This window comes from Mycolicibacterium elephantis DSM 44368, assembly GCF_004014805.1.
In the GTDB taxonomy this organism is placed as follows: Bacteria; Actinomycetota; Actinomycetes; order Mycobacteriales; family Mycobacteriaceae; genus Mycobacterium; species Mycobacterium elephantis.
Genome location: NZ_ATDN01000023.1, coordinates 56,929 through 168,084, shown reverse-complemented (window position 1 = coordinate 168,084; position 111,156 = coordinate 56,929). Strand labels below are relative to the sequence as shown.

The window sequence follows — 111,156 nt, the reverse complement described above, 5'->3', positions numbered from 1 at the left end:
GACGGTGTCTGCTACTGGAAGCGCACCAGCAACGGCGAGCTCGTCGACAACGCGCTGACCAAGAAGCCGCAGGTCGTCCAGATCAAGGCGGACGACACCACGTTCACCACCAACGACTGCCAGGCCTGGCAGCTCACCAACGCCACCCCGCCGCCGCAGCCCGGACCGCAGGATCTGCTCGGCCAGCTCGGGTCGTTCATCGGCTCGGGCATCCTGAGCGGTCCGCCCCCCTCATAACGTCGCCGTACCCTGGCCACGTGGACACGGCCCAGGGCAGCATCGACGTGCCTGCCGATCTGGACGCGGTGACGGCCGTCGGTGAAGAAGACCATTCGGGGGTGGACCCGGCCTCGATCGAGCGGATCTGGCAGGCGGCGCGGCACTGGTACGAGGCCGGCATGCACCCGGCGATCCAGGTGTGCCTGCGCCACAACGGCCGTGTGGTGCTCGACCGCGCGATCGGGCACGCCTGGGGCAACGGTCCTTCCGATCCACCTGATGCCGAAAAGATCCCCGTCACAACGGAAACCCCGTTCTGCGCGTATTCCGCGGCCAAGGCGATCACCTCCACCGTCGTGCACATGCTCGTGGAACGGGGCTGCTTCTCGCTCGACGACCGGGTCTGCGACTACCTGCCCGGCTACACCAGCCACGGCAAGCACCGCACCACCATCCGGCACGTGATGACCCACAGCGCAGGCATTCCCATCCATCGCGGACCGCGGCCGGACCTCAACCGGATGGACGACAGCGAGTACACCGTCGCGCAGCTCAGCGAGCTCAAACCGCTGTACCGGCCCGGGCTGGTGCACATCTACCACGGGCTGACGTGGGGACCGCTGATCCGCGAGATCGTCGGCGCCGCCGCGGGCCGCAACATCCGCGACATCCTGGCCACCGAGATCCTCGAACCGCTCGGCTTCCGGTGGACGAATTACGGTGTCGCACCGGAGGATGTCGCCAAGGTGGCGCCCAGCCACGCCACCGGTAAGCCGTTGCCCGAGCCGGGCGCCACCGTGTTCCGTTGGGCCGTCGGCGGATCGCTGCACAAGATCATCCCGTTCTCGAACTCGCCGCTCTACCTGACCAGCGTGCTGCCGTCGTCGAACACGGTGTCGACCGCGTTCGAGCTGTCGCGCTTCGCCGAATTGCTGCGCCGCGGCGGGGAACTCGACGGTGTGCGGGTGATGCGGTCGGAGACGTTGCGGGCGGCGACGACCGAATGCCGCCGGCTGCGGCCCGACGTCGCGGTCGGGTTGGCGCCGCTGCGGTGGGGCACCGGGTACATGCTCGGGTCGAAGCGGTTCGGGCCGTTCGGGCGTGATACGCCCGCCGCGTTCGGCCACACCGGGTTGACCAACATCGCGGTGTGGGCCGACCCGCAGCGCGGGCTGGCCGCGGGGGTGATCAGCAGCGGAAAGCCCGGCCCGCACCGCGAGGCCAAACGCTATGGCGCGCTGTTGGACCGGATCACCGCCGAGATCCCGCGCACCTGACGCCGTCAGCCGAATGGACGCCGTGGCCGGCTCACCGCGGCGGACCGCTGCCGGGCGCGTCGAGACGCACCCGGTACATCGACGGCCACTTCTTGCCGGTCAGCAGGTACTCGTCGTCACCCAGGTGGGCGATGCCGTTGAGCACCCGGTCACGGTCGCCGGCCTGCCCCGGCCACAGCCCGTTCGCGTTGACCACCGTGTCGACCTCGCCCGACGCCGGGTCGATGCGCAGGATCATGTCCGTCTTCCAGACGTTGGCCCAGACCCGCCCGTCGACGCACTCCAACTCGTTGAGCGCGGCCTGCGGGACGCCGTCGCGGGTCACGGTCACCGAACCGGTCTCGGCGAACGTCACCGGGTCGTGGAACCGCAGCCGGGCGGTTCCGTCACTGCGGACGAACCGGTCGCCGTCGTGGCAGAGGCCCCAGCCTTCGCCGTCGACAGGCACCTCACGCACGGGTGTCAGCGTGGCCTTGTCCCACTCGACCGCGACACCGTCGCGCCAGGTCAGTTCCCAGATTCGGTCGCCGACGACGGTGATCCCCTCGCCGTAGTAGTCGTTCGGGGCGGGCGCGGCGCGCCGCACCGCGCCAGTCGCGGGGTCGAGCTCGCGTACCTGTGACCGGCCCGCGATCCCGGTGCCCTCCCACAGCGCCGCCCCGTCGAGCTCGAGGCCCTGGGTCCACGCCTCGGGGTCGTGCGGGATCTCGGCGAGCACGACGGGGGTGATCACCGGGGCGAGGGCGCCGCCGGGTGAGGGCTGGCTGTCGGCCTCGGGCACCGAGTGGCCGCACCCGGCCGCCACGAACAGCACGAGCGCGGTCAGCCAGGTGGCCGGCCGCCGCGCGATTGCGGATACGCCCATAGGAGCTAATACCTACCGCAGCGGTGGCCGTCGCGCGCGGGAAAGGCCGGTCTCATGGCCGGACGGCGTCGATCGCGCGGTAGATGCGCTGCTCGCTCACCGGTCGCGGGGTACCGAGTTGCTGCGCCCACAGGCTGACACGCAGTTCCTCGATCTGGCGGCCGATGTCGCGGACGTCGTCGGCAGCGGCGCGGGCCGGTGACAACGCGGCGACGAGATCGTCGTAGGCGTCCTGCACGGCGTGCACCCGGGCCATTCGTTCCCGGTCGGCGCCGATCGCGTGAGGCAGCCGCTCCAGCCGCCTGCCGATCGCGGTGAGGTAGCGGGTGAGGTCGGCCAGGTGTGCGGCACCGGTGACGGTGACGAACCGCTCGGGCAACAGGGCGTCGAGCTGTGCCTGGATGTCGGCGATCGCGTCGGCCTGCGCGGGCGTCACCGTGGCCGGCAGTGCCTTTTCGACATCGTGGGCGGCCGCGAGCACCTTGTGCACGCGGGCGACGATGTCGCGGGTGGTGGGCGCCAATTCGCGGGCGACGCGGTCGCGCAGGGCGGTGAACTCGGTGCGGGTCCACGCCGGCGCGGGCGCGATCACGTCGATCGCGGCGTCGGCGCAGTCCTCGAGCAGCGCGGGCAGCGAGCCGTCGGGGTTGGTGCTGAGCACCAAGCGGGTGCGTGGATCCAGTTGGCGCTCCAGCGTTTTGACCGGCGACGGTACCGTGAGCCGCAGCAGCCGACGGGTCCCCGGGCCCATCGCGCTCGCCTGCTCGGCCTGCGATGCGAACACGTGCACGTCGACCGCCGCGCCCGCGTCCACCAGCGCGGGATAGCCGCGCACGGTGTGGCCGCCGGTGTCGCGTTCGACAGCTCGAGGCAGCTCGTGGAGGTCGTCGGGCCAGGTGCGCAGCCCGCTGCGTTCGAGCTCGCCGGCGACCGCGTCCGCGACGGCACGGCGCGCCGGCCCGGCCAGTTCCCGCTGCAGCGCTTCGAGGTCCTTGCCGCGCGACAGCTCGGTGCCGTCGGCGGATTCGACGGCGAACGTCACCCGCAGGTGCGACGGCAGCTTGTCGAGGTCGAAAGCGTCGATCGGCACCAGCACGCCGGTGCGCCGGTGCAGCTCGCGTTGCACGGCCTCCAGCAGCGACCCGTCGTCGGGGCCGATCGCGGCCAGCACGGCGCGGGCGGTGTCCGGTACGGGAACGAAGTTGCGGCGCAGGGGTTTCGGCAGGGTACGGATGAGCGCGGTCACCAGTTCTTCCCGGAACGCAGGTACCTGCCAGGCGAATTCGTCGCCCCCGAGGCGGGCCAGAACCTCGACCGGCACGTGCACGGTGACACCGTCGTCCTCGGCCCCCGGCTCGAAGCGGTAGGTCAGCGGCAGCGCCATGTCCCCTGCCCGCCACACGTCGGGTTGCTCGTCGGCGTCGTCGGTGCGTAGCAGGTCCTCACGGGTGAAGGTGAGCAGATCGGGGGTCTCGTGCCGTTGTCTGCGCCACCACGCGTCGAAGTGCCTCGCCGACACCACCTCTGGAGGGACACGGGCGTCGTAGAAGGCGAAGATCTCGTCGTCGCCGACCAACAGGTCGCGGCGGCGCGCCTTCTCCTCGAGCTCCTCGAGCTCCTCTCGCAGCCGGGCGTTGTCCCGGAAGAAGTGGTGCCGGGTCTGCCAGTCGCCTTCGACCAGCGCGTGGCGGATGAACAGCTCACGCGAGAGTTCCGGTTCCACCTGGGAATATCCGACGCGCCTGCGCGCCACGAGCGGAAGGCCGTAGAGCGTGACCCGCTCGTAGGCCATGACGGCGCCGCGTTGGGCGTCCCAGTGCGGCTCGCTGTAGCTGCGCTGCACCAGGTCTCCGGCGATCCTCTCGACGACCTCGGGCTGGATCCGCGCGGCGATGCGCCCGTAGAGCCTGCTGGTTTCGACGAGGTCGGCGACGACGACCCAGCGCGGCGGGCGTTTGGTGAGCACCGATCCGGGCGCCAGCACGAACCTCGAGTTGCGCGCGCCCTGAAACTCGCGGGAGTCGCGGCCTTTCGTGTTGTCGCGCAGGCCGACGTGTGACAACAGCCCGGCCAGCAGCGCGGCGTGCACCTGAGCGGGGTCCGCGGGTTCACCGGACTCCCTGATCCCCAGGTCGCGGGCGATGCTGCGCAGCTGCCCGACCAGGTCCTGCCATTCCCGGATCCGCAGGTAGTGCAGGAACTCGTCGCGGCACATCCGCCGGAACGCGTTGCCGGACAGTTCTTGTCGCTGCTCCCGCAGATACCGCCACAGGTTGAGGTAGGAGATGAAGTCCGAGTGCTCGTCGGCGAAGCGGGCGTGGCTCTGCCGCGCCGCCTCCTCGCGGTCGGCGGGCCGCTCCCGCGGGTCGGGGATCGACAGCGCCGCGGCCAGCACCAGGATCTCGGCCACACACCCCTCGGCGTCGGCCTGCAGGATCATCCGGCCCAACCGCGGATCGACCGGCAACTGGGCCAGGCGGCGGCCGATGTCGGTGATCTTGCCGTCCCTGTCGAACGCGCCGAGTTCCTGCAGCAACTGGACCCCGTCGCGGATGCTGCGGCTTTCGGGCGGGTCGAGAAACGGAAACGTCTGGATGTCACCGAGATTCAGCGCCGCCATCTGCAGGATCACCGCGGCGAGGTTGGTGCGCAGGATCTCCGGGTCGGTGTAGCGCGGCCGCCCCGCGAGGTCCTCCTCGGAGTACAGCCGAATACACACGCCGGGCGCGGTACGCCCCGATCGGCCCGCGCGCTGAGCGGCCGACGCCTGCGAGATGGGCTCGATGGGAAGCCGCTGCACCTTGGTGCGCCGACTGTAGCGCGAGATCCGCGCGGTGCCGGGGTCGACGACGTACCGGATGCCGGGCACCGTCAGCGACGTCTCGGCGACGTTCGTCGCGAGCACGACGCGGCGGCGGGCGCGGCTGGGCTGGAACACCTTCTGCTGATCGGCGGTCGGCAGCCGCGCGTACAGCGGCAGCACCTCGAGGTCGTCGTCCAGCCCGCGCGACGCCACCAGGGCGTCACGGGTGTCGCGGATTTCGCGTTCGCCGGACAGGAACACCAGCACGTCGCCGGGCGGTTCGCTCGCCAGTTCGCCGATGGCGTCGATGATCGCCTCGGTCTGGTCACGGATCTCGGTGCGCACGATCTCGTGGTCGGGATCGTCGGGATCGTCCGAATCCTCCACGGCGACAGGTACTTCCAGGGGCCGGTAGCGGATCTCGACCGGATAGGTACGGCCGGACACCTCCACGATCGGAGCTGGGCCGTCGACGGTGCCGAAATGCTCGGCGAACCGTTCCGGTTCGATGGTCGCCGAGGTGACGATCACCTTGAGATCGGGTCGCCGCGGCAACAGCTCCCGCAGGTAGCCGAGCAGGAAGTCGATGTTGAGGCTGCGCTCGTGGGCCTCGTCGAGGATCAGGGTGTCGTAGCGCAGCAGGCGGCGGTCACGCTGGATCTCGGCGAGCAGGATGCCGTCGGTCATCAGCTTCACCAGCGTGCGGTCGCTGACCTGATCGGTGAAGCGCACCGTGTAGCCGACGGTTTCGCCCAGCGGGCTGCCCAGTTCGTCGGCGATGCGCTGGGCGACGGTGCGCGCGGCCAGGCGCCGAGGTTGGGTGTGCCCGATCGTGCCGCGTATCCCGCGGCCCAGTTCCAGGCAGATCTTGGGCAGCTGGGTCGTCTTGCCGGAGCCGGTCTCCCCCGCGACGATGACGACCTGGTTGGCGTTGATGGCCTTGGCGATGTCGTCGCGCCGCTCGCTGACCGGAAGGTCGGGATAGGTGATCGCGGGCAGCGCCGCCGCCCGGGTGGCCACCAGCGCTTCGGCGGCGGTGATCTGTTCGGCGAGCTTGGCGAGCTTGTCCGGGCTCGCTCCGCGCAACTGCCGGAGGCGGCGCCCGAGGCGGGCGGCGTCGCCAACGGTCAGCCCGTCGAGGCGCTTGCGCAAATCACTCGCCGAAATCGGCGAAACGGCGGGATCCACTCGCACTTTGTCGCCCATATGTTCCTTTGGGCAAAAATCACATGCGTCAGGTGTCGGGGGACCAGTACGCGAGCATCTCCGCGAAGGTCTCGAACGCCGGACCCGACACCCCGTAGGTGGCCTCCAGGTGGATGGAGAGCGGAAAACCGAGGTCGGCGACGCCGTCGATGACCCGCTTGTACAGGTCGACCATCAGCTTGCGCTTCTCGGTCGGCTCGGTGGCGGCCAACCGCTTGACGAACTCCTGCTCCTCGGCCACCGCGGGGTTGCCCGGATCCTGGATCAACCAGGAAATGAGCCCGACCTTGCTCTCCACCTTCGGGACGAACCCGAACGACAGCAGGATCTCGGGCCGATGATCGGTCGTCGCGGCGAACTCGCGGAGGAACCCGACGATCGCGTCGGAGTACAGCAGCTGGGTCATGCCGTATGTCGCGCCCCGGTCGCACTTGAACTTGAACCGGCCTTGCTCACCCTCGCGGGTCGGAATCAGGATCGCGCCGCGGTTGGGCACCAGCTCCTTGAACATCGCCAGCGCGTCGGTGGGCGCGACGCCGGACCCCTCGCCGTCGGCCATCGTCCGCGGCACCCCCACGAACGCGATGCCCTCGAAGCCGGCGGCCGACAGCTCGGTCAGCCGTCGGCGCAGCGTCGGTTCGTCCATGAACGAGGTGACCTGCGTGCACAGCCCCTTGACACCGGGCAACTCGGGCTGGATGACCCGCCAGAAGTCGAGCACGTCCATCTTCGGCTTCATCTCGATGGGCCGGTCGTCGTCCTCTTCGATCATCCCGGGGATCATCACGTGCCCGATGCGCCCGGCCAGGCCGCTCTGCTCGGAGTACCGCAGCACCTTGTGCGCGTCCTCGCGCGCCTGCTCCACGCCGCGGTCCACATTGGGCGGCACGAGCTCGAGCGCGATGGTGTTCAGCGTCACCGGGCCAGCTCCTCAAGACGTTCGTTCCCACGGCACGGTCCTCGATGACCGAAATCCACGATGTTCCCGGGAGCCTCACCATACAGACCGGCGGTGGCAGACCGGCCGGCTGCATCAGCAACCACGGTGCCCATCGACTCACAGGCGGTTGCCAGCGAGCCGACACCTGCCTCACGGGCGCCGTTGGTACCACGGGTCTCATGACCTCACCTCACCGCTTCGGCAGAACCATCGGACGGCAGGGCCTGGACACCGCCGAAGGCGTCCTGGTCGCGCTTCGCCAATGCACGGTGGACGAAGCCTTCCAGGAAATGATCCGGGCCGCCCACCAGCATCGGGTGCCGCTGTTCACGCTCGCCGACGCCCTGGTCAGCGCCGCCGGCGCGGCCGAAGTGCACCGCCTCGACTGCGCCGACGCCGCGCGCCGCGCAGTGATCGCCGAATGGGGACCACTGTTGAGCGCAGTGCCGCGCGCGACGCTCGAATGATCGCCGCCGCCCTCCGTACCCTGGGTGCAGTGAGCGTCGCACCCATCACCATTCCCGTCGGGGACCGCTTCGCCCGTGAGCTGCCGGAGCTGGCCGTCGGCTGGCGGGCCGAGGAGGCACCCGATCCGCGCCTGCTCGTACTCAACGAGGCGTTGGCCGCCGACCTCGGCCTCGACGCCGACTGGCTGCGCGGCCCCGACGGCCTGCGGTTCCTCACCGGGACCCTGGTGCCCGACGGCGCCGCGCCGGTGGCCCAGGCCTACGCGGGTCACCAGTTCGGCGGGTTCGTTCCCCGGCTCGGCGACGGCCGGGCGCTGCTGATCGGCGAGCTCACCACCGCCGACGGCGAGCTGCGCGACCTGCACCTCAAGGGCTCGGGCGCCACCCCGTTCGCCCGCGGCGGCGACGGGCTGGCCGCCGTCGGCCCGATGCTGCGCGAATACGTGATCAGCGAGGCCATGCACGCCCTGGCAATCCCGACCACCCGGTCGCTGGCCGTCGTCGCCACCGGGCGCACGGTCACCCGGGAGACGTTGCTGCCGGGCGCCGTGCTGGCCCGGGTCGCGCGAAGCCACCTGCGGGTCGGCACCTTTCAGTACGCGGCGACGACGGGCGATCCGGCGTTGTTGCGCCGACTGGCCGACCACGCCATCGCCCGCCACCACCCCGGGGCCGCGGAGGCCGACAATCGCTACGTCGCGTTGTTCGACGCGGTGATCGGGGTGCAGGCCACGCTGGTCGCGAAGTGGATGCTGGTCGGGTTCGTGCACGGCGTGATGAACACCGACAACACCACGATCTCCGGCGAGACCATCGACTACGGCCCGTGCGCGTTCATGGAGGCCTACGACCCCGAGACGGTGTTCAGCTCGATCGACTCCTGGGGCCGCTACGCCTACGGCAACCAGCCGACCATCGCGGGCTGGAACCTCGCCCGCTTCGCCGAGACGCTGCTGCCGCTGTTCGCCGACGACCAGGACCAGGCGATCGCCATCGCGCAGGACCGGCTCGAGGGCTTCAGCGTGCGGTTCCAGCAGGCGTTGACCGGCGGTATGCAGGACAAACTCGGGCTCACCGGCGACCCGGCCGAACAGGCCCCGCTGATGAACGAGTTGCTCGAATTGCTCAGGGGCAGCCGCGTCGACTTCACCTCGTTCTTCCGGCATCTGGGCGCGGCCGCGCGCGGCGACACCGAGCCCGCCCGCGGACTGTTCATCGACCTCGCGGGCTTCGACGCGTGGTTGAGCCGGTGGCGCGCTTTGCGGCCGAACCCCGAGCTGATGGACCGCGTCAACCCGATCTACATCCCGCGCAACCACCTCGTCGAGGAAGCCCTGACCGCCGCGACCGACGGGGATCTGCGCCCCGTCGAGCAACTGCTCGTCGCCGTCACCGCGCCCTACGACGAACGGCCCGGCCTGGACCGATACGCCGAGCCGGCGCCGGAGCACTTCGGGCGGTACCAAACCTTCTGCGGGACGTGACCGGCGGCCTACACTGCCGATCATGGTTTCCCTGCGACGGACGGTGACCGCGGCGCTCTTCACCGCCGCCCTGGCGGCTGCCCCGTTTTCTCCCGGCGTCGCGGCGGCCCAGCCCGGCAACGTCGGTTGCGCGCCGGGCGAGACGGGCGTGATCTACGGGTGCGCGCCGTTCTGTGTGCCGGGCAAGGCGCTCGACGTCAACACCGGCTTGTGTGTACCGGCGCCTCCGCCGTTCCCGCATCCGCCGATCCAGTAGGGCCTGGGGGTTACACCGCGGCACCTTCGGTAACTCCTCGGCGGTGACCGATCAATATCAGTTGCGGCGTGACCTGCTCCAAGAGCTGTTGTGGGCGTACGGGCCGTGCGGCCAGGAGCAGGCGGTGCGCGACATCTGCCACCGGGAGCTCGAACCCCACGTCGACGAGTCGTGGGTGGATCCGGCCGGAAACCTGGTCGGCCTGATCCGCGGAGAGAGCCGAGACGACGGCCGGGCCACCCAAGTGATGGCCCACATGGACGAGTTGTCGATGCTGGTCAAGCGGATCGAAGGCGACGGCAGCCTGCACCTGACGCCGCTGGGCACGATGTATCCGGGCAACTTCGGGCTCGGCCCGGTCGCGGTGCTCGGTGACCGCCGGACCGTATCCGCGGTGCTGACGCTGGGATCCGAGCACACCACCAAGGAAAGCCCACGGATCTGGGAGACCAAACCCGACCAGGGCGACAAGTCACTGGACTGGATGCACGTCTACGTCTTCACCGGGCACACCCCCGACGAGTTGACCGACGCCGGAGTGCAGGCGGGCACCCGGGTGTGCATCGACCGCAGCAAGCGCACGCTCGTCGACGTCGGCGACGGCTACCTCGGCAGCTACTTCCTGGATGACCGGGCCCCGGTGACAGCGCTGCTGCACACGGCGCGGGTGCTGCACGACGGGCGACCCGCCCACGACGTCTACCTGGTGTTCACCACCAGCGAGGAGATCGGCGGGGGGAGCGGTTCCTACGCCAGCCGGGTGCTGCCCGGCGACCTCGCCCTCGCGCTGGAGGTCGGCCCGACGGAAGCCGAGTACGGCACCACGGTCGGCGGCGGCCCGATCGTCGGGTACAGCGACGCGCAGTGCGTCTACGACAAGGACGTGGCGGACACGTTGATGGGCATCGGGGCGGACCTGGGGATGTCGCCTCAGGCGGCGGTGCTGGGCGCGTTCGAATCCGACGCCTCACACGCCAAGGGCAGCGGGCTCACCCCGCGCGCCGGGCTGCTGTGCCTACCGACGCTGAGCACCCACGGTTACGAAGTCATTGCCCGGCAAGCGATTCCGCACATGGCGGAACTGCTCGTCGAATTCCTGCGGCGTCCGGCGGCGGACCCACCCTGAGCCGAGACCGCGCACTCGCGGCCGTCGTGACGGGCCGTCAGCCGGATCCGTACGCGCGGGCGATGTCGGGCGAGTCCAGCCACCCGGCGTACGTCGGCCCCTGCGGCCAGCCGGGCGGCGAGTCCTGCCACTCCTCCTGGCGGCCCCACGGCAGCAGGTCGATGAGCGCGAACGTGTGGCTGAGTTGTTCGGTGCCGCGGCCGTTGGTGTGCCAGGTGCGGTACACCGTCTCGCCGTCCCGCAGAAACACGTTGACCCCGAAGCCTCCGCCGGGCGGGGCGTCGACGTCGGCGCCGAACGAGCTCTGCGACGACGAGTACCAGTTCATCCGATTGCCGACCTTGGCGCGGTAGGCCAGCGCTTCCTCGATGGGGCCGTTGGTGACGATGACGAAGCGGGCGTCGTAGCTGTCGAGGAAATCCAACCGGGTGAACTGGGAGGTGAATCCGGTGCAGCCACCGCACTGCCATTCGGCGCCGTCGGTCCACATGTGGTGGTAGACGATCAGCTGCGAGCGCCCCTCGAACACGTCGGCCAGCCGCACCGGTCCGTGCTCGCCGATCAACGTGTAGTCGGGCATCCGCACCATGGGTAGGCGCCTGCGCTGCGCGGCGATCGCGTCCAGCTCGCGGGTGGCGGCCTTCTCGCGCCGGCGCAGCTGGTCCAGCGCCGCGCGCCAGGTCTGCTGATCGACGACGGGTGGCAGTGCCGTCGCCGAGACGGGGTTCGTCGTCATCGGTCTCCTCCTGCATTTCGTGTGCAGGTTATGACCGGCTCAACGACCCGAACTCATCGTCGGCTTCCACAGGCGCCACCGCCGCGGGATGCAGCCAACTCGCCAGGTTGCGGACGTAATCGGTGAAGACGGCCAGCCGCCGCGGATCGGCCTTGATCTGGCTGCCGGGCGGCTCGGACACGAACGACGGCGCACCGCGGTCGACGTCCCAGTTGTAGTCGGCGAAGTGGTGAAACGTAGACTCGGCGAGCGCGCGCCCCATCGGCCGTCCGTCGGGGCCGGTTTCACCGTCCAGCGCGACAGCGAGGTTGAACCGGCGGCCTGTCGCGGTGCTTCGGCCTTGGGCGAGCACGGTCGCGAACGGCACCGTGGCGCACACCGCGCCTTCGTGCGGGTGCGCGGGGAACCATTCGATGCGCCCGCTCTCCGTGCGGTCGGTGCGCAGCAGTTCGTGCGCGGGCATCTCGGTGAGTACGGGTTGGTAGTCGCCGTTGGCGCCGGAGTGGTAGTTGGGCCAGGAGATGGTCGGGGTGTCCTTGTCGTCGCACAGATGTCTCCGATCGACGGTCGGGTCGTGGAACTGGTTGACGCGGCCGACCGAACCCAGCCGCAGCAGACAGCAGCCCAGGTCCTGGTGGTCGCGGGCGGTGAGCACCCCGCCGCCGTTTGACCGGAACCTCAGGATCGCGTCGGCATCGGCGCCGCTGAGGCCGCCGCCCACGTCGACGGCCATCAGCCACAGCTGGTCGAAGTCCATTTCGTCGAGTCGGCGCAGCACGGGGTCGTCGCCGGTGCCGCTGGTCCGGTTGCGCGCGACCACTTCGTGCCCGGCTGCCCGCAACTCGGCGGCCAGCAGCGAGAACCTGCTGATGTCCCAGTCGTCGGGATCAGCCGAAATCGTGCTCTGCAGAAGAATTCTGGACATCGTGATCAGCCCCGGCCGATGCGCAGGTGCTTGCGGGCGGCGAGTTCCTCGTCGTCGACGAGGACCAGCATCGGCTGATCGGGCACGCACAGCATGGTGACCAGGAACCGGCAGTTCATGTCGTCGCGGTTGTTGGCGTCCGAGTAGTGGATGACGTCGCCGCCGGGTTCCCAGAACGCCTCACCGGCCTTGACCACGCGCGGCGGGTCACCCTCGAGCTCGAACAGCATCTCGCCGTCGAGCACGTAGCCGAACGCCGGTCCGCCCGGGTGCCGGTGCGGTGGGGCGCCCGCGCTGCCCGGCGGGTACTCGACGACGACGGTCATCGCGTGCGCACCTTGCGGGATGAACGGCGGCGTGACCTCTTGCACCACCGTCAACGCGTTCTGCCAGGACGGGTCGTATTCCTTGGACATCGGTCACTCCTCCTCGGTCTCAGATGGCAGGTTTCAGATGGCAGGCTCAGACGGCACTGCCGCCGCCGTCTGCGTGCAGGGTGGAGCCGGTGATGAAGCTGGCGCGAGGCGAGGCGAGGAACAGCACCGCGGCGGCGATCTCCTCAGGATCTGCGGTGCGGCCCAACGGCAGGGCGCGGCCGAGCTCCTCGTTGGTCTCGCCCCACTCCGCCGCCACGCCTTCGGTTTTGGTGGGTCCGGGCGCGACGCTGTTGACGCGGATGCCGTGCCCGCCGAACTCGGCGGCCCACGTGCGGGTCAGCGACTCCACAGCGGCCTTTGACGCGCTGTAGGTGGATGCGCCGGGAACGCCTTTGGACGCGACCATGCTGGTGACGTTGACGATGCAGCCGTGCCCGCGGTCGAGCATGCCGGGCACCAGACCGGAGGCGAGGAAGTACGCTCCGCGGACGTTGGTGTCGAACGTCTTCTCGAACGAGTCGATGTCTTGTTCGATCGTGGGCGCTCCCGGAAAGCTGGCCGCGTTGTTGACCAGGATGTCGACGTCGCCGGCCTGCCGTACAAGGCTTTTCACGGCGTCCAGATCCGAGAGGTCGGCCTGGATGAAGCGTGCCCCGATCGCCTCCGCGGCCGCGTGTCCGCGGTCGCGATCTCTGCCGGTGATGAGCACCGAGGCGCCTTCGGCCGCGAACAGGCGTGCGCAGGCCAAGCCGATACCGCCGGTGCCGCCGGTGATCAGCGCGGTGTGATTGGTCAGTTCCATTTCCATTCCCCTCTCAGGCGATACACGTTTTGTCGGTGGCGAAGTCCTCGTTGCCAGAAGCAACGTGGGTCAAGGCGGTGCGCAGCCGGTTTCGAGCCCGCGACACCCGCGACATCACCGTGCCCATCGGGATGTTCAGCAGCTCGGCGGTTTCGGCGTAGGTGTAGCCCTGCATGTCGGCGTAGAAGACCACCTCCCGGAAACCCTCGGGCAGCGCAGCCATGGCGGTCTTGACGTCGAAGTCGGGCAACGCATCGAGCACTTCGGTCTCCGCGGACCGCTGGCCGTAGGGCAGGCGGCCGCCGTGACGGGCCAGTTCGTGCTCGGTGAGCACATCGACCGAAACCTCCACGGGCCGACGCTGTTTGGCCCTGTGCGTGCTGATCCATCGGTGGTAGAGGATGCGAAACAGCCACGCCTTGAGGTTGGTGCCCTCTCGGAAGGTGTGAAACCCGGTGTATGCGTGCAACAGGGTGTCCTGCAGCAGGTCGTCGGCGTCGGCATCGCTGCGGGCGAGTCGCCGCGCGCCTCGTGCCAGGACATCGAAGAGCGGTTCGGTTTCCCTGGTGAAGCGCGCGGCCTGGTCTCGATCCGTCATGGGAAACCTCCCGAGTCGATGTACTGGTCAAGATCAGACTTGTCGTCGCGCGGGCCAACCGAACCCTTGGAAGTCCGTAGTCGGCGGTTCGTGGTCCGTAGGGGCGGTGCTAGTCCGAGATGAACGTGGCCGTCTCGTCCAGAGCCGCCCGGCCGGTGCGGATGTATTCGACGGCGGGGTCCTCGTAGCCGATCGACATGCCGCAGAACAGCATCAGGTGGTCCGGTGGTGACACGATGTCGGCGACGGTCCTTCGGACCTGTGACCAGGCCATCTGTGGGCAACTGTGGAGCCCTTCGGCCCGTAGCAGCAGCATGACGGTCTGCAGGTACATGCCGAGGTCGGCCCACTGCGGCCGGCCGAGGTCGCGGTCGATGTAGCAGAACAGGGCGGCGGGGGCGCCGAAGCAGTCCCAGTTGGCGATCGCCGCGCGTTGTCGGGCTTCCCAGTCTTCGCGCTCGATGCCCAGCGCGCTGTAGCGCTCCCGGCCGAATGCGGATCGCCGCTCGCGGTAAGGCGACTTCAAGTCGCGGGGATACATCTCGAATTCCCGCTCGTCCCACGGATCTCCGGCGGTGACCCGTTCGGTGGCCAGCTTCTTGAGCTGACACAGCGGTGCGCCGGTGACCACGTAGATGTGCCACGGCTGAAGGTTGGATCCCGAAGGCGCGAAGGTGGCCGCGGCCAACACGCGCCGCAGGACTTCCACGGGTACCGGCCGGTCAAGGAAGCCGCGCACCGCCCGCCTGCTTTCGACCGCTTGGTAAACGTTCATGCTCACCAGCGTGGTGTCCGCGGCCCGAGATCGAGCCCTTGGAACTACGTGGTCTGCGCAGCGCTAACTGGCCCAGGAGATCGTGCGGAGCTGTCGCCGTGACGTGACGCCGAGCTTGACGAACACCTTGCGAAGGTGCCATTCGACGGTGTGGGTGCTGATGAACAGTTGCGCGCCGATCTCCTGATTCGTCAGACCTTCGCTGGCCAACCGCGCGATCTGCGCTTCCTGGGGCGTCAGCTCGTCACCGGAGTCGCCGGTCTTCTTGCGAGCCTTCTCGCCGGTCGCGATCAGTTCCCTGCGGGTGCGTTCGGCGAACGCGTCCGCGCCCATCCGGGTGAACATCTCATGAGCCTCGTGGAGATGGTTGCGGGCGTCGACGCGCCGGTTCATCCGGCGCAGCCATTCGCCGTAGCGCAGATGCGCACGGGCCAGGAAAACCGCGATGTGCGTGCATTCCAGATGTCCGATGGCCTCGGTGAACAGGCGGTCGGCCGAAGCGTCGTCGGCCAGCAGTGCCTGTGCGCTCGCCAGAGCGCCTAAGCCCCAATGGGTTCCGCTGGATTCGGTGCGCTTCCGCATCTGGTCCAACGCCGCTGCGGCGACCTCTTGCGCCCCGGTGTGCACCGCCGCTTCGATGAGCTCCATCAGACACCAACCGAAGAACCCGAGGTCCTCGAACTCACACGCCCGCTGCGCGCTGGCGAACGCTTCGTCGTACCGGCCCAGACCGTTGTAGAGGATCGCGGCGAGGTACCCGGTCAGTCCCAGCACCCGGCCCTCTCCCCTTGCGGTTGCTTCCGCGGCGGCCGACTCGAGCAGGTCCGCGGTGGACGGATCTCCCTGCCACGCCGCCAAGGACAACGCGTGGTAACGCAGCGGGGCATAACCTGTCGACGCGGTGATCGACGCGGCCTCCTCAATAAGCGTTGCCGCCGTGGCGAATTCACCGGCCAACACATGGACACCGGCGCGGTACGCGAGGGCGGAGGGAAGGACGGCCAGCGCACCGGCGTCGCGAGCCTGCCGAACGACGTCGCTGGCCAGCTGGAGGTAGAGCTCGTCGTCCCAGAGTTCACCGGTCGCCGACTCCTGAACGATGGCCAGCCCCAACGTCATCCATCGCAGAGACTGGCCCTGGTTCTGCTGTTCCTGTGCGCACATCAGCTCCAGCGCGGTGCGCATCGGGTCGGTGCCGGCAGCTACACCGTCGGCGATCCGATTCGCCATGCCGCTCAGCAGCAGGTCGGTCGGCCGGTCCAGCTTCGGCGCTCGGCCCAGCGCAGCGCATGCCGCGTGGGCCACTGCGGTCATCGTGGCCGGCTCGCCAAGGCGTGCGGCGTACATGGCGGCGGCGAGCGCTTCGAGGTAGGCGTCTCGGGCCAGTTCGTCGTCGAGCTCTTCGATGCGACGCGCCGCGTCGAGCAGCTGTGCCGCGGGCTCAACCAGGGGTGGCGCTCCTGGGTCGCCTCCGCGACTGCGGGCGAATTCCATCTGAGCCCGCAGCCGGGCTATCTGCGCCCGTTGCAGTTCGGACAGCGGACCGAGCTCGGCGACCGCGAGCAGCTCATGAGCGGCCTCCGGTGCCGCCGCTTCCCGTTTCGCCTGTGCGGCCGCGATCGCCCTCGCCGCCCGATGCGCCGGATCCGACGTCAGCCCCGCCGCACGCTCGAGAAACGCCGCGGCGGCCGCGACGCCGCCACGAGTTTGCGCCCGGCCTGCCGACGCCTCCAGGTCGGCGGCCACCGCATCGTCGGGTCCGGCGGCGGCGTTGGCGGCGTGCCAGGCCCGGCGGTCCGGGTCGAACTGCGGATCTGTGGCGTCGGCGAGGGCAGCGTGGATGGCGCGGCGGTCGGCCAGATCGGCGGCACGGTATGCGGCCGAGCGCACCAGCGGGTGATGGAACCGCATCCGCGGCCCGAACTCGATCACACCCGCGGCCTCGGCAGGAGCCAATGCGTCGACGGGAATGTCGAGTTGCGCCGCCACTCGCAGGAACAGCGCCGCGTCGCCCACCGGCTCGGCGGCCGCGACCAACAGCAGCCGGCGGGTCTCTGCCGGCAGCGCCTGAATTCTGCGGACGAACCCTTCTTCGATCTGTCCGACCGACGGGCGCAATCCGGGGTTCCAGAAGCCACCGGCGAGCTCGCTTGCGGGAACGTTGCGCGGCACCTCGAGCAGCGCCAGCGGAATGCCCCTGGTCTCGGCGACGACGCGGTCGCGCACCCGTTCGTCGATCGGCGCCCTGACCACGGAATCGAGCAATGCATGCGCGTCGCTGATCGACAGCGGGTCGATCGGCAGCTCTTCGAGTCCGGCCAGCGCGTCCGCGGAGCCGGGCCGGGCGGCGAAGATCAACGCAACCGGTTCGGCCATCAGCCGTCGCGCAACGAAAGCCAACGTCTGGATCGAGACTTGGTCGAGCCACTGCGCATCGTCGATGACACACAACAACGGTTCAGCGTTCGCGGCGACCGCCAGCAGGCTCAGCACCGCCAGCCCCACCAGGAAGCGGTCCGGCGTCGGCCCCACCCCGCGGCCGAATGCCACGGCCAGCGCATCGCTTTGCGGCTTCGGCAACTCGTCGGCGTGGATCATCAGCGGTGCGCACAGCTGCTGCAAACCGGCGAACGCGAGTTCCATGTCGGATTCCACGCCCGCCACGTGGACACGGTTAAAGTCCACTGCCTGCGACACCATGTAATCGAGCAGGGCGGACTTCCCGACACCGGCCTCGCCCCGCAGCAGTAGAACCCGGCTGGTGCCCGACCCGACGTCGGCCAGCAGGCTGCGCAACGCGTCGCACTCACCGGCACGGCCGAGTAGGCGCTGCCCCCGACCCAGGTCTGCCATCGTCTCCACCGCACATGTTTTTCAGTGGACCCGACGGCTCGCCGTCCGTGTGCAGGCCCGGTGCGATCTTGATAGTAGCGCCGGAGCCTCGGTTATGTTTGGGCGGCGGTTCGCAGAATCCAGTCCCCGAATCGGCTTCGACCCGGGCCGTGCCGTTCCCGGGCACCAGGGACAGCCGAGCCACCATACGGCCGTACAGCGCAAAAGGTGTCAGAATGTGCGCAGCCGATCGAACGAGGAGACCATGGCCTCATCTGCACGCCGCGTGGGTGCCGAGACGTCCAAGACGCGGGATGCGCTACTGGACTGCGTCGAGAAGATGATGCTCGACGAGGGCTACGCCAGCGTCACGTACCGCGCGCTGGCCACCAAGGCGGGCGTCACCCCGAGCCTGGTGCAGTATTACTTCCCCACCCTCGACGACATCTTCATCGCCGCGATCCGCCGCTACTCGGCGCGCAACCTCGAGTTTTTGAACAAGACGTTGAAGAAGCGCGCCGACGATCCGCTGCGGGCGCTGTGGGAGTACAGCTGGGACGAGGCCTCCGGCGCGCTGATGACGGAGTTCATGGCGCTGGGCAACCATCGCAAGTCCATCAGGGCCGAGATCGCCGCGGCGACCGAGAGCGTCCGCAAGGTGCAGTTGAAGGCGCTCACCGCGAAGTTCGGCAAGAACGCGCGGCTGGGCGGCGATCTGTCGTTACCCGCTCTGCTGCTTTTGATTTCGGGGCTTCCCAAGTTCCTCAACCTGGAGGAGGGCATCGGCGTCAAGACCGCGCACGCGGAGGTCATCAAGGCGTTCGAACGCTATTTGGACTCCGTGGAACCGCCTGCGACAGCGGGGAAGCGCACATCGACGTCGCGTAGGCGGAGCAAGGCGTCCGACCGCTAAGCGGGTGCTGTACAGTCGTACAAACGACACGCTCTCGAATGCACCGCGGAAGGACCCACGACGATGCCCGATGAACTCGAACAGTTGCGGCAGCGCCTGCAGTACCTCGAAGACCGGGCCGCGATCCTGGACTGCGTGATGAACCAGGCGCGCGGCCATGACCGTCACGATGCCGAGCTGATGGCAAGCGTGTACTGGCAAGACGGTGTCGACGAGCACGGGCCGACCGTCAAGCCCGGCCCCGAGTACGGCGAATGGGCCAACGCCGCGCACAGCGCCGTGTTCGAGGATCATCTGCACAACATCACCACCCACACCTGTGAGATCAACGGTGACGAAGCCCATGCCGAGAGCTACGTGATGGGCGCCATGCGGTCCAAGGGCGGCAAGGTGGTCTCGCTGATGGGTGGTCGCTACCTGGACCGGCTCGAGCGGCGCGACGGTGTCTGGAAGATCGCTCTGCGGCGATGCACCATCGAGTGGATGATGAGCGGCGACTCGTCTGTGCTGAATTCCGGTGCCGTCAAAGGCTTTATCAAAGGCAAGTGGGACAGGACAGACGCCTCCTACCTGCGGCCGCTGAAGTTGGAGAGCGAACCCGTCGAGCGGTGGTGACCCAATGAAGTTGGCCGGTGGGGTCGCGTTGATCACCGGTGGAGGTTCCGGTATCGGTCGCGCGGCCGCACAGCGGTTCGCCGCCGAGGGGATGCGGGTGTGTGTGGTCGACGTCGACGGTGACGCCGCCGAGACCGTCGCCGCATCCCTCGGCGGATTGGGTCTACGGTGCGACGTCTCTGATCCCGAGCAGGTCGACGCCGCGTTCGCCGCATGCGTCACAGAGCTCGGCGGCATGGATCTGGCATTCCTCAACGCGGGCATCACCATTGGATGGTCCGGCGACATCGGCGAGCTCGATCTGGCCGAGTACCGAAGATCGGTCGGCGTTAACCTCGACGGGGTGGTGTTCGGCGCCGTCACGGCTGTCCGCACCCTGCGGGCTCGCAAGGATGCGGCCGAAGGAGCCATCCTGGCCACCGCGTCGCTCGCCGGGCTCGTGCCCTGGCATCCCGACGCGGTCTACGCACTCGGCAAGCACGGTGTGGTGGGCTTCATGCGCTCGATCGCGCCCAACCTCGCACCGGAGGGCATCGCGGTGCACACAATCTGCCCGGGTATCACCGACACCGGCGTCCTCGGCGACCGGCGCCGACTCGTCGAACGGATCGGGGTTCCCGTGATGGAGCCCGACATCGTCGCCGACGCGGCCCTGACCGCCGCCACCGCACCGCTTGACGCCACCGGGACGTGCTGGGTTGTCCAGCACGGAAAGCCGCCCTGGCCGATGGCTTTCGCCGATGTGCCCTCCGCCGACCACAGGCTCAACATGCCGGTGCCTGCGACCCGGTCCTAGGGGTCAGCCGACGATCGCGGGCATGCTGTCCCAACCCCGCACGGTCGCGGTCGGCGCACGAACGGCGTTATCGATATCGACGGTCCAGTCGGGCCAGCGCTTGAGGATCTCCTCGAGCGCCACTCGGCCTTCCAGCCGCGCCAGCGAGGCGCCCAGGCAGAAATGCGTTCCCCTGCCGAACGACAGATGGTTGGCGTTGCGGTGGATGTCGAAGATGTCAGGCGCGTCGAACCTCCGCTGGTCGCGGTTCGCCGATCCCGCCATGAGCAGAAGCGCGCTGCCCGCCGGAACCACCTGCCCGTGGTACTCGACATCGTTGGCGACATATCGGGCGATGTTGTGCACGGGGGGTTCGTAGCGCAGCACCTCCTCGACGGCGCCCGCGATCAATGCCGGATTCTCGACCAATTCCCGCCGCTGGGAGTGATGTTCGCCGAGAAGCTTGCCCAGCCACCCGAACAGGCGACCCACCGTCTCGGTTCCTGCGTTGGCGATCACCCCGAGGAAGATCAGCAGCTCCTCGGTGCTCAACTTCCGCACTGTGCCCGAGACATCCTTGAACTCGACGTTGAGCAGTTCGGTGACGAGGTCGTCGGACGGGTTCTTCTCACGCCACTGCACGTAGTCACGAAACATGTCGCCGTTGAAGTAGTTGTGCTTGCTGACCGCAAGGGGCTCACCCGGCTTGTTGCGTAACCGGCGGCCCGCCACCTTACGCACACTGCGCTGCAATGAATCCGGGATTCCGACCAACATCCCGATGACCCGCATCGGCATCTCGGCTCCCAGGTCAAGGGTGAAGTCGAACCGGTCGCCGTCGGTCAGCGGGTCCAGGCAGGCCGCACAGAACGCACGCACCTGATCCTCGATGGCCTGCATCTTGCGCGGTGTGAACGCGCGGGACACCAGCAGCCGGTGCACGGTGTGCAGCGGCGGATCCTCGTTGATGAAAACACCCAGCGGCATCACCGGTTCGGCCTTCACCACCTCGAGAATGTCGCCCTTGGCCGAGCTGAGGTTCTCGACGTCACGCAGCGCCGACTCGACGTCGGCGAACCGGCTCAGCGCCCAGAAGTCGAACTTCTCGTCGTAATACACCGGTGCCTCGTCCCGCAGCCGCTTGTACACCGGATACGGGTCCGCGTCGATCATCACGTCGTAGGGGTCGTAGGACAGGTCAGCCACCTGTACGATCGTACAGCACGCGTGTTCTGCCGAAGGAGAGTCAATGGATCTGGGATTCGTCTCGCTCAACACCCCGCGCGACCTCGCTCCGGCCGTGCTGGCCGGCGAGCTCGAAACGCGCGGCTTCGAGTCGATTTGGGTGGGAGAGCATCCGCAGATCCCCGTGGCGGCCGCCGACCAATTTCCCGGCGGCCTTCTTGAAGCGCAGAAGCAGATGTGGGACCCGTTCCTGTCGCTGCTCGCGGCGGCTACGGCGACGACCACCCTGCGCCTGGGCACCGCGGTCACCTTGCCGCTCGAGCGTGAGTTGTTCACGATGGCAAAGCAAGTCGCGACGTTGGACCAGATGAGCCAGGGCCGCCTCCTGCTGGGGATCGGGGTGGGGGCCCGCGCCGAGCTGGAAGTCTCCCGGCCGATCGCCTGGTCGGACCGGTACCGCGCGCTGGCCGATATGGTGGCCGCGCTCGATGCGCTGTGGACCGCCGACGAGCCCGAGCACCACGGTCCGTTCTTCGAGTTCGACGCGGTGTGGTCGTATCCCAAACCACATCAGCGACCGCGGCCGCCGCTGCTGGCCGCCGCCACCGGCCCCAAGGCGGTCAGCGAGTGCGTCGGGTGGGCCGACGGCTGGCTTCCCGGCGACGCCGCGTTCCCCGACCTGGCAGGCGCCCTGGCCGACTTCCGCCGAAACGCAGAAGACGCCGGCCGTGACCCGGCCACTCTCGATCTGACGATCATGGCGTGGGGCGCTCCCAAGCTCGAGAAGCTGGCCGCCTACCGCGACATGGGGTTCAACCGGGCGGTATTGGGCGGCGGGCGCCGCGACGGCAGCGATCCGTCGGCCACGCTGTCGTTTCTCGACCGCTACGCCGCGATGGTCGACGAACTCCGGACCTGAGTTCAGCCCAGCGGCACCGGACGCACCCGCGAGTGCACCAGCTCGAGCAGTTGACCGTCGGGATCGCGCACCATGCATGCGAAACCACCGCCCGGATCGGCGACGACGGTGCCACCGGCTTCCTGCACCGCAGCCTGCGCCCCGGCGATGTCGTCGACCGCGATGGACACGTGCGTCAGACCCGCGGAGACCATGCCGCGTTCGGCTTCGTCCGGCGCCGGATAGCCCGAGAATGTCAGCAACTGCAGCACGACACCGGCGTTCTTCAGGTAGACCGCCTCGAACCCGATCGGCGGCGCCAGTCCGAGCAACCCCGCCGCCATCTCGTCGGGCACAGTCAGCCGTTTCACCTCGGCGAAACCGAGTGCCTCGTAGAAGGATTTGGACTTGTCGAGATCGCGTACCCGTAGACCGAAGTGGCTGACGTCCACGTCAGACCCCCGCCGGCCCGGGGCCGCCGTGCATGTAGAGCGTCTGCCCCGAACAGTAGCTGGAGGCGTCAGAGGCGAAGAACAGCACACCGTATCCAATCTCGTCGGGCTCGGCGATGCGGCCGGATGCGTTGGTCTGCCCGATCATGTCGATGTCGAACCCCTGTCGCTGCGCGTCGGCTTCCAGGCCCGGTGTGCGAATGGCGCCGCACGCGATGCAGTTGACCCGCACGCCTTTTCGGGTCCACGCCGCCGCCATCGATCCGGTCAGGTTGTTCAGGCCGGCCTTGGCGGCGGCATAGACCGGTGCCTGCGGCATCGCCAGCAGGCTGGCGCCGGACGAGATGTTGACGATCGCGCCCTTGCCCTGCTCGATCATCGGCTTGACCGCTGCGCGCGACAGGTACCAGGCACTGGAGAGGTTCAGGTTCAGCACCTGGTGCCACTCGTCGTCGGTCCACTTCATCAGTGACTTGGTCTCACCGCCACCGGCGTTGTTGAGCAACACGTCGAGCCGGCCGAACTCGGCGACAGTCGCGTCGACCAACGCGCGACACTGCTCGGCGTCGGTGACGTCGGTGGGCACCGCCAATGCGCGTCTCCCGAGGGCTTCGATCTCGGCCGCCGTGGATTTCAACGGCTCGGCGCGACGACCGGCGAGCACGACGTCGGCGCCGTGCTCGGCCAGCACGAGCGCCGAGGCCCGCCCGATTCCGGTTCCGCCACCGGTGATGACGGCGACGCGGCCGTCCATCGAGAACCTGTCGTTCACAGCACCACTTCCTATCCCGCTGGGTTGCAGTACGACTGTACAGCATGACGGATGGCACTCGACAACTTCGCGGTCGTCGAGTACACCAATGGAATGCCGCATCCGACCACCGACGTCTGGGAAGTGCTTTCCACCGCCCGCTCGATCCGCCGGTTCACCGATGAGCCGGTGGATGACGAGACGCTGTATCGCTGTCTGGAGGCCGCGACGTGGGCGCCTAACGGCGCGAACGCACAGCTGTGGCGGTTCATCGTGCTGGATGCGCCGCCACAGCGCGCAGCGGTCGCCGCGGCGGCCCGAATCGCCCTGGAGACAATCGAATCCGTGTATGGAATGACCCGACCCACGGCCGATGACAACAGCCGAGCGGCGCGGAACAACCGCGCCACCTACGAATTACACGACCGCGCCGGTGAACACACGTCGGTGTTGTTCACTGCGTTCAAGAATGAGTTCGCATCCGAGTACCTGCAGGGCGGGTCGATCTATCCCGCGATGCAGAACTTCTACCTCGCCGCCCGCGCACAGGGTCTGGGTGCCTGCTTCACCAGTTGGGCGTCCTATGAGGGCGAGAAGGTGCTGCGCGAGGCGGTCGGCGTGCCCGACGAGTGGTTCCTGGCCGGACATGTCGTGGTCGGCTGGCCGCGCGGGCAACACGGTCCCGTGCGACGACGGCCGCTGGGTGACGTGGTGTTTCGTGACCGGTGGGATCCCGAGCGCGCCGACATCACGTACGGCCGTGGTGCCCGACCGCAACGCAGCTGACGACGTCGAGGCGCATCACCGCATGACGTGGGCCTGCTGCTGGTGCGGGTGCACGCCGAAAAGCTCGCGGTACGATGGCGGTTGACGGCCGTCCTCGTCTTTGATGCCGTACTTGACCGCAAGTTCGGCCCCGATCAGCGTCTGCCCACTGACGTCCATCCGGTGCGGGTCCTTGTACAGGGCCCAGACGACGTGGCCGGTGAGCTCGGGAGTCTCGGCGGTTTGGAGGATGTGGCCGAACTTGTCCGGATTGCCGGCGATGATCGTTCGGACCCGGTCGGTGAGCAGCGAACCCATCCAGATCGAGACCGCGGTGATGCCGACGTCTTTGAAGTCCACCGCCATGTCGGCGGCCATCTTGTCGGTACCGGCCTTGGGCACGCCGTAGGCGGGCCCGAACGCGTAGTGCACCCCGCCCGACGACGAGGTGAACACGACGAGGCCGTCGCGGTGGGGCAGCATCAGCGGCGTGGCGTACACCGTGGCGACGTAGCTGCTGCGCAACCCGACGTCGAGGGTGTCCATGATACTGAGGGGTTCCTCCCAGAACTTCGTTCGTCCCATCATCTCGTCGCGGATGATCGCGGCGTTGTTCACCAGGATCTCCACCCGCCCTTGTTCGCGTTCGATCTGTTCGAACAAGGCCTTGACCTGATCGTCGTCGGCATGGTCGACACGGACGGCGATGCCCTTGCCTCCGGCCGCTGTCACGCGTTCGGCGGTTTCGTGGATCGTTCCGGGAAGCGCAGCCGGATCAGCCTTTTCGGTGCGGCCCGTGACGTACACCGTGCAGCCGTGACTGCCCAGCGCATGTGCGATTCCTGCCCCGGCGCCACGGCTGGCCCCGGTGACCACGGCGACTGTTCTCTTCACTAGATCACCGCACCTCCGTTGACGCCGATGACTTGACCCGTGACGTAGCCGGCGGCATCCGAGCACAGAAACGAACACACCGCGGCGACGTCCTCACCCGCCCCCAACCGTCCGGCCGGAATGGCCTGGGTGAGGTACTCGGCGGTTGGAAGCTTCCCGTCCTCCTGTTGCCGTCGCAGCATCGGGGAGTCGACGACGAACGGCGGGACGGTGTTGGCCGTGATGCCCTTGTTCGCATAGTCCAGCGCGACGGTCTTGGTCAGCGCGATGACGCCACCTTTGGTCGCCGCGTAGTGGCCCTGCCGCCGGGCACCCTGCTGGCCTGCGGCCGAGGAGATCGTCACGATCCGCCCCCATTTCGCAACCACCATGTCGGGCAGTGCGGCGCGGAGGCACAGGAAGGTGCCGGTGAGGTTGACGGCGAGGTAGCGGTTCCACTCGTCCAGCGTGATCCGGTCGAACCGGGTGAATCCGGCGATCGCGGCGCTGGTGACAAGGATCTCGACCGCGCCCAACCGGGTTCGCACCGTGTCGAACGCCGCCTGGACGGCATGCTCGTCGGAGACGTCCACGCCGACGGCGACGGCCGCGGTCCCGTTGGCCTGCAGCTGCGCCGCGGTCTTCTCGGCGGCTTCGGCGTCGATGTCGAGGACGGCGACCCGGTGGCCGTCGTTGCTCAGCCCGGTGCAGATCGCGTGCCCGAGCCCGGACGCTCCACCGGTCACCACCGCTACTCGGCTCACACCACCGTCTCCTCGCTCGAACTCGCTGTCGCTGTACGAGCGTACAGCACCTGCGATAGGCTGCTGCGCATCGGTGGCAAGGAGGCGCGGTGGACGACCTGTACTACGACCCGTGGAATGTCGAGATCGACATCGATCCGTACCCGACGTACCGGCGACTGCGCGACGAACGTCCGCTGTACTACAACGAACGCCACGACTTCTGGGGGTTGAGCCGCTACGCCGACGTCGACGTCGCCCTGCGTGACCCGCAGCGCCTGAGTTCGGCCAAGGGTGACATCCTCGAGGTGGTCAAGACCGACCCGGTCATGCCGCCCGGGGTCTTCATCAACGAGGACCCGCCCCTGCACACGATCCACCGCGCATTGGTGGCGCGCGCTTTCACGCCGAAGAAGATGCGCGCGCTGGAGGACAAGGTCCGTGCCTTCTGTACGGCCTGCCTGGACCCGCTCATCGGGGGTGACCGCTTCGACTTCGTACAGGACCTCGGCGCCGAACTGCCCATGCGCACAATCGGAATGCTGGTCGGAATCCCCGATGCCGACCAACCGTCGGTGCGTGCGCGGGCCCATGCCGTGCTGCGCAACAAGCCCGGCGAACCGCTGCCGGTCAAAAAGGACCACTACTTCGACGGCGACATGTTCAGCGACTACGTCGCCTGGCGCAAGAAGAACCCCTCCGACGACCTGATCACCGAACTGCTCAACGTCGAGTTCGAGGACGAGACGGGCACGACGCGCCACCTCGAGACCGAAGAACTGCTGATCTTTCTGGCCGTCGTCGCCGGTGCCGGGGTGGAAACCACCGGCCGCCTGTTCGGCTGGATGGGCAAGGTGCTCGCCGAGCACCCCGACCAACGCCAGGAACTCGTCGACGATCCGTCGTTGATCCCGGCGGCGATCGAGGAATTGCTGCGCTACGAACCGCCGGGTCCCCACGTCGCCCGGTTCGTCGCCGAGGCCGATGTCGAATTCCACGGCCAGACGTTGCCCACGGGTTCGGCGTTGTTGCTCATGCTCGCGTCGGCCAACCGCGACGAACGCCACTTCGACGATCCCGACACGTTCAACATCCACCGCAAACCCGGCGGGCACTTGACGTTTGGCCGTGGCACACACTTCTGCCTCGGTGCGCCCCTGGCCCGGCTGGAAGGCCGGGTGGCGCTCGAGGAAGTGCTCAAACGGTTCCCCAAGTGGGAAATCGACATGGCCGGTGCGCGACGGTCGCGGACGTCGACGGTGCGCGGCTGGGACACCATGCCCGCCGTCGTCGGATGAACGCGGGGGCCCTACAGATCCTGCAGGATGAAATCGGCGGCGCGCCAGGCCATCGCCATGATCGGTCCGTTGAGATTGCCCGCGACCATCGTGGGCAGCACCGAGCAGTCCACCACGCGTAGGCTCTCTATTCCACGCACGCGCAGTTGGTGATCCACCACGTGGTCGTCGCTGGGACCCATCGCGCAGCTGCCCGCGGCGTGGTAGCCGCAGTAGCCGCCGTCGAGCACCGAATCCACCAGCTCATCGTCACTTTGGACGTCCGGTCCCGGATAGGTTTCGTGGGTGACGCGCTCTGCGATCGGAGACTGCTCGAAGACGGCGCGCATCTTGCGCAGCAGGTTGGCGGTCGTGTGCCGGTCGTATTCGGTGCCAAGGTAGTTCGGATCGATCCGGATCGGCGCATCGGGATCGCCGGAAGTGATCTCGATCGATCCTTGTGCCGTCGGACGTAGCACCATGCCCAGACAGGAGACTCCGGCCCGGCGGGGGATCGCGACGGGTTCGCCGGTGTTGTACGGAGGTATCGTCCACGGCCCGAGCATGACCTGCCCATCCGGGCGTTCGGCGTCGGGCTGGGCCTTGACGAACCCGACGATGTCGAACGACGGGGCGGCAAGCGGCCCTTTGCGCGTGGCGAGGTACCTGGCTCCGGTTAGAGCCTGGGCCAGGTTGCCGGCCAGCTGCCGGTTGTAGCCGAGATCTTCCTTGAGCTGGTATCGCAGGGTGGCGCAGCGGTGTTCATGAAGTCCCCGGCCGACGTTGTCACGCTCGAGGTAGATGCCGACGTTCGCCGCTGTGAGCACATCACGGGGCCCGACGCCCGAGAGCTGCAGCAACTTCGGGGTATTGAGGCTGCCCAGCGACACGATCACTTCACGGCTCGCCTTGATCTGCTCCGTGGTGCCCTTGGCGTCGACCTCCACGCCGACGGCCCTGCCGCCGTCGAAGAGCAACCGGCGCACCGTCGTGCGGGTCCGAACGGTGAGGTTCGGGCGTCGCAGTGCGGGTTTGAGGAACGCCGTGGCGGCGCTGACCCGGCGACCGTCCTTGATGGTGGCAGTGGCGTATCCGATCCGCTCGTCGTCGGATTCGTTGATGTCCTGCACCCGCCGCAGCCCGGTTGCCGCTGCGGCGTCGAGCATTTCCGCGCAGAGCGGATCAGGATCACGGGGCACCGAGATGTGCAGCGGCCCACCGACGCCACGCGTCGGGGACGGCCCGAAGGCGTTGTCCTCGAACTGCTTGAAGATCGGCAGGATGTCGTCCCAGCCCCAGCCCTTGTTGCCGAGCCGCTCGATACCGTCGTAGTCGGCGCGGTTGCCGCGGTTGTAGATCATGCCGTTGATCGAGCTCGACCCGCCGAGCACCTTTCCGCGCAGCCACTGCTCGGTGTGCGGATTGGGCCCGAACGGCGTGGTTTCGTAGTGCCACATGTGCTTTTCGCTCTCGAACAACATCCCCGACCCCTTGGGAATGCTGTAGAGGGGATTGCGGTCGGCGCCGCCGGCCTCGAGCAGCAGTACGTTGACCCTCGGGTCGGCCGACAAGCGGTTGGCAAGCACGCACCCGGCCGAGCCCGCACCCGCGATGATGTAGTCGTATCTCGTCATGCCGTGACCCTTCTGCCCGCCCGTGACGCTATACGAGCGTACAGGAGGGCTCAGCCGGCCAGGCGTCGGCGTGCTCGGCGGGCGACCTCTGGCGCCAGGGCGTCGGCGACCAGGATGTCGGGCAGCAGTTCGGGTTCGGTCATGATGGCCCGGAAGACGTGGCCGATGGTGACGCCGTGGTCGGGACGGTCGGTGACGGTCACGGTGTCGCCGGCGCGCACCTGACCGGGCGTGATCACCCGCAGGTAGGCGCCCGGTTTCACGGCGCGCGTGAACGCGCCCATCCAGCCGCGGATGCCGAGAAACTGGGTGAAGGTGCGGCATGGCGTGCGAGGCCGCGAAACCTCCAGGACCAGACCGTCCGATCCCACCGCCCACCGCTCGCCGATCACCGCGCCGGTGACGTCGACCCCTGCGGTGGTGAAGTTCTCGCCGAACATGCCGCTGGCCAGCGGCCGCTCGAGGCGGGTCTCCCAGTCGTCGAGATCTTCACGCGCATAGGCGTATACGGCCTGGTCGTCGCCGCCGTGGTATTTACGGTTGCCGATGAGGTCGCCGGCCAGGCCGCTGCCGAGCCCGGTGCGCCTGTCTCCCGGCGCGCGGACCGCGACGGCTTCGGCTGTCGGGCGCTTGTCGAAGCCGGACTCGCCCGAGGGTCCGTCGTAGTAGCGGTGGGCGATGTTCACCGAGAGCAGACGTGCCACGGTGCAGAGCTTACGGACTGCCTCAGAACAGGTAGATCACGAACACGGCGGCGAACAGCACGCCCAGCCAGGCGTCGGTGGAGCGCTTGAGCCACCGCGGCGCCGTGCGCACCTCCATGAAGTACCGGATGATCAGCCTCGACTTGACCAGGGCAAGGACGAGCACCAACGCGGTGACCGGGGTGCTGGCGTGCACGGTTTCGGTGAAGTGTGCGGGCGCCAGCCACCACGATCCGATGGTGATCGCGGTCAACAGCACCCAGGCCCACGTCATCGCGCGCGCCGTGGTGGTGCGGGAACGGGTGTCGGCGGTGTCGGTCACGGTCACCTCATCACGTAGAGCAGGCCGAAGATGATGACCCACAGCAGATCGACCATGTGCCAGTAGACGGCACCGGACTCCACCATCGAAACCCTGCGGCGGGCGGGATTGCGCAGTTCACGGACGACGACCCCCAGCACGATGAGGCCGATCAGCACGTGCACCAGGTGGACGCCGGTGAGCACGTAGTAGAACGAGTAGAACATCTCCGAGTTGGTGTGGCCGGCACTGATCTTGGCGCCCCACTCATAGGTCTTGAAGACGATGAACAGCACCCCGCCGAAGCCGCCGGCGACGGTGAGCCGGATCGCGTCGCGGTGGCGGCCCTCGCGCGCCGCGAGCACGCTGCGGGCCACCACCCACGAGCTGGTCAACAAGATCAGCGTGTTGACGACGCCGATGTTGATGTCGAGGTGCTGCTGAGCTTGGAGGAACTCCTCGGGATTCATGGTGCGGTAGACCATGAAGATGACGAAGTATCCGGCGAAGATGACCAGATCGCCGAGCACCATCACCCACATGTGGATGTCGCCGGGCAGGTGGGCCAACGGCCCGGTGCTCACCTGCGCGGAGGCCTTAAGCGAATTCGGTTGCGTCATGGCGTTGTTCCTCAGTCCACGGGCGGGGCGTCGAGGGGTTCACGCAGGGTCGCCCGTCGCAGCAGCATGATCAGCACCGCCAGCCAGACCGAGAAGACGACGACCGACCACCAGAATGCCAGCGACCCGTTCCAGGCGAACGGCCCTGAGTAGAAGACGAACATCTGGGTCGCGATGACTTCGGTGATGATCTGCCAGATGCTCACGTAGGCAAACCATTTCGGGAAGATGTCGTTTCTGTCGTAGAGGATCGCCAGCGCCAGTACCAGGTAGGCCACCGAGAAGCAGCCCAGCGACCCGTTGTAGCTCAGCATTCCGAGGTCATAGAGCAGGCTGACCATCTCGGGGTCGCGGTCGGCGCGGAACGCGGCGGTCAAGAAGCAGACCGCCACCAGAAGGAAACCCGGCAGAGCGCCGACCCCCATCCCGCCGATGTATGCGTAGGCGAAGACCGAGCCGACCGACATCCGCTTCATCTGATAGGCCACCAGCCCGTTGGTGATCGCCGCGCCGCCGAGCAGGATTAGCAGCACGCAGAACCCGATCCGGATGGTGGTGCCGTTGGCGGCGAAGAACGCGACCTTGTCGGCGGCGGAGACGTCGGGCCGCGGCGGCGGTGTCACCCGCGCCAGCACGCAGATGATGACGCCGAAGACCGCGTACCAGATCGGGAAGAACCAGCACACCAGCCGCACATCCGGTTTGCCGCCGGGAGCGTGATCCGGTGCCTCGGCGTGCCGGTCGGGGGTCAGGGTGCTCACTGCAGCGCGCCCTGCCGGCCGCCCTCGACGACACCTTCTATCACGCCTTCCTCGATGGCTTGGCGATACACCGCCCGGCGCAGCACGAAGAACATGACGATGACGAACAGCGCGAAGGCGCCGTTGCGAGCCCAGAACGACAGTAAGCCGTCCCAGGCCAGCGGCCCGGTGTGGAAGACCGCGGCGCCGGCCGCGGGGATCATGGCCACGGCGGTGGCCGCCGAGTAGTAGCCCACCCAGCGGGGAAAGACCGGGTGCGGTCCGTTGTCGAAGTAGACCGCGACGGCCAGAAGCACGAACTGCGCCACCACCATGCCGACCGGCGCGATGAACACGATCCACGCGAGATCGTTGAGGACCTGGATGATTTCGGGACTGCGGTCGGGTCGGAACGCGGCGACGAGAAAGAAGATGTTGGACAGCGCGAAGATGGTCGCGCCGCTGACCACCGCCGTCAGATAGCAGTACGCCAAGACGTGGCTCTGGGTTTTCATCCGCTTCATCTGGACCACGATCACCATGAAGAACGGAAGGACCATGATGCCGCACAGGTTGAACGTCACCTGGCTGAAGCGGATCCAGGCGGTGTTCTCGGCGTAGAACGACGCCACCTGGCCGGCCGTCATCGTCGGCGACATCGGCGGCCAGAAACCGGGGAATGCCAGCAGCGCGACGAGTAGGACGAAACCGACCGCGGGCCCGGTCCACAGGCTCACCCACTGGGCCTTGATGTTCCCGGCTTTCGGCAGGTCTTGCACCTGCTCGAGGATCTGCACCGCGCCTCCAAGTTGACTTCAGTCAGGTTTCACGAGCGGTAGCCGGCATTTCACGCGGGCGTGGACAAGCCCCTGTGATGCGGTGTTTCTACCGAAATACCAACTGAAATCGCTCTTGCAGCACGGTAGCGGCTGAGCGATGCGAACGGAAGACCCATTCTGACTTCAGTCGGTTTTGACGTAGGCTCGCCTCGGGCGCGCCGGTGCACGGCGGCGGAACGGATGACAGTGCGCAGCGACAAGCCTCAGGAGCGCGGGACCAAGGGCCGCCAGACGCGTGAGCGGCTACTCGGGGCGGCGGTGGCCGAGTTCAAGCGAGACGGCATGGCCGCGGCCGACATCGGGGCGATCGTGTCGGCGGCCGGGGTGGCGCACGGCACCTTCTTCTTTCACTTCCCGACGAAAGAACACGTCCTGGTGGAGCTGGAGCGGCGCGAGGAAGAGCGGATGGCCGCCGAGCTGAACCGGTTCTTCGCCAAGCCGCACGGCGTGCGGGACACGCTCGCCGAGTCGGTGCGGGTGCTCGAGGCGCTGGAGCGTCGGCTCGGCAATCGGCTGTTCAAAGATTTTCTGGCCCTGCACTTTTCGACGACGCGACCACCATCGGAGGAATGGACGAACCATCCGGTCATCGTCGCGGTCGTCGAGGAGCTGCAGCGGGCGCAGGAGCGCGGCGAGATACCCGCCGAGGTCGACGTCATGCTCAACGGCGTGTCGTTCCTTGTCGGGCTCTACGCGCTGCTGATCACGATGCCGGAGTCCAAGAAGATTCGGACCCCGGTGATCGACGAGTACCTCACCACCTACATGTACGGTCTGCGGGCCGAGCCTGCCTAACCCCGCACCTGCGGGCCTGGCCCCTCAGCAGCGGATTCGCCCCATAAATATCTATGTGCTATGCATATATTCGTGCTGCAGTCCCGCTACGACCAACTCGACGAGCTGCTGACGCGGATCGCGATCGCCCGTCAGCGGCCCAGCTGGCGCGGCCGCGTGCTCGACGGCAGCGCCCCGGTGATGAACCCCTCGACGCTGCGGACGCTGCGGGCGGTTCAAGAGTGCCAGCAGGCCGGCGGCGGCGCGTCGGTGCGCGACGTCGCCGATTTTCTGGCCGTCGAACACTCCACCGCGAGCCGGGCGGTCACCGGGGGCGTCGCGGCGGGGCTGCTGACGAAGACGTTCGCCGCCGACGATCAGCGGCGCTGCGCGCTCATGCTCACCGATGAGGGCCGAAAGGCCTTGGCGACGGTGGCCGAGCGGCGCCGTGATCTGGTCGCCGAGATGGTCGAAGACTGGTCCGACACCGACGTGGACACCCTGGTCTCCCTGTTGGCCCGGCTCACCGAACGTTTCGAAACCGCGGGTTCCCGGTGACGGCAGAGACCACCGCACCCGTTTCCCGACCGCAGGCGCGCGGCGCGCTCGGGTTGATGTTCGACCCGGTGTTCGGTGCGTTGTTCTGGGGCAAGATGTTCTCGGTCGTCGCGGTGTGGACACACGGCATCGTCGCGGCGATCGTGATGTTCGAGGCGACGCATTCGGCGCTGATGGTCGGTCTGGTCGGCGTCGTCCAGTTCGGGCCGCAGCTCATCTTGAGCCCCACCAGCGGAAAGTGGGCCGACACAGGCGATCCGGCTCGCCAGATTCTCCTCGGCCGGGTGCTGTGCGTGGCCGGTTCGGGCTTCACCGCGGTGTGGCTGATCGTCGATCCGGACCAGCAGGGCGTGGCGGTCGCCGGTCCCGTGCTGATCGGGACCCTGCTGGTGGGCTTCGGGTTCGTCGTCGGTGGACCGGCGATGCAGTCGATCGTGCCCAACCTGATTCGCGATGGTGAGCTGTCAACGGCCATGGCGCTCAACAGCATTCCGATGACCCTCGGTCGAATTCTCGGCCCGGCCACCGGTGCGTACCTGGCTGCGCATTTCGGCTCGGGTGCCGCGTTCGCGGTCAGCGCCGTCCTGCACCTGGTGTTCGCGTTCTTCCTGGTCGCCGTGCGCTTCCCCGCACCGCCGGCGCGTCAGGCCGACGCCGACTACCGGGTCCGCGCCGCGCTTCGGTACGTGTGGCGCGACCGCCCGTTGCTGTTGGCGTTGCTCGCGGTGAGCGCGGTCGGTTTCGCGTCGGACTCGTCGATCACCCTGGCCCCGTCGATGGCCGACGCGCTCGGCGGTAGCGCTGAGCTGGTCGGCACGCTTTCGGCGGTGTTCGGTGTCGGCGCGGCGGTGGGCATGGCGACGTTGGCGCTGATGCGCGGGCGGATGGCTTCGGCGAGGGTCTCGGCGATCGGGCTGGCCGGGCTCGGCGTGGGATGCGCGATGCTGGCCGTCACGCCGGTGACCGCCGTCGCGATGGCCGGGTTCGCACTGGCGGGCCTGGGCTTCGGCTGGGCGATGACCGGGCTGAGCACCGTCGTGCAGGAGCGCGCGCCCGAGGAGTTGCGCGGCCGGATCATGGCGCTGTGGCTGGTCGGGTTCCTCGGTTCACGGCCGCTGGCCGCGGCGCTGCTCGGCGGAACGGCCGACGCGTTCAACGTGCAGGCGGCCTTCGCGGTCGCCGCGGTGCTGTGCATCGTGGTGACGCTGTGCTGCAGGCCGTCGAAGCTGACCGGCGAGCTGCCCGCCCGCATCTGAACCGGGCTACCGGTTCTTGTCGGGCTCCGGGTTGATGGTCAGCGTGACACGCTGGCCGTCGCGGATCACCTCCATCGGCGCGTCCTGACCGACCGAAAGGCGCCGAACCGCCACCACGAACTCGTCGACGCCGTCGATCGGACGGTCACCGATCTTGACGACGACGTCGTTCTCCTTGACCCCGGCCCGGTCGGCCGGGCCGCCGGAGACGACGCGGGTCACCCGCGCCCCGGTGGGGTCGGGGTCACTGACCGATTCCGCGGTCAGCCCGAGGGTCGGGTGCCTGATCTCGCCGGTGCGGATCAGGTTCTCGACGACGTGCTTCATCTCGTTGGCCGGGATCGCGAAGCCCAGGCCGCTGGCGCTGTCCGAGAGCGACTTGCCCGCGGTGTTGATGCCGATCACCTCGGCGTTCATGTTGATCAACGGACCGCCGGAGTTGCCGTGGTTGATCGGTGCGTCCGTCTGCACGGCCGCGATGACGATCTCGTCGGACCCCTCCCCCGGTATCCGCACCGCGCGGTCGAGCGCGCTGATGATGCCCTGGGTGTCGGTGCTGCGCAGGCCCAGCGGGGCGCCCGCGGCGATCACCTCGTCGCCCACCCGCAGCTTGTCGGAGTCGCCGAGCCGCGCGACGGTCAGGTTGTCGACGTCGTCGACCTTGAGGACGGCCAGGTCGGTCTTCGGGTCGGCGCCGACGAGGTTGGCCACCACCTCTTTGCCGTCGTTGAAGATCACCGAGATCTGGTACCGGTCGGGAGCCGAGGCGGCGTCGGCGATCACGTGGTTGTTGGTGACGATGTATCCGCGCCCGTCGACCACCACCCCCGAGCCCTGGGAGCCCTCCGTGTCACTGACGGCTTCCACGGTGACAACGGAATCGGCCACGGCAGCAGCCACTTTGGCGAACCGGCCCTCGGGCAGGTCACCTCTGTCGCCGGTCGAGAGCGTAACCTTCGACGTGGTGAACGCCTCGATGACCTCGGCGGTCTTGCGGCCCACCCAGCCGCCGACCAGGCCGAGGACCAACGCGATGACCGCGAGGGTGATCAGCGCCGTCAGCTTCAGTCGCTTGCCGAACAGGACGTCGCGAACACCGAGTTTCTCGGCGGGCGCGGGAGCCGGGGCGGCCTCACCGTCGAAATCGATCGCGTCGTCGCCGGAATCGCCGAAATCGTCGGAGTCGGTTGGCGCACCGAACGCGGCGGCGAGCACCGGGCCGGGTTCCTGGTTCGTCGGGGTGTACGCGCCCTGATCACGGTCGGCAGTGGGGTCGGCAGCGCCGTCACCGTCGGGTCGGCCGAAGGCCCGCTCGGTGGCCGCATCGACCGTCGGACGCCGGATCGCACGCGGCGCCGAGGCGTCACGGCCGGGTTGGCGTTCGTCGGTCACGCGGGTTCACCCTTCCTCGGCGGCCTTCCTCGCGCGCTCCTTCATGGAGGCGATCACTCCGCCATCGTTCAAGATATCCGTCCCGGTGAGGTAGCCGGCTTTGTCGCTGGCACAGAAGGCGAGCAGCGCCGCCATCTCCTCCGGTCGGCCCCAGCGGGGCACCGCGGCGTCGGCGACCATGGCGCCGGCGCCGGCATGTTCCTCCAACCTACCCATCTCGGTGTCGATGGACCCCGGGGAAACCGAGACGACCCGCAACCCTCGGCCATTGAACCGTTCGGCCTGAGCTGTGGAGTACCACCTGACGAAGCTCTTGCTCAGCGCGTAGGAGATGCCGGAGCGTGCCTCCTCCGGAACGATCTCGCAGGCCGAGAGCATGTCCGCCATGAAGGCGTCCTCGTCCTTGAGCGCCAACGGAAACTTCGAGGTGGGGATCATCTCGTCCGGCAGCATGTGGGCGGCCATCGAGGCGACGTTGACGATCGCCGAACCCTCGCCGGCGACCTGGTAGAACGCCTCGTTGACGTTGACCGTGCCCAACGCGTTGGTCCTCATCACGTACTCGGCGTCGCCCATGCTCGGGCTCACCCCCGCGGTGTGGATGACTGAGGCCAGGACGCCGAGCCCGCCGGCGGTCTCGAACAGGCCGGTGACCGCCTGCCGGTCGGTGACGTCGCAGTGCACGGTGGTCGGCTCGATACCCAGTTCGCCCAGCGCGGCGGCCACGCTGTCGAGGCGGTCGGCCTGCACATCGCAGAGCACCACCGTGTGGTCGCGTCCGACGACCTCCGCCGTCGCCCGACCCATGCCACCCGCGCCGCCCGTGATCACCGCAACTCGATTCATATCTGGACCGTATACGCCTGACTGCGCCCGCTGCTGTGCACCTGCCCAGGTAGGTTTGATGTGGTGGAACCCGCCGAACCCGTCGACGCCGACGCCAGCATCTTGACCGGGGTCTCGGAGACAGCGCTGCTGACCCTCAACGGGCGCGCGCACCAGGCCCGCCATCCGAAGGCCATCATCGACGACCCCATGGCGATCCGCCTCGTCGAGGCCATCGACTTCGACTTCGACAAGTTCGGCCGCAAGGGCCAGGAGATGGCGCTGCGCTCGTTGGCGTTCGACCGGGCCGCGATCGAATACCTGTCGGCGCACCGGTCGGCCACCGTGGTCGCACTCGCCGAGGGACTGCAGACCAGTTTCTGGCGGTTGAGCAAGGCGCTACCCGACGCGGACTTCCGCTGGATCACAGTCGATTTCGAGCCGATCATCGCGCTGCGCAAGAAGCTGCTGCCGTCGTCGCCCCGGATCACCAACATCGCGCAGTCGGCGCTGGACTACGGCTGGATGGATGCGGTGGACACCAGCGCCGGCGTCTTCATCACCGCCGAGGGTCTGCTGATGTACCTGCAGCCCGAGGAGGCCATGGGTCTGATCACCGAGTGCGCCAACCGGTTTCCCGGTGGGCAGATGATCTTCGACCTGCCGCCGGTGCTGGTGAAGAAGTTCGCGCCGAAAGGGATGCGGTCCTCCCGCCGGTACCGTGTCCCGCCGATGCCGTTCAGCCTGTCGGCGTCACAGCTGGCCGATCTGGCCGACACCGTGCCCGGCATTCGCGCCGTGCACGACCTCCCGATGCCGCGGGGCCGCGGCTTCTTCTTCGAGAAGGTGTTCCCCGCCCTCTGGCGGCTGCGGCGCACCAAGAACTTCCGCGGCGCCTACACGCTGTTGGAATTCGGTTGAGCGAGCGGCGGTGTCGCCGTCATGCGCGCACGGCGCGCTCGAGGTCTTTCAACGACGTCTCGAGGTGACCGAGCAGCCGCTGCAGGTGCGGAACGCTGCGCCGGCACCCGACCAGGCCGAAGTCGAGCTGGTCGGCGTTGGTGGCCATCGTGATGTTGAGCGCCTGGCCGTCGAGCGGGATCGACAGCGGATAGTTGCCGTCGAGGCGGGCTCCGTTCCAGTACAACGGTTCCCGCGCGCCGGGCACGTTGGAGATGACGATGTTGAACGGCGGCGGCGCAGTCTGCACGAAGCCCGGCAGCAGCGCGAACGCCAGGCCGCTGATCAGAAACGCCGACACCGCGAGCTGTTGCACGCGCGGCAGCTCCGAGTACACCCTCTTGTTGTCGCGCATCGACGCGGCGATGGCTTCGACGCGGCGCGCCGGGTCCTCGACGTCGGTGGCGAGGTTGCACAGGATCGCGCCCACCAGGTTTCCGCCGCCGTCGCCGTCGTCGGCGTTGCGCAGGTTGACCGGGACCATCGCCACCAGCGGGGTAGCGGGAAGCGCGTCCTCCTCGGCCAGATAGGCCCGCAGCGCGCCCGCGCACATCGCGAGCACGACGTCGTTGACGGTCACCCCGGCCGCGGCCTTGACGTTTCTGATCCGCTCCAGCGCCCAGGACTGTGCGGCGACGCGCCGGGCCCCGCCGATGCGGACGTTCAGCATCGTCTTGGGCGCCCGGAACGGCAGCGTGAGCTCCTGCTCGAGCAGCGCGGCCCGCGCCAGCGAGACCGTGTTGGGGGCAAGGCCCGCAACCGAACTGGCGACCTGGCCCAGCGTGCGCAACAGCGACGGCCCGGAGTCGGCCGGCTTGCGCCTGGGCGGCAGGCTCCACGGTGCGCGCACCTCGCTGTCGGCGGGATCGGTCGACAGCACCCGCTGCATCAGCTTCATCGCCGAGACGCCGTCGATCAGCGAGTGGTGGAACTTGGTGTAAACCGCGAACCGGCCGTCGTCGAGCCCCTCGATGAGATGCGCCTCCCACAGCGGACGGTGCCGGTCGAGCAGCGTGCCGTGTAGCCGCGAGGTCAGCTCCAACAGCTCGCGGACCCGGCCCGGCGCAGGCAGCGCGGACCGGCGCAGGTGGTAGTCGAGTTCGACGTTCTTGTCGGAGGACCACATCACGTTGGTCAGCCCGCCCAAGAACGCCGGGTGCTTACGGAACGTCGGCGTCAGGTCGGTCTGGGTCAGCAGGGCGTCGGAGAGCGCGCGCAGAAACTCCGGCCCGCTGCCCTGGGGCGGCTCGAACAACTGCAGGCCGCCGACATGCATTGGGTGCTCGCGGGATTCACCGAGCAGGAACAACGCGTCGGTCGGGAGAATCGGCTGCATGGGGGCCTCCAACGTCGATACTTGCCAGCTTGCCCCTTATCCCCCGCAACGCAAGACGAAAAACTTCTGACGTGTGCTCAGCCGCCGTCGTGCGGGTCGAACAGGCAGTCCAACACCTCGCGCAATGCAGGCGTCCGATCGGCACGCCGCCACGCGGCGCGCAGATCCACATCGAGGTCAGGCACGGCGGTGGTGTCGATCGGGACGAAGACCACGCGCGGGTCGACGGCGTTGCGCGCCACCGAGGCGAAGGTGAGATGGCACCCCACCTCGGCGCTGACCAGCGCCAGCGCGGTCTGGGTGTCCGGCGCGACCTGGACCACGTCGGCCACGAAGCCGCTGGCCTGAGCGAGTAGGCGTAACCGGTCGGGAAGCACCGAGCCCTCGTATGCGGGCAACGACACGAAACCCTCGTCGGCCAGCTGGTGGGCCGCGATCCGGTCCACTCCGGCCAGCGGGTGGGTGTCGGGTAGCGCGATGACCAGCTCGTCGGCCATCACGACCCTCGAGTCGATGTCGGCGGGAATCACATCCCAGCGGCCGAGCGCGATGTCGGTCTCGTTGCGGACGAGCTTCTGCATCGCCGGCTGCGCGAAGTTCTGGCTGGACAACTCGAGGCGGATGCCCGGGCGCCGGGAGCGCACGACGCGTGCCAGCCGGGCGACGTGCGGGTGCGTCGACATGCCGGCGAAGGCGATCCGCACCACCCCGGCCGCTCCGCCACCGGCGTTGCGTACCGCGATCTCGGCACGGCACACCGCGGCCAGAACCTCCCGCGCCGGCGTCACAAGGGCTTCGCCGCTGGCGGTCAGCCGCACCGTGCGGGTGTTGCGGTCGAACAGGCGGGTGCCCAGCTGATGCTCCAGCTGCCTGATGGTGCGGCTCAGCGGCGGCTGGGCCATGTGCAGCCGATCGGCGGCGTGGCCGAAGTGCAGCTCTTCGGCCACCGCGAGAAACGCCTTGAGCTGCTGCACGTCCATCACACCCTCCCTCCACCAATATCAATCCAGTATTACTGATTGCCTTATTGGGTATTGGACTTATCTCAATTCGTTTCCGATAGTTGAACCATGTAATCCGGCAATCCCGACGTCCCCGACGACGTCTTCGACGAGGTTCTCAAGCAGATCAACCACTTCGTGCGGGACCGCGTCGTTCCGCGCGAAGTCGAGATCATGAACACCGACGCCATCCCGGCCGACCTGCGGGCGCAGGCCGCCGAGATGGGTTTGTTCGGCTACGCGATCCCGCAGGAGTGGGGCGGCCTCGGACCCGGTTGCGGGGACGAAATGCGTTGGTGCGCACGACCGACCGTATTGAGTCCGTGGTCCTTGTCCTGGCCGTTGTCATCTCGCTGCTCACCGTTCCTGTTGCCTTGGCCCTCGGAACCGCGACCTATGACGCACGACACGAGAGCTATGGCAGCGCGGCCGTCGAAGCAGTGGCCATCTGCGCGTCGGTGCTGGTCGGTGTCGTCAGCGCGATGGCAGCCGTTGTCGTCATCACAAGGGGGCTGTGCAACCGGATCCGCTCCGCCCAATGGCAGCACGCCTTGGACAGCCTGGTCGACCATGGCGACGGTCAACCGCGCCGGCAGCCGTAGTCGCCGTCGACAGGGTCGAGCCACGGCTCGTAGTGCTCTTCCGTTCTACCTCGTCGCCGACGTGCGCTCGTTCGTCAAGGCTCGGGCGGCACCGTAGCGCTCGGCGCATCACCGGCTCGAAAGACGTTGGCGCAGAGTGGCCGCCCGCAATGTGAGGTGGTTGCGCTCGGCGAGAGTCTGCGCCTGCGAAGCCGCCTCGCTGTAGAGGCGCGCGGCCTCGGCGAGGTCGCCTGCGCGCTCCCGGAGATAGGCGACGGCCGCGGTGTAGCGCGGAAGCGACGCGTCGAGCCCGGCCAGCGCGGCCAGGCCGGCGTGCGGTCCGTCGGCCTCCCCGACGGCGACAGCGCGGTTGAGCCGCACGACCGGGCTGTCGGTCAGCTTCACGAGCTCGTCATACCACTCGACAATCTGCACCCAATCGGTCTGATCGGCGGTTTGCGCGTCGGCGTGCAACGCGGCGATCGCGGCCTGCGCCTGATATTCGCCGAGCCGGTCGCGGGCCAGCGCGGCCTGCAGCACGGCCACTCCCTCGGCGATCAGGTCGCGCCGCCACAGGCTGCGGTCCTGTTCGGCCAGGGGCACCAGGCTGCCGTCGGCGCGGATGCGGGCCGGACGCCTGGCGTGGTGAAGCAGGAAGAGCGCCAACAGGCCGGCGACCTCGGGGTCATCGGCGGCCGCGGCGAGCTGACGGGCCAGCCGGATCGCCTCGGCGGCGAGGTCGACATCGCCGGTGTACCCCTCGTTGAACACCAGGTACAGCACGCGCAGCACGGTGCTCAAATCCCCCGGACGATCGAGCCGTACCTGGCTCACGGTTCGCTTGGCCCGGCTGATCCGCTGCGCCATCGTCGATTCGGGGACGAGATAGGCCTGTGCGATCTGCCTGGTGGTCAGCCCGCCTACGGCACGCAGCGTGAGCGCCACCGCCGACGCCGGGGTCAGGCTCGGGTGCGCACACAGGAAGTACAGCTGCAGGGTGTCGTCGGTGCGGGGCGCGGGCCCGGGCGGCGGATCCGCCGACACCCGGGCCTCGCGGCGACGACGGGCCACATCGGCCCGGCTCAGGTCGACGAACCGGCGCCATGCCGTGATGATCAGCCAGGCCTTGGGATCGTCGGGGCGCTGGTCCGGCCAGGTCTCGATGGCCCGGACCAGCGCCTCCTGCACCGCATCCTCGGCGGTGGCGAAGTCGGCCCCGCGGCGGACGAGCGTCGCCAGCACACTGGGGATCACGTCCCGCAGCTGCGCCTCGTCCGCTGAGTCCATGACGGCGACCGCCACCTACTCGGTGATCGTCGGCGACGCGCCCAGAAACGGCCGCACCTCGAGCCACTCGTGGATCGGCTTGCCGCCTGCGCCCGGCGCCGCCGACAGCTCACCTGCCAATTCGAGCGCCCGTTGGTAGGAGTCGACGTCGATGATCATCCAGCCCGCGATCAGGTCCTTGGTCTCGGCGAACGGGCCGTCGGTCACCGGTGGCTTCCCTTCGCCGTCGTAGCGCACCCAGGTTCCTTCGGGCGCCAGGGCCTGGCTGTCGACGTATTCGCCGCTGGCCTCCAAACGGGCCGCGAAGTCGTTCATGTACTTCAGATGCGCCTCGACCTCGGCCGGTGTCCACTGATCCATCGGCAGGTCGTTGACGGCGGCGGGCGCACCCCGGTAGTGCTTGAGCAGCAGGTACTTGGCCATGAGGTTCTCCCTTCGCAAGTGGCGACCCTAGTTGGTCGCTCATCTGTGAGACGGAGCTGTCTCGTCGTTTTCGACATGCCCGGCCACCCGAGGTTCTCGTGGGCCTTTCGGCCCTATTTCGACATCTTTCGGCCCTACGTCGACGCGGTGTGCCGACGTAACTTCGACATATGTCCCAGTTGTTCACGGCTGTGGGAGGTTCGACGATGACAACACGGTTCCGCCGGCGCCAATCGTCGGCTTCGTTTCTCGCCTGGGACGGTCCGAGCGAACGTGGCGTGGACATCGGCGTCACCAGCATCGATCTGCCGATTCGGTATTGGCGCACCGACTGCTTCATGGGGGTGTTCACCGCCGACCAGGACGCGGTTCGCGCGCTCCTGCCGTCCGACCGGTTGCGGCCGGTGCGACTCCCTCGCGGCCGCGCCGCGGTCGCGGTGGTGGCGTACAACTACCTCGAGACCAGCGTAGGCCCCTACGGGGAGATCGGGATCAGCCCGCTGTGCACGTTGGACCGTGACGCACCGCCGGTATTGGGTCTGGCGAGCGGCTATCTGCACGGGTTCGGCGGCTTCGTCGCGCACCTGCCGGTGACCTCGGCCATCGCTTGCGAAGCCGGGCGACGTATCTGGGGTTATCCGAAGTTCGTGGCCGACATGGCATTTGAGAGCTTCCCCGAACGTCAATCGGTCACGCTGCGCGAAAGCGGCGAGGAAATCCTGCACCTCGAGGTTCGTCGCTCCGGTCGAGTCGCACTGGAACGCGCGCCGCTGACGACCTTCACGGTGAAGGACAACCGGCTGATCCGCACCATCGTGCCCACCCGGGCATACGTGGCGACCGGACTGCGCGGCGGCGAACTGGCGCTGGGCGCCCATTCGGTGGCCCGCGGCCTTGCCGATCTCGACCTCGACACCACGCCGCTCGTCACTCGGACCTACCTGACCCACACCGCCATCCTCCCGGCCGGCGAAGACCTGGGCCCGTCCGATCGCCCGTATGCCGGCTATCCGGGTGCCGATCGCGAATTCGGTGAGCACACAGTGCGTTACGACCACGATACGGAACGGTTGATCAGCGCGGCGAGCCCGGATCGGGTGGTGAGCGAAACGGCGAATCGATGACCGCCGTCGACGACACCGACCTCCTGCTGGACACGGTGGAGCGGTTCGGCGCGAAAGCGCGGCAGCGGTTGTTCGCCGAAGAATCGCCCGACGGCGATCTGGCCGCCGTCGAACCACTGTTGGCCGATGCCGCAGCGCTCGGGCTTCTCGCCGACACCGAACCGGACACCGGCCGCTGGGGAGTGTGGGGCCAACACATCGAAACCGACGGTGCCGCAACATCGCTGGACATTCTGCGCCGCCTCGGCCACGTGTGCGCGGGGCTGGCCACCGCGATCCACGCACAGGGCGTGGCGGTGGTGCTGGCCGGCGCCGGCGCCACGCCGCCCTTTGGCACCGGTGACGATGCCCGGCTGGCCGCGGCGTTCGGCCCGCCCGTCGGGATCGCGCTGGACCCCCGGGCGTTCGGTGACGGCCTGATGCTGCGCGATCAAGTGCTCTCCGGCACAGCCCGTTTCGCACTTGTACCCCAGCGTGCCGACGCGCTGGTGCTCGCCGCGCGCACCGGCCCCGCGACCGACGACACCTGGGCCGTCGTCGTCGTGCCCACCGACCTGGACGGTGTTCGTCTGCTGCCCACCGGCACGCGGATCGGGTTGCGGGCCTGCGGCGTCGCCGACGTGCACGCCGAGCAGGTACGCCTCGACGATGCCCACGTGCGCGCCACGGGCCCAGCAGCCGAACGACAACTGCAGCGCGCCGTTGCGTGCGACTGGCTCGGTCAGGCGGCGATCGCGCTCGGCGCCGCCGAACACGCCGTCACGGACGCGACCCAGTACGCCCTCACCCGGATACAGGGCGGCGCACCGATCATCGAACACGCCGCGGTCAAACTGCTTCTCGGCAGGGCCGAACACGACACCGCGGTGCTGGCGGACGTGCTGCGCCGCCACGCCACCACGCCGGTCACCGACCTCGATCCGACCGAACTGCTGCGCTGGGCCGCGGACGCGCGGCTGGCGGCGGGCGAGCACGCGGCGCGGGCCGTCACCGACGCGCTGCAGACCCTCGGCGGCTACGGCTACATGGACGAGTACGGCCTTTCGAAGCGGCTGCGCGATCTCACCGCGCTGCGGGCGATGCACGGCGGACCCGACCAGCTGCTGCTCCTGCGCCACAGCCTGGGAGGTGCCCGGTGACTTCGACCGAACTGCGGCGCTCGGCAGCACTGCTCAAGCCCGTCGGTCGCGCGCTGATCGACCTGGACGACGTGAGCCTGTGGGAGCGTGAGACCAAGACGTTGCCGCGCCGGCTGGCGCGCCGCCGCCGGGCCTATCGCGACTTCGCGCGCCGGGAACTGACACCGTTGCTCGAGCGGGCGGACGCCGACCCGGCCGGATACGACCCGCGTCCGCTGCTCACCGCCGCGGCCAGGGCCGGGTTGCAGTCCGAACAGCTGCCGCCGCCGTGGGGCACGATGCCGTTGGGCGCGTTCCTCGGTGACGGGACGCTGTTCCACGAGGTGCTCAAGGCGGAGGAGCTGTCCAGCGTGTGCGCCGGGCTCGGGCTGAGCGTGCTGGCACACGGTCTCGGCCTGGCGCCGCTGCAGCTCAGCGGCGACCTGGCAAGCGTGCGTCGCTGGCTGGTGCCGATCACCCGCGACAACCGCACCGGCCGAGCCCGGCTGGCCGCCTTCGCCATCACCGAACCCGCGGCCGGGTCCGATGTCGAAGACTCCGCGGGCGCGCCGGCGGCCAGGTTCGGCACCACCGCGCGTCGCGCCGCGGGCGGTTACGTGCTCAACGGGCAGAAGGTGTTCATCACCGGTGGCGCGCACGCGGACCTGGTCACCGTGTTCGCGGCGCTGGAACCCGAGGACGGCGGGCACGCCCGGGTGGACCGGGACTGGACCTGCTTCGTCGTGGAACGCGGCACCCCGGGCTTCCGCACCGGCCGCAGCGAACACAAACTCGGCCAGCGCGCCGCGGACGCGACGGAGTTGTTCTTCGACGACGTGTTCGTTCCGACCGAGAACCGGGTCGGCGCCGAGCGGTCGGGCTGGGCGCTGAACCGCAACGTGCTCAACTACTCCCGGCTGCCGGTCGCGGCGATCGCGGTCGGCATCGCCCGCGGCGCAACCGAGGCGGCGACCGCCTACTGTCGACAGACCCGGCTCGGGGGTAGACCGCTGCTCTCCTACCAGGAGGTCCAGCTGGCGCTGGCCGACCTGTGGCTGGAGACGATGGCCATGCGGGCCATGGTCTGGCAGGGCGTGCGCCACGTCCCGCCGACGCAGGCGGTGTCGAGCGCGGCCAAGACCTACTGCGGTGACCGGGCGGTCGCCGTCTGTGCGCGCGCCGTGGAGTTGCTGGGCGACGACGGCGCCCATGTCGCCGGCGGCGTCGAGAAGCGGTTGCGTGACGCGCGGCTGAACCAGATCTACGAAGGCACCAACCAGCTCAACCGGCTCGCGATCGTCGAGGCGCTCTGGGAGGCCGATCTCTCCACCTCGATTCCGGCTGCCGGCCCGCCGGGGTAACGGATACTCGACTGCGATGGGACCCGCGGCTTTTCCATCCCGCCCGCGGATCCCGGGTCAACCACGAAAGGAGCCATGGTGAAGGCAACGGTACGGCTGGGACGGCTAGCCGGTGTGTCCGTCGGGGTGCACTGGAGCGTGTTGGGCATTGTGCTGTTGCTCGTCATCGGCCTGTCGGTACAGTTCCGGGTGCTCGCCGAGGGCTATGCGACCTGGGAGTACGTGCTCGCCGCGGTGGTGACCGCCACGCTGTTCGTGTTGTCGCTGCTGGCGCACGAGTTGGCGCATGCGGTGTGGGCGCGACGCAACGGCGTCGGCGTCGAGGACATCACGCTGTGGCTGCTCGGCGGTGTGGCGCGGCTGCGCGGCGACGCGTTGACGCCGGGCGCGGCGTTCCGTATCGCGGTGGTGGGCCCGCTCACCAGTTTCCTGCTCGCCGCGGTGTTCGGCGTCGCGGCGATGCTCGCCGACGGCGCGGGGCTCAGTTCGCTGACCGTGGCGGTGTTGTCCTACCTGGCGTTGATCAACGTGGTGCTGGGCGTGTTCAACCTCATTCCGGCTGCGCCGCTGGACGGTGGCCGCATCCTGCGGGCGGCGATCTGGGCGTGGCGCGGCGACCAGTTCGAGGCGACGGTCTGGGCCGCCCGCGCGGGACGGCTGTTCGGCTTCGTGATGATCGGCCTGGGTCTGCTTCGGGTCATCTACGGCACGGGCGGATTGTGGTGGATTCTGTTGGGGCTGTTCATCGTGACGATGGCCAGCGCGGAAGAGCACCAGGCCCGCACCACCTCGATGCTGTCCGGGGTGCGGGTCCGCGACGTGATGACCGCCGACCCCGAGACGGTTTCCGGTGACCGCACCGTTGCCGACTTTCTGCGCGACGTGGTGTTGCTGCGCCGCCACTCCGCCTTTCCGTTGGTCGACGGTTTCGGCCGGGTCGAGGGGCTGGTCACCTTCAACCGGTTGCGTGGCGTTCCGGTTCGCGACCACGCCGTGGTCAGGCTGCGCGATGTGGCCTGCCCGCCGCAGGACATCCCGTCGGCCGCACCCGATGAACCGCTCAGCGACCTGCTGCCGCGGCTGAGCGGGTGCACCGACGGCCGTGCCCTGGTGTATGACCACGGACGTCTCGTCGGTATCGTCTCGCCGTCCGACATCAGCCGGGCGGTGGCGCTGCACGGGATGGGGGTGTGGGCAGGCAGCGGCGGTTCGGACATCTCGATCGACCTGCGCCACCGACGTCACTGAACAAGCGATATGGAGTACAACAAGGAGGAAATGTGAGCGACCATGACGTCCGGATGATCATCCTGTCGACCGACGATCTCGACGAGTCGATCCGGTTCTACACCGAGACGCTGGGGATGCCGTTGAAGTTCCGCGACGGTGCGCATTTCGCCGCGCTGGACGGCGGGTCCGTGACCCTGGCCCTGGCCACCGCGGTCGACCATCCCATCCCCGGCCAGGTGGTCGTCGGGATCAAGACCGCCGACGTCGACGGCGCCGCGAAGGCGATCGAGGCCAGCGGCGGCGGCATCGTCAAGGGCCCCTACGACGACGCGCACGAACGGCGCGCGGTCGTGTACGACAACAAGGGCAACGGGCTCGTGTTCTACAAACCGCTGGCCCGCTGAGGTTGCGCCTACGCCCTCCGTAGCAGCGCGACCAGGAAGTCGGAGTCTTCGGTGAACGGCCGCAGATCCCAGGTGGACAGCAGCAGGTCGGGCACCAGCCCGGCCTCGGCCACGTCGGAGAAGAACCGGTCGAACGGGTAGTCGCGGCCAGCGCCGAACCCGATCACCGCGCGGCCATCTTCGGCCAGGTGGGCGCGCAGCCGACTCAACACCAGGACCCGGGTGCTCGGCGCCAGGAACGTCATGACGTTGCCCGCCGAGACGATGACGTCGAACGGCTCGGGGATACCGCGTGCGGGCAGGTCGAGTTCGGCGAGGTCGCCGACCAGGTAGCGCGGCCCCGGGTAGTCCTGCTCGGCGGCTTCGATGAGTGCCGGGTCGACGTCGACCCCGACCACCTGGTGCCCGGCCGCCGACAGATATCCGCACAGCCGGCCGGGCCCGCAGCCGGCGTCGAGTATGCGCGCGCCGCGTGGCGCCATCGCGTCCACCAGCCGCGCTTCGCCGACCAGGTCCTCGCCTGCGCGCGCCATGGACCGGAAACGCTCGATATACCAGTGCGAATGTCCGGGATCGGCCGTGACCTTCTGCATCCAGATGCTCTGCTCGACCATGTCCGCATTGTCCCAGCCGGTGATCTGCGCCCGGAATGCCCGTCGGGGCCGCGGCGTTGAGGCGTGCATGGCCCTCGACGATCTGTTCACACCGCTTGCCGTTCGCTCGCTGACCGTGCCCAACCGCTTCGCGATGGCACCGATGACCCGGCAGGCCTCCCCCGACGGCGTTCCGGGCGCCGACGTGGCCGAGTACTACCGCCGGCGCGCAGCCGGCGGCGTCGGGCTGGTCATCACCGAGGGAATTCGGCTGCCCGACCCGGCTGCCGGTCATCCGGCGAGCATTCCCACGCTCGCCGGCGAGGCGGTGCTCGAGGGCTGGCGACGTGTCGTCGCGGCGGTCCACGCCGAGGGCGCCACCATCGCCGCACAGCTGTGGCATCAGGGCGCCGAACGCGGCGACGCCGACGGCGTGGCGCCGGTCAGCCCCTCGGGGGTGGACGGGCAGGGCCGGCCGAGAGGACGCGCGTTAGAGACCGAGGAACTGGCCCGGCTCGCGGAGCTGTACGCACGAAGCGCGGCCACGGCCCGCGAAGTCGGCTTCGACGCCGTCGAACTGCACGGTGCACACGGCTATCTGCTCGACGAATTCTTTTGGGAGCGAACCAATCTCCGAACCGACGGCTACGGCGGATCACTGGCTGAGCGGACCCGGTTTCCCGCCGAGGTGGTGGCCGCGGTGCGCGCGGCCATCGGTCCCGACTATCCGATCATCTTCCGGTTCTCGCAGTGGAAAGGCACCGACTACGCCGCGTCCATCGCCGAGGATCCGATCCAGTTGCGGCAGCTGCTGACCCCGTTGGTGGAGGCCGGTGTCGACGTCCTGCATCCCTCGACGCGCAGGCATTACGTGCCCGCGTTTCCCGACCACGACAGCGAACTCAGCCTCGCCGGGTGGACGAAGAAGGTGGCGGGAGTGCCGGTCATCGCGGTCGGCTCGGTCGGGTTGGAGACACAGTTCCGCAGTGAACGACGCGGTCAGGTCATTCAGCCCGCTCCGGTCGACCGCCTCGTCGAGCAGTTCGACGCCGGGGAGTTCGACATCGTCGCGATCGGACGTGCATTGCTCGCCGACCCGGCATGGGTGAATCGCTTGCGCGCCGACGAACTCCACAAGTTCCGCGGATATGACCCGCAGACGGCGCTGGCGTCGCTGGCCTAGCGCCGGGTCGCGCCCTCAACCGTTCAGGACGACGCCAGCGCGTCGATCGCCGCCTTCAGCTTGGTCGCGACTTCGTCGGCGATCGGCTTCAGCCCGGGCTCGCTCGTGACGTCGACGAGGATCTGCGGATCCATCGCCTCGACGAGCGTCCTCTCCGGGTCGTCGGGATCGCTGCGCACCACGACGTTGCACGGCAGCAACAGCCCGATCTGACGTTCGACCCCGAGGGCCCGGTGGGCCAGCGGCGGATTACACGCGCCGAGGATCAGGTAGTTCTCCATGTCCTCGTCGAGCTTGGTCTTCAGCGTCGCCTTCACGTCGATCTCCGTGAGCACGCCGAACCCCTGTTCGGCCAACGCCTCGCGGGTACGCGTCACGGCGTCGTCGAACGTCGTCTTCAAACTGGTGGACAAGGCGATTCCCATGATGACTTCCTTCCCTCGGTCGTTTTGTCTCAGGCCAGTGCGAGGAAGAGCTTCTCGAGTTCCGCCTCGGTCATCGGCTTCTCGTTACCGTTCTGGTCGCCGGTCATACATTCCCGAAGCCCGGTCGCCACGATTTTGAACCCGGCGCGGTCCAACGCCCGCGACACCGCGGCGAGCTGAGTCACCACGTCCTTGCATTCGCGGCCCTGCTCGATCATCGCGATCACCCCCGCGAGCTGGCCTTGAGCCCGACGCAGCCGGTTGAGCACCGCGTCGATGGCTTCCTGGTCACCAACCATGGTCGTCCTTCCTTCTCTCACCGCCCACTATACCGGCGGGGGTATTTGTGAAATAGATACCCCCTGGGGTATTGTCCTTCATACCCGCCGGGGTATCAGCATCGATGTCCCGACGACTGGGAAGGAGTCCGGGGATGATCCTCGAGCAGTACTACATCGAGTGCCTCTCGCACGCGTCATACTTGATCGGTGACGAGTCGACCGGACGCGCGGTCGTCGTCGATCCGCGCCGCGACATCACCGAGTACCTCGCCGACGCGCGGAAGTTCAACCTCACGATCGAAGGCGTCATCAACACGCATTTCCACGCCGACTTCGTCTCCGGGCACCTGGAGCTGGTCGACGCGACCGGCGCTTGGATCGGCTTCGGCGAGGCCGCCGAGACCGACTACCCGATCCGCAGGCTGGCCGACGGTGAACGCCTCCCGCTCGGCACCGTGGAGCTGGAGATCATGTCCACTCCCGGGCACACCTGGGAGTCGATCAGCGTGCTCGTCCGTGAACGTGCCGACGTCGAGCCTGTAGCCGTGCTGACCGGCGACTCACTGTTCATCGGTGACGTCGGCCGGCCGGATCTGGTCAACATCGGGGAGAGCTCGACGACCGATCTGGCCCGGGCGATGTATCGCACGATCCACGCCAAGCTGCTGACGTTGCCCGATCATGTGAAGGTGCTGCCCGCCCACGGCGCCGGTTCGGCCTGCGGCAAGAACCTGTCCGCCGAGCTCACCTCGACCATCGGCGAACAGCGTTTGACCAACCCCTCGGTGCGGCCGATGAGCGAGGAGGCCTTCGTCGAGTTGATCACCGATGGCCAGCCCGCGGCGCCCGCCTACTTCGCGTCCGACGCTGCGATGAACAAGCGGGTGCATCCGTTGCTGCGCCAGGACCGCACGGTCCCCGAGATGACACCGGCGCAGATCCGGGCGGCACTGGCCGCCGACGTGCGCGTGCTGGACGCCCGCAGCGTCGAGGACTTCGCCGCCGGCCACTTGCGCGGGTCGGTCAACGTCGGGTTCGACGGCCGGTTCGCCGAGACGGGCGGGATGGTGGCCGAGGTCGGTGCGCCGATCGTCCTGATCACCTACCCCGGCGAGGAGCAGCAGGCCGCGCTGCGGCTTGCCCGAATCGGCTCGGACAACACCGTCGGTTACCTCAACGTCGGCCGCGACGGGCACTTCCCCGCCGAACTGGCCGACCTCGTGCAGTCGGCTCCGCGGACGACGGCCGCCGAGCTCGACGACCTGTTGGCGCGGGATGCGGTGACGCTGATCGACATCCGCAACGCCGGTGAGCGGGCAAGCGGCGCCATTCCGGGCTCCGTGCACATCCCGCTCGCGCAGTTGCGTGTCCGGATGGGCGACGTGCCGAATGGCAAGCCGATCGTCGTGCACTGCGCGGGCGGCTGGCGGTCGAGTGTCGCGGCATCCTTGCTGCGCGCCAATGGGTTCCAACAGGTGACCGACCTGCTGGGAGGATACGACGAGTGGGCAACCGCCCGCGCCATGGTCTGAGCGATCAGGCCGAGGAGAACCGAAAAGAAAGGTGTGACAATGTGTTACCCGGTTCGATGTCCGTCCTGCGGTAAGACGACGTGGGAGGGCTGCGGCCAGCACGTGGACGAGGTGATGGCGTCGGTGCCCGCCGCGCAGCAGTGCCGCTGCGAAAAGGTGACCGATCCGCCGCGGCGCACTCTCGGCAGGTTCTGGCGCCGGTAGACCGAACGACGGCGATCCATGACTGTGGCGATGGGCCTGGGGCTCGGTGCGCTGATCGGCGTGCTGCTGGGCCTGCTCGGCGGCGGCGGCTCGATCCTCGCCGTCCCCGCACTGGTCTACGGGATGAACCTCGGTGTGCAAGAGGCGATTCCGATGTCGTTGGTCGTCGTCGCCACGGCCTCGGCCGTCGGGGCGCTGCCGAAGATCCGCGCGCGACAGATCCGCTGGCGGATGGCCGCCATCTTCGCGGCGGCGGGCATCCCGGGCAGCATCGTCGGCAGCACGCTCAGCAGGCACCTGCCCGATTCGGCGCTGCTGATCGGGTTCGCGGTGGTGATGGTGGTCGCGGGCATCCGCATGCTGGCCGACCAGAGCAACACCGGCACCGCCTGTGAAGTCAGGGAGGGCCGGGTCAACTGGCGCCGCTGCGCACCGCGGTCTCTCGGCGCCGGGCTGGCGGTCGGCTTGCTGACCGGTCTGTTCGGCGTCGGCGGCGGGTTCCTCATCATTCCGGCGCTCGTGGTGGTGCTCGGCGTCGAGATGTCCACGGCGATCGGCACTTCGCTGCTGATCATCGTCGCCAACTCGATAGCCGGGCTCTTCTCGCATCTCAACGGCGTCAGCCTGGACTGGTCGATCACCGCGGCATTCGTCGGCGCCGCCATGCTCGCCTCGCTGGTCGCCGGTTACTTCGGCACCAAAATCGACACCGCACGCCTGCAGCGCTGGTTCGCCTACCTGGTCTTCGCCGTCGCCGCCTATGTGCTCGTCGACACGATCGTCTTACGCTGACCGAGAGGAAATCTCATGGACGTCTCGATCATCGAAACCTCCGGACTGGGTGACCGTAGTTACCTGGTCGCTCACCGCGGCACGGCCGTGGTGATCGATCCGCAGCGCGACATCGACCGGGTGCTCATGCTGGCCGGCGCCCACGCGGCCCGCATCACCCACGTGCTCGAGACGCACCTGCACAACGACTACGTGACCGGAGGGCTCGAACTGTCGCGCATCGTGGGTGCCCAATACGTGGTCCCCGCGGGCGATGAGGTTGCCTATCGGCGGCGCGCCGCCATCGACGGTGAAGTGATCGACGCGGGCCCCATCCGGCTGGAGGTGATGCACACCCCCGGGCACACCCACCATCACGTCAGCTACGTGCTGCGCGACGAGAACGACGCGATCCACGGTGTCTTCACCGGTGGCTCGATGCTGTTCGGCACCACCGGTCGCACCGATCTGATCAGCGCGGAGGACACCGAGGAGCTCACCCGCGCCCAGTTCCGCTCCGTGCGCAAGCTCGCTGACCGGCTGGCCGCGGATGCCCCGATCTACCCCACACACGGCTTCGGCAGCTTCTGTTCGGCCACACCGGCTTCCGGTGAGGCGTCGACGATCGGTGAAGAGCGGCAACGTAATCCGGCGCTGACCCAGGATGAACAGAGCTTCGTCGATGAACTGATCGCGGGCCTGTCGGCGTACCCGGCCTACTACGCGCACATGGGCGTCATCAATCGCGAAGGCCCGGCGCCGGTGGATCTCACGCCGCCCGAGCCCGTCGACCCGAAGGAGCTTCGCCGTCGGCTCGAGGCCGGTGAGTGGGTGGTCGATCTGCGCAACCGGACGGCGTTCGCGGCCGGACATCTGCAGGGAGCGTTGGGTTTCGAGCTGTCCGGCTCGTTCGTCACCTATTTCGGCTGGCTCTACGATTGGGGCGCGCCGTTGACGCTGATCGGTGAATCTCCCGAGCAGATCGCCGAAGCCAGGCGGGAACTGGTACGGATCGGTGTGGACCGGTTGGCGGGGGCAGCCGCCGGTGACATCGACGAGTTGCGGGACGGGCGTCCGCTCGGCTCCTATCCGGTGGCCGACTTCGCGGCGCTGGCCGGCGAGCGCCGCGCCGGTGCCGTGACGGTGCTCGACGTGCGGCAGCGCAACGAGTACGAGGAGGACCACATCCCCGAGGCGGTCAACATTCCCCTGCACGAACTGCCGGAGCGGTTCGGCGAGGTTCCCGCCTCGACGGTTTGGGTGCACTGCGAGTCGGGCTATCGGTCGTCGATCGCGGCCTCGCTTCTCGACCGCGCGGGTCACGAGGTCGTTCTCATCGACGACGACTTCGACAACGCGACGCGTCTCGGTCTCACGTCGCCCGGCGCCGCGAAGGGTTAGAATTCCCGGTGAACGGGCGCGTATCGCGTATCCGACACGAAGGAGCCCCGTGGTGCGCAGGTCCGTCGGTAGCCGTTCGATCACGACGCTGCTGCTGCCGCTCATCGTCACCCTGGCGACGGTGGCCACCCTCGTGGTCAACTACCTGGCCAACGCGCTGCCGATCAACGGCCAGACCACCGGCGACGTCACCCGCCGCAGCGAGGTGTACTTCGCGCCGGCCGGCTACGTGTTCTCCATCTGGAGCCTCATCTATTTCGGGGTGATCGCCTACAGCGTCTACCTGAGCCTCACTTTGGCCCAGGGCCGCACCGACAGTGGCGCCGCGCGGGCCATCGCGCCCTGGTACGTGCTGACCGCGGCGGCGAACTGCTGCTGGCTTTTCGCGTGGCACCACAATCGGTTCCCGCTGAGCATGCTGCTGATGGTCGTGCTGCTGGGCGCGCTGATCGTCATCTACCGCATCCAGGCTGCCCATCCACCGGCCTCGACCGTGGAACGGTGGACGGTGCACATCCCGTTCCGGGTCTACCTGGGCTGGATCTCGGTCGCCACGATCGCCAACGCGACGATCACCCTCGACGACGCCGGCTGGTCGGGCTTCGGTCTTTCCGAGCCGACCTGGGGCGTGATCATGGTCGCGGTGGCGGGCGCGCTGGGCCTGGTGATGTGCCTGCGCCACCGGGACATCGCCTACGCGCTGGTGATCGTCTGGGCGCTGGTCGGCATCGCGGTGCGGCTGCACGAGACCACGTCGGTGTTGATCGCCGCCTCGGTCACCGCGGCGGTGCTGGGGCTGGCGGTGCTCGTCACGGCCAGGCGGCACGCAGTCTGACCCACAGGGGCGGTACAACAGAACCATGCCCGAACCCTCGCCGCGACCGCCGGGGGCGCCGACCGCCTTCCGCTATCCGGAGTGCAACGGCCGGCGCGTGGCGCTGCGCAACCTGGTCAAGCGGCTCACCGGCGTCGACCTCTTTCCCACCGACGCCGTCGCGCGGGCCTTCATCGCCGGCTTGACCGAGGGCGATCCCGTCGCGGAGCGGTTCGTCGCCGAGACCTACCACGGTGAGCTCGGCGCCAGAAAAGCCCGTGAGCTCGTCGAGCGGGCGCAGCGCGACGGCATCGACAGCGTGCCCGAGGCGCCCGAGTCGATGCGGGCGCTGTTCGCGGAGTTCGAGCAACTACCCGGGTGGGTCGACCCGGAGCTGGTCGAGGAAGGCGCCGCGGTGTGGCGGCGCTGGGCGTACGCGCTCGGAGCGCTGGGCAACGCCGGCACCAACGACACCTACACCGAGGGCTGGTTGGCGGTGCCGCTGTCGCTCTCGGGCGGCTATGCGGGCCAGCGGGCATTGCACCGCTACCTGGAGACGTCGCGGTGGTGGATCGAGGTCTGCCGACCGGGCGCCGTCCTCACACCCGGCTCGCTGGGCCGCAACATCTCCATGCATGTGCGGATCATGCATGTCAGCGTCCGTGAACGGGTCAAGCAGCACCCCGAGTGGGACGCCGAACGCTGGGGGCTGCCGATCAGCCAGTCCGCCATGCTGCTGACGCTGCTCGGCGGCAGTGTCGCGCCGGCGTTGGGCCTGTATCTGCTGGGCCACCTCACCTCCGCGCGGGAAGTGCGCGCGGTGCTGCACTTCAACCGTTACTGCGGCCATCTGGTCGGCGTGCGCTGCGACGGCTACTTTCCCGAGACCGTCGCCGACGCGTGGCGCATCCTGTTCATGGCCGACGCCGCGCGCAGCTACGACAGCGCCGACAGCGGCACAGGACTCGTCGAATCATTCGTCCCCGCCTTCGCGCCCGCACCCGCGCAGCGCGGCCTCGCGCGACTGCGCGCCGAGTACCACTACCGGGTGCAGGCCGGCTATCTCGGGTTGTACATGCTGCCGTGGAACCGGCGCCGCTACCGCCTGCCGTCGGCGGTGCCGGGAATCCTGTTGCTGCTGTTGCGGTCTCCGCTCATCCTGGCGCTCGAGCTGGCGCGGCGTGCTTCGGGTTGGGTGGACCGCCGATGGCAGCAGGCCAACCTCAGCCGGTGGGAGAACTGGCTGCGGTGGCAGTCCGACGGCAAGGCGGCGGCGTTCGAGGCCGCCGCGCCCCTGCGTCGCTGACTTCTCGCGACACGGCCCCGGCACACCTTCGGTGCTGTCGGGCCCGGCCTGTAGAGTCGCCGCGTGCCACAGAGCTTTAGCCTGAAGTCTGTAAATGCCCGTCTTGCTGAGGAATTGGCCGTCAACGAGGCGCAGGTCGCCGCGGCCGTCCGGCTGCTCGACGACGGCGCAACCGTGCCGTTCATCGCCCGGTACCGCAAGGAGGCGACCGGCAGCCTGGACGACACCGCGCTGCGCACGCTCGAGGAACGCCTGCAGTACCTGCGCGAACTGGATGAGCGTCGCGCCGCCGTGCTGGCCTCCATCGAGGAGCAGGGCAAGCTCACCGATGAGCTGAAAGCCGCGCTGATGACGGCCGAGACCAAATCGCGGGTCGAGGACATCTACCTGCCGTACAAGCCCAAGCGGCGCACCAAGGCGCAGATCGCCCGTGAGGCGGGCCTGGAGCCGCTGGCCGTTCGGCTGCTCGCCGATCCGGCCCTCGACCCGCAGAAGGCCGCCGCGGAGTTCGTCGGCGCCGACGTTCCCGACGCCGCGGCGGCGCTCGACGGCGCCCGCCACATCCTCGCCGAACGCGCCGCCGAGGATGCCGAGCTGGTGGGCGCCGTGCGGGAGCAGTTCTGGAAGGCGGGTTCGCTGCACACCGCGCCCTGGTCCGCCGAGGTGGCCAAAAGCGCGGCAGCACAGAAGTATCGGGACTACTTCGACTACCGCGAGGCGCTGGAGACCATGCCGTCGCACCGGGTGCTCGCCGCGATGCGCGGTGAGAAGGAGGAGATCCTGGCGCTGAGCTTCGACGGCGGCGACGACGCGCAGTACCACGCCATGATCGCCAAGGCCCTCGGCATCGACATGACGGCGAACGCCGCCGCGACCACGTGGCTGGTCGGCACCGTCGAATGGGCATGGCGGACCAAGCTGATGATCTCGGCGAAGGTCGACGCCCGCATACGGCTGCGCAACCGCGCCGAAGAACAGGCGGTCGCGGTGTTCGCGACCAACCTCAAGGACCTGCTGCTGGCTGCGCCGGCGGGAAACCGCACGACGCTCGGCCTGGACCCCGGTTACCGCACGGGCGTCAAGGTGGCTGTCGTCGACGGCACCGGCAAGGTGATCGACACCGCGACGATCTTTCCGCATCAGCCTCAGCGCCAATGGGATACGGCCAAGGCCACTCTGGCCGCGCTCGTCGCGCGTCACCGTGTCGAGCTGATCGCCGTCGGCAATGGCACCGCGTCGCGGGAGACCGACGCGCTGGCCGCGGAGCTCATCGCCGACATCCGCGCGGCCGGTGCCGACGCGCCGACGAAGGCGATGGTGAGCGAGGCCGGCGCCTCGGTGTACTCGGCATCCGCGTATGCCGCGCGCGAACTGCCCACGCTCGACGTGACGTTGCGGGGCGCCGTCTCGATCGCGCGACGGTTGCAGGACCCGCTGGCCGAACTGGTGAAGATCGACCCGAAGTCGATCGGCGTCGGGCAGTACCAGCACGACGTGACGCCCGGCACGCTGGCCCGCAGCCTCGACGCAGTCGTCGAGGACGCGGTCAACGCGGTCGGCGTCGACTTGAACACCGCGTCGGTGCCGCTGCTCGCCCGCGTGTCGGGTGTGTCGGAGTCGCTGGCCGAGGCCATCGTCACCCACCGCGACAAGACCGGGCCGTTCCGCGACCGCAAGGCGCTGCTCGACGTTCCGCGGCTGGGGCCCAAGGCATTCGAGCAGTGCGCCGGCTTCCTGCGGATCCGCGGCGGCGACGATCCCATCGACGCCTCCGGTGTGCACCCCGAGGCGTATCCGGTGGTGCGCCGCATCCTGGATCGCTCGGGGATCACGCTGGCTGAGCTCATCGGCAACGAGCGGGCGCTCAAGTCGCTGAAACCCGCCGACTTCGCCGACGACCGGTTCGGCATCCCCACCGTCACCGACATTCTCGCCGAGTTGGAGAAGCCGGGGCGCGACCCGCGGCCGGCGTTCTCCACGGCGACGTTCGCCGCGGGGGTCGAGAAGGTGGCCGACCTGAAGGTCGGCATGGTGCTCGAGGGTGTGGTCACCAACGTCGCGGCGTTCGGGGCGTTCGTCGACGTCGGCGTGCACCAGGACGGTCTGGTGCACGTCTCGGCGATGGCCGACCGGTTCGTCTCAGACCCGCACGAGGTGGTGCGCTCCGGGCAGGTGGTCCGGGTGAAGGTCATCGACGTCGACGTCGAGCGTCAGCGGATCGGGTTGAGCCTGCGGCTCGACGACGAACCGGCCGACAAGGGTGAGCGGCCCGACCGCAGCCCCCGGCGCAAAGGCCGCCCGCAGCGACACCCACCGGCCGATGCGCCCGCCGGTTCGATGGCAGACGCGTTGCGTAAGGCGGGCTTTGGGCGTTGACGGCGCCGGTCAGCCGCCGACGACGGCGTGGATACGCCCGCGCGGGTACGGTAGGTCGATTCCGTGTTCGTAGTAGGCCCGCAGGATCTCCGCGCGCAGCTTGCGCTGCACCGACCACTGGGCGTTGGGCCGGGTCTTCACGGTCATCCGCAGGGTGAGCAGATCCGGTGACAGCTCCTGCACCCCGAGCATCTCCGGCTCGCCGAGCACCTTTTCCGCCAGGGGCGCCTTCGCGATGGCCGCCTTGGTGGCCGTGAGGGCGACCTCCTCGGCCTTGTCGACGTCGGCGGTCAACGCGACAGGCAACTCGATGCGGGCCACGGCGTACTCCTGGCTCATGTTGCCCACCCGCTGGATCTCGCCGTTACGCACGTACCACAGCGTCCCGTCGATGTCGCGCAGGGTGGTGATGCGCAATCCCACGCTCTGCACCTCGCCGATCACCTCGCCGAGGTCCACGATGTCGCCCACCCCGTATTGATCCTCGAGCAGCATGAACACGCCGGTCACGAAATCGCGCACGAGGTTCTGGGCGCCGAAGCCGACGGCCAGGCCCACCACGCCGGCCGATGCGATGAACGGGGCGATGTTGACCCCGACGACGCTGAGGACCGCCAGGATCACCCAGCTGAGCAGCACGATCGACACGATCGACTTGAGCACCGACCCGATGGTCTGCGCACGCTGAAGCCGTCGCTCGGCGGCCTGCGGACCGCTGGCCGTCTTCGGCACGCGATCGCGAAGATGCCGGATGAGCGGCGGCTTCGTCTGCGGCTGCGGCGCCTCGTCGCGCTTCTTGCGGCGCTTGCCGGTGGCCCGGTCGATCATTCGGTGCAGGAGGTACCGCACGACCAGTGCAACCACCAGATACAAGGCGATTCGCACCGGAACCTCGATGAGCCAATGCCGGTTTGTGTCCGTCCATTCGAAAGCGAGGGCGTAAACGTCCATGGGCCCGACCGTACGGATCATCTCCGCCTGAGCACAGTCGGCGCTGCGGACCGCCTCAGACGGGCAGGCCGTCGGCGACCCGCGGTATCCGGTCGGGCTCGGCGCCGTCCAGCACCATCGATGCGACCCGATTGCGGTGCTGCTCGGCGCTGCCCAGCAGCGCGGCGTCGGTGGTGGCGCGCTTGTAATACAGGTGCGCCTGGTGCTCCCAGGTGAACCCGATGCCGCCGTGCACCTGGATGGTGCCGGCGGCGACGTGCGTCAGTGCCGCCGAACACACCGCCTGCGCGATGCTGGTTGCAAGCGCCGGGTCGTCGGACCCATCGGTCAACGCCCAAACCGCGTGATAGGCAGCCGATCTCGCATGCTCGACATCGACAAGCAGGTTGGCAAGGCGGTGCTTGACCGCCTGGAACGACCCGATCGGCCTGCCGAACTGCAGCCGCGACTTCGCGTACTCGACCGACAGGTCGAGCAGGTGCTGGGCGGCGCCGACCTGCTCGACGGCCAGCAGCGCCGCACCGACCTGCAGCGCGTGGTGCAGCACCCGCTCGGTCTCGTCGGGCCCGGCGATTCTTTGCGCGGGCGCGTCGGTGAGCGTGACGTTGGTTGCGGACCGGGTCAGGTCCAGGGTCGCCAACGGGGTGCGCTGCACTCCGGTCGCGGAGGTGTCGACCGTGTACAAGCCCACCCCGTCGGCGCCGTTCGCGGCGACCAGCAGGACATCGGCGATGCCCGCGTCGATCACCTGAGTCACCGTGCCCGACAACGCATCTCCGGATGCGCTCACCGTCACCGCCGCCGGGTCGAAGACGCCGGCCCGATCCGCGACGGCGAACGCCGCGGTGCGGGTGCCCTCGATCAGGTCGCCCAAGAGCGCGTCGCGCACTGCGCCCGAACCGGCGGCCACCAGCGCCGGGATCGCCAGGTAAACGGTGCCGAACACCGGCCCGCACGCCAGCCGCGCACCGAGCTCTTCGATCGCGACGGCCTGGTCGACCAGCGTGCCGCCGACGCCGCCGTCGGCCTCGGGCACCGAGAGGCCGAGCACGCCGAGCTCGCCGCCCAGCCGCGCCCACGTTTTCGGGTCGAACGGCGGGTCGGACTCCATGAGCTCGCGCACCTTCTCCTCGGAGAAGTGCTCGGCGCTGAATTTCCTTACCGCGTCGCGTAACTGGTTCTGTTCGTCGGTGAACCTGTACTCCGTGCTCGATACGTTCTCAGCCACGGGGGATCTCCTTCCACGGCATCCCGGCATCGGCGCGCAGATCACCGGGCAGGCCGAGGATGCGTTCGCCGAGAATGTTGCGCATCACCTCGGATGTGCCGCCTTCGATGGTGTTGGCGCGGCTGCGCAGATACCGCTGCTGAATCGGACCCTGCCAGTCGTCATCTCCGGTACGGGGGCCCTGCTGATATCCGTGGTACAGAAGCCCTTCGGGCCCAAGGAAATCCATGCACCACTGGTAGATGTCCTGGTTGAGTTCCGCCCCGACCAGCTTGCCGATCGATCCCTCGGGGCCGGGACCGCCGACGGTGGCGGTGGCCCGCGAGCGCTCCGCGGTGAGGCGCTGTGCCTCCGAGCGCAGCCACAGCTGTGTGAGCCGGTCACGCAACACCGGGGTGTGCCGATCGGGGCGTGACGCCCACAGGCCAGTGGCGTCGGAGATGGTGCCCGCGCCGCGCCTGCTGCCGCTGCCGCCCAGGGCGGTGCGCTCGTTCATCAGCGTCGTCATCGCCACGGCCCAGCCGTTGCCGACCTCGCCGAGGCGGTGCTTGTCCGGAATCCGCGCGTCGGAGAAATACACCTCGTTGAACTCGGCCTGACCGGTCATCTGGCGCAGCGGGCGGGTCTCCACCCCTTCGCCGTGCATGTCGATGACGAAATAGGTCAAGCCCTTGTGCTTGGGCACGTCGGGGTTGGTGCGGGCGAGCAGCAACCCCCAGCGCGCGCGGTGGGCGAGGCTGGTCCACACCTTCTGCCCGTTGACGATCCACTCCCCCTCTCCCGAGCCGTCGCGCACCGCGGAGGTGGCCAGCCCGGCCAGGTCGGATCCGGCGCCGGGCTCGGAGAACAGCTGACACCACAGGTCCTCGGTGGTGGCCAGGGGCCGCAGCCACTGCCGCTTCACGTCCTCGGTCTGCGCGTGCTCACGGATCGTCGGAGCCGCCATGCCGTATCCCATAGGGTTGAGCCCCAGCGGCACCGGACCGCCCGCACCCTGAAGGATCCGGTCGGCCACGGCCTGCAACCCGCGGGACACCCCGAGGCCGCCGAGGCCTTCGGGGAAGTGCACCCAGGACAGGCCGGCGTCGTAGCAGGCGCCGAGGAACTCCGGGACGGGCACCTTCTTCGGGTCGGCCTCGGCGACGACTTTGCGCGCCAGCTCGGCGACCCGCTCGGCATCAGCGTCATTGCTCATGCAGCCAGAATAGGAACTCGACAGGTGTCGAGAAACGGCGGGGCCAGCCGACGCGCTCGCCGGGACAGGGTCAGCCGCGGTACTTGGCGACCGCCTCGGCGTACTCGTCGAGCAGCCGCAGCGATGCGTCCAGCGGCTTCGTCGGCAGCAGCAGGTTGGCCTGCCGGTATCCCAGCGACTCCATGGCCTGCCAGTAGTCAGGATCGATCGGGGTGCCGAACGTCGTCAGCGGCACCTCGCGGCCGGCGCCCGCGCGCAGCTGCTCGACACGCTTCGTCAGCCGCTCCACCGGAAGCGGGTTGGAGATCCACCCGGCCTGGTGGCGGATCACGCGTTTGACGGTGGCGTCGGAGTCGCCGCCGATCAGGATGGGCGGATGCGGTTTCTGCACGGGCTTCGGCCGCAGGTAGGAGGCGTCGAAGTCGACGTAGCGACCGTGATACTCGGCGGGCTCGGTGGTCCACAGCGCCTTGATGGCCTCGATGCGCTCGTCGAGCAGCGCGCCGCGGGTCTTCGGGTCGGTGCCGTGGTGGCGCATCTCCTCGAGGTTCCATCCCGCGCCGACCCCGAACACGAACCGGCCGCCCGAGATCAGGTCGATGCTCGCGGCCTCCTTGGCGGTGATGATCGGATCGCGCTGGATGAGCAGCGCGATGCCGGTGATCAGCTCGATGTCGGAGGTGACGGCCGCTGCGGCGGCCAGCGTGACGAACGGATCGAGGGTGCGGTAATAGACGCTGGGCAGCTCGCCACCGCCGGGATAGGGCGACTCGCGGTTCGCCGGGATGTGGGTGTGCTCGGCGACCGCCAGCGCGGTGAAGCCGCGCTCTTCGATCACGCGGGCCAGCGATACCGGGTCGATGGTGTCGTCGTTGACGAAGGTCGAGATCCCGAATTCCATGGGCTCACCTAACTGCCGTCATCAGGCGCGGTAACGCGCCTCGTTTCGAGGCTATTCCTTCAGGCCAGCGGCATGCCGTTCTTGGCAAACACGCACCGGCTCTTAAACCCACTGGTGGACGCCCGCGGTGTGCAGGGCATGCTCTGTGGTGAACGCAGCGGGCCAGGAGAGGCGGTTGGCGATGACGATCAGTGTGGCCGAGCGCGCGCAACTTCGCGCCGCGGTCGGCGAGTTGCTGCGCGAGAAGTGCACGGAGGCCGACGTGCGACGCGTGATGGCCTCCGAGGAGGGCTTCGACCGCGAGCTGTGGAGCCGGCTCGCTGAGCAGGGTCTGCTCGGGATGCTTGTCGACGACGCGCACGGCGGGCTGGGTTTCGGCGCTCAGGAGCTGGAGGCGGTCGCCGAGGAGACCGGCGCCGCGTTGCTACCCGCGCCGTTCATCTCCAGCGCGGTGCTGGCCGTCGCGCTCGTGCAGGCCGCCGGCTCCGACGACGACAAACAGCGGTTGCTGCCCGGGCTCGCCGACGGCACGTCGATCGGCACGGTCGCGGTCACCGGCCCGTCCGGGTCGTGGACCGCCGACGGGGTCGACGTGCGGGCCGGTGCCGACTGCGCGTTGACCGGCACCGCGCACTATGTCACGTGGGGCCAGGTGGCCGACGTCGTGCTCGTCGCCGCCCGCAGCGACGACGGCGTCGGCGTCTTCGAGGTCGCGCCCGATGCCGAGGGGTTCGACCGCACGGCCGCAACGGTTTTCGACCCGACCGTGCGGCTGTCGACGTTCACGTTCGCCGACACGCCTGCCCGTCGGCTCGGCACCGCCGGCTGGGACGCCGTGCAGCAGGCGCTGGACCACGCCGTGATCGCGGCCGCCGGTGAGCAGGTGGGCGGTGCCCGCGCGATCTTCGACATGACCGTCGAATACCTCAAGACCCGCGTGCAGTTCGGCCGGGCGATCGGCAGCTTCCAGGCGCTCAAACACATGGCCGCCGACCTTCTCATCGAGGTCGAGAACGCGACGTCGGCCGCCCAGCACGCCGCCGCGGAGATGGCCGCAGGCAGTGAAACCGTCGACGGGGCAATCGCGTTGGCGGGTTTCACCTGCGCGGAAGCCTACGAGACCGTCGCGATGAACGCGATCCAGATGCACGGCGGTATCGCCTTCACCTGGGAGCATCCCGCCCACCTGTACCTGCGGCGTGCGCGCACCGGACTGCAGTTGTTCGGCGACTCGCGCCTGCACCGCGAACGCTACCTCGTCTCGAAAGGCGCCTGACATGTCGACGTCTCTGCCCAGCCCCGACGAACTGCGCGCCGAAGTCCGAGAGTGGTTGCGCGACAACTGGTCTCCGCTGCCGAAGTCCGACGACCCATGGGTGTCGTCACCGGAGCGGATCGCCTGGTTGGAGAAGGTGCTCGACGCCGGCTACGCGGTGCCCACCTATCCCCCGGAGTGGTTCGGCCGCGGCTATCCGAGCGACCTGGCGGCCGTCATCGGCCAGGAGTTCTCGGCGATCAAGGCGCCGGGCTCGCGCCAGGACAAGTACAACATCCCGGCCAACACCGCATTGAAACTCGGCACCGAGAAGCTCAAGGCCGACCTGCTGCGTGACTTCCTGGTCGAACGCTCCCGCACCTGCCTGCTTTACAGCGAGCCAGGTGCGGGCTCGGATCTGGCCAGCGTGCGCACCACCGCGGTGAAAGACGGAGATCAGTGGATCGTCAACGGGCAGAAGGTGTGGACGTCGGGCGCGATGAGCGCCGACTACGCGCTGCTGCTGGCCCGCACCGACTGGGATGTGCCCAAGCACCAGGGGCTCAGCCTGTTCATCATGCCGATGAAACAGCCCGGCATCGAGGTGCGTCCGCTGGTGCAGATCACCGGGGAGTCCCACTTCAACGAGGTGTTCATCACCGACGCCCGGGTGTCCGACGACTACCTGCTGGGCGGTGCGGGCAACGGCTGGCGGGCGCTGCAGACCGCGCTGGCCTACGAGCGCTCGATCATGGGTGACAGCGCTCGCGGTTCCCGAAGCCGCAAGGCCGACAGCCTGATCGAGCTCGCCCGCGAACACGGCGTGCTCGACGACCCCGCGGTGCGGTACCCCTTGGCCAAGGTGCTGGCGCTGCGGGAGTTGAACAAGCTCAACAACGCCCGCGCGAAAGCCGCCACGACACAAGGGACGTCGAGCTCCATCATGTCGCTCGGCAAGCTCGCGATGTCGAAGATCCTGCACACCGAGGCGGCGATGAAGACACGGATCATCGGCGCACAGGCGCTGCTGGCCGGCCCCGAGAATCCGGTGGCCGATGACGTCAACTTCCTGACGCTCAACGCGTTCTTCACCTCGATCGGCGGTGGCACCGACCAGATTCAGCGCAACATCATCGGCGAACGGGTCCTCGGCCTGCCCAAGGAACCCGAGACCGACCGCGACATCCCGTTCCGACAGGCCCGTCGGAGCTGACCGCATGCCCCGTTCGGCGCCATGACCGACAGCGCACCCCTGCTGGACGACCCGGACGATCTGTCGGCGCTGCGCGCGAAGGGCGCCGACCCTGACGAGCTGTTCGCGTCCTTCGCGGCATGGGCCGAGACCAACGGCACCTCGCTGTATCCGGCGCAGGAGGAGGCGCTGATCGAGTTGGTCAGCGGCGCCAACGTCATCCTCGCGACACCAACCGGTTCCGGTAAGTCGTTGGTGGCCACCGGCGCGCTGTACGCGGCGCTGGCGGGCGGACGGCGCAGCTACTACACGGCGCCGATCAAGGCGCTGGTCAGTGAGAAGTTCTTCGCGCTGTGCGAGGTGTTCGGTGCGGTCAACGTCGGCATGCTGACCGGCGACGCGGCGGTCAACGCCGACGCGCCGATCATCACGTGCACCGCGGAGGTGCTCGCCAACATCGCACTGCGCGAGGGCGGCGGACGCGGACTCGGAAAAGCGCCGAGTCTGGTGGTGATGGACGAGTTCCACTTCTACGGCGATCCCGACCGCGGCTGGGCGTGGCAGGTGCCGCTGCTGGAGTTGCCGCATGCCCAGTTCCTGCTGATGTCGGCGACGCTGGGCGACGTCACGTTCCTGCGCGACGACCTCACCCGCCGCACCGGGCGACCCACCGCGCTGGTCGCCAACGCCGAACGCCCAGTGCCGCTGTACTTCTCCTATGCCACCACGCCGATGCACGAGACGATCGGCGACCTGCTCGACACCAAACAGGCCCCGATCTACGTCGTGCACTTCACCCAGGCGTCGGCACTGGAGCGCGCGCAGGCGTTGATGAGCGTCAACGTCAGCACGAAGGCGGAGAAGGCCGAGATCCGGGAGATGATCGGCGCGTTTCAGTTCTCCACCGCGTTCGGGTCGACGTTGTCACGGCTGGTGCGACACGGCATCGGGGTGCATCACGCCGGGATGCTGCCCAAGTACCGGCGGCTGGTCGAACAGCTGGCTCAGGCCGGGCTGCTCAAGGTCATCTGCGGCACCGACACGCTCGGCGTCGGAATCAACGTGCCGATCCGCACCGTGGTGTTCTCGGCGCTGTCAAAGTACGACGGTGTGCGCACCCGGCTGCTCAGCGCCCGGGAGTTTCACCAGATCGCGGGCCGCGCCGGCCGGGCCGGCTATGACACCGCGGGCACCGTCGTCGTGCAGGCCCCCGACCACGAGGTGGAGAACCTCAAACAGTTCGCCAAGGTCGCCGACGATCCGAAGAAGCGCCGAAAGCTGGTGCGCCGCAAAGTACCCGAGGGCATGGTGCCGTGGGGCGAGTCGACCATGAAGCGGCTGATCGAGGCCGCCCCCGAACCGCTGACCAGCAACATGCGGGTGTCGACGGCGATGATCCTCGACGTCGTGGCCCGACCCGGGGCGAGCGGAGCGACGGGAAACGGTTCAAGTGACCCGTTCGAGGCGATGCGGCGGCTGCTCACCGACAACCATGAGCCGCGCAAACGGCAGCTTCAGCACATCCGCGAAGCCGTCGGGATCGCGCGGTCGCTGCTGCAGGCCGGGGTGATCGAGCGGCTCGACCCGCCCGGCCCCGACGGGCGCCGCTACCGGCTGACCGTCGACCTGCCACCGAACTTCGCGTTGTATCAACCGCTGTCGACGTTCGCGCTGGCCGCGGTCGACGTGCTCGACCCGGCATCGGACACCTTCGCGCTGGACGTGGTCTCGGTGATCGAGGCGACCCTGGAGGACCCGCGCCAGATCCTGGCGGCGCAACTGAACAAGGCCCGCGGCGAGGCGGTGGCCGCGATGAAGGCCGAGGGCATCGAGTACGACGAACGCATCGAACTGCTCGACGACGTCACCTACCCCAAGCCGCTCGAGGAGTTGCTCGAGCACACCTTCGAGGTGTACCTACAGAGCAACCCGTGGGCCGCCGACGCGCAGCTGTCACCGAAGTCCGTGGTGCGCGAAATGTGGGAGCGCGCAATGACGTTCCGCGAGTACATCAGCGAATACGGACTGACCCGCGCGGAGGGCGCGGTGCTGCGCTACCTGTCCGACGCGTACAAGGCGCTGCGCTCCGGGGTGCCCGCTGCGGCCAGGACCGAGGAGCTCACCGACATCGTCGAATGGCTCGGCGAGCTTGTCCGCCAGGTTGATTCGAGCCTGCTCGACGAGTGGGAACAGCTGACCAGCCCGGACCGGCCACACGGCGCGCCGGTGGCGGTGCCCGCCCGCCCGCGCCCGGTGACCGGCAACGAGCGCGCGTTCACCGCGATGGTGCGCAACGCGCTGTTCCGACGGGTGGAGCTGTTCGCCCGGCGGCGCTGGGACGAACTCGGCGCCCTCGACGCCCAGTCGGGCTGGACCGCGCAGCGCTGGGCGGAGGTCGGCGCACAGTATTTCGACGAGCACGACGACGTCGGCACCGGCGCCGACGCCCGCGGTCCTGCGCTGTTGATCATCGACCGCGCGCCCGACGTGTGGCGGGTGCGGCAGATCTTCGATGATCCGGCGGGCGACCACGACTGGGGTTTCACCGTCGAGGTGGATCTGGCGGCCTCCGACGAGGCGGGCGCCGCGGTGGTGCGGGTCGTCGACGCGGGTCAGTACGACTAAGCCAGTGCGAGGAAGAGCTTCTCCAGCTCCGCCTCGGTCATGGGGTTTTCGTTCCCCTCGTTGTCACCGGTGATGCATTCCCGCAATCCGGTTGCGACGATCTTGAAACCGGCGCGGTCGAGCGCCCGCGACACCGCCGCGAGTTGCGTCACGACGTCCTTGCACTCGCGGCCCTCCTCGATCATCGCGATGACCCCGGCGAGTTGGCCTTGCGCGCGCCGCAACCGGTTGAGCACGGCGGCGATGGATTCCTGGTCACCGACCACGTGGATGTCCTTTCACTAGAGGTCCCATTCGGCTCAGCCGTGCGGGGCCGACGCTGTCTTGCGCGCGGCGATCTTGGCCCGAACCTCCGCCATGTCGAGCGCCTTCACCCGGGTGATCAGGTCCTCGAGCGCCGCGGGATGCATCGCGCCCGGCTGGCTGTACACCAGGACGCCGTCGCGGAAGGTCATGACCGTCGGTATCGAGCGAATCTCCAACGTGGCGGCCAGATCTCGCTCGGCTTGCGTGTCGACCTTGGCGTGCACGACGTCCGGGTGCGCTGCCGAGGAGCGCTCGAAGATCGGGGCGAAGGCACGGCACGGGCCGCACCACGATGCCCAGAAGTCCACGAGCACTATCGGATTGTCGACGATGGTGGACTCGAAGTTGTCGTAGGTCAGGTTTCTGGTGGCCATGATCGTTTTCTCCTTGATTTCATGTGACCAACCGCTACGCAAGGCCCTTGAGCATCAGGTTCCAGTACATGAACGGAAGCCCGTATTTCTTGAGGTACCAGTAGCTGCGGTGCGGTTTGGTCGGGTCGAGCAACGGAAATGACGGCGTGATGTTCAGGTCATAGTCGAACTCCGCGAGCAGCATCGCGTGCGAGGACGTGACGATCGGACACGACGCGTACCCGTTGTAGGAGGCCGGCAGCGGCCGGCCCGCCAGAAACGCCTCGACGTTGGCGACGACGACCGGGGCCTGCTTGCGGATCGCGGCACCGGTCTTGGAGTTCGGTGAGGATCCAGCGTCTCCGAGGCTGAACACGTTGGGGTAGCGCACGTGCTGCATGGTGTGCTTATCGATCTCGACGTAACCGCCCGTGTCACCGGTTGACAGCGGGCCGGACTTGATCCAGTCCGGTGCCGACTGGTGTGGTACGGCGTGCAACACGTCGTAGGACAGCATGGTGTCGGATCCCCCACCGCCGGTCGCTGTCACGCCCACTTTGTGGGCGTCGGCGTCGACGGAGGTCACCTCGGCGTTGGTGTGCACCGTGATGCCGTAGTCCGCCGCGATCGCGTCGAGACTGTCGGCGATCGCCGGGATTCCGAACAACCGCGGTGTCGGCACCACCAGATGTACGTCGATGTCAGACAGCACGCCCTGTGACCGCCAGTAGTCGCTGGCCAGGTAGGCGATCTTCTGCGGCGCCCCGGCACACTTGATCGGTCCCGAGGGCATCGTGAACACCGCTGTACCCGAACGCAGATTCTTGATGAAATCCCATGTCCGCGGGGCGAGGTCGAAACGGTAGTTCGACGACACCCCGCCGGAGCCGAGCGCGTCCGCCAACCCCTCGACACGGTCCCAGTCCAGCTGGATGCCCGGGCTGACCACCAACACGTCGTACTCGTATACGGCACCGTCGACGCAGGTGACCGTGTTGTTGTCGGGATCGACTGCCGCCGCCGCGTTCCTGATCCAGGTCGCGCCCCTGGGCATCACCGACGCCTCGGGCCGTGCCGTCGTCGACGCCTTGGCGTGCCCGCCGCCGACCAGGGTCCACAGCGGTTGGTAGTAGTGCGTGTCCGACGGTTCGATGACGGCGACGTCGGAGTGGCCACGCCGAAGAAGGCGGGCTGCCACCGAGATTCCGGCGGTGCCGCCGCCGACGATCACGATTCGGTGCTTCGCGGTAACCATGGGCGTTCTGTTCCCTTCTGATTCGTCGGCTCAGGCGTTCTGCCGGGCTTCTTCCCAGGCGCCGAAGCCACCCAGGATGTCGCTGACATCAGCGAACCCGCGTTGCCGCAACAGGCTTGCCGCCACCGACGACCGGTAGCCGCCCGCGCAGTAAACGACGGTCGGTTTGGCGGGATCGAGCTCGCCGAGACGGCTCGTCAGCTGAGCCACCGGGATCTCGACCGCATTCGGGATCGTCCCCGCGGCGGTCTCACCCGGGTTGCGCACGTCGACGATCTGCAGGTCGGCCAGTTCCATGGCACGCTGGTCGAACGCCTTGGCCGTCAGCCGCGAGGCCACCTGCACGTCGTCACGGTGTGCGAACATCGCCTCGTACGGACGCTCGAGGTAGCCGATCACCCGGTCGAAGCCGATGCGCGCCAGCCGGGTCTTTGCCTCCAGTTCCTGTCCGGGTTCGGTGAACAACACGATGTCGACGTCGGTGGGCACCACCGATCCGGCGTACTCGGCGTAGCGGCCGTCGAGCCCGATGTTGATCGCCCCGCGCAGGTGCCCCAAGGCGAACTCCTCCGGTCCACGCCCGTCGACCAGGATCGCGCCGGCGTTCATCGCGTCGCGCACCTGCACATAGGTCATCGCCATCGGCATCTTGGTCTCGTCCAGCAGTTCACGGTCTTTGCGGTTGAGGATCGCGTCGTAGACGAAGTAGCCCGGTGCAGGCGGTTGCCCTTCGGTGACCAACGCCATGAAGGTCTCCTTGTCGGGTGCGCGCAGGGCGTAGTTCGTCTCCTTCTGCTCGCCGATGGTCGACCACAGATCGGTCGACAGGTTCTTGCCACAGGCCGAACCCGCGCCGTGGGCCGGATACACCCGGGTGGCGTCGGGCAGGGTCATCAGCTTGGTGTGCAGCGAGTCGTAGAGCTTGTCGGCCAGCTCTTCGCGGGTGAACCCGATCGAGGCCAACAGGTCCGGGCGGCCCACGTCACCGATGAACAGCGCGTCGCCGGTGAGCACCCCGTAGGGCACCTCGTCGTCGGGCTGTTCGTAGACGACGATGCTCAGCGACTCGGGGGTATGGCCGGGGGTGTGCAGGAACTCCAGCGTCACCTCGCCCAGCGAGTAGCGCTCCCCGTCGGCCACGCCCATCGACTCGAACTCGGTCTCGGCGACCGAAGAGTACACGATCTTGGCGCCGGTGGCCTCGGCCAGCTCCAAGTGGCCGGACAGGAAGTCGGCGTGGAAGTGCGTTTCGATGACGAGCTCGATGGTCAAACCGAGCTCCTCGGCATCGGAGAGGTACTCGGAAACATCCCGTTGCGGATCGACAACCACTGCGCGCCCGGTGGTTTCGTCGGCAATCAGGTACGACGCGTGGGACAGGCAGTCCAGGTAGTACTGGATGAATTTCACGGCGGCGGTCCTTTCTTCGGTTCGGGTCATGCGACGGCACATATACCCCTACGGGTATGTCAAGGGTTCTGCGGGTCGGGATATTCCGTCCTTGCATTTACCCCCGGGGGTATGTGTACGATGGCGACCAATATACCCCATGGGGTATCAAAATCAACACCCTGCTGAACGCGAGAGGACAGCGACATGACCGCACCCGCCACGATCGACTGCGACAACCTCGAATGCCTGCTCAACTCGCCCACCCCGCCGCGGGTGCTCGATGTCCGGACACCGGGCGAGTTTGAGACGGCCCACATCGCCGGCGCTTACAACGTGCCGCTGGATCTGTTGCGCGAACACCGCGACGAGATCGTCCGACACCTCGACCAAGACGTCGTCCTTGTCTGCCGGTCAGGTCAGCGCGCCGCCCAGGCGGAGGAGACACTGCGCAACGCGGGGCTGACCAATGTGCACATCCTCGCCGGCGGGATCACCGCCTGGGAGGCCAAGGGATTCGCGGTGACGCGCGGGGCCGAACGCTGGGATCTCGAACGGCAGGTCCGCCTGGTCGCCGGTGGCCTCGTGTTCGCCAGCGTCTTGGGCAGCACCGCCGTGCCCAAGCTCAAGTGGGTCGCCGCTGCCATCGGCGGCGGCCTGACATTCGCGGCGCTGTCCAACACCTGCGCAATGGGCATGATGCTGTCGAAGCTGCCCTACAACCGCGGGGCCACGTGCGATGCCCAGACGATCGTGGCCCAGCTCGTCGACGCAACCTCCGCAACCGAAGAGCCGGACGGCCGATCATGATCGGGCTCACGATCGGTCTCGCCGTATTCGTCGGTGTCGCACTGGGTTTGCTCGGCGGCGGAGGTTCCATCCTGACCGTGCCACTGTTGGCCTACGTGGCCGGGATGGACGCCAAACAAGCGATCGCGACGTCGCTCTTGGTCGTCGGCGTCACCAGTGCGATCGGCGCGATCTCGCACGCACGGGCCGGGCGGGTGCAATGGCGCACCGGTCTGATCTTCGGCGGCGCGGGTATGGCCGGTGCGTACGCGGGCGGACTGCTGGCCCGGTACATTCCGGGCCCGGTACTGCTCATCGGCTTTGCCCTCATGATGATCGGCACCGCTGTCGCCATGCTGCGCGGGCGCAGGAACGTCGAAACCGCAAGCGACGGCGACTTTTCCCTGCCGATACCGAAGATCGTGACGGAGGGGCTGGTGGTGGGTTTGGTCACCGGTCTGGTCGGGGCCGGGGGCGGCTTCCTCGTGGTGCCCGCCCTCGCGCTGCTCGGCGGCCTGCCGATGCCGGTCGCGGTGGCCACCTCGCTCATCGTGATCGCGATGAAGTCGTTCGCCGGGTTGGGCGGTTATCTGTCCAGCGTTCAAATCGACTGGCCGGTGGCGCTGGCGGTGACGGCCGCGGCGGTGGTGGGCGCCTTGATCGGAGCCCGAGCGACCGCGATGGTCAACCCCGAGTCGCTGAGGCAGGCCTTCGGCTGGTTCGTGCTCGCGATGTCCTCGGTCATCCTGGCCCAGGAGATCCACCTGAGCGTGGGAATCGCGGCCGCGGTGCTCACCGTGATCGCCGCGGGCGCGACGCTGGCCTGTACCCGCCTCGACGTCTGTCCGCTTCGGCGGGTCGCCGGCGCGGTCGCCGCGCGCAGGGCGGTCGTCTGACCGCCACTCAAGACGCCTTGGCGTCCTGCCGTTCCTCCCGGATCCGCTCCTTGCTGCGCAGCACCCGCAGGAGCGTCACGAGCAGCAACCCGCCGACCACATTGCCGACCGCGGTGTAGCCGAACCAGCCGAGCCAGTCGAGGTAGCCGAAAGGCGCTTGCCCCGTGATGAGCGCACCGAAGATCAGCAGCGAGTCGAGGATCGAATGGAACATCTGCAGCCCGGCGAGCAGGAACCCGCCCGCGACGGCCGCGGCGATCTTGCCGAACGTCGAATCGGTGCCGTGCTGCATGCGCGTCATCAACGTGATTGTCATCCCGCCGAGCAGCGCCAGCGCGACCGTCTCGGCCGACAGCGGCGCGGTGGCGAAGTGGGTGCCCGACTCGATCGTCTGCGCGTGCAGCTTCGGGTAGGCCGTCATGATCAGCCACATGATCAACCAGCCCCCGGCGAGGTTCGCGATCAGCGTTCCGCTCCAGAGCTTGAGCAGCTGCCCCACGCTGGCGCGCTTGGCGGCCACCGTGGTGACCGGCACCAGAAACCCCTCGGTGAACAGCTCGGAGCGGCCGAGCAGCAGTGCCAGAAACCCTATCGAGAAGGCCAGCCCGGCGATCAGGTGGTTGTGCGTGACCGCAAGCACCGAGAGATAGGCGAGGACGCCGACCGCCACCTCGGTGCCGCCGAAGAAGCCCGTGACCAGCACTTCTCGCCAGCTGCGGTGCAGGCGCTGGGTGCCCTCCCCGATCATCCGCTGGAAGGCACCCTCCAGCTCGTCCTCGATCGGACTGTCCGACTCACCTAGCTCGCGTTGGCTCGTCTTGCTCACGTGGGTCCTCGGGCTCTCGATGGCAGGGGCACTCGCGAGTACCCACCGCCGCGCCGCTCACGCACTGGTTGCACGTTAGGGTGCTTTGGTCGGTCTTCAGCAACGAACCGACAGAACAGTTGGGCAAATACATGACCGCATCAGCAGAGACGTCGGCGCTCGAGGCGCGGGTCGGCCATTGGTACCGGATGGACGGCACCTACCTGGTCGGCCGCGAGAAGCTGCGTGAGTACGCCCGCGCGGTGCAGGACTATCACCCCGCGCACTGGGACGTCGCCGCCGCCGCCGAGCTCGGCTATCCGGACGTGGTGGCGCCGCTGACGTTCACGTCGGCACCGGGCATGCAGTGCAACCGGCGGATGTTCGAGGAGATCGTCGTCGGATACGACACCTACCTGCAGACCGAGGAGGTCTTCGAGCAGCACCGCCCGATCGTGGCCGGCGACGATCTGGTGATCGACGTGGAGCTCACGTCGGTGCGCCGAACGGCGGGACGTGACTTCATCACCGTGACCAACACGTTCACCGACACCTCGGGCGAGCGGGTGCACACCCTGCACACCACCGTCGTGGGAGTCACCGCCGAGGACGTCGACGCCGGCGTGAAGACCGCGGTGCAGAACGCGATGATGCACGACGTCGACTTCTCCGGGGTCGGCACCCTGGATTCCGAGTACCAGAAGGCGGTGCGCCCCGAGGGCGAGATCCGGATCTCCGACGGCGGCACGACCCGGGTGCCGGGCGTGGCGAACTTCGATGATCTGGCGGTGGGCGACGAGCTGCCGGTACGCCACACCCGGCTGTCCCGCGGCGACCTGGTGAACTACGCCGGTGTGGCCGGTGACGCCAACCCGATCCACTGGGACGAAGGCATCGCCAGGCTGGCCGGGCTGCCCGATGTGATCGCCCACGGCATGCTCACCATGGGGCTGGGCGCCGGGTTCGTCTCGGCATGGTCGGGGGATCCCGGGGCGGTCACCCGCTACGCGGTGCGGTTGTCCGCACCCGCGGTCGTCTCGGCCGCGGAGGGAGCCGACATCGAGTTCAGCGGCCGGATCAAGTCGCTGGATTCGGCGACGCGTTCGGGGGTTGTCGTGGTCGCGGCGAAATCCGGCGGCAAGAAGATCTTCGGCCTGGCGACCATGAACATCCGGTTCCGCTGAGCGCTGTCACCTGGTCAGCACAAGTCCAGCAAGGCGCTGGTCACGATCTTCAACGCCGCGTCCGTCGACACCCTGAGGTCGTCTCGCACCATGACGACCGCATCGGGGGCGAGCACCCCGCCGCGCGTGGCTGAGCACACCCGCTGGCCTTCCGAAAGCAGCTGATCGTCGCTCAGAAAGGTGTACCGATCCCGTAGGCCGTTGAGGAATTCGTCCTCGGTGGCTGAGGCAGGAGGCGCAAGGAGAACCGTGAGCGCTGCTGTCGCAACTCCCAGACTCAACGCAAACGTCCGAGCCGCCATCCCAGAACCGGATGGTAGGCGCGCGGGCCCCGGCTCGCGGCGCTTTCAGCAAACCAGCCAGATCGTCAGCCCGGGGCAGCGCGTACCCCTGGGGGTAGCCTGCGGGTATGGCTGGTTGGGTAGCACGACCGCTTGCCGCGTTCCTGCTGGCAATGAGCGTCATCGTGTCGAGTGCGTGCGCCCAGAAGGAGACCGCGTCCACGGCGAGCGCCGCACGGTTGGTCGACGCCGGCGAGTTCGCCGCGGCCATCGCCGAACCCGCGCGCTTGACCGTAAACGTCCACGTGCCCTTCGAGGGCGACATTCCAGGCACCGACCTGTCGATCCCGTTCGACCAGATCGCCGCGCAGGCCGACCGTCTCCCGGCCGACCGCGACACCCCGCTGGCCATCTACTGCCGCTCCGGGCCGATGAGCACCGTTGCGGCCCAAGAGCTCCGCGAGCTCGGCTACACCGATGTCGTCGAACTTCGCGGCGGCATGCGAGCCTGGCAGGCCGAGGGCCGGCCCATCGTCGGCATCTGACGGTCAGCTGTGCCGCGCGTCCTTGTGCGCGCTGAGCAGGAATCCCGGCATCATCAGCAGGCCGTCGGCGCTGCGCTCGGCGTTCCTCGGCAGCCAGCGCGGTCGAAAGTGCCTGGTAGTGCGAGATGTCGCCCTCGGCCCCGAGGTCCTTACGTTTGACGAACGCCAGCCAGAACGCCAGCCGGAACCGGCGCGCCTGGATCCCGCGCAGCAGCACCGTCAGGTACAGACCGGTCAGCAGGAGTAATGGGATCAGCAGCCATGGTCCCCAGATGAAGCTGCTGGCATCGCGAGAATCTTGTCGAGAGTCGTCATCGCACCGCCGCAATCGCATCGGATATCGGACTGGTGAAACGGTAGTGCACCACGGCCCGGACGCTACCGGTGATTCGCGGTGGTGGATGCGGGTACCCCTGCATGAATACCTGTCATTGAAGGGGATCCATGACTTCGCCAGATCCGAAAGAGACCGAACTACAGCAGGATTCGCCGTCTACCGCCGTCCGGCCGGCTCCAGTGGGTATCCGTCACCCATGAGTGACAGTCCCGACGGTGCCGTCGTCGTCTTCGCCCCGCTGCCGATGCTCACCGTGACGGTCGAGGACCGTTCCGGGGAGTCTGATATCCACGTCCACGCCGGTGGCCAGGGGGTGTGGCAGTCACGCATGATGTCCTCGCTCGGGGTGCCGGTGGTGCTGTGCGCCGCGCTCGGCGGGGAGACGGGCGACGTCCTCGGCCACCTGCTGCCCGCGCGCGACGTCACTGTGCGGACCGTGCCCGTCAGCGCGCGCAACGGTGCATACGTGCACGATCGGCGCAGCGGCAGCAGGGAAGTCGTCGCCGAGACCGCAGGCACCCCGCTGGATCGCCACGAACTCGACTCGCTCTACGAGCTCACGCTGACCGAGGGCCTGACGCACGGCCGGGTGCTGCTGTCCGGGCCGCAGGGCGACCAGGTGGTGCCCGCCGACCTCTACCGGCGGCTGGCCAGCGACCTCGGCGCCAACGGATGCAAGGTGGCCGCCGACCTCGCCGGTGAGCGGCTGGAGGCGGTGCTGGCCGGCGAACCGGATTTCATCAAGGTGAGCCACGAGGAGTTGCTCGCCGACGGGCGGTCAAAGTCCGATGACGCCGAGGACCTGGTGAAGGCCATGCGCGCCATGCGCGACGAGGGTGCATGCACGATCGTGGTGTCGCGGGCTGGCGCGGCGCCGGCCCTGGCCTTGGTCGAGGAAGACGTCGTCGAGGTCTGTATGCCGACGCTGGAGCCCGCCGAATCCGCAGGCGCCGGTGACTCCATGACGGCGGGTATCGTCGCCGCGCTGGCGAGCGGTCGCTCGCTGCGCGAGGCATTGCAGGTCGGCGCGGCCTGCGGGGCGCTGAACGTCGTGCGGCACGGGTTGGGCACCGGCGGTGCGAGGGCGGTGGAGACGCTGGCCGAACGGGTGGCTCTGCGGCCGTGGGGATAGGGCACGACGAATGCCGCGCGCACTGGTGACCAACGACGACGGGATCGACTCGCCCGGCCTGCACGCGCTGGTGAAGGCGGCGCGGACAGCGGGGCTGGACGTCGTCGTGGCGGCCCCGGTCGAGCAGGCCAGTGGCGCGAGTGCGGCGCTGAGCGCGGTGCGCCGCGACGGCCGCACCCTCGTCGAACGCCGAGAGTTGCTCGACCTGAACGGCGTCGAGGCGTGGGCGGTGCACGCCCAGCCCGGACACATCGTCGCCGCCGCGCTCAACGGCTGGTTCGATCCGCGACCGGAGCTCGTGTTGTCCGGGATCAACCACGGCGCCAACGTCGGACGGGCGATCCTGCACTCGGGGACGGTCGGCGCGGCGCTCACCGCGAAGATCAGCGACACCCGCGCGCTGGCGGTGTCGCTGGACGTCGCGCTGCGGCCCACCGGCGAGCGGCACTGGAACACGGCAGCCGGGCTGCTGACGCCGGTGCTGGAGCTGCTGCTCGCCGCCCCCGACGGCACCGTCCTCTCCCTCAACGTGCCGGACCGGCCCGCCACCGAGGTAGGCCCGCTCCGGCATGCGCGGCTGGCCCGCGGCGGAGCCGTGCAGACCCGCGTCGAGGAGGTCCGCGACGGCAACGTGCGCCTGAGCGAGGTCGAGGTCACCGACCGGCCGGAGGCCGACACCGACAGCGCCCTGCTCGATGCCGGGCACCCGACGCTGACGGAGTTGCGGTCGGTCGAGGCGGACGACGGCCATCTCGTGCGGGAATGGCTGACGTCGCGCGGGGGCTGAGATGCGATGACGACTCCGGAAGAGATCCAACGTCTCTTGTCGCTGCCGCAGAAATTTTAATGGGCAGTAAACCTGCGAATGCCGGTCGTAAGACCACGCCGCACGAAATGGACAGGCGTTGGCGTGCCCGACCTTCTGCGCGCACTAGCATCTGACTATGGCCCGTGGCAGCCGCAGCGCTCAGATCCCCGACGAAGCAGACTCGAAGTCCCAGCGCACCCGCGCACGCATTCTCGACGCCGCCGCACATGTCCTGAGCGTCAAGGGCTATGCCGGGACCAGGTTGTCTGACGTCGCGGACTATGCGGGGTTGCAGGCCCCCGCGATCTACTACTACTTCCCGTCCCGCGAGGACCTGATCGACGAGGTCATGTTCGCGGGCATCGCCGATATGCGTCGCCATCTTCAGGAGGCGCTCGACGAGCTGCCCGACGGGACCGAGCCCATCGACAAGATCCTGGCGGCGGTGGACGCACATCTTCGCCACGAACTCGAGCTGTCCGATTACGCCACGGCCTCAATCCGCAACTCCGGTCAGATCCCCGAACGCCTGCGCACCCGCCAGCAGAAGGAAACCAACGCCTACAACGCCTTGTGGTTGCGGTTGTTCAGTGAGGCCGCCGACGCAGGGCAGCTCAGGTCCGACCTCGAGATCCGTGTCGCGCTCGGGCTGGTTCTCGGCGCGCTCAACTGGACCGCGGAGTGGTGGAATCCCCGACGCACCTCGGTCGACACCGTGGTCGCCAACGCCCAAAGCTTTGTGCGCGCAGGCCTGAGTCCGGCCAGCGCACCGGCTCGCCGTAGGCGCGGCAGCGGTTCACGACGCTGACGGCCCCCGCCGTAGCTCGTAGTTTTGATTCTATGTTAAATTAATCGAGTGAACGAAGCTTATATCGTCGACGCTGTCCGCACCCCCGTCGGCAAGCGCGGCGGGGGGCTGTCCGGCGCACATCCTGCCGATATGGCCGCGCACGTCATTCGAACGGTGGTGGGCCGCCACGCCATCGATCCCGCCGCCATCGACGACGTCATTCTCGGATGTCTGGACAACATCGGCTCTCAGGCAGGCGACATCGCGCGTACCGCGGCGTTGGCCGCGGGGCTACCCGAATCGGTTCCTGGTGTCACCATCGATCGCCAATGCGGATCAGCCCAGCAGGCAGTGCATTTCGCCGCCCAGGGCGTGATGAGCGGCACCGCCGATCTGATCGTTGCCGGCGGCGTGCAGAAGATGAGCCAGTACCCGATCCTCTCGGCGTTCGGGGCCGGGGAGCCGTTCGGCGCGAGCGATCCGTGGACCGGGTGTGAAGGTTGGCAGACCCGGTACGGGGACCAGGAGATCTCCCAGTTCCGAGGTGCGGAAATGATTGCTGCACAATGGAAGCTGTCACGCGAAGACAACGAACGTTTCGCGCTGGAGAGTCACCGGCGGGCGGTGTCGGCCATCGCGGACGGTCGCTTCGAGCGGGAGATCACCCCATTCGCAGACGCGACTGTCGATGAGGGCCCCCGCGCCGACACCTCCTTGGAGAAGATGGCGTCGCTGCCGACCCTCATCGACGGCGGAGTTCTCACCGCAGCGGTCGCCAGCCAGATCTCGGACGGCGCAGCGGCATTACTGATCGCCTCTGCCGGGGCTGTGAAACGCTTCAACCTCACTCCCCGCGCCCGGATCCATCACATGTCGGTCCGCGGTGCGGATCCCGTGATGATGCTGACCGCCCCGATCCCCGCCACCCAGCACGCACTCAAGCGTGCCGGCATGTCCATCGACGACGCCGACGTCATCGAGATCAACGAGGCGTTCGCGCCGGTGGTCCTGGCCTGGCTCGCCGAGCTCGGTGCCGACCCCGCCAAGGTCAATCCCAACGGCGGCGCCATTGCGCTAGGCCATCCGATCGGCTGCACCGGCGCCCGGCTGATGACCTCGATGCTGCACGAGCTGGAACGCACTGGCGGCCGCTACGGCCTGCAGACCATGTGCGAAGGCGGTGGCCAGGCGAACGTCACCATCATCGAACGGATCTGAAGCGTGCACCGCAGACTCTACGGTCCCGATCACGAGGCCTACCGGGAAACTGTTCGCGAGTTCCTCTCCCGCGAAGTTGTTCCCCATCAGCATGACTGGAACGAAGCGCGGTGGATCGACCGTGCGGTGTTCAGTCGCGCGGCGAAGGCCGGCATCTACGGGCTGCAGATCGGTGAGGAGTACGGCGGATCCGGCGAGCCCGATTACCGCTACCGCATGGTGGTCTGCGAGGAGACCGCCCGGATCCACGCGTACTCCCTCGGGTTGACGGTCAGCCTGCAGGACGACCTGGTCCTGCACTATCTGCTCGATCTGACCAATGAGGAGCAGCGGCGACGCTGGCTGCCCGGCTTCGCGACCGGCGAGATCATCGGCGCACTCGCGATGACCGAGCCCGGAACCGGCAGTGACCTGCGGGGCATCCGCACTACCGCGCGACGGGAAGGGGATTGCTGGATCCTCAACGGGCAGAAGACGTTCATCTCCAGCGGCGTCATGGCCGATCTCGTGGTGGTGGCGGCCCGAACGGGTAACTCCGGCGGCTCACACGACCTGAGTCTGTTTGTGGTGGAACGGGATACCCCCGGCTTCGAGCGGGGCCGCAAACTGGACAAGATCGGGCTACCCGCACAGGACACCGCAGAACTGTACTTCCGCGACGCCGAGGTCCCCGCCGCCAACCTCATCGGCGAGGAGGGCAACGGACTGCAGTACCTGATGAGCCATCTGCCGCGGGAACGGCTCGGGGTGACCGCGATGGCATTCGCCAATACCCGCGCGATCTTCGAGACCACGGTCGAGTACTGCAAGCAGCGCCGTGCCTTCGGTGCGCCGCTGACGGATAAGCAGCACGTACGGTTCGAATTGGCCGAGATGGCAACCGAAATCGACATTGTGCAGTCGTATGTCGACCAATCGGTACTCGCCTTCAACGCGGGTGAACTCACGCCGGTCGATGCTGCCAAGGGCAAGTGGTTCGTCAGTGAGCTGCAGAAGCGGGTGGTCGACCGCTGCCTGCAGCTGCACGGCGGCTACGGCTACATGACCGAGTACCCAGTCGCCCGTGCGTACTTGGACACCCGCCCACAGACGATCTACGGCGGTACGACCGAGATCATGAAGGAAATCATCGGTCGGGACGTGGTCGCCTAATCCCCTACGTCGCGATCGCGGCTACCATTTCCGCTCAGCTTTGCGAATCGTCAGCGCTCACTGCGTGTCGCAGTAGGTGCTTCTGCACCTTGCCGGCCCCGTTGCGCGGTACGGCGCCGAAGATCACCTCACGTGGCACCTTAAAGTCGGCGAGCGTCGAACTGGACCCTGGGGCGCGCGCCGTGACGACGGCGACTACGGTCTCTCCCCACACGTCGTCGGGTCGGCCGACAACCGCCACGTCGTCGACGTCGGGATGGCCAGCGATCGCCTGCTCGACTTCTCCCGAGTAGACGCGTCGCCCGCCGGTGATGATGACGCCGCGTATTCGGTCGACGAGCAGATTCGCACCGTCGGAATAGAGCCGCATCAGGTCACCGGTGTGCAACCATCCGTCGCGGATGACCTCCCCGGTCGCCTGCGGATTGGTCCAGTCACCCACAGTGATCCCCTCACCACGCAACACCAGCATCCCGACTTCACCCGCGGGCGTCTCATCGCCATGGGCGTCGACGACTCGCGGCTCGATAAGCGGTGGCGCCACATGGCCTGACGACAGCGGCCGCGACCGCACCTATGCCACCGTCGAGTAGATGCCGACGGGTCCAGCCTCGGTCTGCCCTCACTGCTGATCGAACTAGACGTGAGGAAAGGTGTTCAACAGTCGCTACACCGCTGCGGCAGGTTCTCAGGACTATTGCCGAGCTGCCGCAACCAATTCCGCTGTGTCGGTGTACTTCACTCGCGGACGGCTGCCGGTCCCGCGCTGCCGCTCCGCCGCGTCGATCGCCAACCAGCCCTGCCAGTCGACGGCCGTCACGCCCCGGCTGGCCAGCAACGCACGGATGTCTTCGTCGAGGGCCTTGCCGTTGGTGCGATGCAGCCGGCCGGCGGCGAAATCCTCCATCAGGTGGGTGACCGTCTGCTGTGCGCAGGTGCGGTTGGTACCGATGAGACCCCGGGGTCCACGCTTGATCCACCCGGTCACGTAAACACCGGGCACCGGCTCATCACCGTCGAACACCCGTCCTTCCTCGTTGGGTACCCGACCCGCTGCCTCGTCGAACGGCACACCATCGATGGCTCCGCCGCGGTAGCCGATCGACCGCAGCACCACTGGGGTCTCGATCGTTCCCGATTCCAGGCGAACGCCTTCGACGCGATGCTCCCCGATCAGCTCCAGCGGTGGCGCTGAAAACACCAGCGTCACAACGCGATTCTCGGGATTTCGCGGCCGGTTTGCGTACTCGGCCACCAGGTCGTACTTCAGCGAACGCTCGAGATCGTCGTCGGGACGCGCCCCGGGATCACCCTGAACCGCGACATCGATGCCCGGTAGCTCACCGAGCGCGATCAGCTCGCCCAGGGAAAAGGCGCCATCGGCGGCGCCGCGACGGCCCAGGATCACGACTTCGCGTACTGCGCTCTCCGCCAGGGCGCGCAGCGCATGGTCGGCGATGTCGGTCCGCGCGAGCGCATCCGCTCCCGAGACCAAAATCCGCGCGGCGTCCAACGCCACGTTGCCGTTGCCGACGATCACGAGGCGGGGCGTGGAAAGGTCGAATTCGTGATGGACGTGGTCGGGGTGACCGTTGTACCAGGCGACGAAGTCGGCGGCGGCGTAGTGGCCGGGCAGCTGCTCGCCGGGGATTCCCAGTTCCCTACTGCGGGAGGCGCCGACCGCGTAGATCACCGCATCGTGGTGCTCTATCAGTTCTTCGTGCGTGACGTCGCGGCCCACCTCCACATTGAAGTGACACGTCACCGGGTCGCTCGCCAGGATCGGCTCGAACAGACTCACGACCTGCTTGGTCGTCTGATGGTCGGGCGCCACGCCGGAACGAATCAGCCCGAACGGCGTCGGCAACCGATCGAAGATGTGCACCTCGACGCCAGGAGTCCGCACGAGCTCGGCTGCGGCATAGCACCCCGCAGGTCCCGCACCGACGATCGCGACGCGCAACGCGCCCCGGTCAATCCTGTGCGGCAACGACTTCCGAATCGTGTTCCGCGGCCGCAGCGGCGACTCCGTGAAGTACGCCGCGTTGACGTCACGGAAACGCTGCTGCCCGGTCGGCAACTCGTCCTCGTGGTAAATCGCCCCGACCGGACACACCTCCATGCATGCCCCACAGTCGACACACGCAACCGGGTCGATGTAGAGCATCTGCGGTGAAACACCGTTGGGAACCGGGCGGATACAGTCCACCGGGCACACCGGCACGCAACTGCCGTCCGTGCAGCAGTTCTGGGTGATGACGAACGCCAAAGCCGATACTCCTGGTCAGTCTTCGATGGACAGCGCGCCGGTGGGGCAGTTCGAGACCGCCTCCTCGACCTGGGCGCGCTCATCCTCCGACGGGTTCTCGTTGATGACGGTGGCGGCGCCGTCGTCACCGACCTTGAACACCGTTGGGGCCGTCATCTCGCACATCCCGATGCCTCCGCACCTGACGCGGTCCACACGAATCTTCATCACATCAACCTCCGCATGATGTTGAGTGCCCGATCGGTATACGGCGGATACATCAGCGACGGGTCGGGTTTGGCGGGCTTCGCAAGCACCGCGCGACGGTAGCTGAGCGTTTCAAAACCCCACCGGCCGTGGTAGGCACCCATCCCGCTGGCCCCGACCCCGCCGAACGGCAACTGGGGTACCAGGCAGTGCATGGCGATGTGGTTGATGACCGCACCGCCGGACGGCGTAGCGTCGATGATCTCCCGGCCGCGCTGCTGTGAAGCGGTGAATACATACAGCGCCAACGGCTTCGGGCGGGAGTTCACGAACCGAATGGCTTCGTCGGTTGACTTCACCCGGAGCACCGGGAGTATCGGGCCGAAGATCTCCTCGCCCATCACGGGGTCGGTCGGCGCCGGATCGACGATGACCGTCGGCTCGATACGTAGCTTCTCGACATCCCACTTACCGCCTGTCCCAACAGTTCCCGTCGTCGTCGAGATCAGCGAGACCAGGCGGTCGAACTGCCGCTGGTTCACGATGGGCAGCGACGGATCGGGTTCGCCCGACCGGAATTTGGCCATCGTGTCGATGACCTTGCGGACCAGTTCATCGGCGATCGATGCCTCAGCGAGCACATAATCCGGTGCGATACACGTCTGGCCGGAGTTGAGCATCTTCACCCAAGCCAGGCGGCGCGCCGCCACATCCAGATCGGCATCGGCAGCCACGATCACCGGGCTCTTGCCACCCAGTTCGAGCGTGACCGGCGTGAGCGTCGGCGCGGCCGCCGCCATGATCTTGCGGCCCACCTCTGTGCCGCCGGTGAAGAGCGCGTGGTCGAAGCCCTGCGCCAACAGGGCCTGTGTGATCTGGCGGTCGCCTTCCACAACGCGGATCGCCTCGGCGTCCAGGTACTGCGGAACCAGCCGGGCCAGGAGCGCCGAGGTCGCAGGCGCCAACTCGGAGGGTTTGATGACCGCACAGTTGCCCGCCGCGACAGCCGCCACCAGCGGACCCAGGCTCAGATACACCGGGTAGTTCCACGGGCCGATGATCAGCACCACGCCGAGCGGGTCATACTGCACCCACGCCCGTCCGGGCAACTGCACCAGGGGCAGTGGCTGACGGCGCCGTCGCATCCACTTGCGCAGATGCTTACGGGCGTAGGCCGCTTCACCTTTCGTCGAGGTGACATCGCCCAGCCATGCCTCGGCGGGAGTTCGGCCCAGGTCCTCGGCCAGTGCGGCCGCGATCGCCGGCTCTTGCTCCGTACACAGCCGTTCAATGCCGGCCAGCTGGTCGAGCCGCCACCGCACCGACCGGGTGCGGCCGGTCTCGAACACACCACGCAGCTCATCGACCAGGCCGGCCTCGGCCGCTTCCGCGCGCGCCTGAACAGTCATGGCCTGCCTCAGATCTCGGGCGCGTCAACCACACCGGACGCCACAGCCCCGCTGATACCGCCGTCGATGATGAGCGGGTGGCCGTTGATCCACCGCGCCGCGTCCGACGCCAGGAACAGGATCCCGTCGGCGATGTCGTCGGGTTGCGCGTGCCGGCCCAGCAGTTCCTTCACACCGTCGAGGGTGTCCTTTCCCATCGACTCCTCGAAGTCCGCCAGGATCGGCGTCTCGACGGGTCCGGGCAGCACCGCATTGATCCGGAATCCCATCTGCGCCACGGCAAGTCCCATCATCATGGTGTAGACGGTGGTGCACTCCTTCGAGAAGTTGTAGGCGTTGCCCTGCTGGGGGTTGGCCTTGAACCATGCCTGCGCTTCCTCGAACGTGTCGGTGGCGAGCAGATCACGGATCGCCTCGAGCCGCAGCGGCCAGCCGAAGCCGGCGGTGGAGGACACGATCGTCACCGTTCCGCCCGGTGCCAGGCGCTCGAAGAAGGCCTCGGTGAGGTGTCGCACCGCGAACGTGTTGACCGCCATCACGAGATCGGCGGGAGCCGTTCCCGGGATGCCCGCGATGTTCATCAGCCCGTCGAACTGGCCCTCCAACTGTTCGAGCGCGGCGTCGATGTTGCGCGGGTTGGCCAGGTCGACGGTGATGTGCTGGGTGACCGGAGCCGAGGGCGCGTTTCGGTCCAGGGAGTACACCGACGCCCCCGCGTCGAGCAGCTTGCGCGCGGTCGCATCGCCGATCCCGGACGCGGCACCGGTTACGACATAACGCTTTCCGGCGAATTCGGACATGTGAGGCGGCTCCTTAGTCGAGGGTGTAGGGCAGCGACTTCACCGCGGTGATGAAGTTGCCGGTCAGGTACTCTGGTTCGCCGACGTGCAGGTTCGGTGCGCGGAAGATCAGCTCCCGGAAGATGGCTTCCAGCTGGATCTTCGCCAGGAACGCGCCCATGCAGTAGTGCGGGCCGCCGCCGCCGAATCCGACGTGCGGGTTCGGTGTGCGGGTGATGTCGAACTCGTGGGGATTGCGGAACACCCGTTCGTCGCGGTTCGCCGACGAGTAGACCATCGCGACCCAGTCGCCCTCGCGGATGTGCTGGCCGCGCAGTTCGGTGTCCTGGGTCGCGGTGCGCCGGAAGGTCATCACCGGGGTGGCCCACCGGACGAATTCCTCGATGGCGACCTTGATGTACTTGTCGAAGTCCTGCTGCAGCAGCGCCTTCTGCTCGGGATGCCGGTCCAGCGCGATCGTCGTGAAGGTGGTCGTGGTCTTGGTGGTGTCGTTGCCGGCCACCGACAGCAGGACGAAGTACGGGCCGAGTTCGTCGTCGGTGAGCCGGCGTCCTTCCACCTCGGCCTGCACCAACGACGTCATCAGGTCGTTCTCCGGTTTCTCCCGCCGGGCCTGGGCGAGGCTGATACCGATGTCGAGCAGGCCGACGAGGGAATCGGTGAGCACCTGACTGGGTTCACGGCCGGCGGCGACGTCGGGATCAGCCCAGGCCACCATGCCCTCGGCCAGCTTCGCGGCTTCGTCGCGCTGTTCCTCGGGGAGGCCCAGCATTTCGTAGATGGTCCACATCGGCAGCCGCTTGGACACCTGCTCGACGAAGTCGCCCTCCTTCGTCTCCAGCAGGTCGTCGATGATGAGGCGAGCCTGACGCTCGATCTGGTCCTTGATCTGGGCGACCCGCCGAGGCGTGAACACCGAACTCACGAGCCGGCGCAGGCTCGCGTGTTCGGCACCGTCCATGCCGAGGAAGGACTGGGTGGCGGCCAGCAATTCCTCGGGCACTGCCTCGAAGGTGATGCCCTGCCCCGAGCAGAACAATTCGGGATTCTTGCTGACGTAGGCGACGTCCTCGTGCCGGGTGACCACCCAGACCCCGTCGATCTCCGGCTCCATCATCGAGCCCTCGAGCGGCGGGTGCCAGCTGACCGGACGCTCGTCGCGCAAGATCTTGAAAGCCTTCTCGCGCTCGTCGAAGCTCTGGGCCCAGAACTCCACCGGCGAGATGCTGACCGGATCGAACGGCGGACGCTCAGTCGGGGCCTGTACTGCAGTCATTGTGCGACCTCCAGATATCTGTTGATGAGGAGCCGTTTGGCCAACTTCCCGGTGGGTGTGCGCGGCAGCTCGTCAGTGAAGTCCACCGAGCGTGGCGCTTTGTAGTGCGCAATACGTTGGCGCACATAGTCGATGATTTCCTGGGCGAGCTCGTCGGAGCCGGTGATCCCGTCGCGCAGCTGGACGACGGCCTTGACCTGCTCGCCCATCTCCGGATCGGGCACGCCAATCACCGCCACATCGGCGACACACGGGTGCAGGGCCAGCACGTTCTCGATTTCCTGCGGATAGATGTTGATGCCGCCGGAGATGATCATGAAGGCCTTGCGATCGGTCAGGAAGAGATAGCCGTCGTCGTCGACGTATCCCATATCGCCCACGGTCGACCAGTTGTCGTGCTGGGGATGCCGGGACTCGGCTGTCTTGACGCGATCGTTGTGGTACTCGAACGGGGTTGCGTCGCGTTCGAAGTAGACGGTGCCGATCTCGCCGTTCGGCAGCTCCACACCGTCGTCATCGCAGATGTGGATGACGCCGAGCGCCGCCCGGCCCACCGAGCCTCGCTTCTTCTGCCATTCCGGTGTGGTGATCACCGTCGTGCCGTGCTGTTCGGTGGCGCCGTAGTACTCCACGAAAATCGGCCCCCACCAGTCGATCATGGCGTCCTTGACATCGGGTGGGCAGGGCGCTGCGGCGTGCACCGCCAGCCGCAGCGACGACAGGTCGAAGTCCTTGCGCACCTCCTCGGGCAGCTGCAGCATCCGGATGAACATCGTCGGCACCATCTGGGTCACGGTGACGCGGTACGTCTCGATCGCCGCCAACGCATCTCGGGCGTCGAAGCGCTCCATCAGCACGACCGTGCCGCCCAGCGCCAGCACGCCGCCACACCACTTCAGCGGGGCGGTGTGGTAGATCGGCGCCGGGGACAGGTAGATGTCGTCGGCGTTCAGCCCGAACGCGTGCTGCAGCATCGCGATCAACGGGTCGCCCGGCTGATCGACCTGGATGTCGAGCAGGTGCGGCTTGATTCCCTTGGGCCGCCCCGTGGTTCCCGACGAGTACAGCATCTCCGAACCCCGCGGCTGCGACGGCAGCGGCGACCAGTCGCCGGCGAGCAGTTCCGCGTAGCTTTCGTGGCCGGCGATCGGCCCGCCGAATGCGTAGCGCCGCTTCACCGCTGGCGTGAGGTCCACGAGTTCGGCGGCGAGGTTGCTGATGCCGGCCGACGCGAACAACACCTGTGCGCCACTGTCGTTGACGATGTATGCCGCCTCGTCGGGCGTCAGGTGCCAGTTCACCGCGGTGATGTAGAGCCCTGACCGGAGCGCAGCCCAATAGATTTCGAAGGCGGCAGCGGAGTTGTCCGAGAGCAGCGCGATGACATCACCGCGCCGCAGCCCCATGTCGTAGAGCGCCGACGCCACCGCGGCAGACCGCTGCTCGAGTTCTGCGTAGGTGGTGACGGTGCCGGAGCCGGCCATGATGACCGCCGGATGATCCGGCCGGACCGACGCGTGCGTACCCGGATACATCGCGGTTAGACCAGGAGGTCGTCGCGACCGTCGTTCTTGAGCCGCTCGATGTACACCGGGTAGAGCTTCTTACCCAGTGGGGCCAGCTTGAGCAGGCTGCCCATGTCGCCCTCGACCTTGATCTTCCGTTTCGCCATCGCGAGCGGCAGGTTCACCTTGCCCTGCCAGTAGGCGCTGCCGGTTTCGGCCGCCATGGACATGGTCGCGGTCGGCGCCGCGCCGCCCTCCAGTCCCTCCCGGACGGACTTGTTGGCCATGTCGATGACCACCACGGCCTCGGGATCGGTGAAGTTGAACGCCACGACGAGTCCGGTGTCGACCAGCTTCGGCCCGATCTCAGGATCCTCGAACGCCGTCTCGAAGATCCCACCGATGTAGCGGGTGACCTCGGCAGAGTTAGCGAACCCCATCGTTCTCCTTAATTTATTCTAGATTCAAATCGGGCTATGGTCAGTGTCGCATCACAGCCGCCATAAGTCAACTTATGGTATGCCGGCGGTTGGCTCCGCGAGGCCAGGATGCGGCAGCTTCGTCCCCCATCGGCTCAGCGCAGGATCAGCACGATGCAGAGTAGCCCGACGACCAGGAACCACGCCCCCGCCCACCGCCGCAGCGCGGTGCCCCTGAGCTCCATGAAGTCCATCGCCACCAGCCAGGCCTTGACGAAGGCCAGCGCGGCGGCGCCGGCGGCCGCGACCCGCGGGCTGAGGATCTCGTGCACGGTCCCCGAGGTGAAGGCGAGCGCACCGACCGTCAGCACCACGAGGACGCCGTAGACGACGCCGACCCACCGCTTGTCGGCCGTCATGCGTGGCTCCCGATGTAGACGAACGAGAAGATCAGGATCCAGAGCAGATCGACCATGTGCCAGTACCCGGCGGCACTCTCCGCGAACCGGAAGCTGACGGGCCGCCCCGACCGCTCGCCGCGCCACCAGGTCAGCAGCAGCGTGCTGCCGATCAGCACATGCATCAGGTGCAGGCCGGTGAGCACGAAGTAGTACATGAAGAAGGTCGACGACTTCAGCGTGTGCCCGGCGCTGATCTCGATCGCATACTCCCCGGACTTCACCAGGGCGAATGCCGCCGCCAGCGCCAGCGCCCAGCCGATCAGCATCCGGGCATCGGTACCGGCCCGGTGCTTCTGCACCGCGCGGACCACCAGATACGACGAGGTCAGCAGGATCAGCGCGTTGGTGAGGCCAAGCCAGATCACCAGATGCGCAGCGTCGGCCCGGAACTCGCTGCGGTTGCTGCCGAACTGCCACAGGTAGGCGATGAAGAACAGGGCGAACACCGTCATGTCGGCGAAGATGAAGCCCCAGAACGCGGTGTCGCTGGCCAGACGGCGCTGCCGCACGTCGGGCACGCGCCGGGCGACCGTGAGACCGTGCTCGGTCATGGAGCGAGCCCCACTTCCTCGGTCGCGCGGTCGGTCGCGCGGTGGCGCACCATCAGGCCCATGGCCAGCAGGAAGATGGAGTAGGTGGTGAGCGCCAACCAGAAGATCAGCACCCCGTTCCACGTGAACGGGCCGTGTTTGAACACCAGCGCCAGCACATCGAAGCTGAACGTGAAGGCGATCCAGCAGTTGAGGTAGCCGAGCCAGCCGGGAAACGGCGAAGCCGGATCACGCAGCGCCGACGCGGCGATGGCCAGGTTCTGGATGATGAACGGCGCGACCGGGGTGATGAACAGCAGCCAGGCCAGGTCGTTGAGCAGCACCGCGAGCGCCGGGTCCGGCACCGGGCGGAACGCGATGACCGCCATGATCAGCATCGGTACCAGCAGCAGCACCGCGGTGACGCTCCCGGACACCAGCTGCACGACCGACAGTAGGCGCGATTCCGGTGTGCCGGTGAGCATCAGGTGCGATATCGCCGCTATCAGCGGGATGACCAACGAGATGCCCAGCGTGGCGATCACGAACCCGATGGAGACGTGCATACCGTCCCCGTAGAAGGCGACCACCTCGTCGGGCGAGTCCGACGGACCCAGCGGAAACGGCAGGACGCCCGCGATGAGCCAGCCCGTGAACGTCACCAGGATGGTGAGCGGTCCGCACCAACCGCACACCGCGAGCACGGTCTGCCGGAGGTCCGCGGGTGCGCTGCTGCTTCGAGCCATCGGATCTCCCGCGTCAGCGCACCGCGAGTGGATATCCGGCAATGATCTTGTCTACCACCAGTTTTGCGGTCTCCGCGCACGCCGTGGTGCCGCCGTTGGCGTACTCCTTGACAGCGTCGCCGACGTTCCACAGTCCGGTGATCGGCGTGTCGTGCGGCAGGTCGAATCCCGCCACCGCGCGCTGCGGGGGCCAATCGTCGCGCGTGATCGCGGTATTGATGATGCGGGTGCGCTCATCGAAGTTCTCGATGTTGTCGCGCAGGTCCTGCAGCAGCAGTTCGGTTTCGGCCGCCTCGTCGAAGTCACCGAGCGGGTTCGCGGGCACCGAGGTGCCGACGTAGAGGTTCCACCCGTCGGGAGCCATCTCCGGGCAGGTGTCGGTGAAGTTCGCGATGTAGGCCAGTCGGCGCGACTTCGAGAAGCTGAGCATTCCCGGAACGTCGACCAGCCGCTCCCAGCTGGCGAAGTTCACCGAGATCATCGAAGTGGGCCGGTCGCCGCGCTGCGCCATCTCCAGGTAGTCGCGTGGAACATTCTCCTCGCCAAGCAGTTTCACCGTGGCCGCGGGGCCGACGTCGCTGACGACGATCGGCGCGTCGATACGCACGGGCCGGCCGTCCCGGAGCACCTCGACACCGGTGACCCGGTTCCCGTCGAGCAGGATCTTCGTGGCCGGGGTGGACAGCCAGATCGTGCCGCCGTCGCGCTCCACCACACCCGCGAGGCCCTTCCACAGTCCGATGGTGCCCTCGGGGTGGAAACCGAACCGCTTGAACGCGCTCTTACGGGTGAAGTAGGTGAGGAACACCCGCGCGGGCAGTTCGTCGGAGCCCACCGCGAAGACCGACGCACACATGTTGCGGAAGATGCCGTGCACGCCTTCGTTCTTGGTGTACTTCGCCACCCATTCCGCGGTCGACAGCTCGTCCTCCGGCAGGCCGGAGTCGTTGCGCGCGGCGCCGATGCCCTTGACGAGCTTCGCGGCCTGCCGGGTGAGTTTGCCCAGCAGGAAACCCCAGCCGCCGCCGGTGACGTCGACATCCTTGCCGCCGATGCGGTACAGGATCGGCGGTTTGGGCTCGCGGATGTCGAACGGCGCGCCGACCTCTTCACAGGTCTGCTGAGTGATCCCGCCGACCTCGATGACGATCGCGCCGACGTTGACCTTGAAGCCGTCGATGTCGTCGGTGGACGCTCGGCCGCCGACCTTGTCCAGCCGCTCGACGACGAGGGTGCGGTAGCCCTGGTGCGCGAGACGTGCCGCGGTGAACAGTCCGCCCGCTCCCGCTCCGATCACGACGACGTCGAATTGGTTGTCTGACATGACTTCTCCTAATACGAGCGGGGCAGCCCCAGCGAGGTCTGGGCGACGAAGTTGAGCACCATCTCCCTGCTGACCGGTGCGGTGCGCATCAGGCGGGTGACGAACCAGAGTTCGGAGAGGCCGTACTCGTGGGAAAGCCCGTTGCCGCCGTGGGTTTGGATGGCCTGATCGAGTGCCTTCAACGCGGCCTCGGATGCGGCGAACTTCGCGATGTTGGCCGCCTCGCCGGCGGGTTCACCCGCGTCGAACAGCTCGGCGCTGCGGATGGTGGCGAGCCGGCCCAGCTCGACCCCGATGTGCGCCTCAGCCAGCGGATGCGCGATTCCCTGATGGGCTCCGATCGGGGTGGACCACACGGTGCGCTGCTTGGCGTATTCGGTGGCCTTGTTGATGGCGTACCGGCCGATGCCGGTGGACAGCGCGCCGACGAGTATTCGTTCCGGGTTCAGCCCGTCGAACACCTGGCGTAATCCGTTGCCCGCAACACCGATCAGTGCCTCCTCGCCCACCTGCACGTCGTCGAGGAACACGGTGAACTGCTTGTCGGGAGACACGATCGAGGTGTCGATCTGCTGGTACGACAGCCCGGGCGCGTCCGTGGGCACGACGAACAGCGACAGCCTGGGCTTCTCCGGCGTGGAGTGCTCGGCGTCCCGGGTGACCAGCAGGATGGCGTCGCACTGGTCCACCGCGGAGATGTAGTACTTGGACCCGGAGATCGACCACCCCTTGTCGGTGCGGGTGGCGGTGGTCTTCACGTTGTGGCTGTTCGACCCGGCGTCGGGTTCGGTGATGCCGAACGCCATCTTGCGGGTGCCGTCGGCGATGACCGGTAACCACGTCTGCTTCATCTGGTGCGAGCCGTGGTGCGCCAGGATGCTGCCACAGATCGCCGGGGAGATCACCCAGATCAGCAGCGGCATGCCGTGTGCGGCAAGCTCTTCGACGACAACCACCGCTTCGGCCATGCCGCCGCCGCCACCGCCGTACTCCTCGGGCAGGTGCACACCCAGCAGGCCCGCGGCGCCGAGATCCTTCCACAGCTCCTCGATCCCGCCGTTGGACCGGGCGCGTTCCAGGAAATACTGCGGGCCGTAACGTTGCGCGATACCGGCGACACTCTCGCGGATCGCGCGATGTTCGGCGCTATCGGCCGTCAGTCCGGGCATGCTCGTTACCTTCCGATGAATTCGGGCTTGCGCTTCTGGGGGAACGCGGTGATCGCGTTCGCGGCGTCCGCGGTGTCGGCGGTGTCCTTGATGACGCGGGTCTCGGCCGCGAACTGGGTCGGCAGGTCATTGTCCCAGCTTTCGCGCAGCAGCCGCCGCATGGCGGCGTAGGCCTTCGTCGGCCCATGCGCCAGTTCGGTGGCCACGGCCATTGCACGGTCCCGTATTTCGTCAGCGGGCACGATCTCGTTGATCAGACCCCACTCCAGGGCTTCCTTGTCGGTGATCGGGGTGTTCCGCAGATAGGCCTGGGCGGCGCGGCGGGGGCCGATAAGCCGCGGTAGATACCACGTTCCGCCGCCGTCACCGGATACCCCGAGCCCGGCGAATGCGGTGACGAAGCGGGTGCCCTCGGCCGCCAGCACGATGTCTGCCGCGTACACGTAACCCAGTCCGCCACCTGCGACGACGCCGTGTGCGGCGGTCACGATCGGGACGTCGAGTCGGCTCAACAGATCGAAGCCCTGGTGGAACGGCACGGTCATCGACTGGATGAGATCGCCGAACGACTCGGACCGGTCGTGCCGGAAGTAGATGATATCGCCGCCCACGGTGAGCGCCGGACCGTTGCCGCATATCAGCACCGCACGGACGGTGTCGTCTGCGGCGATGCGCCGCGCGACCTCCAGCGTCTCCTGCGCCACTCTCATGTCGATCGCGTTGCGCGCCTCGGGCCGGCTCAGGCAGACCGTCGCCACGCCGTCGGTCACCGAGTACTCGAAGGTCTGCAGGGGTTCCGGACCCTCGAGCGCCGCATGCCATGCCGCGGTGTCGGTCAGCTGGCGCAGTCCGCTGATCCGGCCGTCGGCCGCGAAGTCGATTACGTGAATGAACTCCGCTTCCAACGGTTTCCCGGTACGGCGGGCCTTTCCGACGTAGCGGCCGCTGACCATCAGGCTGCCGTCACCAAGTGATTCGAACTGCCGCGCGTCCGCGCGCATCCGGAAATGCTCGCCGATGCGCCACCACAGGTTCTGCTGCATGGCCTCGGGGCCGTTGTGCTCGCCGCCCATGCCGAGCGGCAGGCCCTCGGCGGCATGGCCGACGAAGTCGGGGTGCAGCAGCGTGTTCAGCGCCTCGCGGTCACCAGCGGCGAGGGCCGCGTACAGGCGCTGCGCCGCCGCCACGCGGGCCCAGTAACGGGATTCGTGCCCGTTGCTACTTGACATAGCGGATGATCGATTCGATGACCGCGGCCGGTTTGGCGGCTCCCTCGAGCTCGATGGTGGTGACCATGGAGACTTGTGCGCCGCCGTCGACGGCGGTGATGTCGGCGATGGTGGAGCGCGCGCGGATCTTCGCGCCCACCGGCACCGGGGAGATGAAGCGGACCTTGTTGAGGCCGTAGTTGATGGCCATCGTCACGCCGTCGACCCGGTAGAGCTCGTGCATGAAGCGCGGCAGCAGGGACAGGGTGAGCAGGCCGTGCGCGATGGTTCCGCCGAAGGGTCCGGAGGCGGCGCGCTCCGGATCGACGTGGATCCACTGGTGATCGTCGGTCGCGTCGGCGAACAGGTTCACCCGGTCCTGGGTGATCTCCAGCCAGTCGGTGGGTCCGAGTTCAGCGCCGACGGCGCCCGTGAAGTCCTCCAGTGTCGGATAGATCTGCATACCGCCTCCTGAGCTTGTGCCCCTTGCCACCAGAGGGGTCGCGACCTGCTGTTTTTAATACTGATTCAATACGCGATTTGGGCTCTAGCTGGGACTCTTGACCACGCTAGCAGATTTTCTATCTACTATTAAATTTCTTGTTGGGCGCGTGAGCTGACTTCCTCCGCCAGCCGGAACTTCTGCACCTTGCCGGTCGGGGTGGTCGGCAGCGATGCCGCGTCGTAAAACACCACCCGCTTGGGCACCTTGAAGCGGGCCAGGTTCCTGCGGCAGTGCGCCAACACGTCTTCTTCGGTGAGCGCGGCCTCGGGCGCGGGGACCACGACGACGCAACCGATTTCACCCCACCGCTCGTCGCTGAGACCGAACGCGAACGCCTGGCTGACAGCCGGATGGCGCTGCAGTACCTCCTCGATCTCCTTAGGCATGACGAGCTCGCCGCCGCTCTTGTACAGCTCCTTGCTTCGGCCCGTCAACTCGAGGTAGCCGTCGGCGCGCACCGTGCCGAGATCGCCGGAGAACAACCGCCCGTCCCGAAGGGCCGCCGATGTCTCGGTGGGCCGGTTCCAATAGCCGAGCATCGTCGTCGGGCCGTGCGATACCAGTTCGCCGTCCACCGTCTCGTAGACCACCAGCGCGTCGGTGCCCGGGACCGACGCTGCACCAGCGCGTTTCGGACGGCCCACCGTCTCCGACGTCAGGTGCAGCGGGTCTTCGGGCAGGGTCAGCGTCATCGCGCCGCCGCACTCGGTCATCCCGTATCCGGTGACGATCTCGTCGACACCGAATTCGCTCTGCACCTGTTCCCACAACCAGATCGGCGCCGGCGCGGATCCGCAGAGCACCGCGCCCAGTGAACTCAGGTCGTAGTCGTGGCGCGTGGTGGACTCCACCATCGCGACCGCCATTGTCGGCACGCACAGGATGTCGTTGGCGCGATGTCGTTGGATGCCCGCGAAATACCCCTCGGCGGAGAACGACGGCTGCGGGATGACGGCTCCGCCGACGTACATCGCCGACAGGATCCCTTCGACGTAGCCGAACATGTGATAGCAGGGCAGCGAGAACAGGATTCGGCGGCCGTCCTGGTACGCGCGGGTGAGCGCGGACGCGTAGGCGGTACGCAACACCGCATCGTGGGAGACCAGCACGCCCTTCGGTGATCCGGTCGTACCCGAGGTGTAGAGCATGTCGCCCGGGGCGTCGGGCGCCACATCAAGTTGCGGCGCGGGTGCTACGGTTGCCGCAAGGTCGGCGACGTTCTGCACTCCTTGGCGTGCGGTGCCATCGGTGTCGAGCAGCACCACGTGCCGCAGGGCGCGGTCCGGTGCGGTCGTGCTGAAGTCCGGCGCGTCCCACTGAGGGACAATCCCGTCCAGCATCGCCTGGTAGTCGAGGGCGCCGAAGCCGGTCATGGTCACAAGCACACGGCAGCCGGAATCCGCCAGCACGAAACCGAGTTCGTTGGTCCGGTACAGGTAGTTGAACGGCACCGCGATCGCACCGGTGCGGGCGATCGCGAACTTGACGGTGACGAACTCCGGATAGTTCGCCATCACCATGCCGACCCGGTCACCGGGTTGGACGCCCAGCCCGGCCAGGCCGGCGGCGATGCGGCGCGACTGCTCGGCGACGTCGGCGTAGGTGAGCGTGACATCGTCGGTGATGACGAACGGCCGCTCGGCGTAGCGGTTTGCACACTCGTCGAGCCAGCCGGCAAGGCTGCGCGGCTGCCAGACGGGGAACCGGTCCCGCAGTTCCTGCCGACAGGCCTCGATTTCGGCGACGGTTCTCATAGCTCTCGCACTTCCCCACGTAATACCGAGTCCCGCAGGGCGAACCGGCGCACCTTGCCGGTGGGCGTGACCGGGAACGCGGTATCGCTGACGAACCAGCGGGCGGGCCGCTTGTACGAGGCCAGCTTCGACTCGGCAGCCGCGACCAGCCGCTTCTTGACCTCCGCGGGATCACCCTGGCTGCGGAACACCACCGCGACGACCTCGCCCCACCGGTCGTCGGGGATACCGACCACGGCGAGGTCGCTGACGTCCTCGTGTCCCTCCAGGTGCTGCTCGACGTCGGCGGGCGCGATGTTCTCCCCGCCGCGGATGATGATCTCCTTCAGCCGGCCGGTCACGGTGAGGTACCCGCGCTGGTCCAGTGTCCCGAGATCGCCGGTGTGGACGAAGCCCTCCTCGTCGACGGCGGCCCTGGTGGCCGCCGGATCGTGCAGGTATTCGACGAACTGCTGATAGCCGCGCGCGCAGATCTCCCCCTGCTCGCCTACGGGCACTACGGCGCCGGTACGTGGGTCGACGACCTTGCAGTCCACCTGGGGCAGCGGGCGCCCCACCGTGGTGGTGCGATCCCGGTGGCTGTCGTCGGGACGGGTCATCGACAGCACCGGGGCCAGCTCGGTCTGCCCGAACAGGTTGAGCACGGTGGCCCCGAAAACCTCTGCGGCACCGTCGATCATCTCCGGCAGCACCCGTGCGGCACCACCCATGATGACCGGTATCTGCGGGGCGGGTGCGTCCTGGCTTCGTTGTGCGGCCAGCAGCGCGTCGAGGATCGGCGGGACGAAGAACAGCACATCGGTTTGTTCGTCGCGCAGCGTCGCCAGCGTCTCGGCCGGGGTGAACCGTTCAACCAGCACCGCGGTTCCGCCCAGCCACAGCGGTCCGAGGGTGCCGATCACACAGCCGGCGGTGTGGAACATCGGCAATGGATTGACGCAGACACCGCGCACGCGGGCTCCGGCCGCGGTCATGGTCAGCCGCGCCACGTTCACCAACGCCCGGTGGGTGAGCAGTACCCCCTTGGGGCGTCCGGTGGTGCCGGACGTGTACTGCAGCATCGCGAGGTCGTCGGGCGTCACGTCAGCGATCGCAGCCGGATCCGGCTCGGATGCGCACCACGCGTCGTCGGCCAGCGAGATCCGTTGTAAGCCATCGATTCCGTCGCTGACTCGCTTGGCGACCTCGCCCATCTGATAGTCCCGGCTGGTGTCGGCGTGCAGCAGTACCTTCGCACCCGAATGGGTCAACGCGTATTCCAGTTCGTCGTCGCGCAGAACCGGGTTGAGCGCCACCAGCACCATCCCAGCCAGGGCGGCACCATACTGAACGATGGGCCATTCCACGACATTCGGTGCCCACAGGGCGATGAGATCACCGCGGGTGGCGGTCCGCGACAGTGCGGTCGCCACCCGAGTGGCCTCCTCGTACAGCTCCCCGTACGTGATCCGCACGTGTTCACCAAAACCGTGCCGGGTGCCGACGAGTGCGGTCAGGTTCGGGCGCTCGCCACTTCGTTGTGCCAGTACCTGTCCCACCGAAGCCTGCACCAGGTCGACACTGCGGTCGGCCGCCCAGTAGGACTGCTGCAGGCGGTGCTCGACGGTCACGGGTTACACGGGGTTGCTGCCGAGTTTGGCGTTGGCCATGTCGCTGATCTCGGCCCAGCGGCTGGTGATCTCCTCCAGCGACGGCGGGCCGCTGAAGGTGACGCCGTCGTTCATGAACAGCGCATGCCGCTGCACGAGTCCGCCGCCGACCACGAACACGGATCCGCTGTCGCTGTTCTCCTCGGAGACCAGGTAGCCGACGGCTGGGGCGACCAGTTCGGGATCGAGCTTGTCGAGTACTTCCAGCGGAGCGATATCGGCGGTCATCCGGGTCGCGGCCAGCGGGGCGATCGCGTTGGCGGTGATGTTGTACTTGGCGGCCTCGATGGCCAGGGTGTTGATCAGGCCGACCAGGCCTGCCTTGGCGGCGCTGTAGTTCGCCTGCCCGAAGTTGCCGTACAGCCCGCTGGTGGAGGTCGCCACCACCACCCGGCCGAACTTCTGCTCGCGCATATGCGGCCAGGCGGTGCGGATCACGTGATATCCGCCGTACAGGTGCACCTTCAGCACCGCATCCCAGTTCTCCTCGGACATCTTGTGGAATGCGCCGTCGCGCAGGATGCCCGCATTGCTCACCACGCCGTGCACGGCGCCGAATTCGCGCACTGCGGTGTCGACGATCTCGGCAGCGCCATCCGCGGTCGCCACCGACGAATAGTTGGCGACGGCGCGGCCACCAGCGGAGCGGATCTCGTCGACGACTGCATCGGCCATGCTGGTGCCGGAACCCGTGCCGTCACGGGCACCGCCGAGGTCGTTGACGACGACCAGCGCGCCGTTCGCGGCGAGGAACCGCGCGTAGGCACGCCCGAGGCCGCCTCCGGCTCCGGTGACGATGACGACTTTGTCTGCTACCCCTGGCACTACTGAACTCCCTTGTCTGCATTAGTGATTACGTTCGCGGGTGACGATGGAAACGAAGGACACGCAGCCGCCCGGACGGCCGCCGAGGTTGTGCGTCAGCGCGGTGTGCGGGTCGGTGAGTTGGCGCTCGCCCGCCTCGCCGCGGAACTGCAGCCACGCCTCGTAGAGCATACGCAGGCCGCTGGCACCGACCGGATGGCCGAAGCTCTTCAGTCCACCGTCGGGATTGACCGGGAGTCGCCCGTCGGCGTCGAATTCGCCTGCCAGTACGTCTTTTACGGCCTGCCCCGGCGAGGTGAACCCGAGGTCTTCCATGAGCACGATCTCGGTCGGCGTGAAGCAGTCGTGCACCTCGGCCAGCGACAGCTGGGTGCGCGGGTCGTCAATACCGGCCTGCGCGTATGCGTCCTTGGCTGAGCGGATAACTTCGGGAAAGCTGGTGTAGTCGTAGGCGGGATCCAACGCTCCGCGGCCGGATGCGGCAACCAGCGACAGCGCCGCGACGTACATCGGGGTCTCGGTGTACTCGTGGGCCCGCTCAGCCGGGACGATCAGCGCGCACGCCGCACCGTCGGACACCCCCGAGCAGTCGAAGACCCCGAGCCGGCCCGCGACCTTCGGGGCCTTGCTGATTGTGTCCTTGGCGACCGGTGAGCGGAACTGCGCCTTCGGGTTTCGCGATCCGTTGTCGTGGTTCTTCCACGCCACATGCGTCATCGCATCCCGCATCTCGTCGGGATGGGTGCCGTACTTTGCGCAATAGGCGGGGTCCAGCAGCGAGAACGCCGCGGGCGCGGTCATCGAGATCTCCGGTGCGGTACCGTCGCCGGGCGGGTCCTGGCGCAGCAGCCCGGAGAATCCGGAGTCCTTGAGCTTCTCCACGCCGACCGCCATGACGACGTCGTACGCGCCGGCCGCCACCGCGTAGCAGGCGTTGCGGAACGCCTCCGAGCCGCTGGCGCACATGTTCTCCACCCGGGTGACCGGTTTGTCGTCGGAGCCCAGCGCTCGGCTCAGCGTCAGTCCGGACATGCCGGAACTCAGGGTGCCCAGCCAGTAGGCGTCCACGTCGTCGCGGGTGATGCCGGCCGTGGCCAGGCACTCGGTGTAGGCCTCCAGGATCAGGTCTTCGGTCGAGGCGTCCCATCGTTCGCCGAACCGGCTGCAGCCCATGCCGATCACCGCGACCCGCCCGGCGATTCCGTTACTGGCCATGTGTCAAAACCGCCTTCCAGAAGTAGTCATGCACATCGCCGGCGGTGAACAGGCGCCGGAAGCTGAACCGCACCCGGGCGCCCACGTGCAGCGCGTCGGGTTCGGCGTCGGTGACCTCCACCGTGCACCGACCGCCGCCGTCGACGTCGACCACCGCCTGGATCATCGGCGGCGACGGCGAATACGCGAGCCGATCGACCGTGTAGGTGGCGACCGTACCCGCCAACCCGGCCACCGGCGCCGGGCTCATCTGGTCCAGGGCGGCGCACTTGCGGCACACCCGCGCCGGCGGGATGTGTACGAAACCGCAGGCGTTGCACCGCGCTCCGGTTAAGCCGAACTTCCACCCCACTGCCCGGGCGGCGGGTGGCGCCGCCACCCGGTCCGGCCCGGGGCGGCGCGGCGGCTCGAGTTCGACGAGCCCGCGCCACGACAGATAGGTCAGCTCGGGCACCGGCAGCCCGCCGTCCCGTTGCCGCGCCACCGGCACCGGCTGTCGGGCCTCTGGCAGCCGGTCGGTGGCTCGCAGCACCACGGCGTCGCAGCCGTCGGTGGCCGAGAACACCAGGATGGTGTCCCCGGGTTCGGCGGTGTCGAGGACAGCGCACAGCGCGATCGCGGCGTCGGCCGCGCCGCTGAACCCGATCGGCGAGGTGACCACCGACTTCTGTCCTTTGACCAGCGTGGCCGCACGTTTCACGATCGCCGTGTTCGGACAGGCCAGCGCGACGTGGTCGGCGTCGGCCAGCCCGGCCGCGTTCAGCGCGTCCGCGGCGGTGGCCCGGATCAACCGCGCGTACCGCTCCGCGCCGAACCGCTCCTCCCACTGCTGCCCCGTCACCGAATGCGGTGCGCGCCAACGGTCGAGGAACTCCTCGGTGCGCGATGCGGTGCCCAGCACCTCGGCGATGGCCGCACCCGCGCCGAACAACAGCGCCGCGGCACCGTCACCGCCGAGCTTCTCGTCGGCCGACCCGGGCCGACCGACCCGCACGTCGCCCAGGACCGCGAGCCCGCCGGTCTGGGCGGCCGCGCGGATCGCGGCGTAACCGCTGCGGCCGGTGCCGCACAGATCCGCGGCCAGCGCCTGTTCGGGCAGCCCGAGCGCGGCGTGGATGGCGGTGGCGTTGGTCTTGTCCGCGTAGGCGGGGCTGCTGGTCGCGAAGAACAGCGCGGCCGGGGCGGGTTGCTGCCGGAGTGCTGTCGCAGCGGCCGCGACCGCCATGGTGGTGGAGTCCTCGTCGTAGCCGGCCACCACGCGACGGCCGAGCCGATGCCGGGGCAGGTAGGCCGCGTAGCTCAGCAGTCCGATGCTCATGCCGCGCCCCGGAACACCGCGGCGATGCCCTGCCCACCGCCGATGCACATCGTCTCCAGGGCCAGACCGCCGCCGCGCCGCTGCAGCTCGTAGAGCATCGTGGTGAGGATTCGCACTCCGGTGGCGCCGATCGGGTGCCCGAGCGAGATCCCGGATCCGTTGACGTTCAGCCGGTCGTCGACCTTGTCGAGGGGGACGCCCCAGCCGGCCAGCACGGCAAGCACCTGAACGGCGAACGCCTCGTTGATCTCGATCAGGTTCATGTCGTCGAACCCGAATCCGGTTCTGGCGAACAGCTTTTGTACCGCGCTCACCGGCCCGATCCCCATGCGCGACGGTTCGCATCCGGTGGCGGCCCAGCCTTCCAGGAACCCGAGCGGCTCCAGCCCCAGCTCGTCGAGGCGATCCTCGGCGACCACCAGGCAGGCCGCGGCCGCATCGTTCTGCTGGCTGGAATTGCCCGCCGTGACCGTGCCGTCGGGCATTATTGTGCGCAGCCGCGACAGGGTCGCAAGATCGGTGTTCGGGCGCACGCCCTCGTCGGTGTCGAAGACGATCGGATCGCCCTTGCGCTGCGGCACTTCGATGGGCACGATCTCGTCGGCGAACACACCGGAGCGTTGCGCGGCGGCGGCCCGCTGGTGGCTGCGTACCGCGAACTCGTCGGCGGCTTCCCGGCTGATGCCGTAGTCCTTCGCCAGGTTCTCCGCGGTTTCGATCATTCCGCTGATCCGGCCGAATCTCCAAGCGGGCTGCGACATCTCGCGGCCACGGTCGAGCCGGTCATAGAGCAACTGATTTCCGGACCGGGCACCCCATCGCATGCTGGTGGTGTAGTGCTCGATATTGCTCATCGATTCGACCCCGCCCGCGAGTACCGCGTCGGCGGCGCCGGTCTGCACCATCATCGCCGCGGTGACGACCGCCTGGAGCCCACCGCCGCAGCGCCGGTCGATCTGCAACCCCGGAACCCCGACCGGCAGCCCCGCGTGCAACGCCACCCACCGGCCGATGCACGGCGCCTCGGAGTTCGCGTAGGACTGCGCGAACACCACGTCATCGATGCGCTCAGGATCAATATTGCTCTTGGCGACAACGGCTTTGACGACGTGTGCGGCCAGATCTTCGGCACGCAACGGCCGCAGGGTGCCGCCGAACGCACCGACAGCCGTGCGCAGCGGCGCGACGATCGCGGCGCGCCGCATCACGACTCCCCTCGCCAGCGCTCCGACGACGGGTCGAGCAGGTTCTGGAGCCGTTCGTCGGACAGCCACACGATGCTCTCCAGCTCGAGGGCATCGAGGAACCGTACGCGGCCGGTGCGCAGATCCTCCAGCCGCAGTCGCGACGAGTTGCCCTCCACGTCGAACGTCACCGAGACTTCGGCGAACTCGCTGCCGATGATCGGCCCGTGGGTGGGATCGAATCGGATGCCCATGCCGGGTCTCAAATCAGGAAGGCCATCGTCGGGATCGGCTTGTCGTTGTTGACCAGCACCACCTTCTTGTAAGCCAACCGGAGTTCGCCGTTCTCTCGCCGCAGCCGGTACGTCGTGCGTCCGCCCCACAGTTCGTTGCCACGGGCGTGCGACTCGAGCAACAGGAAGTTCGCCGCCACCTCCAAATCGACACCGCCGAGCGCGTTCGGACGCCCGCCGAGGAACTCGATGTTGGAGATGACCCGGCGCAGGTTCGACGGCGGAGCCTGGGCATACCGCCGACCGGTGCGGGCCTGATTCAGCCGCGTCGAGATGCGGCTTCTGTTGTCGTAGATGACCGACATCTGCCGGAGCGGGTCGATGTCCGCGCCACCGGCTGGCACCCAGTAGATGGCGTCATCGGTCCACAGCGCTTCCCATGCGTCGTAGTCGCTCTCGTCGGCCAAACGGGCCTCCCGGTAGAGGAACTGCTCAACATCGAAGCGATCGAATCCCTCTGGTATTTCCACCAGTTCGGCGACCTGTGCTGTTGTCATGGTGTCTCCATCAGATTCCTGTAGTGCGCCCAGAAGGCCCGCATTCCCGTCTCGTCGGTAGGCCCGCCGATGGGATGCCCACGCTCATCGATCTTTTCGCGGTTGAGCCCGCGGCGGATATCCAGCCATTCGGGCGACAGCGCCTCCAGGCCGTGCTGGTTCCGCTCGTACATCTCGGTGTCGTCGGCCAGCAGCATGCCGGCGGGTCCGACGGAGCCGATGCACTGGGAGACCATGCGCCGGTTGAGTTCCGGTGCACCCGCCAGTTGCACGGCGGTGACGTACTGTACGCATTCGTTCACCGCGACGGGCTGGATGTTGAACACCTGGATCTCGGCGATGAACAGGTTCGGGAAGATCATCACGTGCGGAGCGCCCTCGATCATGGTCCGCTCCGCCTCGTCGCCGTACCTGGCGCGCATCGCGGCGGCGTACTCGGGCACCCGCGATTCGGTGGTGCCGAACCAGCGCATCGGCTGGGCGAACTTGCGGAACTCCGGTCGCAGGTCGTTCTCGCTGTGCCCGTTGCCCAGGTCCCGGGTGACGGCCGTGGACGAGTCGCTGTACAACGCGCCGATCGGGCTGCCGGTCACACCGAAGATGGACCCGTGCACGAACTGCGGATGATATCCGTCGGTTTCGTTCTCCGCCAACAGTTTCCAGTTGGCACGCGAAGTGTGCTGCAACCACCCGGCGTTGAGTTCGACGCGGCCCTCCGGTGACAACCGCGCGAGCCGGTCGATCTCGCCGGCCGCGTCGCCGAGGTGCTCGAGCAGGCTGGGCCCCTCCGGCGCGAAACTGCCGAACACGAAGCCCTGGTAGGAGTCCACCCGCGGCACCCGGCCCAGCGGCAGGTCGAGTTTGCGTGTGCCGTAGCCCTTGAAGAACGGGAAGCCGACGAGCTCACCGTCGTTGCGGAACGTCCAGCCGTGATAGGGGCAGCGGAAGGTGCCGGAGTTGCCCTTCGCGTCGTCGCACACCTGGCTGCCGCGGTGCGAGCAGCGGTTGAGCAGTAGGTGAATCTGCCCGTCCCGGTCGCGCGTCATGATGACGTCCTGCAGGCCGAGCTTCTTGCGCACATAGTCGTTGGGCTGAGCGACCTCGCTCTCGTGGCCGACGAAAACCCAACTGCGATACCAGATCTTCTCGAGTTCCTCGGCGAAGATCGAGGGATCGGTGTACAGCGAACCATGCACCCGATCGCGCTGAATCAACTGCTCGTACCGGCTCCCGATTACCGATGTCATGAACGGACTCCTTGGGTTTGCCCGAAATTGGGACGGCGCTTCTCCCGGAAGGCCGCAACGCCTTCTGCGAAGTCATCGCTGTCGAACAACCGCGCCTGGTGTTCGACCTCTCGACGCAGCACGTCGAGGGGGTTTGTGGTGGGCGCCTCGGCGAGCATCGCTTTGATGACTCCGAGCGCTTCGGCCGGCTTGGCGGCCAGTTCCTGTGCGTCGGCCAGGGCCGCGTCCAGCGCGCTCCCGGGTTCGGCCAACGCGTCGACAAGGCCCCAGTCGAGCGCCTGCTGCGCCTCGACAACCGTTGCCAGCGTGAGCATTTGGCGTGCCCTCGGGATCCCGATCCGGCGCGGCAGCGAAGCGAAGACGCCCATATCGCCGGCGAGCCCGACCCGGGTGAACGTGGTGGCAAACCGGGCGTCGGTGGCTGCGACGATGCGGTCACACGCGATGGCCAGCGAGACGCCGGCCCCGTATGCGGCCCCCTCGACCGCGGCCACCACCGGTTTCGGGGTGGCCCAGATCGCCCGGATCACGGCCTGCGCGAGTTCGGCGCGTTCGGTCGCGGCCTCGGCGTCCATCCGCTGCATGGTGGAGATGTCCCCGCCCGAGCAGAACACATTTCCGGCGCCGGTGAGCACGATCGCCCGCACTGCGGGGTCGCGGTCTGCGGCCTCGAGCGCCTCGCGCAGTGCCAGCCGCAGCGGGATGTCGATCGCGTTGCGGACCTCGGGGCGGTTCAGCGTCAGGATCCTGACGGCGCCCCGGTCCTCGCTGAGCACGCTCATTTCCCGGTGTACCTCGGCTGTCTGCGCTCGATGACGGCGCGCAGGCCTTCCAGCGCGTCGGCGGTGCCGGACAGCTCCGACACGGTGCGCGCCTCCTCGGCCAGCCGCGCCTCGACCGGTTCGCCCAGACCGCTCCAGACCAGGCGCTTGGTCGCGGAGAGGGCGAGGGGAGGCTGGGCGGCCAGCTGCGCGGCCACCTCGTCGGCGCGTTCGGTCAGCCGCTCGTCGTCGACAACCTCGGTGATCAGCCCGATCGACGCGGCCTCCTCGGCGTCCAGGGTCGGGTTGGTCAGCAGGATGCGCAGTGCCTGCCGCAGCCCCACCAGTTGGGTCAGGGTCACCGACGAGCCGCCGTCCGGCGCCATGCCGACCCGCACCGCGCCGGAGAAGAACTTGGCCGACCGGGCGGCGATGACGATGTCGGAGGCACACACCAGCCCAATCCCGCCGCCGCCGGCGGCAAAGCCCTGCACCGAGGTGACGACCGGGACCCGCAGCTGGATGAGCGCCGAGGTGACCAGTTGCAGCCACGCGGTCGCCTCGCGCAGATAGTCGGGCAGCCCCGCGCCCTTGGATTCGAAGGTGTGAATATCCCCGCCGGCGCAGAAGTTCTTGCCGGCGCCGCTGAACCGGACCACCCGGATGGACGGGTCGGCGTGGCACCGCAGCACCGCCTCGTGCAGGGCCCGCAGGGTCTCCACGTTGAGGCCGTTGGAGATGTCCGGCCGGTTCAGCTGCAGGCGGGCGATGCCGGTGTCGTCGACGTCAAGCAGGACGTGTTCGCGGGTGCTGGTGGTCACGATTTCGCCTTTCTGGAATCAAACGCCGCGGCGCTGGCCGCACCGGCACCGATGATGTGGTCGACGACGGCGTCCACTTCGTTGGTCAGTGCCTGCTCGAGGGTTCCCCGTAACCCGTCGTTGACGAGGCGTTTTATGGTGGTGACGGCGTGCCGGCTGCGGCCGGCGAGCTCGGTGAGGAAGGACTCGACCTGCTCGTCGAAGGCGTCCTGCGGATAGGCGCGATGGGCCAGCCCCCGGATGACCGCCTCGGTGGCGGTGAGCCGTTCGCCGGACAGCAGCGTGGCCAGGGCCTGCTGGCGGCCGATGATCCGGGGCAGCCGGGCGGTACTGCCGCCGCCCGGGATCATGCCGAACCGGATGTGAGTGTCGGCGATTCGGGCGGTCTCGCTCACCAGCACGATGTCGGCCGCCTGCATGAGCTCGAAGCCGCCGGCCGCGGCGACTCCCTCCACCGCGGCGACGACGGGCACGTCGATGTCGGCGATCGTGTCGCACGCCCGGCGGAACGCGACGAACAACGTCTTGAGCGCTTCCGGCCCCGCTGCCCGCAGCCGCTCCACTTCGGCGAAATCGCCTCCGGCGCAGAAGTTTCCGCCGGCACCGCGGATCACGATGACGTTGACGTCCTGGTTGCCGCCCAGTTCGTTCAGCGCCTGCTCCAGCTGCTGGGCGAGCGCCACCGTCACCGAGTTCATCTTGTCCGGCCGATTCAGGGTGACCCGACCGATCGATCCGTCGGCCGTCGCGACCGCGACTTTGCCGTCGAGCGACGTCATCTGGGCTCCCTGCAGGTTGTGGACAAATTTAATCTCAATTTCTAATCTAGGTTAAACCAACGCGACGGTATCACTCAACCACGCCTGAGGAGCAACAAACATGGACCTGGGTTTGAAAGACGCACGCGTGGTCGTGACCGGCGGGGCCTCGAACATCGGGCGCGGCATCGTCCACGAGTTCGCGACAGAGGGCTCGCGCATCGTCATCAACGACATCGACGAACCCCAGGCCGAGAAGGTGCGTTCCGAGGCGTTGGAGCGCGGCGCGGCCGACGTGCAGGTCGTCATCGCCGATCTGACGAAGCCCGGTGCCGCGGAGAAGGTGATCCAGGCGTCCGTCGACAAATGGGGCGGCATCGACGTCCTGGTGAACAACGCCGGGTGGAGCGTGCCCGGCTTCGTCGCCACGGACACCGACCGCGACAAGTGGCAGCGCACGATCGAGATCAACTTCTTCAGCGCACTGGCCGCCACACAGGCGGCGATCCCCCCGATGAAGGAGGCCGGCGAGGGTGCGCTGGTCTTCATCGCCAGCGACGCCGCGTTCGGGCAGATCCGCCAGGCCGTCTACGGCGCCTCCAAGGCGGCGATGGTGGCGCTGGCCCGCACCACCGCGCGTGAGCACGGCCGGCACGGGATCCGGTCCAACATCGTCTGCCCCGGCCTGGTGATCCCGGAGGGACCGGACGCCGTGGGCGAGAAGAGCCTGTGGTCGGTCGGTCAGGACAACGTCTTCAATCAGAAGCAGATCGACTTCATGCTCAAAGACACCCCGATGCGTCGGCTCACCACCGCCGAGGACGTCGGCCGAGCGGTGCTGTGGTTCGCCTCGCCGCGGGCGGCGCGGCAGGTGACCGGCCAGATGATCTCGGTCAGCGGCGGCTACACCATGCCGTGATCGGGCTGCTTGACCCGCTCGTTGGAGCTGCCGGCCTCCGCCGCTCGCTGCTGCGGCGCCACCAGGAGCTTGGCCAGTAGCGCCACGGTGCTCGCGATACCGCCCACCACGGTCAGCGCCGCCAGGTGCACCAGCCACATCGGCGGGTCCTCGATACCGTGTCGCACCGACAGATAGAGGATGCCCGTGCCGAACAGTCCGGCCGCGAACGCCACCGGCACGATCGGGATCAGCGACAGGTACTCGGCGCCCTTCAGCAGCGGCACCAGCCGGGACACGATGATGCCGCTGACGAGCGCCGACATCGCGTTGGTGAAGCCGAGGAAGATCGGGTAGCCGAACACCACGAACGGCTGGCTGTCCTGGTAGGTGTAGACGCCCAGGATGCTGACGTAGGTCATCTCGGCCGCGATCGCCATCACGACGATGGCCGCGTACATCTGCCACACCGCCCGCGTGCTTGGATGACGCTGCAGGTATCGCGCGACGAACACGGTCGCCCCGCCGTAGAACGCCAGGTACGCGCCGGGGACCCAAATCGGTTGGGAGCTACCGAAAGTGGTGTAGAGATGCCACTGCCCCTCCTCCAGGAACCACAGCCCGTAGAGGTGGTCGAACAGCGGCTCCATCAGGCAGGCCAGCGTGCCGCTGACCGCGACGCACAGCGGCCAGATGGACCGTTCCCGCCGGGCGATGTTGATCACGTAGACCGCGGCCACCGCCGCCAGCCCCCAGGTCAGTACGGTGGCGATCCACTGGCCGACCTCGCTTACCGGCGAATCGATTCCCTCGGTGACGACCGGAGCCATCCACGCCATGAGCGCACCTTCATCTCGTTCGAAATCTATCCCGAGTTAAATTCCTCAACCCCGAAAGATACGCCATATCCCGCGCGGCGGGAACGGTACGACCAACGAGTAGGCGGCAACCCGGGGTCAGGCGGGCGCGGGTTGCGCAGCACGAAGCATCATCGCGTGATGGTAGGTGTCGAACCAGATCTCCTGATAGGTCGAATGCGTGACCCGGCCCTGCGGGTCCTCCCACCGGAACACGCTGTCGCGGAACGAGCAGTTCGGCCACGCCGGAATCGACGCCGCGGCAATGGCTTCCCCTCGGAAGAAGTACTCCTCACCCTTGTCGTCCACCGCGCTGATCTCCTGCCGCACCGCCATGTGTAGCCGCGGATGGTATTCGAGCACGTTACGCCGGACCGAGGTAATGGCCCGGGTTTCGTCGCCGCGCTGAACCCAGGCGAAGTGATGCGAGGGCCGGTCGCCGACGTTGTACAGGCCCTGCCAGGCCGGGTCGGTGTCCAACGGCTCGAAGCTGATCTGGTTGAAGATCAGGTCGGGACCGAAGTACATCGGCGACCACCCCACCGGCGGGCTCGGCACGGCGCCCCGCTTTTCCACCCGCACCTGCCGCCACGACCGGTCGCGCGGGGCATGGCAGTCGATGGGGTACGTCGTACCGTCGAGCACCAACTCCCCGGTCATGTGCATGAACTGTTCACTGCCACCGGGTTGAGTGCCATCGTGGTGGTGTTTCTCCTCCCCCGGCATCACGTGCCCACGGGCCAGAAGCGGCGTCGCGGCCTCGGCTACCACATCGAACGACATCCGGTCGTCGCAGGCGCTATAGCGCAGGGTCGCGGTCTTGCCAGGTGCGGTGAAGTCGATGGCCAGCCCGTTGTCGGTGGTGATGCTGTTGCCCTCGACCGTTGGCCACGGCATGGTCATCTCGTAGTCGAGGAAGGCGATATCGGCGTGCTCGACGTTGTCGGTGCCCTGGAACACACACACGCCGCCCTGGGTCAGCGGGAAGGCGGGCATGTAGCGCACGTAGATGAACGCGCCGATGGCAGCCTCGGGCACGGAGAAGCCGAAGTAGTGGGTGTGGATCGTGTGCGGGTCCCAGCTCTCGGCTTCCGCCGGCAGCGGAAGCAGCAGATCGGTGCTACCGGGATGAGTATGAACAGTCATGTCGCACAGCCTCTTTCAAGTTGATCAATAGATCGCGACCGCCGGTCGCGCACGGGGCTCGGGCACTGCCGCCCGCGAACGTACTATCAGTACTGAATAGGTGTTCATCCGAGAGAATGGGGCCATGGCCGCCGAAAAGTCGTCTGCCGACCTGGCTGCCGGCCAGACCGGTGGTCTGACCCGCACCCAGCGTCAGCAGCAGCGCACCCGCCGGCGTCTGCTCGACGCCGGCCGGGAGTTGATCGCCGCCAACGGCGTGGTCGGCCTTCGGGTGCAAGACGTCACCGAACGCGCCGACGTGGCCCTGGGCTCCTTCTACAACTATTTCGCCTCCAAAGATGTTCTGGTCGAAGCGGTTATCAGCGAGACACTGTCCGATCTGGCCGCCGAGACCGTCACCGGTCTCGACGACGACGCCGACCCGGCGGAGACGGTCGCCACCGCCATCCTGCGCGTAGTGGGTATGGCTCGTCGCGAGCCCGACCTGGCCCGCTTGATCGTCAACATCGCGCATTCGGAAGCCCTGTTCAGTGACGCGCTGCAACCCCCGGCCCGCCTGGCCGTGGAACGCGGCATCGTGTCCGGACGGTTCGTAGTGGCCAACGTTGAAGTGCTGCTGACGGCCGTGATCGGCGGGGCCTTCGCGCTGATTCGCGAGATCCTCGACGGACGCCACGGTCCGCATGCCGAGGAAGCGTTCGCACGCCACGCGCTGAGCTCCCTCGGCATCCGACCGGACGAAGCGCTCACGATCGTCACCCGCGTCGCCACAACGCTCAACGATTGACCTGAGCTACCGTATCGCTTTGTGCTGCAACGCGATTAGTTGCAGTGCCGGCTGATTGCCTGGCCGCCAGGGTGTCTTCGGGGACGCCGAAGATCGCGGCTTTGAGCAGACGCGTCTTGGACTTGATGAACACCTCGTCCTCGGGCCGGGTGACCGCGAACGACAAGATCCACACCGCGGTCAGCGCCAGTCCCACCGTGACAAGCCACGCGAGATGGGTCACGACCAGCGACGCGTTGAGGTTGAGCGCGGTCCAAATCGGCCAGGCGGTGGCGCCGTTGGCGATGCCGTCGGACATCGGGATGAACGCGATGACCAGCGCCATTCGCCAACCCGGCAGATACGGCGTCAACCGGTAGATCAACGCGCCGGCGGTCATCGGCATGACCGGGTTCACGCACACCCACCACAGCGGCAGACCCCAGAAGTTCAGCGGCTGCGGACCGTAGTACTCGTACGCCCC

At 68.0% G+C, this 111,156-nt stretch carries 114 protein-coding genes and 2 pseudogenes (2 of these 116 cut by a window edge); 45 read left to right on the top strand and 71 right to left on the bottom strand.

Going from position 1 to position 111,156, the window contains the following annotated elements; translation table 11 throughout:
• Positions 1-237: the end of an Rv1352/Rv1906c domain-containing protein gene (locus MELE44368_RS16920; RefSeq protein ID WP_128109524.1), read on the top strand. Its footprint begins 303 nt before the window's first position; the window shows 237 of its 540 coding nt (coding positions 304-540); its start codon lies beyond the left edge, outside the window; the stop codon is at positions 235-237.
• 20 nt (positions 238-257) lie between these two features.
• The gene (gene lipE, locus MELE44368_RS16915) at positions 258-1,496 is read left to right on the top strand and encodes a lipase LipE (protein WP_128109523.1); all 1,239 of its coding nucleotides are present in this window, start codon (positions 258-260) and stop codon (positions 1,494-1,496) included.
• 31 nt (positions 1,497-1,527) lie between these two features.
• On the opposite strand, the gene MELE44368_RS16910 is transcribed toward lipE, so the two are convergent.
• Genes MELE44368_RS16910 through MELE44368_RS16900 form a run of 3 tightly spaced genes read right to left on the bottom strand, consistent with a single transcriptional unit; the run spans position 1,528 to position 7,289 of the window.
• Entirely contained in the window at positions 1,528-2,361 is an 834-nt protein-coding gene (locus tag MELE44368_RS16910; protein ID WP_128109522.1) for a glutaminyl-peptide cyclotransferase, read from the bottom strand.
• A 52-nt stretch (positions 2,362-2,413) separates the two neighbouring features.
• The gene (gene hrpA / locus MELE44368_RS16905; protein WP_128109521.1) at positions 2,414-6,370 is read right to left on the bottom strand and encodes an ATP-dependent RNA helicase HrpA; all 3,957 of its coding nucleotides are present in this window, start codon (positions 6,368-6,370) and stop codon (positions 2,414-2,416) included.
• 28 nt (positions 6,371-6,398) lie between these two features.
• On the bottom strand, positions 6,399-7,289 hold the full coding sequence (locus tag MELE44368_RS16900; RefSeq protein ID WP_128109520.1) for a mycobacterial-type methylenetetrahydrofolate reductase: 891 nt from the start codon (positions 7,287-7,289) through the stop codon (positions 6,399-6,401).
• Between the two features lie 44 nt (positions 7,290-7,333).
• Between MELE44368_RS16900 and MELE44368_RS16895 the strand changes: the two genes are divergently transcribed.
• The 4 genes from MELE44368_RS16895 to MELE44368_RS16880 are packed head-to-tail and all read left to right on the top strand — an operon-like array spanning position 7,334 to position 10,643.
• Positions 7,334-7,777 (top strand): ANTAR domain-containing protein, encoded by a 444-nt coding sequence (locus MELE44368_RS16895; RefSeq protein ID WP_128109519.1) that lies wholly within the window; start codon positions 7,334-7,336, stop codon positions 7,775-7,777.
• Positions 7,778-7,806: 29 nt separating this feature from the next.
• Positions 7,807-9,261, top strand: a complete 1,455-nt coding sequence (locus MELE44368_RS16890; RefSeq protein ID WP_128109518.1) for a protein adenylyltransferase SelO — start codon at positions 7,807-7,809, stop codon at positions 9,259-9,261.
• Positions 9,262-9,283: 22 nt separating this feature from the next.
• Entirely contained in the window at positions 9,284-9,517 is a 234-nt protein-coding gene (locus tag MELE44368_RS16885) for a hypothetical protein (RefSeq protein ID WP_206613790.1), read from the top strand.
• A 43-nt stretch (positions 9,518-9,560) separates the two neighbouring features.
• Positions 9,561-10,643, top strand: coding sequence for a M42 family metallopeptidase (locus MELE44368_RS16880; RefSeq protein WP_164890131.1), 1,083 nt, complete (start codon positions 9,561-9,563; stop codon positions 10,641-10,643).
• 37 nt (positions 10,644-10,680) lie between these two features.
• Here the strand turns inward: MELE44368_RS16880 and MELE44368_RS16875 are convergent, their stop codons facing one another.
• The 7 genes from MELE44368_RS16875 to MELE44368_RS16845 all read right to left on the bottom strand — a co-directional run bounded on the left by MELE44368_RS16875 (position 10,681) and on the right by MELE44368_RS16845 (position 17,709).
• Entirely contained in the window at positions 10,681-11,379 is a 699-nt protein-coding gene (locus MELE44368_RS16875; protein WP_128109516.1) for a DUF899 domain-containing protein, read from the bottom strand.
• Between the two features lie 28 nt (positions 11,380-11,407).
• Positions 11,408-12,304: a hypothetical protein gene (locus MELE44368_RS16870; protein ID WP_206613789.1), complete on the bottom strand. Its 897-nt coding sequence runs from the start codon at positions 12,302-12,304 to the stop codon at positions 11,408-11,410.
• Between the two features lie 5 nt (positions 12,305-12,309).
• Entirely contained in the window at positions 12,310-12,720 is a 411-nt protein-coding gene (locus MELE44368_RS16865; RefSeq protein ID WP_128109515.1) for a cupin domain-containing protein, read from the bottom strand.
• Between the two features lie 46 nt (positions 12,721-12,766).
• Positions 12,767-13,483, bottom strand: a complete 717-nt coding sequence (locus MELE44368_RS16860; protein WP_128109514.1) for an SDR family NAD(P)-dependent oxidoreductase — start codon at positions 13,481-13,483, stop codon at positions 12,767-12,769.
• A 13-nt stretch (positions 13,484-13,496) separates the two neighbouring features.
• Positions 13,497-14,081: a sigma-70 family RNA polymerase sigma factor gene (locus MELE44368_RS16855; protein ID WP_128109513.1), complete on the bottom strand. Its 585-nt coding sequence runs from the start codon at positions 14,079-14,081 to the stop codon at positions 13,497-13,499.
• A gap of 109 nt (positions 14,082-14,190) precedes the next feature.
• Positions 14,191-14,856 (bottom strand): nitroreductase, encoded by a 666-nt coding sequence (locus MELE44368_RS16850; RefSeq protein ID WP_128109512.1) that lies wholly within the window; start codon positions 14,854-14,856, stop codon positions 14,191-14,193.
• 63 nt (positions 14,857-14,919) lie between these two features.
• Positions 14,920-17,709: a helix-turn-helix transcriptional regulator gene (locus MELE44368_RS16845; protein ID WP_128109511.1), complete on the bottom strand. Its 2,790-nt coding sequence runs from the start codon at positions 17,707-17,709 to the stop codon at positions 14,920-14,922.
• Between the two features lie 244 nt (positions 17,710-17,953).
• On the opposite strand from MELE44368_RS16845, the gene MELE44368_RS16840 reads away from it, so the two are divergent.
• From MELE44368_RS16840 to MELE44368_RS16830, 3 genes are all read left to right on the top strand, one after another.
• Positions 17,954-18,601 (top strand): TetR/AcrR family transcriptional regulator, encoded by a 648-nt coding sequence (locus MELE44368_RS16840; protein WP_128109510.1) that lies wholly within the window; start codon positions 17,954-17,956, stop codon positions 18,599-18,601.
• Between the two features lie 63 nt (positions 18,602-18,664).
• Complete coding sequence (locus MELE44368_RS16835; RefSeq protein WP_128109509.1) at positions 18,665-19,216, top strand: nuclear transport factor 2 family protein; 552 nt, start codon at positions 18,665-18,667, stop codon at positions 19,214-19,216.
• A 4-nt stretch (positions 19,217-19,220) separates the two neighbouring features.
• On the top strand, positions 19,221-20,012 hold the full coding sequence (locus MELE44368_RS16830; RefSeq protein ID WP_128109508.1) for an SDR family oxidoreductase: 792 nt from the start codon (positions 19,221-19,223) through the stop codon (positions 20,010-20,012).
• A 3-nt stretch (positions 20,013-20,015) separates the two neighbouring features.
• Here MELE44368_RS16830 and MELE44368_RS16825 read toward each other — a convergent pair whose 3' ends face one another.
• Entirely contained in the window at positions 20,016-21,197 is a 1,182-nt protein-coding gene (locus tag MELE44368_RS16825; protein WP_206613788.1) for a cytochrome P450, read from the bottom strand.
• Positions 21,198-21,240: 43 nt separating this feature from the next.
• On the opposite strand from MELE44368_RS16825, the gene MELE44368_RS16820 reads away from it, so the two are divergent.
• Positions 21,241-22,095 carry a TIGR03619 family F420-dependent LLM class oxidoreductase gene (locus MELE44368_RS16820; protein WP_128109507.1) on the top strand — a complete coding sequence of 285 codons (855 nt, stop codon included), beginning with the start codon at positions 21,241-21,243 and terminating at the stop codon, positions 22,093-22,095.
• Between the two features lie 2 nt (positions 22,096-22,097).
• Here the strand turns inward: MELE44368_RS16820 and MELE44368_RS16815 are convergent, their stop codons facing one another.
• Both MELE44368_RS16815 and MELE44368_RS16810 read right to left on the bottom strand, forming a co-directional pair.
• Entirely contained in the window at positions 22,098-22,526 is a 429-nt protein-coding gene (locus MELE44368_RS16815) for a VOC family protein (protein ID WP_128109506.1), read from the bottom strand.
• A 1-nt stretch (position 22,527) separates the two neighbouring features.
• Positions 22,528-23,298, bottom strand: a complete 771-nt coding sequence (locus tag MELE44368_RS16810; protein WP_164890130.1) for an SDR family NAD(P)-dependent oxidoreductase — start codon at positions 23,296-23,298, stop codon at positions 22,528-22,530.
• 93 nt (positions 23,299-23,391) lie between these two features.
• Between MELE44368_RS16810 and MELE44368_RS16805 the strand changes: the two genes are divergently transcribed.
• On the top strand, positions 23,392-24,063 hold the full coding sequence (locus MELE44368_RS16805; protein WP_128109589.1) for a nitroreductase family protein: 672 nt from the start codon (positions 23,392-23,394) through the stop codon (positions 24,061-24,063).
• Between the two features lie 15 nt (positions 24,064-24,078).
• Here MELE44368_RS16805 and MELE44368_RS16800 read toward each other — a convergent pair whose 3' ends face one another.
• Positions 24,079-24,936 carry an SDR family NAD(P)-dependent oxidoreductase gene (locus MELE44368_RS16800; protein ID WP_128109505.1) on the bottom strand — a complete coding sequence of 286 codons (858 nt, stop codon included), beginning with the start codon at positions 24,934-24,936 and terminating at the stop codon, positions 24,079-24,081.
• On the bottom strand, positions 24,936-25,679 hold the full coding sequence (locus tag MELE44368_RS16795) for an SDR family NAD(P)-dependent oxidoreductase (protein WP_128109504.1): 744 nt from the start codon (positions 25,677-25,679) through the stop codon (positions 24,936-24,938). Before MELE44368_RS16795 ends, MELE44368_RS16800 begins: the two co-directional genes overlap by 1 nt.
• An 89-nt stretch (positions 25,680-25,768) precedes the next feature.
• Here MELE44368_RS16795 and MELE44368_RS16790 point away from each other — a divergent pair, with 89 nt between their 5' ends.
• Positions 25,769-26,956 (top strand): cytochrome P450, encoded by a 1,188-nt coding sequence (locus MELE44368_RS16790; protein ID WP_128109503.1) that lies wholly within the window; start codon positions 25,769-25,771, stop codon positions 26,954-26,956.
• An 11-nt stretch (positions 26,957-26,967) separates the two neighbouring features.
• On the opposite strand, the gene MELE44368_RS16785 is transcribed toward MELE44368_RS16790, so the two are convergent.
• The 6 genes from MELE44368_RS16785 to MELE44368_RS16760 are packed head-to-tail and all read right to left on the bottom strand — an operon-like array spanning position 26,968 to position 31,731.
• Positions 26,968-28,569 carry a GMC family oxidoreductase gene (locus MELE44368_RS16785; RefSeq protein WP_128109502.1) on the bottom strand — a complete coding sequence of 534 codons (1,602 nt, stop codon included), beginning with the start codon at positions 28,567-28,569 and terminating at the stop codon, positions 26,968-26,970.
• Positions 28,570-28,619: 50 nt separating this feature from the next.
• Positions 28,620-29,273 (bottom strand): MOSC domain-containing protein, encoded by a 654-nt coding sequence (locus tag MELE44368_RS16780; protein WP_128109501.1) that lies wholly within the window; start codon positions 29,271-29,273, stop codon positions 28,620-28,622.
• A 22-nt stretch (positions 29,274-29,295) separates the two neighbouring features.
• Positions 29,296-29,547 carry a cytochrome C oxidase subunit IV family protein gene (locus MELE44368_RS16775; RefSeq protein WP_128109588.1) on the bottom strand — a complete coding sequence of 84 codons (252 nt, stop codon included), beginning with the start codon at positions 29,545-29,547 and terminating at the stop codon, positions 29,296-29,298.
• A gap of 50 nt (positions 29,548-29,597) precedes the next feature.
• Positions 29,598-30,194, bottom strand: coding sequence for a cytochrome c oxidase subunit 3 family protein (locus MELE44368_RS16770; RefSeq protein WP_128109500.1), 597 nt, complete (start codon positions 30,192-30,194; stop codon positions 29,598-29,600).
• 11 nt (positions 30,195-30,205) lie between these two features.
• Positions 30,206-30,955 carry a hypothetical protein gene (locus MELE44368_RS16765; protein WP_128109499.1) on the bottom strand — a complete coding sequence of 250 codons (750 nt, stop codon included), beginning with the start codon at positions 30,953-30,955 and terminating at the stop codon, positions 30,206-30,208.
• Complete coding sequence (locus MELE44368_RS16760) at positions 30,952-31,731, bottom strand: hypothetical protein (RefSeq protein ID WP_128109498.1); 780 nt, start codon at positions 31,729-31,731, stop codon at positions 30,952-30,954. Before MELE44368_RS16760 ends, MELE44368_RS16765 begins: the two co-directional genes overlap by 4 nt.
• Positions 31,732-31,953: 222 nt before the next feature.
• On the opposite strand from MELE44368_RS16760, the gene MELE44368_RS16755 reads away from it, so the two are divergent.
• The 3 genes from MELE44368_RS16755 to MELE44368_RS16745 are packed head-to-tail and all read left to right on the top strand — an operon-like array spanning position 31,954 to position 34,361.
• Positions 31,954-32,568 carry a TetR family transcriptional regulator gene (locus MELE44368_RS16755; RefSeq protein WP_128109497.1) on the top strand — a complete coding sequence of 205 codons (615 nt, stop codon included), beginning with the start codon at positions 31,954-31,956 and terminating at the stop codon, positions 32,566-32,568.
• A 60-nt stretch (positions 32,569-32,628) separates the two neighbouring features.
• Positions 32,629-33,105: a MarR family winged helix-turn-helix transcriptional regulator gene (locus MELE44368_RS16750; RefSeq protein WP_128109496.1), complete on the top strand. Its 477-nt coding sequence runs from the start codon at positions 32,629-32,631 to the stop codon at positions 33,103-33,105.
• Complete coding sequence (locus MELE44368_RS16745) at positions 33,102-34,361, top strand: MFS transporter (protein ID WP_206613787.1); 1,260 nt, start codon at positions 33,102-33,104, stop codon at positions 34,359-34,361. The genes MELE44368_RS16750 and MELE44368_RS16745 overlap by 4 nt, the downstream gene beginning before the upstream one ends.
• Positions 34,362-34,367: 6 nt before the next feature.
• On the opposite strand, the gene MELE44368_RS16740 is transcribed toward MELE44368_RS16745, so the two are convergent.
• Both MELE44368_RS16740 and MELE44368_RS16735 read right to left on the bottom strand, forming a co-directional pair.
• Entirely contained in the window at positions 34,368-35,753 is a 1,386-nt protein-coding gene (locus MELE44368_RS16740) for a S1C family serine protease (protein ID WP_128109495.1), read from the bottom strand.
• 6 nt (positions 35,754-35,759) lie between these two features.
• Entirely contained in the window at positions 35,760-36,599 is an 840-nt protein-coding gene (locus MELE44368_RS16735) for an SDR family oxidoreductase (RefSeq protein WP_128109494.1), read from the bottom strand.
• A gap of 63 nt (positions 36,600-36,662) precedes the next feature.
• Here MELE44368_RS16735 and MELE44368_RS16730 point away from each other — a divergent pair, with 63 nt between their 5' ends.
• The gene (locus MELE44368_RS16730) at positions 36,663-37,499 is read left to right on the top strand and encodes a class I SAM-dependent methyltransferase (protein WP_409366134.1); all 837 of its coding nucleotides are present in this window, start codon (positions 36,663-36,665) and stop codon (positions 37,497-37,499) included.
• 19 nt (positions 37,500-37,518) lie between these two features.
• On the opposite strand, the gene MELE44368_RS16725 is transcribed toward MELE44368_RS16730, so the two are convergent.
• Together MELE44368_RS16725 and MELE44368_RS16720 are read right to left on the bottom strand one after the other, a co-directional pair.
• Complete coding sequence (locus tag MELE44368_RS16725) at positions 37,519-38,874, bottom strand: WS/DGAT/MGAT family O-acyltransferase (protein ID WP_128109493.1); 1,356 nt, start codon at positions 38,872-38,874, stop codon at positions 37,519-37,521.
• A 77-nt stretch (positions 38,875-38,951) separates the two neighbouring features.
• Entirely contained in the window at positions 38,952-39,854 is a 903-nt protein-coding gene (locus MELE44368_RS16720; protein WP_128109492.1) for a LysR substrate-binding domain-containing protein, read from the bottom strand.
• A gap of 147 nt (positions 39,855-40,001) precedes the next feature.
• Here MELE44368_RS16720 and MELE44368_RS16715 point away from each other — a divergent pair.
• Both MELE44368_RS16715 and MELE44368_RS26680 read left to right on the top strand, forming a co-directional pair.
• A pseudogene (locus tag MELE44368_RS16715) lies at positions 40,002-40,145 on the top strand (acyl-CoA dehydrogenase family protein); the annotation flags it as partial.
• A 26-nt stretch (positions 40,146-40,171) separates the two neighbouring features.
• Positions 40,172-40,477 (top strand): hypothetical protein, encoded by a 306-nt coding sequence (locus MELE44368_RS26680; protein WP_164890124.1) that lies wholly within the window; start codon positions 40,172-40,174, stop codon positions 40,475-40,477.
• A gap of 108 nt (positions 40,478-40,585) precedes the next feature.
• On the opposite strand, the gene MELE44368_RS16710 is transcribed toward MELE44368_RS26680, so the two are convergent.
• Together MELE44368_RS16710 and MELE44368_RS16705 are read right to left on the bottom strand one after the other, a co-directional pair.
• Positions 40,586-41,743 carry an RNA polymerase sigma factor gene (locus tag MELE44368_RS16710; protein WP_128109491.1) on the bottom strand — a complete coding sequence of 386 codons (1,158 nt, stop codon included), beginning with the start codon at positions 41,741-41,743 and terminating at the stop codon, positions 40,586-40,588.
• A 15-nt stretch (positions 41,744-41,758) separates the two neighbouring features.
• Positions 41,759-42,166: a YciI family protein gene (locus MELE44368_RS16705; RefSeq protein ID WP_046751935.1), complete on the bottom strand. Its 408-nt coding sequence runs from the start codon at positions 42,164-42,166 to the stop codon at positions 41,759-41,761.
• Positions 42,167-42,372: 206 nt separating this feature from the next.
• Here MELE44368_RS16705 and MELE44368_RS16700 point away from each other — a divergent pair, with 206 nt between their 5' ends.
• From MELE44368_RS16700 to MELE44368_RS16675, 5 genes are all read left to right on the top strand, one after another.
• Complete coding sequence (locus MELE44368_RS16700; RefSeq protein ID WP_164890129.1) at positions 42,373-43,290, top strand: acetoacetate decarboxylase family protein; 918 nt, start codon at positions 42,373-42,375, stop codon at positions 43,288-43,290.
• Positions 43,287-44,429 (top strand): acyl-CoA dehydrogenase family protein, encoded by a 1,143-nt coding sequence (locus MELE44368_RS26675; RefSeq protein WP_164890128.1) that lies wholly within the window; start codon positions 43,287-43,289, stop codon positions 44,427-44,429. The genes MELE44368_RS16700 and MELE44368_RS26675 overlap by 4 nt, the downstream gene beginning before the upstream one ends.
• Entirely contained in the window at positions 44,426-45,769 is a 1,344-nt protein-coding gene (locus tag MELE44368_RS16685) for an acyl-CoA dehydrogenase family protein (RefSeq protein WP_128109487.1), read from the top strand. Before MELE44368_RS26675 ends, MELE44368_RS16685 begins: the two co-directional genes overlap by 4 nt.
• A 75-nt stretch (positions 45,770-45,844) precedes the next feature.
• The gene (locus MELE44368_RS16680; RefSeq protein WP_128109486.1) at positions 45,845-47,017 is read left to right on the top strand and encodes a site-2 protease family protein; all 1,173 of its coding nucleotides are present in this window, start codon (positions 45,845-45,847) and stop codon (positions 47,015-47,017) included.
• A 53-nt stretch (positions 47,018-47,070) separates the two neighbouring features.
• A complete protein-coding gene (locus MELE44368_RS16675) occupies positions 47,071-47,403 on the top strand; it encodes a VOC family protein (protein WP_276050747.1) in 333 nt (110 codons plus the stop codon).
• An 8-nt stretch (positions 47,404-47,411) separates the two neighbouring features.
• Here MELE44368_RS16675 and MELE44368_RS16670 read toward each other — a convergent pair whose 3' ends face one another.
• Entirely contained in the window at positions 47,412-48,017 is a 606-nt protein-coding gene (locus MELE44368_RS16670) for a class I SAM-dependent methyltransferase (protein WP_128109485.1), read from the bottom strand.
• 67 nt (positions 48,018-48,084) lie between these two features.
• Between MELE44368_RS16670 and MELE44368_RS16665 the strand changes: the two genes are divergently transcribed.
• The gene (locus MELE44368_RS16665) at positions 48,085-49,179 is read left to right on the top strand and encodes an NADH:flavin oxidoreductase (RefSeq protein ID WP_128109585.1); all 1,095 of its coding nucleotides are present in this window, start codon (positions 48,085-48,087) and stop codon (positions 49,177-49,179) included.
• 23 nt (positions 49,180-49,202) lie between these two features.
• Here MELE44368_RS16665 and MELE44368_RS16660 read toward each other — a convergent pair whose 3' ends face one another.
• Positions 49,203-49,604, bottom strand: coding sequence for a DUF302 domain-containing protein (locus tag MELE44368_RS16660; protein WP_128109484.1), 402 nt, complete (start codon positions 49,602-49,604; stop codon positions 49,203-49,205).
• 29 nt (positions 49,605-49,633) lie between these two features.
• Entirely contained in the window at positions 49,634-49,903 is a 270-nt protein-coding gene (locus tag MELE44368_RS16655; RefSeq protein ID WP_128109483.1) for a metal-sensitive transcriptional regulator, read from the bottom strand.
• Positions 49,904-50,037: 134 nt separating this feature from the next.
• Here MELE44368_RS16655 and MELE44368_RS16650 point away from each other — a divergent pair, with 134 nt between their 5' ends.
• From MELE44368_RS16650 to MELE44368_RS16625, 7 genes are all read left to right on the top strand, one after another.
• On the top strand, positions 50,038-51,417 hold the full coding sequence (locus tag MELE44368_RS16650) for an MBL fold metallo-hydrolase (RefSeq protein WP_128109482.1): 1,380 nt from the start codon (positions 50,038-50,040) through the stop codon (positions 51,415-51,417).
• A gap of 39 nt (positions 51,418-51,456) precedes the next feature.
• The gene (locus tag MELE44368_RS26670) at positions 51,457-51,621 is read left to right on the top strand and encodes a DUF8730 family Cys-rich protein (RefSeq protein ID WP_164890126.1); all 165 of its coding nucleotides are present in this window, start codon (positions 51,457-51,459) and stop codon (positions 51,619-51,621) included.
• Positions 51,622-51,639: 18 nt separating this feature from the next.
• A complete protein-coding gene (locus MELE44368_RS16645) occupies positions 51,640-52,413 on the top strand; it encodes a sulfite exporter TauE/SafE family protein (protein ID WP_128109481.1) in 774 nt (257 codons plus the stop codon).
• A gap of 15 nt (positions 52,414-52,428) precedes the next feature.
• A complete protein-coding gene (locus MELE44368_RS16640) occupies positions 52,429-53,793 on the top strand; it encodes an MBL fold metallo-hydrolase (RefSeq protein WP_128109480.1) in 1,365 nt (454 codons plus the stop codon).
• 49 nt (positions 53,794-53,842) lie between these two features.
• Positions 53,843-54,628 carry a TspO-related membrane protein gene (locus MELE44368_RS16635; protein ID WP_128109479.1) on the top strand — a complete coding sequence of 262 codons (786 nt, stop codon included), beginning with the start codon at positions 53,843-53,845 and terminating at the stop codon, positions 54,626-54,628.
• A 25-nt stretch (positions 54,629-54,653) separates the two neighbouring features.
• On the top strand, positions 54,654-55,913 hold the full coding sequence (locus MELE44368_RS16630; protein WP_128109478.1) for an oxygenase MpaB family protein: 1,260 nt from the start codon (positions 54,654-54,656) through the stop codon (positions 55,911-55,913).
• An 81-nt stretch (positions 55,914-55,994) separates the two neighbouring features.
• Complete coding sequence (locus MELE44368_RS16625) at positions 55,995-58,289, top strand: Tex family protein (RefSeq protein WP_276050745.1); 2,295 nt, start codon at positions 55,995-55,997, stop codon at positions 58,287-58,289.
• 9 nt (positions 58,290-58,298) lie between these two features.
• Here MELE44368_RS16625 and MELE44368_RS16620 read toward each other — a convergent pair whose 3' ends face one another.
• The 4 genes from MELE44368_RS16620 to MELE44368_RS16605 form a co-directional block, all read right to left on the bottom strand.
• Positions 58,299-59,240, bottom strand: a complete 942-nt coding sequence (locus MELE44368_RS16620) for a mechanosensitive ion channel family protein (RefSeq protein WP_128109476.1) — start codon at positions 59,238-59,240, stop codon at positions 58,299-58,301.
• A gap of 55 nt (positions 59,241-59,295) precedes the next feature.
• Entirely contained in the window at positions 59,296-60,468 is a 1,173-nt protein-coding gene (locus MELE44368_RS16615) for an acyl-CoA dehydrogenase family protein (protein WP_241566660.1), read from the bottom strand.
• Positions 60,461-61,663: an acyl-CoA dehydrogenase family protein gene (locus MELE44368_RS16610; protein WP_128109474.1), complete on the bottom strand. Its 1,203-nt coding sequence runs from the start codon at positions 61,661-61,663 to the stop codon at positions 60,461-60,463. Before MELE44368_RS16610 ends, MELE44368_RS16615 begins: the two co-directional genes overlap by 8 nt.
• Positions 61,664-61,733: 70 nt before the next feature.
• Positions 61,734-62,564: an LLM class F420-dependent oxidoreductase gene (locus tag MELE44368_RS16605; protein WP_128109473.1), complete on the bottom strand. Its 831-nt coding sequence runs from the start codon at positions 62,562-62,564 to the stop codon at positions 61,734-61,736.
• A 181-nt stretch (positions 62,565-62,745) separates the two neighbouring features.
• Between MELE44368_RS16605 and MELE44368_RS16600 the strand changes: the two genes are divergently transcribed.
• The 3 genes from MELE44368_RS16600 to MELE44368_RS16590 are packed head-to-tail and all read left to right on the top strand — an operon-like array spanning position 62,746 to position 67,636.
• Positions 62,746-63,840 (top strand): acyl-CoA dehydrogenase family protein, encoded by a 1,095-nt coding sequence (locus MELE44368_RS16600; RefSeq protein WP_128109472.1) that lies wholly within the window; start codon positions 62,746-62,748, stop codon positions 63,838-63,840.
• 1 nt (position 63,841) lies between these two features.
• Entirely contained in the window at positions 63,842-65,032 is a 1,191-nt protein-coding gene (locus MELE44368_RS16595) for an acyl-CoA dehydrogenase family protein (RefSeq protein WP_128109471.1), read from the top strand.
• A gap of 21 nt (positions 65,033-65,053) precedes the next feature.
• Positions 65,054-67,636: a DEAD/DEAH box helicase gene (locus tag MELE44368_RS16590; protein WP_128109470.1), complete on the top strand. Its 2,583-nt coding sequence runs from the start codon at positions 65,054-65,056 to the stop codon at positions 67,634-67,636.
• On the opposite strand, the gene MELE44368_RS16585 is transcribed toward MELE44368_RS16590, so the two are convergent.
• The 4 genes from MELE44368_RS16585 to MELE44368_RS16570 are packed head-to-tail and all read right to left on the bottom strand — an operon-like array spanning position 67,633 to position 70,960.
• Positions 67,633-67,902: a metal-sensitive transcriptional regulator gene (locus tag MELE44368_RS16585; RefSeq protein WP_046751916.1), complete on the bottom strand. Its 270-nt coding sequence runs from the start codon at positions 67,900-67,902 to the stop codon at positions 67,633-67,635. The two genes, MELE44368_RS16590 and MELE44368_RS16585, sit on opposite strands and share 4 nt — an antisense overlap.
• A 33-nt stretch (positions 67,903-67,935) precedes the next feature.
• Positions 67,936-68,316: a thioredoxin gene (trxA, locus tag MELE44368_RS16580; RefSeq protein ID WP_128109469.1), complete on the bottom strand. Its 381-nt coding sequence runs from the start codon at positions 68,314-68,316 to the stop codon at positions 67,936-67,938.
• Positions 68,317-68,350: 34 nt separating this feature from the next.
• Positions 68,351-69,550: an NAD(P)/FAD-dependent oxidoreductase gene (locus tag MELE44368_RS16575; protein ID WP_128109468.1), complete on the bottom strand. Its 1,200-nt coding sequence runs from the start codon at positions 69,548-69,550 to the stop codon at positions 68,351-68,353.
• A 30-nt stretch (positions 69,551-69,580) separates the two neighbouring features.
• Positions 69,581-70,960: an MBL fold metallo-hydrolase gene (locus tag MELE44368_RS16570; RefSeq protein WP_128109467.1), complete on the bottom strand. Its 1,380-nt coding sequence runs from the start codon at positions 70,958-70,960 to the stop codon at positions 69,581-69,583.
• Positions 70,961-71,146: 186 nt separating this feature from the next.
• Between MELE44368_RS16570 and MELE44368_RS16565 the strand changes: the two genes are divergently transcribed.
• A complete protein-coding gene (locus MELE44368_RS16565; RefSeq protein ID WP_128109466.1) occupies positions 71,147-71,749 on the top strand; it encodes a rhodanese-like domain-containing protein in 603 nt (200 codons plus the stop codon).
• Positions 71,746-72,624: a sulfite exporter TauE/SafE family protein gene (locus tag MELE44368_RS16560; RefSeq protein WP_128109465.1), complete on the top strand. Its 879-nt coding sequence runs from the start codon at positions 71,746-71,748 to the stop codon at positions 72,622-72,624. Before MELE44368_RS16565 ends, MELE44368_RS16560 begins: the two co-directional genes overlap by 4 nt.
• A gap of 7 nt (positions 72,625-72,631) precedes the next feature.
• Here the strand turns inward: MELE44368_RS16560 and MELE44368_RS16555 are convergent, their stop codons facing one another.
• Entirely contained in the window at positions 72,632-73,450 is an 819-nt protein-coding gene (locus MELE44368_RS16555; protein WP_128109464.1) for a formate/nitrite transporter family protein, read from the bottom strand.
• 131 nt (positions 73,451-73,581) lie between these two features.
• On the opposite strand from MELE44368_RS16555, the gene MELE44368_RS16550 reads away from it, so the two are divergent.
• Complete coding sequence (locus tag MELE44368_RS16550) at positions 73,582-74,613, top strand: fused (3R)-hydroxyacyl-ACP dehydratase subunits HadA/HadB (protein ID WP_128109463.1); 1,032 nt, start codon at positions 73,582-73,584, stop codon at positions 74,611-74,613.
• Positions 74,614-74,627: 14 nt separating this feature from the next.
• On the opposite strand, the gene MELE44368_RS16545 is transcribed toward MELE44368_RS16550, so the two are convergent.
• The gene (locus MELE44368_RS16545) at positions 74,628-74,894 is read right to left on the bottom strand and encodes a DUF732 domain-containing protein (protein ID WP_241566659.1); all 267 of its coding nucleotides are present in this window, start codon (positions 74,892-74,894) and stop codon (positions 74,628-74,630) included.
• Between the two features lie 128 nt (positions 74,895-75,022).
• Here MELE44368_RS16545 and MELE44368_RS16540 point away from each other — a divergent pair, with 128 nt between their 5' ends.
• Positions 75,023-75,439: a rhodanese-like domain-containing protein gene (locus MELE44368_RS16540; RefSeq protein WP_128109461.1), complete on the top strand. Its 417-nt coding sequence runs from the start codon at positions 75,023-75,025 to the stop codon at positions 75,437-75,439.
• A gap of 88 nt (positions 75,440-75,527) precedes the next feature.
• Here the strand turns inward: MELE44368_RS16540 and MELE44368_RS27600 are convergent.
• Positions 75,528-75,773, bottom strand: a pseudogene (locus MELE44368_RS27600) (sodium:alanine symporter family protein); the annotation flags it as partial.
• Between the two features lie 199 nt (positions 75,774-75,972).
• Here MELE44368_RS27600 and MELE44368_RS16530 point away from each other — a divergent pair.
• The 5 genes from MELE44368_RS16530 to MELE44368_RS16510 all read left to right on the top strand — a co-directional run bounded on the left by MELE44368_RS16530 (position 75,973) and on the right by MELE44368_RS16510 (position 80,876).
• Positions 75,973-76,908 (top strand): 1-phosphofructokinase family hexose kinase, encoded by a 936-nt coding sequence (locus tag MELE44368_RS16530; RefSeq protein WP_128109460.1) that lies wholly within the window; start codon positions 75,973-75,975, stop codon positions 76,906-76,908.
• Between the two features lie 10 nt (positions 76,909-76,918).
• Positions 76,919-77,695: a 5'/3'-nucleotidase SurE gene (gene surE / locus MELE44368_RS16525; protein WP_128109459.1), complete on the top strand. Its 777-nt coding sequence runs from the start codon at positions 76,919-76,921 to the stop codon at positions 77,693-77,695.
• 157 nt (positions 77,696-77,852) lie between these two features.
• Entirely contained in the window at positions 77,853-78,524 is a 672-nt protein-coding gene (locus MELE44368_RS16520; protein WP_128109458.1) for a TetR/AcrR family transcriptional regulator, read from the top strand.
• Positions 78,525-78,572: 48 nt separating this feature from the next.
• The gene (locus MELE44368_RS16515; RefSeq protein ID WP_128109457.1) at positions 78,573-79,724 is read left to right on the top strand and encodes an acetyl-CoA C-acetyltransferase; all 1,152 of its coding nucleotides are present in this window, start codon (positions 78,573-78,575) and stop codon (positions 79,722-79,724) included.
• A 3-nt stretch (positions 79,725-79,727) separates the two neighbouring features.
• Entirely contained in the window at positions 79,728-80,876 is a 1,149-nt protein-coding gene (locus MELE44368_RS16510; RefSeq protein ID WP_128109456.1) for an acyl-CoA dehydrogenase family protein, read from the top strand.
• A gap of 34 nt (positions 80,877-80,910) precedes the next feature.
• Here MELE44368_RS16510 and MELE44368_RS16505 read toward each other — a convergent pair whose 3' ends face one another.
• The 27 genes from MELE44368_RS16505 to MELE44368_RS16375 form a co-directional block, all read right to left on the bottom strand.
• A complete protein-coding gene (locus tag MELE44368_RS16505) occupies positions 80,911-81,450 on the bottom strand; it encodes a class I adenylate-forming enzyme family protein (RefSeq protein WP_128109455.1) in 540 nt (179 codons plus the stop codon).
• Between the two features lie 120 nt (positions 81,451-81,570).
• The gene (locus MELE44368_RS16500) at positions 81,571-83,145 is read right to left on the bottom strand and encodes an FAD-dependent oxidoreductase (RefSeq protein ID WP_128109454.1); all 1,575 of its coding nucleotides are present in this window, start codon (positions 83,143-83,145) and stop codon (positions 81,571-81,573) included.
• 15 nt (positions 83,146-83,160) lie between these two features.
• A complete protein-coding gene (locus tag MELE44368_RS16495; protein ID WP_128109453.1) occupies positions 83,161-83,352 on the bottom strand; it encodes a ferredoxin in 192 nt (63 codons plus the stop codon).
• Positions 83,352-84,740: an aldehyde dehydrogenase family protein gene (locus MELE44368_RS16490; RefSeq protein WP_128109452.1), complete on the bottom strand. Its 1,389-nt coding sequence runs from the start codon at positions 84,738-84,740 to the stop codon at positions 83,352-83,354. Before MELE44368_RS16490 ends, MELE44368_RS16495 begins: the two co-directional genes overlap by 1 nt.
• 8 nt (positions 84,741-84,748) lie before the next feature.
• On the bottom strand, positions 84,749-85,540 hold the full coding sequence (locus tag MELE44368_RS16485) for a coniferyl-alcohol dehydrogenase (protein WP_128109451.1): 792 nt from the start codon (positions 85,538-85,540) through the stop codon (positions 84,749-84,751).
• Between the two features lie 13 nt (positions 85,541-85,553).
• Positions 85,554-86,816 (bottom strand): cytochrome P450, encoded by a 1,263-nt coding sequence (locus tag MELE44368_RS16480; RefSeq protein ID WP_128109450.1) that lies wholly within the window; start codon positions 86,814-86,816, stop codon positions 85,554-85,556.
• On the bottom strand, positions 86,813-88,351 hold the full coding sequence (locus MELE44368_RS16475) for an acyl-CoA synthetase (protein ID WP_128109449.1): 1,539 nt from the start codon (positions 88,349-88,351) through the stop codon (positions 86,813-86,815). The genes MELE44368_RS16480 and MELE44368_RS16475 overlap by 4 nt, the downstream gene beginning before the upstream one ends.
• A 5-nt stretch (positions 88,352-88,356) precedes the next feature.
• Positions 88,357-88,761: an SCP2 sterol-binding domain-containing protein gene (locus tag MELE44368_RS16470; RefSeq protein WP_128109448.1), complete on the bottom strand. Its 405-nt coding sequence runs from the start codon at positions 88,759-88,761 to the stop codon at positions 88,357-88,359.
• Positions 88,762-88,895: 134 nt separating this feature from the next.
• The gene (locus MELE44368_RS16465) at positions 88,896-89,159 is read right to left on the bottom strand and encodes a cytochrome C oxidase subunit IV family protein (protein ID WP_128109447.1); all 264 of its coding nucleotides are present in this window, start codon (positions 89,157-89,159) and stop codon (positions 88,896-88,898) included.
• Positions 89,156-89,752 carry a cytochrome c oxidase subunit 3 gene (locus tag MELE44368_RS16460; RefSeq protein WP_128109446.1) on the bottom strand — a complete coding sequence of 199 codons (597 nt, stop codon included), beginning with the start codon at positions 89,750-89,752 and terminating at the stop codon, positions 89,156-89,158. The genes MELE44368_RS16465 and MELE44368_RS16460 overlap by 4 nt, the downstream gene beginning before the upstream one ends.
• Positions 89,749-90,477, bottom strand: coding sequence for a hypothetical protein (locus MELE44368_RS16455; protein ID WP_128109445.1), 729 nt, complete (start codon positions 90,475-90,477; stop codon positions 89,749-89,751). The genes MELE44368_RS16460 and MELE44368_RS16455 overlap by 4 nt, the downstream gene beginning before the upstream one ends.
• A 13-nt stretch (positions 90,478-90,490) precedes the next feature.
• On the bottom strand, positions 90,491-91,801 hold the full coding sequence (locus MELE44368_RS16450) for a phytoene desaturase family protein (RefSeq protein ID WP_128109444.1): 1,311 nt from the start codon (positions 91,799-91,801) through the stop codon (positions 90,491-90,493).
• 8 nt (positions 91,802-91,809) lie between these two features.
• Positions 91,810-92,970: an acyl-CoA dehydrogenase family protein gene (locus MELE44368_RS16445; protein WP_128109443.1), complete on the bottom strand. Its 1,161-nt coding sequence runs from the start codon at positions 92,968-92,970 to the stop codon at positions 91,810-91,812.
• A 5-nt stretch (positions 92,971-92,975) separates the two neighbouring features.
• Positions 92,976-94,199, bottom strand: a complete 1,224-nt coding sequence (locus MELE44368_RS16440) for an enoyl-CoA hydratase-related protein (protein WP_128109442.1) — start codon at positions 94,197-94,199, stop codon at positions 92,976-92,978.
• Complete coding sequence (locus MELE44368_RS16435; protein ID WP_128109441.1) at positions 94,189-94,641, bottom strand: MaoC family dehydratase; 453 nt, start codon at positions 94,639-94,641, stop codon at positions 94,189-94,191. Before MELE44368_RS16435 ends, MELE44368_RS16440 begins: the two co-directional genes overlap by 11 nt.
• Before the next feature lie 128 nt (positions 94,642-94,769).
• The gene (locus MELE44368_RS16430; protein WP_128109440.1) at positions 94,770-96,437 is read right to left on the bottom strand and encodes a class I adenylate-forming enzyme family protein; all 1,668 of its coding nucleotides are present in this window, start codon (positions 96,435-96,437) and stop codon (positions 94,770-94,772) included.
• Entirely contained in the window at positions 96,434-98,047 is a 1,614-nt protein-coding gene (locus tag MELE44368_RS16425; protein ID WP_128109439.1) for a class I adenylate-forming enzyme family protein, read from the bottom strand. The genes MELE44368_RS16430 and MELE44368_RS16425 overlap by 4 nt, the downstream gene beginning before the upstream one ends.
• A 3-nt stretch (positions 98,048-98,050) precedes the next feature.
• Positions 98,051-98,911, bottom strand: coding sequence for an SDR family oxidoreductase (locus tag MELE44368_RS16420; RefSeq protein WP_128109438.1), 861 nt, complete (start codon positions 98,909-98,911; stop codon positions 98,051-98,053).
• 21 nt (positions 98,912-98,932) lie between these two features.
• A complete protein-coding gene (locus MELE44368_RS16415; protein ID WP_128109437.1) occupies positions 98,933-100,126 on the bottom strand; it encodes an acetyl-CoA acetyltransferase in 1,194 nt (397 codons plus the stop codon).
• The gene (locus MELE44368_RS16410) at positions 100,116-101,444 is read right to left on the bottom strand and encodes an OB-fold domain-containing protein (RefSeq protein ID WP_128109436.1); all 1,329 of its coding nucleotides are present in this window, start codon (positions 101,442-101,444) and stop codon (positions 100,116-100,118) included. Before MELE44368_RS16410 ends, MELE44368_RS16415 begins: the two co-directional genes overlap by 11 nt.
• Entirely contained in the window at positions 101,441-102,649 is a 1,209-nt protein-coding gene (locus MELE44368_RS16405) for an acetyl-CoA C-acetyltransferase (protein WP_128109435.1), read from the bottom strand. The genes MELE44368_RS16410 and MELE44368_RS16405 overlap by 4 nt, the downstream gene beginning before the upstream one ends.
• Positions 102,649-102,882 carry a hypothetical protein gene (locus tag MELE44368_RS16400; RefSeq protein WP_128109434.1) on the bottom strand — a complete coding sequence of 78 codons (234 nt, stop codon included), beginning with the start codon at positions 102,880-102,882 and terminating at the stop codon, positions 102,649-102,651. Before MELE44368_RS16400 ends, MELE44368_RS16405 begins: the two co-directional genes overlap by 1 nt.
• Positions 102,883-102,890: 8 nt before the next feature.
• The gene (locus tag MELE44368_RS16395) at positions 102,891-103,418 is read right to left on the bottom strand and encodes an aromatic-ring-hydroxylating dioxygenase subunit beta (protein ID WP_128109433.1); all 528 of its coding nucleotides are present in this window, start codon (positions 103,416-103,418) and stop codon (positions 102,891-102,893) included.
• Positions 103,415-104,665, bottom strand: a complete 1,251-nt coding sequence (locus tag MELE44368_RS16390; protein ID WP_128109432.1) for an aromatic ring-hydroxylating oxygenase subunit alpha — start codon at positions 104,663-104,665, stop codon at positions 103,415-103,417. Before MELE44368_RS16390 ends, MELE44368_RS16395 begins: the two co-directional genes overlap by 4 nt.
• Positions 104,662-105,447: an enoyl-CoA hydratase/isomerase family protein gene (locus MELE44368_RS16385; RefSeq protein WP_128109431.1), complete on the bottom strand. Its 786-nt coding sequence runs from the start codon at positions 105,445-105,447 to the stop codon at positions 104,662-104,664. The genes MELE44368_RS16390 and MELE44368_RS16385 overlap by 4 nt, the downstream gene beginning before the upstream one ends.
• Positions 105,444-106,247 carry an enoyl-CoA hydratase/isomerase family protein gene (locus MELE44368_RS16380; protein WP_128109430.1) on the bottom strand — a complete coding sequence of 268 codons (804 nt, stop codon included), beginning with the start codon at positions 106,245-106,247 and terminating at the stop codon, positions 105,444-105,446. Before MELE44368_RS16380 ends, MELE44368_RS16385 begins: the two co-directional genes overlap by 4 nt.
• Complete coding sequence (locus MELE44368_RS16375) at positions 106,244-107,026, bottom strand: enoyl-CoA hydratase/isomerase family protein (RefSeq protein WP_128109429.1); 783 nt, start codon at positions 107,024-107,026, stop codon at positions 106,244-106,246. Before MELE44368_RS16375 ends, MELE44368_RS16380 begins: the two co-directional genes overlap by 4 nt.
• A gap of 100 nt (positions 107,027-107,126) precedes the next feature.
• Between MELE44368_RS16375 and MELE44368_RS16370 the strand changes: the two genes are divergently transcribed.
• The gene (locus MELE44368_RS16370) at positions 107,127-107,924 is read left to right on the top strand and encodes an SDR family NAD(P)-dependent oxidoreductase (protein ID WP_128109428.1); all 798 of its coding nucleotides are present in this window, start codon (positions 107,127-107,129) and stop codon (positions 107,922-107,924) included.
• Here MELE44368_RS16370 and MELE44368_RS16365 read toward each other — a convergent pair.
• The gene (locus MELE44368_RS16365; protein ID WP_241566658.1) at positions 107,909-108,742 is read right to left on the bottom strand and encodes a hypothetical protein; all 834 of its coding nucleotides are present in this window, start codon (positions 108,740-108,742) and stop codon (positions 107,909-107,911) included. The genes MELE44368_RS16370 and MELE44368_RS16365 overlap by 16 nt on opposite strands.
• 117 nt (positions 108,743-108,859) lie before the next feature.
• On the bottom strand, positions 108,860-109,906 hold the full coding sequence (locus tag MELE44368_RS16360) for a DUF7064 domain-containing protein (RefSeq protein WP_128109427.1): 1,047 nt from the start codon (positions 109,904-109,906) through the stop codon (positions 108,860-108,862).
• A gap of 124 nt (positions 109,907-110,030) precedes the next feature.
• Here MELE44368_RS16360 and MELE44368_RS16355 point away from each other — a divergent pair, with 124 nt between their 5' ends.
• A complete protein-coding gene (locus MELE44368_RS16355) occupies positions 110,031-110,693 on the top strand; it encodes a TetR/AcrR family transcriptional regulator (RefSeq protein WP_128109426.1) in 663 nt (220 codons plus the stop codon).
• Here MELE44368_RS16355 and MELE44368_RS16350 read toward each other — a convergent pair.
• Positions 110,683-111,156, bottom strand: partial view of a hypothetical protein gene (locus tag MELE44368_RS16350; RefSeq protein ID WP_128109425.1) — the 3' portion only. 459 nt of this gene lie beyond the right edge of the window; only the last 474 of its 933 coding nucleotides appear in the window; its start codon lies off the right edge, out of view — the gene reads right to left on this strand; the stop codon is at positions 110,683-110,685. The genes MELE44368_RS16355 and MELE44368_RS16350 overlap by 11 nt on opposite strands.

What these genes read in the sequence shown, in the direction of transcription:
- MELE44368_RS16485 (WP_128109451.1), bottom strand. Translation starts at nt 85,540, where the DNA reads ATGTCCGAATTCGCCGGAAAGCGTTATGTCGTAACCGGTGCCGCGTCC.
- MELE44368_RS16645 (WP_128109481.1), top strand. Translation starts at nt 51,640, where the DNA reads ATGACTGTGGCGATGGGCCTGGGGCTCGGTGCGCTGATCGGCGTGCTG.
- MELE44368_RS16530 (WP_128109460.1), top strand. Translation starts at nt 75,973, where the DNA reads ATGAGTGACAGTCCCGACGGTGCCGTCGTCGTCTTCGCCCCGCTGCCG.
- MELE44368_RS16540 (WP_128109461.1), top strand. Translation starts at nt 75,023, where the DNA reads ATGGCTGGTTGGGTAGCACGACCGCTTGCCGCGTTCCTGCTGGCAATG.
- MELE44368_RS16665 (WP_128109585.1), top strand. Translation starts at nt 48,085, where the DNA reads ATGGCCCTCGACGATCTGTTCACACCGCTTGCCGTTCGCTCGCTGACC.
- MELE44368_RS16855 (WP_128109513.1), bottom strand. Translation starts at nt 14,081, where the DNA reads ATGACGGATCGAGACCAGGCCGCGCGCTTCACCAGGGAAACCGAACCG.
- MELE44368_RS16435 (WP_128109441.1), bottom strand. Translation starts at nt 94,641, where the DNA reads ATGCAGATCTATCCGACACTGGAGGACTTCACGGGCGCCGTCGGCGCT.
- MELE44368_RS16860 (WP_128109514.1), bottom strand. Translation starts at nt 13,483, where the DNA reads ATGGAACTGACCAATCACACCGCGCTGATCACCGGCGGCACCGGCGGT.
- MELE44368_RS16480 (WP_128109450.1), bottom strand. Translation starts at nt 86,816, where the DNA reads ATGACTGCAGTACAGGCCCCGACTGAGCGTCCGCCGTTCGATCCGGTC.
- MELE44368_RS16520 (WP_128109458.1), top strand. Translation starts at nt 77,853, where the DNA reads ATGGCCCGTGGCAGCCGCAGCGCTCAGATCCCCGACGAAGCAGACTCG.
- MELE44368_RS16910 (WP_128109522.1), bottom strand. Translation starts at nt 2,361, where the DNA reads ATGGGCGTATCCGCAATCGCGCGGCGGCCGGCCACCTGGCTGACCGCG.
- MELE44368_RS16460 (WP_128109446.1), bottom strand. Translation starts at nt 89,752, where the DNA reads ATGACCGAGCACGGTCTCACGGTCGCCCGGCGCGTGCCCGACGTGCGG.
- MELE44368_RS16830 (WP_128109508.1), top strand. Translation starts at nt 19,221, where the DNA reads ATGAAGTTGGCCGGTGGGGTCGCGTTGATCACCGGTGGAGGTTCCGGT.
- MELE44368_RS16650 (WP_128109482.1), top strand. Translation starts at nt 50,038, where the DNA reads ATGATCCTCGAGCAGTACTACATCGAGTGCCTCTCGCACGCGTCATAC.
- MELE44368_RS16575 (WP_128109468.1), bottom strand. Translation starts at nt 69,550, where the DNA reads ATGGTTACCGCGAAGCACCGAATCGTGATCGTCGGCGGCGGCACCGCC.
- MELE44368_RS16725 (WP_128109493.1), bottom strand. Translation starts at nt 38,874, where the DNA reads ATGCAGCCGATTCTCCCGACCGACGCGTTGTTCCTGCTCGGTGAATCC.
- MELE44368_RS26670 (WP_164890126.1), top strand. Translation starts at nt 51,457, where the DNA reads ATGTGTTACCCGGTTCGATGTCCGTCCTGCGGTAAGACGACGTGGGAG.
- MELE44368_RS16440 (WP_128109442.1), bottom strand. Translation starts at nt 94,199, where the DNA reads ATGTCAAGTAGCAACGGGCACGAATCCCGTTACTGGGCCCGCGTGGCG.
- MELE44368_RS16370 (WP_128109428.1), top strand. Translation starts at nt 107,127, where the DNA reads ATGGACCTGGGTTTGAAAGACGCACGCGTGGTCGTGACCGGCGGGGCC.
- MELE44368_RS16895 (WP_128109519.1), top strand. Translation starts at nt 7,334, where the DNA reads ATGACCGAAATCCACGATGTTCCCGGGAGCCTCACCATACAGACCGGC.
- MELE44368_RS16655 (WP_128109483.1), bottom strand. Translation starts at nt 49,903, where the DNA reads ATGGTTGGTGACCAGGAAGCCATCGACGCGGTGCTCAACCGGCTGCGT.
- MELE44368_RS16470 (WP_128109448.1), bottom strand. Translation starts at nt 88,761, where the DNA reads ATGGGGTTCGCTAACTCTGCCGAGGTCACCCGCTACATCGGTGGGATC.
- MELE44368_RS16415 (WP_128109437.1), bottom strand. Translation starts at nt 100,126, where the DNA reads ATGGCCAGTAACGGAATCGCCGGGCGGGTCGCGGTGATCGGCATGGGC.
- MELE44368_RS16840 (WP_128109510.1), top strand. Translation starts at nt 17,954, where the DNA reads ATGGCCTCATCTGCACGCCGCGTGGGTGCCGAGACGTCCAAGACGCGG.
- MELE44368_RS16375 (WP_128109429.1), bottom strand. Translation starts at nt 107,026, where the DNA reads ATGACGTCGCTCGACGGCAAAGTCGCGGTCGCGACGGCCGACGGATCG.
- MELE44368_RS16405 (WP_128109435.1), bottom strand. Translation starts at nt 102,649, where the DNA reads ATGCGGCGCGCCGCGATCGTCGCGCCGCTGCGCACGGCTGTCGGTGCG.
- MELE44368_RS16560 (WP_128109465.1), top strand. Translation starts at nt 71,746, where the DNA reads ATGATCGGGCTCACGATCGGTCTCGCCGTATTCGTCGGTGTCGCACTG.
- MELE44368_RS16640 (WP_128109480.1), top strand. Translation starts at nt 52,429, where the DNA reads ATGGACGTCTCGATCATCGAAACCTCCGGACTGGGTGACCGTAGTTAC.
- MELE44368_RS16785 (WP_128109502.1), bottom strand. Translation starts at nt 28,569, where the DNA reads ATGACGAGATACGACTACATCATCGCGGGTGCGGGCTCGGCCGGGTGC.
- MELE44368_RS16365 (WP_241566658.1), bottom strand. Translation starts at nt 108,742, where the DNA reads ATGGCGTGGATGGCTCCGGTCGTCACCGAGGGAATCGATTCGCCGGTA.
- MELE44368_RS16850 (WP_128109512.1), bottom strand. Translation starts at nt 14,856, where the DNA reads ATGAACGTTTACCAAGCGGTCGAAAGCAGGCGGGCGGTGCGCGGCTTC.
- MELE44368_RS16410 (WP_128109436.1), bottom strand. Translation starts at nt 101,444, where the DNA reads ATGAGCATCGGACTGCTGAGCTACGCGGCCTACCTGCCCCGGCATCGG.
- MELE44368_RS16620 (WP_128109476.1), bottom strand. Translation starts at nt 59,240, where the DNA reads ATGGACGTTTACGCCCTCGCTTTCGAATGGACGGACACAAACCGGCAT.
- MELE44368_RS16390 (WP_128109432.1), bottom strand. Translation starts at nt 104,665, where the DNA reads ATGACATCGGTAATCGGGAGCCGGTACGAGCAGTTGATTCAGCGCGAT.
- MELE44368_RS16720 (WP_128109492.1), bottom strand. Translation starts at nt 39,854, where the DNA reads ATGGACGTGCAGCAGCTCAAGGCGTTTCTCGCGGTGGCCGAAGAGCTG.
- MELE44368_RS16670 (WP_128109485.1), bottom strand. Translation starts at nt 48,017, where the DNA reads ATGGTCGAGCAGAGCATCTGGATGCAGAAGGTCACGGCCGATCCCGGA.
- MELE44368_RS16770 (WP_128109500.1), bottom strand. Translation starts at nt 30,194, where the DNA reads ATGACGCAACCGAATTCGCTTAAGGCCTCCGCGCAGGTGAGCACCGGG.
- MELE44368_RS16885 (WP_206613790.1), top strand. Translation starts at nt 9,284, where the DNA reads ATGGTTTCCCTGCGACGGACGGTGACCGCGGCGCTCTTCACCGCCGCC.
- MELE44368_RS16710 (WP_128109491.1), bottom strand. Translation starts at nt 41,743, where the DNA reads ATGGACTCAGCGGACGAGGCGCAGCTGCGGGACGTGATCCCCAGTGTG.
- MELE44368_RS16455 (WP_128109445.1), bottom strand. Translation starts at nt 90,477, where the DNA reads ATGGCTCGAAGCAGCAGCGCACCCGCGGACCTCCGGCAGACCGTGCTC.
- MELE44368_RS16805 (WP_128109589.1), top strand. Translation starts at nt 23,392, where the DNA reads ATGCCGCATCCGACCACCGACGTCTGGGAAGTGCTTTCCACCGCCCGC.
- MELE44368_RS16845 (WP_128109511.1), bottom strand. Translation starts at nt 17,709, where the DNA reads ATGGCAGACCTGGGTCGGGGGCAGCGCCTACTCGGCCGTGCCGGTGAG.
- MELE44368_RS16675 (WP_276050747.1), top strand. Translation starts at nt 47,071, where the DNA reads ATGATCATCCTGTCGACCGACGATCTCGACGAGTCGATCCGGTTCTAC.
- MELE44368_RS16385 (WP_128109431.1), bottom strand. Translation starts at nt 105,447, where the DNA reads ATGAGCGTGCTCAGCGAGGACCGGGGCGCCGTCAGGATCCTGACGCTG.
- trxA (WP_128109469.1), bottom strand. Translation starts at nt 68,316, where the DNA reads ATGGCCACCAGAAACCTGACCTACGACAACTTCGAGTCCACCATCGTC.
- MELE44368_RS16630 (WP_128109478.1), top strand. Translation starts at nt 54,654, where the DNA reads ATGCCCGAACCCTCGCCGCGACCGCCGGGGGCGCCGACCGCCTTCCGC.
- MELE44368_RS16755 (WP_128109497.1), top strand. Translation starts at nt 31,954, where the DNA reads ATGACAGTGCGCAGCGACAAGCCTCAGGAGCGCGGGACCAAGGGCCGC.
- MELE44368_RS16590 (WP_128109470.1), top strand. Translation starts at nt 65,054, where the DNA reads ATGACCGACAGCGCACCCCTGCTGGACGACCCGGACGATCTGTCGGCG.
- MELE44368_RS16865 (WP_128109515.1), bottom strand. Translation starts at nt 12,720, where the DNA reads ATGTCCAAGGAATACGACCCGTCCTGGCAGAACGCGTTGACGGTGGTG.
- MELE44368_RS16495 (WP_128109453.1), bottom strand. Translation starts at nt 83,352, where the DNA reads ATGAAGATTCGTGTGGACCGCGTCAGGTGCGGAGGCATCGGGATGTGC.
- MELE44368_RS16445 (WP_128109443.1), bottom strand. Translation starts at nt 92,970, where the DNA reads ATGCCCGGACTGACGGCCGATAGCGCCGAACATCGCGCGATCCGCGAG.
- MELE44368_RS16465 (WP_128109447.1), bottom strand. Translation starts at nt 89,159, where the DNA reads ATGACGGCCGACAAGCGGTGGGTCGGCGTCGTCTACGGCGTCCTCGTG.
- MELE44368_RS16775 (WP_128109588.1), bottom strand. Translation starts at nt 29,547, where the DNA reads ATGACGTGGGCCTGGGTGCTGTTGACCGCGATCACCATCGGATCGTGG.
- hrpA (WP_128109521.1), bottom strand. Translation starts at nt 6,370, where the DNA reads ATGGGCGACAAAGTGCGAGTGGATCCCGCCGTTTCGCCGATTTCGGCG.
- MELE44368_RS16835 (WP_128109509.1), top strand. Translation starts at nt 18,665, where the DNA reads ATGCCCGATGAACTCGAACAGTTGCGGCAGCGCCTGCAGTACCTCGAA.
- MELE44368_RS16750 (WP_128109496.1), top strand. Translation starts at nt 32,629, where the DNA reads ATGCATATATTCGTGCTGCAGTCCCGCTACGACCAACTCGACGAGCTG.
- MELE44368_RS16870 (WP_206613789.1), bottom strand. Translation starts at nt 12,304, where the DNA reads ATGTCCAGAATTCTTCTGCAGAGCACGATTTCGGCTGATCCCGACGAC.
- MELE44368_RS16550 (WP_128109463.1), top strand. Translation starts at nt 73,582, where the DNA reads ATGACCGCATCAGCAGAGACGTCGGCGCTCGAGGCGCGGGTCGGCCAT.
- MELE44368_RS16360 (WP_128109427.1), bottom strand. Translation starts at nt 109,906, where the DNA reads ATGACTGTTCATACTCATCCCGGTAGCACCGATCTGCTGCTTCCGCTG.
- MELE44368_RS16490 (WP_128109452.1), bottom strand. Translation starts at nt 84,740, where the DNA reads ATGACTGTTCAGGCGCGCGCGGAAGCGGCCGAGGCCGGCCTGGTCGAT.
- MELE44368_RS16475 (WP_128109449.1), bottom strand. Translation starts at nt 88,351, where the DNA reads ATGTATCCGGGTACGCACGCGTCGGTCCGGCCGGATCATCCGGCGGTC.
- MELE44368_RS16355 (WP_128109426.1), top strand. Translation starts at nt 110,031, where the DNA reads ATGGCCGCCGAAAAGTCGTCTGCCGACCTGGCTGCCGGCCAGACCGGT.
- MELE44368_RS16820 (WP_128109507.1), top strand. Translation starts at nt 21,241, where the DNA reads ATGGATCTGGGATTCGTCTCGCTCAACACCCCGCGCGACCTCGCTCCG.
- MELE44368_RS16395 (WP_128109433.1), bottom strand. Translation starts at nt 103,418, where the DNA reads ATGACAACAGCACAGGTCGCCGAACTGGTGGAAATACCAGAGGGATTC.
- MELE44368_RS16875 (WP_128109516.1), bottom strand. Translation starts at nt 11,379, where the DNA reads ATGACGACGAACCCCGTCTCGGCGACGGCACTGCCACCCGTCGTCGAT.
- MELE44368_RS16700 (WP_164890129.1), top strand. Translation starts at nt 42,373, where the DNA reads ATGACAACACGGTTCCGCCGGCGCCAATCGTCGGCTTCGTTTCTCGCC.
- MELE44368_RS16450 (WP_128109444.1), bottom strand. Translation starts at nt 91,801, where the DNA reads ATGTCAGACAACCAATTCGACGTCGTCGTGATCGGAGCGGGAGCGGGC.
- MELE44368_RS16735 (WP_128109494.1), bottom strand. Translation starts at nt 36,599, where the DNA reads ATGAATCGAGTTGCGGTGATCACGGGCGGCGCGGGTGGCATGGGTCGG.
- MELE44368_RS16660 (WP_128109484.1), bottom strand. Translation starts at nt 49,604, where the DNA reads ATGGGAATCGCCTTGTCCACCAGTTTGAAGACGACGTTCGACGACGCC.
- MELE44368_RS16400 (WP_128109434.1), bottom strand. Translation starts at nt 102,882, where the DNA reads ATGGGCATCCGATTCGATCCCACCCACGGGCCGATCATCGGCAGCGAG.
- MELE44368_RS16600 (WP_128109472.1), top strand. Translation starts at nt 62,746, where the DNA reads ATGACGATCAGTGTGGCCGAGCGCGCGCAACTTCGCGCCGCGGTCGGC.
- MELE44368_RS16430 (WP_128109440.1), bottom strand. Translation starts at nt 96,437, where the DNA reads ATGAGAACCGTCGCCGAAATCGAGGCCTGTCGGCAGGAACTGCGGGAC.
- MELE44368_RS16595 (WP_128109471.1), top strand. Translation starts at nt 63,842, where the DNA reads ATGTCGACGTCTCTGCCCAGCCCCGACGAACTGCGCGCCGAAGTCCGA.
- MELE44368_RS16565 (WP_128109466.1), top strand. Translation starts at nt 71,147, where the DNA reads ATGACCGCACCCGCCACGATCGACTGCGACAACCTCGAATGCCTGCTC.
- surE (WP_128109459.1), top strand. Translation starts at nt 76,919, where the DNA reads ATGCCGCGCGCACTGGTGACCAACGACGACGGGATCGACTCGCCCGGC.
- MELE44368_RS16610 (WP_128109474.1), bottom strand. Translation starts at nt 61,663, where the DNA reads ATGAGCAATGACGCTGATGCCGAGCGGGTCGCCGAGCTGGCGCGCAAA.
- MELE44368_RS16680 (WP_128109486.1), top strand. Translation starts at nt 45,845, where the DNA reads ATGGTGAAGGCAACGGTACGGCTGGGACGGCTAGCCGGTGTGTCCGTC.
- MELE44368_RS16705 (WP_046751935.1), bottom strand. Translation starts at nt 42,166, where the DNA reads ATGGCCAAGTACCTGCTGCTCAAGCACTACCGGGGTGCGCCCGCCGCC.
- MELE44368_RS26675 (WP_164890128.1), top strand. Translation starts at nt 43,287, where the DNA reads ATGACCGCCGTCGACGACACCGACCTCCTGCTGGACACGGTGGAGCGG.
- MELE44368_RS16605 (WP_128109473.1), bottom strand. Translation starts at nt 62,564, where the DNA reads ATGGAATTCGGGATCTCGACCTTCGTCAACGACGACACCATCGACCCG.